General features: G+C 69.0%; 106 protein-coding genes, 1 tRNA gene, 1 rRNA gene and 1 riboswitch (2 of these 109 cut by a window edge). Of the genes, 44 read left to right on the top strand and 64 right to left on the bottom strand.

Annotation, left to right across the window (positions count from 1 at the left end; genetic code table 11):
• Positions 1-684 (bottom strand): 16S ribosomal RNA (locus BM43_RS25015) (it extends 849 nt beyond the left edge of the window).
• Between the two features lie 515 nt (positions 685-1,199).
• Positions 1,200-2,477: an SGNH/GDSL hydrolase family protein gene (locus BM43_RS25010; RefSeq protein ID WP_036048514.1), complete on the bottom strand. Its 1,278-nt coding sequence runs from the start codon at positions 2,475-2,477 to the stop codon at positions 1,200-1,202.
• 189 nt (positions 2,478-2,666) lie between these two features.
• Here BM43_RS25010 and paaA point away from each other — a divergent pair, with 189 nt between their 5' ends.
• The 8 genes from paaA (at position 2,667) to BM43_RS24970 (ending at position 9,075) form a co-directional block, all read left to right on the top strand.
• The gene (paaA, locus tag BM43_RS25005) at positions 2,667-3,677 is read left to right on the top strand and encodes a 1,2-phenylacetyl-CoA epoxidase subunit PaaA (protein ID WP_036048516.1); all 1,011 of its coding nucleotides are present in this window, start codon (positions 2,667-2,669) and stop codon (positions 3,675-3,677) included.
• Between the two features lie 29 nt (positions 3,678-3,706).
• Positions 3,707-3,991, top strand: coding sequence for a 1,2-phenylacetyl-CoA epoxidase subunit PaaB (gene paaB, locus BM43_RS25000; protein WP_036048518.1), 285 nt, complete (start codon positions 3,707-3,709; stop codon positions 3,989-3,991).
• A gap of 7 nt (positions 3,992-3,998) precedes the next feature.
• Positions 3,999-4,805 (top strand): 1,2-phenylacetyl-CoA epoxidase subunit PaaC, encoded by an 807-nt coding sequence (gene paaC, locus BM43_RS24995; RefSeq protein WP_036048519.1) that lies wholly within the window; start codon positions 3,999-4,001, stop codon positions 4,803-4,805.
• Between the two features lie 7 nt (positions 4,806-4,812).
• Entirely contained in the window at positions 4,813-5,391 is a 579-nt protein-coding gene (paaD, locus tag BM43_RS24990; RefSeq protein WP_036048521.1) for a 1,2-phenylacetyl-CoA epoxidase subunit PaaD, read from the top strand.
• Between the two features lies 1 nt (position 5,392).
• A complete protein-coding gene (paaE, locus tag BM43_RS24985) occupies positions 5,393-6,481 on the top strand; it encodes a 1,2-phenylacetyl-CoA epoxidase subunit PaaE (protein ID WP_036048522.1) in 1,089 nt (362 codons plus the stop codon).
• Positions 6,482-6,609: 128 nt separating this feature from the next.
• On the top strand, positions 6,610-7,431 hold the full coding sequence (locus BM43_RS24980; RefSeq protein WP_036048525.1) for a DUF1835 domain-containing protein: 822 nt from the start codon (positions 6,610-6,612) through the stop codon (positions 7,429-7,431).
• A 99-nt stretch (positions 7,432-7,530) separates the two neighbouring features.
• Positions 7,531-8,136: a TetR/AcrR family transcriptional regulator gene (locus tag BM43_RS24975; protein WP_025101188.1), complete on the top strand. Its 606-nt coding sequence runs from the start codon at positions 7,531-7,533 to the stop codon at positions 8,134-8,136.
• Between the two features lie 291 nt (positions 8,137-8,427).
• Positions 8,428-9,075, top strand: coding sequence for a GNAT family N-acetyltransferase (locus BM43_RS24970; protein ID WP_013696340.1), 648 nt, complete (start codon positions 8,428-8,430; stop codon positions 9,073-9,075).
• A gap of 130 nt (positions 9,076-9,205) precedes the next feature.
• Here BM43_RS24970 and BM43_RS24965 read toward each other — a convergent pair whose 3' ends face one another.
• Positions 9,206-9,700: an Lrp/AsnC family transcriptional regulator gene (locus BM43_RS24965; RefSeq protein ID WP_017919523.1), complete on the bottom strand. Its 495-nt coding sequence runs from the start codon at positions 9,698-9,700 to the stop codon at positions 9,206-9,208.
• 155 nt (positions 9,701-9,855) lie between these two features.
• Here BM43_RS24965 and hppD point away from each other — a divergent pair, with 155 nt between their 5' ends.
• A complete protein-coding gene (hppD, locus tag BM43_RS24960) occupies positions 9,856-10,953 on the top strand; it encodes a 4-hydroxyphenylpyruvate dioxygenase (RefSeq protein ID WP_017919522.1) in 1,098 nt (365 codons plus the stop codon).
• Between the two features lie 118 nt (positions 10,954-11,071).
• Here hppD and BM43_RS24955 read toward each other — a convergent pair whose 3' ends face one another.
• On the bottom strand, positions 11,072-11,269 hold the full coding sequence (locus tag BM43_RS24955) for a hypothetical protein (protein WP_013696337.1): 198 nt from the start codon (positions 11,267-11,269) through the stop codon (positions 11,072-11,074).
• A 316-nt stretch (positions 11,270-11,585) separates the two neighbouring features.
• On the opposite strand from BM43_RS24955, the gene BM43_RS24950 reads away from it, so the two are divergent.
• On the top strand, positions 11,586-15,167 hold the full coding sequence (locus BM43_RS24950) for an indolepyruvate ferredoxin oxidoreductase family protein (RefSeq protein WP_036048527.1): 3,582 nt from the start codon (positions 11,586-11,588) through the stop codon (positions 15,165-15,167).
• 114 nt (positions 15,168-15,281) lie between these two features.
• Here BM43_RS24950 and BM43_RS24945 read toward each other — a convergent pair whose 3' ends face one another.
• Together BM43_RS24945 and BM43_RS40780 are read right to left on the bottom strand one after the other, a co-directional pair.
• Positions 15,282-17,558, bottom strand: a complete 2,277-nt coding sequence (locus tag BM43_RS24945) for an NADP-dependent malic enzyme (protein WP_036048530.1) — start codon at positions 17,556-17,558, stop codon at positions 15,282-15,284.
• A 276-nt stretch (positions 17,559-17,834) separates the two neighbouring features.
• Complete coding sequence (locus BM43_RS40780) at positions 17,835-18,149, bottom strand: hypothetical protein (protein WP_144417695.1); 315 nt, start codon at positions 18,147-18,149, stop codon at positions 17,835-17,837.
• Between BM43_RS40780 and BM43_RS24940 the strand changes: the two genes are divergently transcribed.
• The 5 genes from BM43_RS24940 to BM43_RS24915 all read left to right on the top strand — a co-directional run bounded on the left by BM43_RS24940 (position 18,129) and on the right by BM43_RS24915 (position 24,001).
• Complete coding sequence (locus BM43_RS24940; RefSeq protein ID WP_013696334.1) at positions 18,129-18,815, top strand: orotate phosphoribosyltransferase; 687 nt, start codon at positions 18,129-18,131, stop codon at positions 18,813-18,815. The genes BM43_RS40780 and BM43_RS24940 overlap by 21 nt on opposite strands.
• 241 nt (positions 18,816-19,056) lie before the next feature.
• Complete coding sequence (locus BM43_RS24935) at positions 19,057-19,659, top strand: YbhB/YbcL family Raf kinase inhibitor-like protein (protein WP_036048533.1); 603 nt, start codon at positions 19,057-19,059, stop codon at positions 19,657-19,659.
• 252 nt (positions 19,660-19,911) lie between these two features.
• Complete coding sequence (gene argC, locus BM43_RS24930) at positions 19,912-20,859, top strand: N-acetyl-gamma-glutamyl-phosphate reductase (protein ID WP_036048536.1); 948 nt, start codon at positions 19,912-19,914, stop codon at positions 20,857-20,859.
• 1,038 nt (positions 20,860-21,897) lie between these two features.
• Entirely contained in the window at positions 21,898-23,148 is a 1,251-nt protein-coding gene (locus BM43_RS24920) for a DUF2957 domain-containing protein (protein ID WP_036048540.1), read from the top strand.
• A 19-nt stretch (positions 23,149-23,167) separates the two neighbouring features.
• The gene (locus BM43_RS24915; protein WP_013696330.1) at positions 23,168-24,001 is read left to right on the top strand and encodes an OmpW/AlkL family protein; all 834 of its coding nucleotides are present in this window, start codon (positions 23,168-23,170) and stop codon (positions 23,999-24,001) included.
• 371 nt (positions 24,002-24,372) lie between these two features.
• Here the strand turns inward: BM43_RS24915 and BM43_RS24910 are convergent, their stop codons facing one another.
• The 5 genes from BM43_RS24910 to BM43_RS24890 all read right to left on the bottom strand — a co-directional run bounded on the left by BM43_RS24910 (position 24,373) and on the right by BM43_RS24890 (position 28,240).
• Positions 24,373-25,005: a LysE family translocator gene (locus BM43_RS24910; RefSeq protein WP_025101371.1), complete on the bottom strand. Its 633-nt coding sequence runs from the start codon at positions 25,003-25,005 to the stop codon at positions 24,373-24,375.
• A gap of 203 nt (positions 25,006-25,208) precedes the next feature.
• A complete protein-coding gene (locus BM43_RS24905) occupies positions 25,209-26,078 on the bottom strand; it encodes an NAD(P)-dependent oxidoreductase (RefSeq protein ID WP_013696328.1) in 870 nt (289 codons plus the stop codon).
• Positions 26,079-26,261: 183 nt separating this feature from the next.
• Entirely contained in the window at positions 26,262-26,480 is a 219-nt protein-coding gene (locus tag BM43_RS24900) for a hypothetical protein (protein WP_013696327.1), read from the bottom strand.
• A 200-nt stretch (positions 26,481-26,680) separates the two neighbouring features.
• A complete protein-coding gene (locus BM43_RS24895) occupies positions 26,681-26,824 on the bottom strand; it encodes an MFS transporter small subunit (protein WP_013696326.1) in 144 nt (47 codons plus the stop codon).
• A gap of 12 nt (positions 26,825-26,836) precedes the next feature.
• Positions 26,837-28,240, bottom strand: coding sequence for an L-lactate MFS transporter (locus tag BM43_RS24890; protein WP_017920748.1), 1,404 nt, complete (start codon positions 28,238-28,240; stop codon positions 26,837-26,839).
• A 497-nt stretch (positions 28,241-28,737) separates the two neighbouring features.
• Between BM43_RS24890 and BM43_RS24885 the strand changes: the two genes are divergently transcribed.
• Positions 28,738-29,139, top strand: a complete 402-nt coding sequence (locus BM43_RS24885; protein ID WP_036048542.1) for a hypothetical protein — start codon at positions 28,738-28,740, stop codon at positions 29,137-29,139.
• A gap of 404 nt (positions 29,140-29,543) precedes the next feature.
• Positions 29,544-30,638, top strand: coding sequence for a diguanylate cyclase domain-containing protein (locus BM43_RS24880; RefSeq protein ID WP_036048544.1), 1,095 nt, complete (start codon positions 29,544-29,546; stop codon positions 30,636-30,638).
• Positions 30,639-30,778: 140 nt separating this feature from the next.
• Here the strand turns inward: BM43_RS24880 and BM43_RS24875 are convergent, their stop codons facing one another.
• The 3 genes from BM43_RS24875 to BM43_RS24865 are packed head-to-tail and all read right to left on the bottom strand — an operon-like array spanning position 30,779 to position 35,211.
• Entirely contained in the window at positions 30,779-31,711 is a 933-nt protein-coding gene (locus tag BM43_RS24875) for a heme/hemin ABC transporter substrate-binding protein (protein WP_080742257.1), read from the bottom strand.
• Positions 31,708-32,826 (bottom strand): hemin-degrading factor, encoded by a 1,119-nt coding sequence (locus tag BM43_RS24870; protein WP_036048546.1) that lies wholly within the window; start codon positions 32,824-32,826, stop codon positions 31,708-31,710. Before BM43_RS24870 ends, BM43_RS24875 begins: the two co-directional genes overlap by 4 nt.
• A gap of 48 nt (positions 32,827-32,874) precedes the next feature.
• A complete protein-coding gene (locus BM43_RS24865; RefSeq protein WP_036048548.1) occupies positions 32,875-35,211 on the bottom strand; it encodes a TonB-dependent hemoglobin/transferrin/lactoferrin family receptor in 2,337 nt (778 codons plus the stop codon).
• A 279-nt stretch (positions 35,212-35,490) separates the two neighbouring features.
• Between BM43_RS24865 and BM43_RS24860 the strand changes: the two genes are divergently transcribed.
• From BM43_RS24860 to BM43_RS24855, 3 genes are all read left to right on the top strand, one after another.
• Complete coding sequence (locus BM43_RS24860; protein WP_036048550.1) at positions 35,491-36,642, top strand: nucleoside hydrolase; 1,152 nt, start codon at positions 35,491-35,493, stop codon at positions 36,640-36,642.
• A gap of 169 nt (positions 36,643-36,811) precedes the next feature.
• Positions 36,812-37,123, top strand: a complete 312-nt coding sequence (locus BM43_RS39400; protein ID WP_080562282.1) for a double zinc ribbon domain-containing protein — start codon at positions 36,812-36,814, stop codon at positions 37,121-37,123.
• A 7-nt stretch (positions 37,124-37,130) separates the two neighbouring features.
• On the top strand, positions 37,131-37,853 hold the full coding sequence (locus BM43_RS24855; RefSeq protein ID WP_036048552.1) for a ZIP family metal transporter: 723 nt from the start codon (positions 37,131-37,133) through the stop codon (positions 37,851-37,853).
• A 54-nt stretch (positions 37,854-37,907) separates the two neighbouring features.
• Here BM43_RS24855 and BM43_RS24850 read toward each other — a convergent pair.
• The 5 genes from BM43_RS24850 to BM43_RS24830 form a co-directional block, all read right to left on the bottom strand.
• Positions 37,908-37,983 (bottom strand) — tRNA-Ala (locus BM43_RS24850).
• A 121-nt stretch (positions 37,984-38,104) separates the two neighbouring features.
• The gene (locus tag BM43_RS24845; protein WP_036048554.1) at positions 38,105-38,461 is read right to left on the bottom strand and encodes a c-type cytochrome; all 357 of its coding nucleotides are present in this window, start codon (positions 38,459-38,461) and stop codon (positions 38,105-38,107) included.
• Entirely contained in the window at positions 38,458-39,261 is an 804-nt protein-coding gene (locus BM43_RS24840) for a BON domain-containing protein (RefSeq protein ID WP_036048556.1), read from the bottom strand. Before BM43_RS24840 ends, BM43_RS24845 begins: the two co-directional genes overlap by 4 nt.
• 19 nt (positions 39,262-39,280) lie before the next feature.
• A complete protein-coding gene (locus tag BM43_RS24835; RefSeq protein WP_025101380.1) occupies positions 39,281-39,865 on the bottom strand; it encodes an SIS domain-containing protein in 585 nt (194 codons plus the stop codon).
• A gap of 155 nt (positions 39,866-40,020) precedes the next feature.
• Positions 40,021-40,524 (bottom strand): YraN family protein, encoded by a 504-nt coding sequence (locus BM43_RS24830; RefSeq protein WP_063769166.1) that lies wholly within the window; start codon positions 40,522-40,524, stop codon positions 40,021-40,023.
• On the opposite strand from BM43_RS24830, the gene rsmI reads away from it, so the two are divergent.
• Entirely contained in the window at positions 40,523-41,413 is an 891-nt protein-coding gene (gene rsmI / locus BM43_RS24825; protein WP_025101382.1) for a 16S rRNA (cytidine(1402)-2'-O)-methyltransferase, read from the top strand. The two genes, BM43_RS24830 and rsmI, sit on opposite strands and share 2 nt — an antisense overlap.
• A gap of 132 nt (positions 41,414-41,545) precedes the next feature.
• Here rsmI and BM43_RS24820 read toward each other — a convergent pair whose 3' ends face one another.
• Positions 41,546-42,178: a septal ring lytic transglycosylase RlpA family protein gene (locus tag BM43_RS24820; RefSeq protein ID WP_013696305.1), complete on the bottom strand. Its 633-nt coding sequence runs from the start codon at positions 42,176-42,178 to the stop codon at positions 41,546-41,548.
• 671 nt (positions 42,179-42,849) lie between these two features.
• Between BM43_RS24820 and BM43_RS24815 the strand changes: the two genes are divergently transcribed.
• The 3 genes from BM43_RS24815 to BM43_RS24805 all read left to right on the top strand — a co-directional run bounded on the left by BM43_RS24815 (position 42,850) and on the right by BM43_RS24805 (position 44,731).
• Positions 42,850-43,497, top strand: coding sequence for an MBL fold metallo-hydrolase (locus tag BM43_RS24815; protein WP_025101384.1), 648 nt, complete (start codon positions 42,850-42,852; stop codon positions 43,495-43,497).
• Positions 43,494-44,120, top strand: a complete 627-nt coding sequence (locus BM43_RS24810) for a 3'-5' exonuclease family protein (RefSeq protein WP_036048561.1) — start codon at positions 43,494-43,496, stop codon at positions 44,118-44,120. The genes BM43_RS24815 and BM43_RS24810 overlap by 4 nt, the downstream gene beginning before the upstream one ends.
• Positions 44,121-44,272: 152 nt before the next feature.
• Positions 44,273-44,731 carry an Lrp/AsnC family transcriptional regulator gene (locus tag BM43_RS24805; RefSeq protein ID WP_025101386.1) on the top strand — a complete coding sequence of 153 codons (459 nt, stop codon included), beginning with the start codon at positions 44,273-44,275 and terminating at the stop codon, positions 44,729-44,731.
• A 45-nt stretch (positions 44,732-44,776) separates the two neighbouring features.
• On the opposite strand, the gene BM43_RS24800 is transcribed toward BM43_RS24805, so the two are convergent.
• The 3 genes from BM43_RS24800 to BM43_RS24790 form a co-directional block, all read right to left on the bottom strand.
• Positions 44,777-45,970 carry a cation diffusion facilitator family transporter gene (locus BM43_RS24800; protein WP_036048563.1) on the bottom strand — a complete coding sequence of 398 codons (1,194 nt, stop codon included), beginning with the start codon at positions 45,968-45,970 and terminating at the stop codon, positions 44,777-44,779.
• Positions 45,971-46,228: 258 nt separating this feature from the next.
• Positions 46,229-46,522, bottom strand: coding sequence for an H-NS histone family protein (locus tag BM43_RS24795; RefSeq protein WP_013696300.1), 294 nt, complete (start codon positions 46,520-46,522; stop codon positions 46,229-46,231).
• A 386-nt stretch (positions 46,523-46,908) separates the two neighbouring features.
• Entirely contained in the window at positions 46,909-47,658 is a 750-nt protein-coding gene (locus BM43_RS24790; RefSeq protein WP_036048565.1) for a HugZ family pyridoxamine 5'-phosphate oxidase, read from the bottom strand.
• A gap of 189 nt (positions 47,659-47,847) precedes the next feature.
• Between BM43_RS24790 and BM43_RS24785 the strand changes: the two genes are divergently transcribed.
• Positions 47,848-49,053: an MFS transporter gene (locus tag BM43_RS24785; protein ID WP_036052893.1), complete on the top strand. Its 1,206-nt coding sequence runs from the start codon at positions 47,848-47,850 to the stop codon at positions 49,051-49,053.
• Between the two features lie 87 nt (positions 49,054-49,140).
• Here BM43_RS24785 and BM43_RS24780 read toward each other — a convergent pair whose 3' ends face one another.
• Together BM43_RS24780 and BM43_RS24775 are read right to left on the bottom strand one after the other, a co-directional pair.
• Positions 49,141-50,283, bottom strand: coding sequence for a branched-chain amino acid ABC transporter substrate-binding protein (locus BM43_RS24780; protein ID WP_036038260.1), 1,143 nt, complete (start codon positions 50,281-50,283; stop codon positions 49,141-49,143).
• 420 nt (positions 50,284-50,703) lie between these two features.
• Positions 50,704-51,804 carry an NAD(P)H-dependent flavin oxidoreductase gene (locus BM43_RS24775; RefSeq protein ID WP_036048567.1) on the bottom strand — a complete coding sequence of 367 codons (1,101 nt, stop codon included), beginning with the start codon at positions 51,802-51,804 and terminating at the stop codon, positions 50,704-50,706.
• Between the two features lie 281 nt (positions 51,805-52,085).
• Between BM43_RS24775 and BM43_RS24770 the strand changes: the two genes are divergently transcribed.
• A complete protein-coding gene (locus BM43_RS24770) occupies positions 52,086-52,778 on the top strand; it encodes a dienelactone hydrolase family protein (RefSeq protein WP_036048569.1) in 693 nt (230 codons plus the stop codon).
• 119 nt (positions 52,779-52,897) lie between these two features.
• Here the strand turns inward: BM43_RS24770 and metF are convergent, their stop codons facing one another.
• The 24 genes from metF to flhD all read right to left on the bottom strand — a co-directional run bounded on the left by metF (position 52,898) and on the right by flhD (position 78,577).
• A complete protein-coding gene (gene metF, locus BM43_RS24765) occupies positions 52,898-53,734 on the bottom strand; it encodes a methylenetetrahydrofolate reductase [NAD(P)H] (RefSeq protein ID WP_036048571.1) in 837 nt (278 codons plus the stop codon).
• A gap of 19 nt (positions 53,735-53,753) precedes the next feature.
• Positions 53,754-54,107, bottom strand: coding sequence for a phage holin family protein (locus BM43_RS24760; protein ID WP_036048574.1), 354 nt, complete (start codon positions 54,105-54,107; stop codon positions 53,754-53,756).
• Between the two features lie 152 nt (positions 54,108-54,259).
• Positions 54,260-55,678 (bottom strand): adenosylhomocysteinase, encoded by a 1,419-nt coding sequence (gene ahcY / locus BM43_RS24755; RefSeq protein WP_036038256.1) that lies wholly within the window; start codon positions 55,676-55,678, stop codon positions 54,260-54,262.
• A gap of 98 nt (positions 55,679-55,776) precedes the next feature.
• A riboswitch (S-adenosyl-L-homocysteine riboswitch) is annotated at positions 55,777-55,845 on the bottom strand.
• A gap of 143 nt (positions 55,846-55,988) precedes the next feature.
• A complete protein-coding gene (locus tag BM43_RS24750) occupies positions 55,989-56,753 on the bottom strand; it encodes an RNA polymerase sigma factor FliA (protein WP_036038254.1) in 765 nt (254 codons plus the stop codon).
• Positions 56,754-56,778: 25 nt separating this feature from the next.
• Complete coding sequence (locus BM43_RS24745) at positions 56,779-57,591, bottom strand: nucleotide-binding protein (protein ID WP_013696290.1); 813 nt, start codon at positions 57,589-57,591, stop codon at positions 56,779-56,781.
• Positions 57,584-59,356, bottom strand: a complete 1,773-nt coding sequence (flhF, locus tag BM43_RS24740) for a flagellar biosynthesis GTPase FlhF (protein WP_036048577.1) — start codon at positions 59,354-59,356, stop codon at positions 57,584-57,586. Before flhF ends, BM43_RS24745 begins: the two co-directional genes overlap by 8 nt.
• On the bottom strand, positions 59,353-61,455 hold the full coding sequence (flhA, locus tag BM43_RS24735) for a flagellar biosynthesis protein FlhA (protein ID WP_013696288.1): 2,103 nt from the start codon (positions 61,453-61,455) through the stop codon (positions 59,353-59,355). The genes flhF and flhA overlap by 4 nt, the downstream gene beginning before the upstream one ends.
• Positions 61,452-62,666: a flagellar biosynthesis protein FlhB gene (gene flhB / locus BM43_RS24730; protein ID WP_013696287.1), complete on the bottom strand. Its 1,215-nt coding sequence runs from the start codon at positions 62,664-62,666 to the stop codon at positions 61,452-61,454. Before flhB ends, flhA begins: the two co-directional genes overlap by 4 nt.
• 295 nt (positions 62,667-62,961) lie before the next feature.
• Complete coding sequence (locus BM43_RS24725; RefSeq protein ID WP_013696286.1) at positions 62,962-63,483, bottom strand: VOC family protein; 522 nt, start codon at positions 63,481-63,483, stop codon at positions 62,962-62,964.
• A 198-nt stretch (positions 63,484-63,681) separates the two neighbouring features.
• Positions 63,682-64,929 carry a DUF3443 domain-containing protein gene (locus tag BM43_RS24720; protein ID WP_036052895.1) on the bottom strand — a complete coding sequence of 416 codons (1,248 nt, stop codon included), beginning with the start codon at positions 64,927-64,929 and terminating at the stop codon, positions 63,682-63,684.
• A 17-nt stretch (positions 64,930-64,946) separates the two neighbouring features.
• The gene (locus BM43_RS24715) at positions 64,947-65,447 is read right to left on the bottom strand and encodes a DUF2844 domain-containing protein (RefSeq protein ID WP_042287116.1); all 501 of its coding nucleotides are present in this window, start codon (positions 65,445-65,447) and stop codon (positions 64,947-64,949) included.
• A gap of 368 nt (positions 65,448-65,815) precedes the next feature.
• Positions 65,816-66,532 carry a protein phosphatase CheZ gene (cheZ, locus tag BM43_RS24710; protein WP_036048583.1) on the bottom strand — a complete coding sequence of 239 codons (717 nt, stop codon included), beginning with the start codon at positions 66,530-66,532 and terminating at the stop codon, positions 65,816-65,818.
• 3 nt (positions 66,533-66,535) lie between these two features.
• The gene (gene cheY / locus BM43_RS24705; RefSeq protein WP_013696282.1) at positions 66,536-66,931 is read right to left on the bottom strand and encodes a chemotaxis response regulator CheY; all 396 of its coding nucleotides are present in this window, start codon (positions 66,929-66,931) and stop codon (positions 66,536-66,538) included.
• 39 nt (positions 66,932-66,970) lie between these two features.
• Positions 66,971-68,044: a protein-glutamate methylesterase/protein-glutamine glutaminase gene (locus BM43_RS24700; protein WP_036048586.1), complete on the bottom strand. Its 1,074-nt coding sequence runs from the start codon at positions 68,042-68,044 to the stop codon at positions 66,971-66,973.
• On the bottom strand, positions 68,041-68,727 hold the full coding sequence (cheD, locus tag BM43_RS24695) for a chemoreceptor glutamine deamidase CheD (RefSeq protein ID WP_036048588.1): 687 nt from the start codon (positions 68,725-68,727) through the stop codon (positions 68,041-68,043). The genes BM43_RS24700 and cheD overlap by 4 nt, the downstream gene beginning before the upstream one ends.
• Positions 68,724-69,698, bottom strand: a complete 975-nt coding sequence (locus tag BM43_RS24690) for a CheR family methyltransferase (RefSeq protein WP_036048590.1) — start codon at positions 69,696-69,698, stop codon at positions 68,724-68,726. Before BM43_RS24690 ends, cheD begins: the two co-directional genes overlap by 4 nt.
• A 12-nt stretch (positions 69,699-69,710) precedes the next feature.
• Entirely contained in the window at positions 69,711-71,714 is a 2,004-nt protein-coding gene (locus BM43_RS24685; RefSeq protein WP_036048593.1) for a methyl-accepting chemotaxis protein, read from the bottom strand.
• 34 nt (positions 71,715-71,748) lie between these two features.
• A complete protein-coding gene (gene cheW / locus BM43_RS24680) occupies positions 71,749-72,279 on the bottom strand; it encodes a chemotaxis protein CheW (protein ID WP_025099992.1) in 531 nt (176 codons plus the stop codon).
• Between the two features lie 34 nt (positions 72,280-72,313).
• Positions 72,314-74,620, bottom strand: coding sequence for a chemotaxis protein CheA (cheA, locus tag BM43_RS24675; protein WP_036048596.1), 2,307 nt, complete (start codon positions 74,618-74,620; stop codon positions 72,314-72,316).
• Between the two features lie 79 nt (positions 74,621-74,699).
• Positions 74,700-75,077: a response regulator gene (locus BM43_RS24670; protein ID WP_013696275.1), complete on the bottom strand. Its 378-nt coding sequence runs from the start codon at positions 75,075-75,077 to the stop codon at positions 74,700-74,702.
• Positions 75,078-75,117: 40 nt separating this feature from the next.
• A complete protein-coding gene (gene motB / locus BM43_RS24665) occupies positions 75,118-76,203 on the bottom strand; it encodes a flagellar motor protein MotB (protein ID WP_036048598.1) in 1,086 nt (361 codons plus the stop codon).
• A 15-nt stretch (positions 76,204-76,218) separates the two neighbouring features.
• The gene (gene motA / locus BM43_RS24660) at positions 76,219-77,079 is read right to left on the bottom strand and encodes a flagellar motor stator protein MotA (RefSeq protein WP_013696273.1); all 861 of its coding nucleotides are present in this window, start codon (positions 77,077-77,079) and stop codon (positions 76,219-76,221) included.
• A 495-nt stretch (positions 77,080-77,574) separates the two neighbouring features.
• Positions 77,575-78,156 (bottom strand): flagellar transcriptional regulator FlhC, encoded by a 582-nt coding sequence (gene flhC, locus BM43_RS24655; protein WP_013696272.1) that lies wholly within the window; start codon positions 78,154-78,156, stop codon positions 77,575-77,577.
• A 100-nt stretch (positions 78,157-78,256) separates the two neighbouring features.
• Positions 78,257-78,577: a flagellar transcriptional regulator FlhD gene (gene flhD, locus BM43_RS39395; RefSeq protein WP_025099997.1), complete on the bottom strand. Its 321-nt coding sequence runs from the start codon at positions 78,575-78,577 to the stop codon at positions 78,257-78,259.
• A 580-nt stretch (positions 78,578-79,157) separates the two neighbouring features.
• On the opposite strand from flhD, the gene BM43_RS24645 reads away from it, so the two are divergent.
• Positions 79,158-80,222 (top strand): glycosyltransferase family 4 protein, encoded by a 1,065-nt coding sequence (locus BM43_RS24645; protein ID WP_036036612.1) that lies wholly within the window; start codon positions 79,158-79,160, stop codon positions 80,220-80,222.
• Between the two features lie 126 nt (positions 80,223-80,348).
• Here the strand turns inward: BM43_RS24645 and BM43_RS24640 are convergent, their stop codons facing one another.
• The 3 genes from BM43_RS24640 to BM43_RS24630 form a co-directional block, all read right to left on the bottom strand.
• Positions 80,349-80,645: an H-NS histone family protein gene (locus tag BM43_RS24640; protein WP_013696269.1), complete on the bottom strand. Its 297-nt coding sequence runs from the start codon at positions 80,643-80,645 to the stop codon at positions 80,349-80,351.
• 624 nt (positions 80,646-81,269) lie between these two features.
• Positions 81,270-82,091, bottom strand: coding sequence for a Cof-type HAD-IIB family hydrolase (locus tag BM43_RS24635; RefSeq protein ID WP_036048602.1), 822 nt, complete (start codon positions 82,089-82,091; stop codon positions 81,270-81,272).
• A gap of 139 nt (positions 82,092-82,230) precedes the next feature.
• A complete protein-coding gene (locus BM43_RS24630) occupies positions 82,231-83,115 on the bottom strand; it encodes a glucosamine kinase nucleotide-binding domain-containing protein (RefSeq protein ID WP_036048603.1) in 885 nt (294 codons plus the stop codon).
• A gap of 143 nt (positions 83,116-83,258) precedes the next feature.
• On the opposite strand from BM43_RS24630, the gene BM43_RS24625 reads away from it, so the two are divergent.
• On the top strand, positions 83,259-83,939 hold the full coding sequence (locus BM43_RS24625) for a DNA-3-methyladenine glycosylase I (RefSeq protein WP_036048604.1): 681 nt from the start codon (positions 83,259-83,261) through the stop codon (positions 83,937-83,939).
• A gap of 115 nt (positions 83,940-84,054) precedes the next feature.
• Here the strand turns inward: BM43_RS24625 and rpsU are convergent, their stop codons facing one another.
• A complete protein-coding gene (gene rpsU / locus BM43_RS24620) occupies positions 84,055-84,267 on the bottom strand; it encodes a 30S ribosomal protein S21 (protein WP_006401410.1) in 213 nt (70 codons plus the stop codon).
• A 594-nt stretch (positions 84,268-84,861) separates the two neighbouring features.
• Between rpsU and BM43_RS24615 the strand changes: the two genes are divergently transcribed.
• From BM43_RS24615 to BM43_RS24560, 12 genes are all read left to right on the top strand, one after another.
• Positions 84,862-86,016: a flagellin gene (locus BM43_RS24615; RefSeq protein WP_036048605.1), complete on the top strand. Its 1,155-nt coding sequence runs from the start codon at positions 84,862-84,864 to the stop codon at positions 86,014-86,016.
• A 217-nt stretch (positions 86,017-86,233) separates the two neighbouring features.
• Positions 86,234-87,787 (top strand): flagellar filament capping protein FliD, encoded by a 1,554-nt coding sequence (fliD, locus tag BM43_RS24610; RefSeq protein ID WP_036048606.1) that lies wholly within the window; start codon positions 86,234-86,236, stop codon positions 87,785-87,787.
• Positions 87,788-87,812: 25 nt separating this feature from the next.
• Complete coding sequence (fliT, locus tag BM43_RS24605) at positions 87,813-88,118, top strand: flagellar protein FliT (RefSeq protein WP_017920004.1); 306 nt, start codon at positions 87,813-87,815, stop codon at positions 88,116-88,118.
• A gap of 232 nt (positions 88,119-88,350) precedes the next feature.
• Positions 88,351-90,804, top strand: a complete 2,454-nt coding sequence (locus BM43_RS24600) for a tetratricopeptide repeat protein (protein WP_036048608.1) — start codon at positions 88,351-88,353, stop codon at positions 90,802-90,804.
• Entirely contained in the window at positions 90,801-91,949 is a 1,149-nt protein-coding gene (gene vioA, locus BM43_RS24595) for a dTDP-4-amino-4,6-dideoxy-D-glucose aminotransferase VioA (protein WP_036048609.1), read from the top strand. The genes BM43_RS24600 and vioA overlap by 4 nt, the downstream gene beginning before the upstream one ends.
• Positions 91,946-92,977, top strand: a complete 1,032-nt coding sequence (locus BM43_RS24590; RefSeq protein WP_025100007.1) for a ketoacyl-ACP synthase III — start codon at positions 91,946-91,948, stop codon at positions 92,975-92,977. The genes vioA and BM43_RS24590 overlap by 4 nt, the downstream gene beginning before the upstream one ends.
• Before the next feature lie 11 nt (positions 92,978-92,988).
• Positions 92,989-93,210, top strand: coding sequence for an acyl carrier protein (locus BM43_RS24585; RefSeq protein WP_013696259.1), 222 nt, complete (start codon positions 92,989-92,991; stop codon positions 93,208-93,210).
• 2 nt (positions 93,211-93,212) lie between these two features.
• Positions 93,213-94,274: a ketoacyl-ACP synthase III gene (locus BM43_RS24580; RefSeq protein ID WP_025100008.1), complete on the top strand. Its 1,062-nt coding sequence runs from the start codon at positions 93,213-93,215 to the stop codon at positions 94,272-94,274.
• Positions 94,271-95,035 carry an SDR family NAD(P)-dependent oxidoreductase gene (locus BM43_RS24575; RefSeq protein WP_036048611.1) on the top strand — a complete coding sequence of 255 codons (765 nt, stop codon included), beginning with the start codon at positions 94,271-94,273 and terminating at the stop codon, positions 95,033-95,035. Before BM43_RS24580 ends, BM43_RS24575 begins: the two co-directional genes overlap by 4 nt.
• A complete protein-coding gene (locus BM43_RS24570) occupies positions 95,035-95,709 on the top strand; it encodes an acetyltransferase (RefSeq protein WP_042285434.1) in 675 nt (224 codons plus the stop codon). Before BM43_RS24575 ends, BM43_RS24570 begins: the two co-directional genes overlap by 1 nt.
• An 11-nt stretch (positions 95,710-95,720) precedes the next feature.
• Entirely contained in the window at positions 95,721-96,821 is a 1,101-nt protein-coding gene (locus tag BM43_RS24565; RefSeq protein ID WP_036048613.1) for an aromatic ring-hydroxylating oxygenase subunit alpha, read from the top strand.
• A 67-nt stretch (positions 96,822-96,888) separates the two neighbouring features.
• Positions 96,889-97,512, top strand: a complete 624-nt coding sequence (locus BM43_RS24560; protein WP_036048614.1) for a LysE family translocator — start codon at positions 96,889-96,891, stop codon at positions 97,510-97,512.
• 95 nt (positions 97,513-97,607) lie between these two features.
• On the opposite strand, the gene BM43_RS24555 is transcribed toward BM43_RS24560, so the two are convergent.
• Both BM43_RS24555 and BM43_RS24550 read right to left on the bottom strand, forming a co-directional pair.
• Positions 97,608-99,224 (bottom strand): acid phosphatase, encoded by a 1,617-nt coding sequence (locus BM43_RS24555; protein ID WP_042285470.1) that lies wholly within the window; start codon positions 99,222-99,224, stop codon positions 97,608-97,610.
• A 431-nt stretch (positions 99,225-99,655) separates the two neighbouring features.
• The gene (locus BM43_RS24550) at positions 99,656-100,690 is read right to left on the bottom strand and encodes a LysR family transcriptional regulator (RefSeq protein WP_036048616.1); all 1,035 of its coding nucleotides are present in this window, start codon (positions 100,688-100,690) and stop codon (positions 99,656-99,658) included.
• 161 nt (positions 100,691-100,851) lie between these two features.
• Here BM43_RS24550 and BM43_RS24545 point away from each other — a divergent pair, with 161 nt between their 5' ends.
• Entirely contained in the window at positions 100,852-101,775 is a 924-nt protein-coding gene (locus BM43_RS24545) for a carbon-nitrogen hydrolase family protein (RefSeq protein ID WP_036048617.1), read from the top strand.
• 71 nt (positions 101,776-101,846) lie between these two features.
• Here BM43_RS24545 and BM43_RS24540 read toward each other — a convergent pair whose 3' ends face one another.
• Positions 101,847-102,893: an aldo/keto reductase gene (locus BM43_RS24540; protein ID WP_036048619.1), complete on the bottom strand. Its 1,047-nt coding sequence runs from the start codon at positions 102,891-102,893 to the stop codon at positions 101,847-101,849.
• A gap of 150 nt (positions 102,894-103,043) precedes the next feature.
• On the opposite strand from BM43_RS24540, the gene BM43_RS24535 reads away from it, so the two are divergent.
• Both BM43_RS24535 and BM43_RS24530 read left to right on the top strand, forming a co-directional pair.
• A complete protein-coding gene (locus tag BM43_RS24535; protein WP_013696249.1) occupies positions 103,044-103,634 on the top strand; it encodes a TetR/AcrR family transcriptional regulator in 591 nt (196 codons plus the stop codon).
• Positions 103,635-104,125: 491 nt separating this feature from the next.
• Complete coding sequence (locus BM43_RS24530; RefSeq protein ID WP_036048621.1) at positions 104,126-105,739, top strand: methyl-accepting chemotaxis protein; 1,614 nt, start codon at positions 104,126-104,128, stop codon at positions 105,737-105,739.
• Here BM43_RS24530 and BM43_RS24525 read toward each other — a convergent pair.
• Positions 105,736-105,930, bottom strand: a complete 195-nt coding sequence (locus BM43_RS24525; RefSeq protein WP_036048623.1) for a hypothetical protein — start codon at positions 105,928-105,930, stop codon at positions 105,736-105,738. The genes BM43_RS24530 and BM43_RS24525 overlap by 4 nt on opposite strands.
• Before the next feature lie 226 nt (positions 105,931-106,156).
• Here BM43_RS24525 and mug point away from each other — a divergent pair, with 226 nt between their 5' ends.
• A complete protein-coding gene (mug, locus tag BM43_RS24520; protein ID WP_017921415.1) occupies positions 106,157-106,732 on the top strand; it encodes a G/U mismatch-specific DNA glycosylase in 576 nt (191 codons plus the stop codon).
• A gap of 9 nt (positions 106,733-106,741) precedes the next feature.
• Here mug and BM43_RS41925 read toward each other — a convergent pair whose 3' ends face one another.
• The 7 genes from BM43_RS41925 to BM43_RS24485 form a co-directional block, all read right to left on the bottom strand.
• Positions 106,742-107,704, bottom strand: coding sequence for a hypothetical protein (locus BM43_RS41925; protein ID WP_174490195.1), 963 nt, complete (start codon positions 107,702-107,704; stop codon positions 106,742-106,744).
• A 107-nt stretch (positions 107,705-107,811) separates the two neighbouring features.
• Positions 107,812-108,222 carry a type II secretion system protein gene (locus BM43_RS24510; protein ID WP_036048624.1) on the bottom strand — a complete coding sequence of 137 codons (411 nt, stop codon included), beginning with the start codon at positions 108,220-108,222 and terminating at the stop codon, positions 107,812-107,814.
• Entirely contained in the window at positions 108,222-108,833 is a 612-nt protein-coding gene (locus BM43_RS24505; protein ID WP_080742131.1) for a type II secretion system protein, read from the bottom strand. Before BM43_RS24505 ends, BM43_RS24510 begins: the two co-directional genes overlap by 1 nt.
• Positions 108,830-111,373, bottom strand: a complete 2,544-nt coding sequence (locus tag BM43_RS24500; protein ID WP_036048625.1) for a cohesin domain-containing protein — start codon at positions 111,371-111,373, stop codon at positions 108,830-108,832. The genes BM43_RS24505 and BM43_RS24500 overlap by 4 nt, the downstream gene beginning before the upstream one ends.
• A gap of 31 nt (positions 111,374-111,404) precedes the next feature.
• On the bottom strand, positions 111,405-111,944 hold the full coding sequence (locus tag BM43_RS24495) for a hypothetical protein (protein ID WP_036048626.1): 540 nt from the start codon (positions 111,942-111,944) through the stop codon (positions 111,405-111,407).
• On the bottom strand, positions 111,941-113,878 hold the full coding sequence (locus tag BM43_RS41920; RefSeq protein ID WP_174490194.1) for a hypothetical protein: 1,938 nt from the start codon (positions 113,876-113,878) through the stop codon (positions 111,941-111,943). The genes BM43_RS24495 and BM43_RS41920 overlap by 4 nt, the downstream gene beginning before the upstream one ends.
• Positions 113,875-113,911, bottom strand: partial view of a pilus assembly protein gene (locus BM43_RS24485; protein WP_036048627.1) — the 3' portion only. It continues 515 nt past the right edge of the window; the window shows 37 of its 552 coding nt (coding positions 516-552); its start codon lies off the right edge, out of view — the gene reads right to left on this strand; it ends in the stop codon at positions 113,875-113,877. The genes BM43_RS41920 and BM43_RS24485 overlap by 4 nt, the downstream gene beginning before the upstream one ends.

Here is a 113,911-nt window from a genome sequence, read left to right as displayed (position 1 = left end):
CTACACGTGGAATTCTACCCCCCTCTGCCATACTCTAGCTTGCCAGTCACCAATGCAGTTCCCAGGTTGAGCCCGGGGATTTCACATCGGTCTTAACAAACCGCCTGCGCACGCTTTACGCCCAGTAATTCCGATTAACGCTCGCACCCTACGTATTACCGCGGCTGCTGGCACGTAGTTAGCCGGTGCTTATTCTTCCGGTACCGTCATCCCCGAAGGATATTAGCCCTCAGGATTTCTTTCCGGACAAAAGTGCTTTACAACCCGAAGGCCTTCTTCACACACGCGGCATTGCTGGATCAGGCTTTCGCCCATTGTCCAAAATTCCCCACTGCTGCCTCCCGTAGGAGTCTGGGCCGTGTCTCAGTCCCAGTGTGGCTGGTCGTCCTCTCAGACCAGCTACTGATCGTCGCCTTGGTGGGCCTTTACCCCACCAACTAGCTAATCAGCCATCGGCCAACCCTATAGCGCGAGGCCCGAAGGTCCCCCGCTTTCATCCGTGGATCGTATGCGGTATTAATCCGGCTTTCGCCGGGCTATCCCCCACTACAGGACATGTTCCGATGTATTACTCACCCGTTCGCCACTCGCCACCAGGTGCAAGCACCCGTGCTGCCGTTCGACTTGCATGTGTAAGGCATGCCGCCAGCGTTCAATCTGAGCCAGGATCAAACTCTTCAGTTCAATACCTGTTACTGTTTTCGGTTCATAATGAACCGGTCGCTCACTCAAAGCTGACAGGTTAATGAATTGCTTCACAAACCTGACTTACTTTTGTGTGAGACTCTTGATACTTTTGCTGACCTGATCCGGAGATCAGGACCGCTGCCATCAAGCGTCCACACTTATCGGCTGTAGATTTTTAAAGAGCGTATCTGCGAAGCAACTTGGTTTCTTCAGCAGCGCTGCGTTTTCAGCAGCAGAGAAGCGAGATTATGATCAACATTTCGCAGCGCGTCAACTACTTTTTTCAGCGCCGCGATCAACTCACTGCGTCGATCACTTCTCAGTCAAACGAGCCAGCTGCCGATCCAACCTAGCGCTCAGCCCATCCAACCTTGCTTCTTCTTTCGTGCCGCGTTTCCGTTAGCGCGAAAGAGGCGTGATTCTAAGCAGGCTTTAGCAGGCACGCAAGTCTTTTTTAAGAACTTTGTTAAAAAAATTCGGGCGCCATGACGGCGCCCGTTTTTCATCGCGACTCAACGCTGCTTCGCGGCCTCCAGCAGCTTGTCGATCGGCACCGCGTCCGCCATGGCCGCATAACCTGCGTCGCTCGGATGGATGTTGTCCCCACTGTCGTAACGACGTTGCATGATCTGCGGTCGCGACGGGTCGCGCAGCGCGGCATCGAAATCGACCACGCCATCGAACGCCCCCGAGGTGCGGATCCAGTGATTCACCTCGACACGAATCGCCTCACGCTCCGCAGGCAAGGACGCCGGCGTCAGCGTCGCACCAAACAAGGCAATTCCTTTCGCGTGGGCGCTCGCGATCAGGCGGCGATATCCCTGGATCAACGCCCGCGCATCGACCTTCGTATGCGGCGCATCGCAGTCGAGGCCGGCGCGTGGCGGCATCGCCTGGAAATTGATGTCGTTGATCCCGACCAGCAGCACGGCCGCCTTCACCCCCGAGCGGGCAAGGACGTCGCGCTCGAACCTGCGCTCGAGTGCGACGCCATAACAGGCCGAGTCGCTCAGCAAGCGATTCCCGCTGATCCCGAGATTGACAACGCCCCATTGGCGCGCGCCGGCCGCGTCGAGCCGGCGATCGAGGCCGTCCGGCCAGCGCCGGTTGCGATTCAGACTCGAACGCATGCCATCGGTGATCGAGTCGCCAACCGCCGCAATCGCACCCACCGCGTTAGGCCCGGCTTCGACCGCCAGTTCGCTGACCCAGGCTGACTGGGTGATCCGAACCTTATAGGCGTCCCCGCTCGTATCCGCGGCATGGTCGCCCGGTGTCGAGACATAGTTGATCTGGTTCGAGACGCGATGCCAGGCCGTCAGCTTCTGCTCGCCATGGACGAACAGGCTGATCGCGTACGGCTCGCCGGCCTCCACCGGCAGCGAGACCGGATCGCTGTCGCGCTCCTCTCCCGGCGCCAGCACGACATCGCGCCGCCCACCGAAGCTCAGCTGCGCGGCGATGTCGCCCCGCACCGCGGCCGTCCCCGCGGAACGCGCGATCCGCGCGGATCCGATCGACAACGGCGCTCGCCCATAGGCGTTGCTGATCCGCACCCTGACCTTGTCGCCGGCCGCACTCGGATAGACGATCTCGCGCAGCGTCCGACCCGCAACCTCAGGCGTTCTATATAGAGGAGGCGGCGAAGCCATTTCAGGAATCGGCTGCAGCGCGGTGGCCCAGGCCGCCACCCAGCGCGATGCCTCCCCATCCGCGGCGCTTGCCGCGCCAGCCCACCACAACGCAAGACCGCCGACAACGGCCGGCAACAAACGACGACGGAAACTCATGATTCGATCCGGCTCACCGGGAAGTACGGGAAAGTGGACGATTGTGCCCGATATCGCCCCGGTTTTTGCATCGCCACCGATCCAGGCCCAGTGGAGCGCAAGCCATCCGGTATCTCTAAAAATTAATTAACCGACCGGACGGTTGGTTTATACTGCGCTCTACCTTCTCCCCCGAACGGGACGATCGCCATGTATACGCAATCCCTCGACCTCCCCGGCCAGCCGGCCCCCGCCGACGCTGCGGGCACGAACGCCACCGCCTCCCCCGAGCAGGCGGGCTTCGACGCCGTGATCGGCGCCGACGGCAAGATCGAGCCGCAGGACTGGATGCCGGAGGCCTATCGGAAGACGCTGGTACGCCAGATTTCCCAGCACGCGCATTCCGAGATCGTCGGTATGCTGCCCGAGGGCAACTGGATCACGCGCGCGCCCAGCCTCAAACGCAAGGCGATCCTGCTCGCCAAGGTGCAGGACGAAGCCGGGCACGGCCTATATCTCTATAGCGCGGCCGAAACGCTCGGCGTCTCGCGCGACACCTTGGTCGACGCGCTGCACGCCGGCAAGGCCAAGTATTCGAGCATCTTCAACTACCCCACGCCGAGCTGGGCGGACGTCGGCGTGATCGGCTGGCTGGTCGACGGCGCCGCGATCATGAACCAGATCCCGCTTTGCCGCTGCACCTACGGCCCCTACGCGCGCGCCATGATCCGCATCTGCAAGGAAGAATCCTTCCACCAGCGCCAGGGTTTCGACGCGCTGCTGGCGATGATGGCCGGCACGCCGGCGCAGCGCGAGATGGTCCAGCAGGCGGTGAACCGCTGGTGGTGGCCGGTGCTGATGATGTTCGGCCCGAGCGATGCCGATTCGGTCCACAGCAACCAGTCGGCCAAATGGGGCATCAAGCGGATCTCGAACGACGATCTGCGCCAGAAATTCGTCGACGCGGCGGTCGAGCAGGCCCGCGTGCTTGGCGTGAGCTTCCCCGATCCCGATCTGGCGTGGAACGAATCGCGCGGCCATTACGACTATGGCGCGGTCGACTGGGACGAGTTCTGGCGTGTCGTCAACGGCGACGGCCCCTGCAACCGCGAGCGCCTCGCCACCCGCGTGAAAGCCCACGACGACGGCGCCTGGGTCCGCGAAGCCGCCCTCGCTCATGCCGAGAAACGCGCGCGCCGTGCCGAACGGCAGGCCGCCTGAAACCGCCCCTCATCCAGCAGGAGACAGACATGAAACAGGAATGGCCGATCTGGGAAGTATTCGTGCGCAGCAAGCAGGGGCTCGATCACAAGCACTGCGGCAGCCTGCACGCCACCGACGCCTCGATGGCGCTGCGCATGGCGCGCGACGTCTACACGCGGCGCCAGGAAGGCGTGAGCATCTGGGTAGTGCCGTCGGCGGCGATCACGGCATCCGATCCGAACGAGAAGGCGGAGCTGTTCGAACCGGCCGGCGACAAGATCTACCGCCACCCGACGTTCTACACGCTGCCCGACGAAGTCAACCACATGTAAGCCCGCGATGACGACGAACCCGGCCTCCCACCTTGCCTACGTGCTACGCCTCGCCGACAGCGCGCTGATCCTCGGTCAGCGCAATGCCGAGTGGTGCGGGCACGGCCCGATCCTCGAAGAGGACATCGCGCTGACCAACATGAGCCTCGACCTGATCGGCCAGGCGCGGCTGCTCTATGCCCACGCGGCTGAACTCGAACGCGCGCTGACCGGCGCCGCGAAGACCGAGGACGACTACGCCTATTTCCGCGGCGAGCACGAATTCACCAACCTGACGCTGGTCGAGCTGCCGCATCACGGCCCCTTGAGCGGCACGGCCCAGGCCGACCGCGACTATGCCGTGACGATCGTGCGCAACTTCCTCTACGCGACGCTGATGCTGCACCTCTGGACCGCGCTCGAGACCTCGAACGACGCCCAGCTAGCCGCGATCGCCGCGAAATCGATCAAGGAGACGCGCTACCACGAGCATCACGCGCGCGAATGGCTGATCCGGCTCGGCGACGGCACCGAAGCCTCGCATCGCCGCGCGCAGGCGGCGCTCGACTATTTGATGCCCTATACCCGCGAATGCTTTGCCGTCGACGCGGTCGAGCGCGAGGTCGCGACCGCCGGCATCGCGCCCGCTGCGGACACACTCGAAGCCGCCTGGCGCGCCGACGTCGACGCGGCACTCGCCGAAGCCACGCTGGACGCACCGCCGCCGGTGGCGCACGTCAGCACCGGCAAGCTCGGCGAGCATTCCGAGCACATGGGCTTCCTGCTCGCGCAGATGCAGAGCCTGGCGCGCCAGCATCCGGGCGCGAGCTGGTGAGCTGAGCATGCACGCCGCCACGCCAACGAAAGCCGCCATGCCCGCGCCAGCCACCCCCGCCCCGGCCCCCGATCTCGACGCGATCCGCGCCGCGCTCGACACCGTGCCCGATCCCGAGATTCCAGTGGTCTCGATCCGCGAACTCGGCATCCTGCGTGAACTGCGCGAAGCCGACGACGGCCTGCTCGAGATCGTGATCACGCCGACCTACTCGGGCTGCCCGGCGATGTCGCAGATCGCCGAGGACATCGAGGCCGCGCTCGCGCGGATCGGCGCGCCCGCCCACCGGATCGTCACCGTGCTGTCGCCGGCCTGGACCACCGACTGGATCAGCGAGGCGGCCCGCGACAAGCTGCGCGCCTATGGCATCGCGCCGCCGGTCGGCAACTGCGGCAGCCCCGCCCCGAACCCCGGCGGCACCTCGAAGGTGATCCGCTTCGCGCCGAAACCCTCGGCAGCGCCGGCCTGCCCGCGCTGCGGCTCGGTCCATACCGAGCGCCTCGCCCAGTTCGCGTCGACGGCCTGCAAGGCGCTCTATCGCTGCCTCGACTGCCGCGAACCCTTCGACTACTTCAAGCCCTACTGACATGGCGACTCCGCAATTCCATCCGCTGCGCATCCGCGAGGTGCGGCCCGAGACGGCCGACGCGGTGACGGTCTCGTTCGAGGTTCCGCCCGGGCTGCGCGAGCAATATCGCTTCACGCAAGGGCAGTTCGTCACGCTGAAGGCCCACATCGACGGTGAGGAAACGCGCCGCTCCTATTCGATCTGCGTCGGCACCACCGACTACGAACGCGACGGCGAGCTGCGTATCGGCATCAAGCGCGTGCGCGGCGGCCGCTTCTCGAACTTCGCCTTCGACACGCTGAAGGCCGGCCACAGCATCGAGGTGATGACGCCCGACGGCCGTTTCTTCACGCACCTGAACGCCGAAGCCGGCAAGCACTACCTGGCCTTCTCCGGCGGTTCGGGTATCACGCCGGTGCTGGCCATCATTCGCACCACGCTCGAACTGGAGCCGCGCAGCCGCTTCACGCTGATCTACGGCAATCGCAGCGTCGATTCGATCATGTTCGCCGAAGGCCTGGAAGACCTGAAGAACCGCTTCATGCAGCGTTTCGCGCTCTACCACGTGCTGTCCGACGAGCAGCAGGACGTCGAGCTGTTCAACGGCGTGCTCGACCAGGCCAAGTGCGCGGCCTTCCTCGACACGCTGGTGCCGCCCGATTCGATCGACGAGGCCTTCATCTGCGGCCCGGCGCCGATGATGGACGCGGCCGAGGCGGCGCTGGCCGCGGCCGGCGTGGCGCCGGAGCGGGTCCACGTCGAGCGCTTCGGCACGCCGCTGCCGCAGGCCGGCGCGCCGGCGGTGGAAATCACCGAAACCACGCCGGCCGCCGCGCTCGAGATCGTGATCGACGGCAAGACGCGCAAGCTGCGCCTGCCCTACGAGGGCCCCAGCCTGCTCGATATCGGCCTGCGCGCGGGCCTGGCGCTGCCCTATGCCTGCAAGGGCGGCGTGTGCTGCACCTGCCGCGCGAAGGTGCTCGAGGGGGAGGTGCGGATGGACAAGAACTACACGCTCGAAGCGCACGAGGTGAGCGACGGCTTCGTGCTGACCTGCCAGTGCCACCCGATCAGCGACAAGGTGGTGGTCAGCTACGACGAACGTTGAGCGCGGTCATCGCCGCGCGCGGCGCGGTATCTCGTGACACGGCATCTCGCTTACACTAAGGGCCGCCTGACGGGCCGGGGCACACCAGCCCGGCCGCCAGGCGGCCCTTCTTCGTTGATCTTCGGCAGATGAGCATTCTTCACGTCACCATCGGCGGCTCCGCCGCCGCCTCGCTACGCAACGCGCTGGCTTCGGCCGGCCGCACCGATTCCGTGGTCGAACTCCTCGACGATCTCGCCGTCGGCCCCTTGCGCGGCATCGACGACGCATCCGCGACACGCGCCGCCTTCTGGGAAAAGCTGCTGCCCGGCGAGTTGTTCGACTGGCCCGCCCAGTTGGCCGGCGAACTCGATAAGCTGGCCGAGCTCGCGGCCGGCGCCGGCCAGGTGGTGATCTGGCACGCGCAAAGCGCCGCCGACCAGTTGATGCTGCGGCGCGTGGCGTACCACCTGCGCAACGCGCCGCAACGGCTCAACGAGGTGCGGCTCTCGGTGGCCGATCTCGATGCCGACACGCGAGAGCGGATCGGCGAGCGCCCGGTCTCGACGGGCCTGTTCTCCCCCGAGCATCTGGCCGCGAAATTGCCCGAAGCCGCGCCGATCTCGGTGCTGCGCATCAGCCGGCTCGCGCTCGAATGGCAGGAGGCCAAGCAAGCCAACGCCGAGTTGCGCTACTGGATCGACAACACCTTCAAGAGCGGCCATTACGCCGATATCGACGCGCTGGTGCTCGAACATGCCGGTGACAACTGGCAGCCGGCCGCGCGCGTGGTGGGCGCGGTGATGGCCTACGCCGACCGCGGCCACCTGGTGGTCAGCGACAGCGTGGCGTTCTGGCGCTGCCGCGAACTGGTCGCGGCGGGCCGCCTCGAGTTGCAGGGCGAGAATCCGCATGTCGACCGCCTGCGCGAGATCTCGCTGCGCGCGGTGCCTGCCGACGCGCTGCACTGAGGCACCGGCGGGCCGGCGCCCGCCCTTGCGTACAATTCCCCTGGCGCACTATCGCGCCAACGGGCGGCGCCCCGCCGCCCGACCTTTTCGATCCACGCCATGGCCCGCACCCGAGCGCCCGACCACGAATCCCAACGCGAGCAGATTCTCGACCTCGCGGCCGAGAAGTTCGCGCAGACCAGCTACCCCAGCACCTCGATGACCGACCTCGCCGCCGCCAGCGGCACCTCGAAGGCGCGTCTCTACCATTACTACGAGGGCAAGGAAGCGATCCTGTTCGACCTGCTCGATCGCTACACCACGCGGCTGATGCTGATCATCGCCGAGGTCGAGGGGGCCAGCCAGCGCCGCGGGCTCAGCGAGCGCGACGCCTTCGCCGAGCTGATCCGCGCCTTCCTGGTCGAATACGAAACCTCGCACAGCCGCCACGTGGCGCTGCTCAACGACGTCAAATACCTCGAGAACACGCAGCGGCAGGTGATCCTCGATCGCCAACGCGATATCGTCGCCGCCTTCACGCGCCAGATCGAGCGCGCCTACCCGGGCCGCGTCTCGAAACAGAACCAGACCTCGGTCACCATGATGGTGTTCGGCATGATCAACTGGACCTTCACCTGGCTGAAACCGGGCGGCCGCCTCGGCTACCGCGATTTCGCCGAGCAGGTGATCGAGCTGATCGAGCGAGGGCTCGGCGGCGAGGCCTGAGCGAATCCCGGGCCGCCGCAGGGGGCCGGAAGGCGAGAAAACAAGGGACAAATACTGCGGAGCAGCAAACGTGCCGCGAGCGTTGCGCCCGAGGCACATGTGGCACATAGCCACATATATCATCCGATGAAACGATTATCGCCAAGAAATCAAAAACTTCCGGCGATCGTTGCACATCTTTAGAAGATCTCCTCCACACGAATTCGGGTTTTCCCTGATCCGACGTGTACCGTTCGGTTAGAATGCTGCTGCATTGCACAACCCGGCTGTACGGTCTCTGAGGAACCCACGATGAACACGCTCCCTCTCCGCCCCGCCGACCCGATCGGCAAGGTCGGGCAGGCGCCGGTTCTCGTCCGGGAACTGGCTTCCACCGACCGTGAGCAGATGCTCACGCATTTCATGGCGCTCGACGATGAAGATCGCCTGCTGCGCTTCGGCCAGATCGTGCCGAACCACGTAATCGAGAATTACGTGCGCACCATCGATTTCGGCCGCGACACCGTGTTCGGCGTGTTCGACGCCGCGCTCGAGCTGGTCGGCGTCGGCCACCTGGCCTACCTGCCCGACGAGGGCGACAAGCGCACCGCCGAATTCGGCGTCTCGGTGCTCGAATCGGCGCGCGGCCAGGGGGTCGGCACGCGGCTGTTCGAGCGCGCGGCGATCCGCAGCCGCAACACCCATGTCTCGACGCTCTACATGCACTGCCTGTCGCGCAACGCGACCATGATGCATATCGCGAAGAAGTCGGGCATGCGGATCGAATACGCCTGCGGCGAGGCCGATGCCTACCTGTCGCTGCCGCCCGCCGACCACTCGACGATCATCGCCGAGATGCTGCAGGAGCAGGCTGCCGTGTTCGACTACGCGATGAAGCGCCAGGCGCGCCGCGCCACGCAGATGTTCGAATCGATGCTGCCGGCGGGGCTGGCCGCCTGAGGCCCGAATCGTCCGGGCCGCCCCGGCCCGGCAGTCTTGCCGCACCAAAATCCAGAATCCAGAACGAGCGGCCCGCAAGCGGGTCGCCCGTTTCGTTGACCGCCGTCATGCTCCGCCCTCGCCGAGGGAATCAGCGGATCGGCAGCGCCGTGGTTTCCTTGAAGCTCTCCAGCGCGAAGCTGGTCTTCACGTCGATCACCGAGGGATGGTGCAGCAACTGCTCCTGCACGAAGCGCGAGAAATGCGCCATGTCCTCGACCTGCACGCGCAGCAGGTAATCCATGTCGCCCGTCATCGCGTGGCAGGCCACCACCTCGGGCCAGGCCTGCACGGCCGCGCGAAAGCGCTCCGAATGGGTGGCGCCGCCCTCGCCGGCGGCCACGCCGCCGCGCTTCTCGAGCCGCACGCTGACATAGGCCAGCAGGTCGAGCCCGAGCCGCTTCGGGTCGAGCAAGGCCACGTAGTTGGTGATCACGCCCATTTCCTCGAGACGCCGGATCCGGCGCAGGCAGGGGCTGGGCGACAGGTTCACGCGCTCGGCGATCTCCTGGTTCGACAGCCGGCCGTTCTCCTGCAGGATCGCCAGAATCCGCCGGTCGATGGCGTCCAATTCGACACGCGCCATTTTCCTCCCCTAGTTCGATTGTTATTGGTTGAAAGTTGCGCAATCGTAGCGGGGCACGATTAATTTCGCAAGTAATTGCCCGCATCGCCCGCCTACACTGTTTCGCATGCGGCGGCTCGCCGCCCCCACGATCGATCCGGACATCAGGAGACAGCATGCAAGTTCCCACCTGGGACAATCCCGTCGGCACCGACGGCTTCGAATTCATCGAATACACCGCGCCGGACCCGAAGGCGCTCGGCCAGCTGTTCGAGCGCATGGGCTTCCGCGCGGTCGCGCGCCACCGCCACAAGGACGTCACGCTGTACCGCCAGGGCGAGATCAATTTCATCATCAACGCCGAGCCCGACTCCTTCGCGCAGCGCTTCGCGCGCCTGCACGGCCCCTCGATCTGCGCGATCGCGTTCCGCGTGCAGGATGCCGCGCAGGCCTATCGCCGCGCGCTCGAACTCGGCGCCTGGGGTTTCGACAACAAGACCGGCCCGATGGAACTGAACATTCCCGCCATCAAGGGCGTCGGCGACTCGCTGATCTATTTCGTCGACCGCTGGCGCGGCAAGAACGGCGCGCAGGCCGGCAGCATCGGCGACATCGGCATCTACGACGTCGATTTCGAGCCGATCCCGGGCGCCGACCCGGCCCCCGTCGGCCACGGCCTGACCTATATCGACCACCTCACCCACAACGTCCACCGCGGCCGGATGGCCGAATGGGCCGAGTTCTACGAGCGCCTGTTCAACTTCCGCGAGGTGCGCTACTTCGATATCGAGGGCAAGGTGACGGGCGTGAAGTCGAAGGCGATGACCTCGCCCTGCGGCAAGATCCGCATCCCGATCAACGAGGAAGGCTCGGACACGCCCGGCCAGATCCAGGAATATCTCGACGCCTATCACGGCGAGGGGATCCAGCACATCGCGCTGGGCAGCGACGACATCTACCGCACCGTCGACGGGCTGCGCGGCAGCGAGGTCAGCCTGCTCGACACCATCGACACCTACTACGAGCTGGTCGACCGGCGCGTGCCCAACCACGGCGAGCCGCTGGCCGAGCTGCGCAAGCGCAAGATCCTGATCGACGGCGCGCACGACGACCTGCTGCTGCAGATCTTCACCGAGAACCAGATCGGGCCGATCTTCTTCGAGATCATCCAGCGCAAGGGCAACCAGGGTTTCGGCGAGGGCAACTTCAAGGCCTTGTTCGAATCGATCGAGCTGGACCAGATCCGGCGCGGCGTGGTGCAGGACAAGGTCTGACGGCCTGATGCCAAGGCGCCGCCGGGCGCGCGACAGGCAATGAAAAAGGGCGGAAATCGCAAGATTTCCACCCTTCTCGTTATGAGGAAAAACGGCGCCGCGCGGCGCCGGCTCGATCTCAGGCTTTCGGCGCTCCGCTCACCTGCGTGGTCACCGTCACGCCGGCCGGCGCGATCGCGTCGCCCGCGGGCGTGATCTGCAGCATCGGCGCGCTCGCCGCGGCCAGGGCGCTCGCGCCTTGCGAGCGCAGCGGGCCGGTCATCGCGAAGAACGCGGTCGACACCATCAAGAAATTCTGGATATGACGCGTATTCATGGAACCTCCGTTGTATCAGCCGGCTGGCTCTCTCCATTCCAGGGCCATCGTTGGGGCCCGACCATTGCCGGCAGCGCAATAGACTAAACGGAAACCCCCGGCGCGGCCCGGGGCTTTACATGCTTTTACATGATGTAACGCAGGAAATCGCAGGCAGATCGCAAGGATTCGCCACAAAAAACGCAACAAACGGCGGGTTTCCACCAGTGATACCATTTTCCGAAACCCGCCAATATGGCGCCCCGGCCAATGTGTGTCCACAAGACGCCGATGCCGACAGTTTTGGTGATCCCAAACGGGTGGAGGAGACGTAGTAATGAATGCCCCGCTAGACGCCGGCCAGCGCGCGACGCTGGAAGCCGCGCTTCAATCGGTCACGCTCGACGACAAATACACGCTCGAGCGCGGCCGTGCCTACATGAGCGGCGTGCAGGCGCTGGTCCGGCTGCCGATGCTGCAGCAGGAACGCGACCGTGCCGCCGGCCTCAATACCGCCGGTTTCATTTCCGGCTATCGCGGCTCGCCGCTCGGCGGCCTCGACCAGTCGCTCTGGAAAGCCCAGAAGCACCTGGCCGCGCACCGTATCGTGTTCCAGCCCGGCCTCAACGAGGACCTCGCCGCGACCGCCGTATGGGGCACGCAGCAGGTCAACCTCTACCCCGGCGCGAAATACGACGGCGTGTTCGGCATGTGGTACGGCAAGGGCCCCGGCGTCGACCGCTCGGGCGACGTGCTCAAGCATGCCAACTCGGCCGGCAGCTCGCCGCACGGCGGGGTGCTGGTGCTGGCTGGCGACGACCACGCCGCCAAGTCCTCGACCCTCGCGCACCAGTCCGAGCACCTGCTGAAGGCCTGCGGCCTGCCGGTGCTGTATCCCTCGAACGTCCAGGAATACCTCGACTTCGGCCTGCACGGCTGGGCCATGAGCCGCTATTCGGGGCTGTGGGTCTCGCTCAAGTGCGTCACCGACGTGGTCGAATCCTCGGCCTCGGTCGACATCGACCCGCATCGCGCCAACATCGTGCTGCCCGAGGACTTCCTGATGCCCGAGGGCGGGCTCAACATCCGCTGGCCCGATCCGCCGCTGGTGCAGGAAGCGCGGATGATCGACCACAAGTGGTACGCGGCGCTCGCCTACGTGCGCGCCAACCGGCTCGACCGCATCGAGATCGATTCGCCGCAGGCGCGCTTCGGCATCATGACGGCCGGCAAGGCCTACCTGGACGTGCGCCAGGCCCTCACCGACCTCGGCCTCGATGACCAGACCTGCGCGCGGATCGGCATCCGGCTCTACAAGGTCGGCTGCGTCTGGCCGCTCGAGGCACAGGGCGCGCAGCAGTTCGCGCGCGGCCTCGACGAGATCCTGGTGGTGGAGGAAAAACGCCAGATCCTCGAATACGCGATCAAGGAAGAGCTGTACAACTGGCCCGACGGCCAGCGCCCGCGCATCTTCGGCAAGTTCGACGAGAAGGACGGCGCGGGCGGCGAATGGTCGGTGCCGATGGGCAACTGGCTGCTGCCGGCGCATTACGAGCTCTCGCCCGCCATCATCGCCAAGGCGATCGCGACGCGGCTCGAGAAGTTCGAGCTGCCCGCCGAGGTGCGCGCGCGCATCGCCGCGCGCATCGCGGTGATCCAGGCCAAGGAGGCCGCGCTGGCCCGGCCGCACGTCACCGCCGAGCGCAAGCCCTGGTTCTGCTCGGGCTGCCCGCACAACACCTCGACGGTGGTGCCCGAGGGCTCGCGCGCGATCGCCGGGATCGGCTGCCACTACATGACGGTGTGGATGGACCGCAATACCAGCACCTTCAGCCAGATGGGCGGCGAAGGCGTGCCCTGGATCGGCCAGGCGCCCTTCACCGAGGAAAAGCACGTGTTCGCCAACCTCGGCGACGGCACCTACTTCCACTCGGGCCTGCTGGCGGTGCGCGCGGCGATCGCCTCGAAGGCCAACATCACCTACAAGATCCTCTACAACGACGCGGTGGCGATGACGGGCGGCCAGCCCGTGGACGGCACCCTGACCGTGCCGCAGATCACCCACCAGGTGGCGGCCGAGGGCGCCGCGCGGATCGTGATCGTCAGCGACGAGCCGGAGAAGTACCAGGGCAAGACCGACCTGCTCGCGCCGGGCGTGACGATCCACCATCGCGACACGCTCGACGCCGTGCAGCGCGAGCTGCGCGAGATCGCCGGCACCAGCATCCTGATCTACGACCAGACCTGCGCCACCGAGAAGCGCCGCCGCCGCAAGCGCGGCGCCTACCCGGATCCGGCCAAACGCGTGGTGATCAACGAGGCGGTCTGCGAAGGCTGCGGCGACTGCTCGGTGCAGTCGAACTGCCTGTCGGTCGAGCCGCTCGAGACCGAGTTCGGCACCAAGCGGCAGATCAACCAGTCGACCTGCAACAAGGATTTCTCCTGCGCCAAGGGTTTCTGCCCGAGCTTCGTGAGCGTCGAGGGCGCCCAGTTGAAGAAGCCGAAGGCGGTCGCGGTGGACGCCGGCGCGCTGCCGCCGATGCCCGAACCCGAGCTGCCCGCGATCGGCCGCGCCTGGGGCGTGCTGGTCACCGGCGTCGGCGGCACCGGCGTGGTGACCATCGGCGCGCTGATCGGCATGGCCGCGCACCTGGAGAACAAGGGCGTCACCGTGCTCGACGTGACCGGTCTCGCGCAGAAGGGCGGCGCCGTGATGAGCCATGTGCAGATCGCGCATGCGCCCGCCGACATCCACGCCACGCGCATCGCGATGGGCGAGGCGGATCTCGTGATCGGCGGCGACGCGCTGGTGACGGCCAGCGACGAATGCACCTCGCGCATGCGCCACGGCTCGACGCGAGTGGTGGTCAACAGCGCCAGGACGCCGACCGCCGAGTTCATCAAGAACCCGCAATGGGCCTTCCCCGGCGCGAGCGCCGAACAGGACATCCGGATCGCGGCGGGCGAGTTCGTCGACCTGGTCGACGCGGACCAGTTCGCCGCCGCCCTGCTCGGCGACACGATCTACACCAACCCCTTCGTGCTCGGCTATGCCTGGCAGCGCGGCGGCCTGCCGCTCACGCTGGCTTCGCTGACGCGCGCGATCGAGCTGAACGGCGTGCAGGTCGAGAAGAATCTGGCGGCCTTCGACTGGGGCCGCCGCGCCGCCCATGACCTGGCCAGCGTGCGCCAGGCCGCCGCCGGCAGGCAGGTGGTGCCCAGCGGCGCCACGGTGATCGCGCTGCACACGAAAAAGGCGGTCGATACGCTGATCGCCAAGCGTGTCGAGCAACTGGGCGCCTACCAGAACGCCGCCTACGCGGCACGTTTCTCGGCCGTGATCGAGCGCGTGCGCGCCGCCGAGGCCCGCCTCGACGGCGAGGCCGCGCAGGAGCCGCTGACCGAGGCGGTCGCGCGCAACCTCTACAAGCTGATGGCCTACAAGGACGAGTACGAGGTTGCGCGGCTGCAGTCGGACCCGGCCTTCCTGGCCAGGCTGGCCGAGCAGTTCGAGGGCGAGCTGAAGCTGCGCTACCACCTCGCGCCGCCGATCCTGGCCAAGCGCGACGCGCAGGGCCATCTGGTGAAGAAGGCCTATGGTCCGTGGATGCTGACGGCGTTCCGTCTGCTGGCCCGCTTCAAGGGGCTGCGCGGCACCGCCTTCGATCCCTTCGGCCGCACCGAGGAACGGCGCACCGAGCGCGCGCTGATCGGCGAATACGTGGCCCTGGTCGAGACGATCCTCGCCGGGCTCACGCCGGAGCGGCTGCCGCTCGCGCTCGAGCTCGCGAAGCTGCCGGACGGGATTCGCGGCTACGGCCACGTGAAGGAGAACAACCTGCGCGCGGTGCGCACCAAGTGGGCGGCGCTGCTCGCGCAGTGGAACGGGCCGCAGGCGCTCACGCGCCACGTCGCCTGAGGCTGCCGCCGCCACGCCGGCGCGGCACATGAAAAAGCCACGGCCCGATCGGGTCCGTGGCTTTTTTCATTCAGGCGAGGCAGGCACCGCGCCCGCCTTCGCCGTCGAGCCGTCTCAGCGCGCCGCGCTGTTGACGTTGGCCGCCGCCACCGCCGTCATGTTGACGATGCGGCGCACCGTCGCCGCCGGCGTCAGGATGTGCACCGGCTTGGCCGCGCCGAGCAGGAACGGGCCGACCGTCACGCCGTCGCCGCCGACCATCTTCAGCAGGTTGTAGGCGATATTGGCCGCCTCGACGTTCGGCATGATCAGCAGGTTCGCCTCGCCCGACAGCGTGGTGCCCGGGAAAGCGGCCTTGCGGACCACCTCCGAGAGCGCCGCGTCGCCGTGCATCTCGCCGTCCACCTCGAGCTGCGGCGCGCGCTGCGCGATCAGCTTGCGGGCCTCGGCCATGCGGCGCGAGGACGCCGAGGGCGCGCTGCCGAAGTTCGAGTTCGACAGCAGCGCGGCCTTCGGGGTGATGCCGAAGCGCTCGATCTCGGCCGCGGCCTGGATCGTCATGTCGGCGAGCTGCTCGGCGCTCGGCAGCTCATTGACGTAGGTGTCGCAGACGAACAGGTTGCGGCCCGGCAGCATCAGCAGGTTCATCGCCGCGAGATGCTCGGCGCCCGGCGCGCGGCCCAGCACCTGCTCCACGTACTTGAGATGGCTGTGATAGGTGTCGATCATGCCGCAGATCATGCCGTCGGCATCGCCGAGGTGGACCAGGATCGCGCCGATCAGCGTGTTGGCCTTGCGCAGCGCGGCCTTGGCGAGCTCGGGCGTGACCCCGTCGCGCGCGCCGAGCTCGTGGTAGGCCTGCCAGCACTGCTGGTAGCGCGGGTCGTCCTCGGGATCGACGATCTCGAAGTCGGTGCCGGCGCGCAGCTTCGAGCCGATCTTCTTCAGGCGCATCTCGACCACCGCAGGGCGGCCGATGATGATCGGCTTGGCGATCTTCTCCTGCAGCACGAACTGCGCGGCGCGCAGCACGCGCTCGTCCTCGCCCTCGGCGAACACGATGCGCGCCTGCTTGGCCTTGGCCGCGGTGAACACCGGGCGCATCACCATGCCGGTGCGATAGACGGTCGCGCCGAGCTGCTCGCGATAGGCGTCCATGTCGGCGATCGGGCGCGTGGCCACGCCCGAATCCATCGCGGCCTGCGCCACCGCCGGCGCGATCTTGATGATCAGGCGCGGGTCGAAGGGCTTCGGGATCAGGTAATCCGGGCCGAATTCGAGCGAATGGCCCTCATAGGCCTTGGCAACTTCCTCGCTCTGGTCGGTTTCCTGCGCCAGCTCGGCGATCGCGCGCACGCAGGCGAGCTTCATCTCCTCGGTGATGGTGGTCGCGCCGACATCGAGCGCGCCGCGGAAGATGAAGGGGAAGCACAGCACGTTGTTGACCTGGTTCGGGTAGTCCGAACGGCCGGTCGCGACGATCGCGTCGGGGCGCACCGCCTTGGCCGCTTCCGGGCGGATTTCCGGCTCCGGGTTGGCCAGCGCGAGGATCAGCGGCTGGCTGCCCATGGTCTGCACCATCTCGGGCTTGAGCACGCCGGCGCTGGAGCAGCCGAGGAACACGTCGGCGCCGTCGATCGCGTCGGCCAGCGTGCGCGCCTCGGTATTGGCGGCGTAGCGCTGCTTGGACGGATCGAGCTGGCCGCGGCCCTCGTGGATCACGCCCTTCGAATCGGTCACCAGCACGTTGGCCTTGTTCAGGCCCAGGTTGACCAGCAGGTCCAGGCAGGCGATCGCCGCGGCGCCCGCGCCCGAGCAGACCAGCTTGATCTCGCCGAGCGACTTGCCGACCACCTTCAGGCCGTTGAGGATCGCCGCCGAGGCGATGATCGCGGTGCCGTGCTGATCGTCGTGGAAGACCGGGATCTTCATGCGCTCGCGCAGCTTCTGCTCGATGTAGAAGCACTCGGGCGCCTTGATGTCCTCGAGGTTGATGCCGCCCAGGGTGGGCTCGAGCATCGCGATCGCCTCGACCAGCTTGTCGGGATCGGTCTCGGCCAGCTCGATGTCGAACACGTCGATGCCGGCGAACTTCTTGAACAGGCAGCCCTTGCCCTCCATCACCGGCTTGGCGGCCAGCGGGCCGATGTTGCCCAGGCCCAGCACGGCCGTGCCGTTGGTCACCACGCCCACCAGGTTGCCGCGCGAGGTGTACTTCTGCGCGTCGAGCGGATCGGCGTGGATCGCCTCGCAGGCGGCCGCCACGCCCGGCGAATAGGCCAGCGAGAGGTCGTACTGGTTCGACAGCGGCTTGGTCGGCGTGACCGAGATCTTGCCGGGCTTCGGATTCTGGTGATACGCGAGCGCGCTTTGCTTCAGTTGTTCATCCATGGTGGGTCTGATCTGCGAGAAAGGCGGTGTTGGAAGCCTGGCATTCGGCGTCCGGCAGGTGCCGGAACATGGCGATCGAGGGGATGGTCGAGGACGGCATGCGTCGCGCGCCGGGTCGGCGCGACGTCGAACCTGTCTGCGGGATGGGCAAGGAGACCAAAGTGCCGGGCGGATTCTAGGGGCCGACAAGTGTACACCTCGGCCGAAGCGCGCGTTGCTGCACCGCCAGATACCGGGAATTGCCGCTCAAGGCCGTCGCGGCAGGGGCCGCGGGCGTCACGGTGCTCCCGCGGCGCGCCCGTCGTCGCCCCGGAAAGCCCGCCGGGCGCCGGCTTCGGGGCGGCCCGGAAAACCGCGCCGGAACACGCCCGGCGAGCCGCGACGAAAGCTGCCGCCAGCGGCCGCCCGCGACGTCCGGCCGCCCGCCGATTCGGGTAAAATGCGGGCCCACGCGCGCAGCGAAGTTCCGCCGCCGGCCATCCGCGCCGGTTCGCCGTTCTCCGGCCGGAATCCGTCGCCGCGCCACGGCGCCCCGCGCCCGGCCTCCCGCTCATCACCCAAGGAATGCCCATGACAGGCTTCGATCGTCAAACGATCTCCGACACCACCGCCAAAATCCTGCTCGAAGTGCAGGCGGTGCACTTCAACGCCGAAAAGCCGTTCATCTTCACCTCCGGCTGGGCGAGCCCGGTCTACATCGACTGCCGCAAGCTGATCTCGTATCCGCGCGTGCGCCGGGGCCTGATGGAGATGGCGGAAGCGACGATCCTGCGCGATGTCGGTTTCGAGCAGATCGACGCGGTGGCGGGCGGCGAAACAGCCGGCATTCCGTTCGCGGCCTGGATCGCCGACCGCATGATGTTGCCGATGCAGTACGTGCGCAAGAAGCCGAAGGGTTTCGGCCGCAACGCGCAGATCGAGGGTCACCTGGAAGAAGGCTCGCGCGTGCTGCTGGTGGAAGACCTGACCACCGACAGCCGCAGCAAGATCAACTTCATCAACGCGCTGCGCACCGCCGGCGCCGAGGTGAACCACTGCTTCGTGCTGTTCCACTACAACATCTTCAAGGAAAGCGTCTCGGTCCTGAAGGACATCGACGTCGACCTGCACGCGCTGGCCACCTGGTGGGACGTGCTGCGCGTGGCCAAGGCCTCGGGCTACTTCGAGACCAAGACGCTCGACGAGGTCGAGAAATTCCTGCACGCGCCGGCCGAATGGTCGGCCGCGCACGGCGGCGCCACCGCGCCGAAAGAGTAAGCGCCTGCGCGCGCCGGTTCCGGCGCGCCGCGTGATCGACGCCCGTCACGGCTGCCGTGCACGGGCGTTTTCTTTTGGGGCGGAGCGAAGCCCCCCGCGCCGCCCGGCATCGCGCGATGCTTGCGTCACCGCCGCTTGCCCGGTGCTAGACTGGCTGCCGTCGTCCACAGGGTCGCAACACGAATACGTGCCGAGACGCCGTCGTCGAACGCGCCGGCCGACGTGACGGGAGGCTCGCGCCATGCATGCAGGTGAGGATCGGGAGGAGCGGCAAGGCGGCAGGCACCGCGGCAGGAATGCGCTGCGCCTGCTCGCGGTGGTGGCCGCCGCGCTGCTCGGCACCGCGCGGCCCGGCGCGCAGGCGCCGTTCACGCTGTCGAGCGCCGACCTGCGCGAGGGCGGCCGGCTCGACGCGGCCCAGCGCTACTCGCGCGACGGCTGCGGCGGCGCCAACCGCTCGCCCCAGCTGAGCTGGCAGCATGCGCCGCGCGGCACCCGCGCCTACGCGATCACCATGTTCGATCCCGACGCGCCCGGCCGCGGCTGGTGGCACTGGGCGGTGACCGGCATCCCCGCCGAGGTCACCAGCCTGCCGGCCAATGCCAGCGCCTCCGGGGTGCTGCGCCGGCTCGGCGCCAGCGAGGCGCGCAACGACTTCGGCACCGACGGCTACGGCGGCGCCTGCCCGCCGCCCGGCAAGCCGCACCGCTACGTGATCACCGTCTACGCGCTCGACTCCGACCGCCTGCGCAGCGCGCAGGGCCGGCCCGCGCAGTTGTTCGACCACGAGATCAGCGTCTCCGCGCTCGCCTATGCGCGCCTCACCGTCACCGACGAACGCTAGGCGCCCGTCCTGCTTCGGCGCTGTCGCTTCGCGCCGCGCGACGCCGCATCGCCCCGACGAGGGCCGGAGCGCCAGTCGGCAGCCGGATCGCCGCGATGCGCCGTGCTTCAAGAATTCGTCACGCCGGCCGGGCAGCATGAAAGCCGCGCGCCGCCGCTTTTTTCGGCGCGACCGGTTACGGCCCTGTCCGTGAAGTCTTAAAATGTCGGCTTTCCGGCGTTCGCGCCGGCCGCCCCATTCCGTGAGAGCAAGATGAGCACGAAAGTTTTTGTCGACGGCCAGGAAGGCACGACCGGCCTGAAGATCTTCGAATACCTGTCCGCGCGCGTCGACATCGACATCCTTCGCATCGACGAAGCCAAGCGCAAGGACGTGGAGGAACGCCGGCGCCTGATCAACGCCTCGGACATCACCTTCCTGTGCCTGCCCGACGTGGCCTCGCGCGAATCGGCCTCGCTGGTCGAGAACGATCGCACCACGCTGATCGACGCCAGCACCGCCTTTCGCACCAGCGCCGACTGGGCCTACGGCCTGCCCGAGCTGACCCGCGCGCAGCGCGAGCGGATCCGCGGCGCCAAGCGCATCGCCGTGCCGGGCTGCCACGCCTCGGCCTTCGTGCTGGCGATGCGCCCGCTGGTCGATGCCGGCGTGGTCGCCACCGACTTCGCGGCCCACAGCTACTCGATCACCGGCTACAGCGGCGGCGGCAAGAAGATGATTGCCGACTACGAGGCCGGCGGCAACGAACGCCTGGCCAGCCCGCGCGCCTACGCGCTCGGCCTCGCCCACAAGCACCTGCCGGAGATGGCCGCGCACACGGGCCTGGCCAGCGCGCCGATCTTCACGCCGATCGTCGGGCCGTTCTACAAGGGCCTGGCCGTCACCACCTACTTCACGCCGAGCCAGCTGGCGCGCCGCGTCAAGCCGCAGGACGTGCAGCAGATCCTCGCGGAGTACTATGCCGGCGAAGCCTTCGTGAAGGTCGCGCCGTACGACGCGGCCGAGAATCTCGATGAGGGCTTCTTCGACGTGCAGGCCAACAATGACACCAATCGCGTCGACCTGTTCGTGTTCGGCAACGAGGAGCGCTTCGTCACGGTCGCGCGCCTGGACAACCTCGGCAAGGGCGCCTCGGGCGCGGCGATCCAGTGCATGAACCTGAACATCGGCGCCGACGAGGACAGCGGCCTGAAGCGCTGAAGCCGCGCGGCTCGCGCATCGCTGAAAACCGGCCCTCGCGGCCGGTTTTTTCTGGTCCGCGCGATTCGCGAATTCACCGGCGTATCCATCAATAAAAATATCGCCGCCTTGGTTCCCGGTATTTGAACGCCGGCATTCACGAGAATCCACAGTCTTTCGAAACGCAGCCAATCCGGCTCATTTCTCGTGCCCGCCCAATCATGAATATCCCGAATAGGGATACACCCGAGATGTCGCCCGCAAGCCTTGCAGGGCGGGCCTGAGCACCGCAGCACGCGCGCCGCCGGCGGCGCCGGAGCGTGCGTTTGCAGGGTAATTTCAAACGCGATTTTCGTTTTAATTCTTCCCGCCAGGCCCGATTTCACGGGCTTGTTTCGAATCTGTCCCGTTTCAATCGTCTTTTTTAGACGGTTCCATCAATTGACAGCGGCAGGCCCCGCAGCGAAATTACATCGCACAATTACACCGGAGACGGAGGCATGTCATACGCCTTGTGGATAGGGTCGGCCGTGGCCAGCGCGCCCGCCCCTCTGGCGGTCGCTGCCGGCCCGACGCGCACGCGCTCGGCGGCCGCGGCCCACGTGCGGCGCCCGAGCCCGGGCGTCGGCACGCGATGCGTGCGCGACACCCGCGCGACGCGCCAAGGCGTCCACTCGTCCCCTTGCGGCAGGCCCGCGTCCCGCATCGCGACGCGCCACGGCCGGCGGCATCATGCAGGACTCCAGCGCTTCTCCAGCACGTCGACGAATCATATTCAGGTGTGCGCATCATCGCGCGACACCGGCGAGACGACCGCCGGCATCACGGCGGCCAGGCATCAGGCGATCGCGGCAGCCATGCCCGACGCGATACACGGGATCAACGGGGGGTGCGGTGCGGGCGGCCAATGCCGTGACGAGGGTGTCGCCGGTTCCGGAGCAGGGAACCGGCGACGCAATCGTCAGCCAGCCGCCGGCAATACGCGCGGGTAAGCAAATGAAGCGGCCGACAGGGAGCTAGCTGGCCGCCGCAAACAAGAGACAATCCTGGAGGAGCAAGATGAAGCGCAATCTCGTACTGGCTGCGGTCTGTGCCGTGCCGCTGGTGTCGGCCTGCGGGGGCGGGGACGACCAACCGCCCGCGGCCCTGGCCGCGACCGAGCCGGGCCTCTGCCCGAGCTCGCTGGACTACAGCACGGTCTATACCGGCGGCGGCGGCGACGGCGAGCTCGTGAAGCTGCAGCTCGATACGACCAAGATGACCTGGCAGATCAGCTATATCGAATCGCCGATCCCGGCCACCACCGGCACCGTGGTGCCGACCCGCGCCGGCACCGTCGCGACCGGCACGCTGACCCAGGAAACCGGCCTGCCGACCCAGAAGCTCAACAACTGCGCATGGCGCCTGAACGGCGCGAGCCTCGACCCGTCGCGCCCGGCGCGCGTGTTCGTCGGCTTCGGCGTGGCGGGCGGCACGATTCCGGGCGCGCGCATCCAGTTCTCGGGCGTGATCGGCGTGGGCGCGGTGCCCGACACGACCTTCCCGTACTACCCGTTCATCGGCTTCTCGTCGATCGAGACCAACCTCGCCAACGTGGCCGGCACCTACAGCCAGCTCGGCTACGGCCAGGTGCCCTCGCAGAACTTCTCGCCGACCACCATTGACGGCAAGGTCACCATCAACGCCGACGGCACCTGGCAGCGCTGCGACACCACCGGCGTGCATGCCGGCACCTGTTCGCAGCCGGGCTCGAACCTGACGCAGTCGCCCGACGGCAGCGGCGCCTTCGTGACCAACAACTACCAGAGCCAGGTCAAGCCGACGCTCGCCACCACGCCGCAGGCGAAGGGCTACATCATCGTCGGCAAGCTGCGCAACCAGCTGGTGCCGATCATGATCCGCACCGGCGTGGCCAACCCGAACCCGCTGCCCGACGCGAACGGCATCCCGGGCCTGACCGCAGACGACGAATCGGGCATCTCGATCATGTCGCCGCAGTCGAGCGTCGCGGCCGGCTCGCAGAACGGTGAGTACATCGGCGTGGACAGCCAGTTCGACTATCGCACCACGGCCCTGATCAACACCCAGGCCACCCTGCTCGATCCGTTCAACGCCTCGCAGGCGTCGCTGGCGACCGCGCTGAACCTCGACTACACGCAGGCGGTGCCCGGCACGGTGACCTCGACCCACGTGGGTGCCTCGAGCACCACCCCGACCGGCAAGTTCATCTTCACCGGCGGCGTGTTCGGCTACCTCGACAACAGCAACGCGACCTCGCCGTATTTCACGATCGGCGCCTTCGTCCAATAACAAACCGAGGGGACACCCCGTGAACAAGACCATTCTCTGCGCGGCGGCGCTGGCCGCCGCGCTCGGATCGGGCGCGGCCAACGCCCAAAGCGCCGGCAGCAACGTGATCGGCCTCGGCTGGTTCCACGTGCAGCCGGTGCAGAGCAGCACCCCGCTGACCACCAACGTGGCGCCCACGCCGATCAACACGCCGCTGCGCCTGCCGCCCACCTTCGATTCGCCGGGCACCGGGCTGCGCACCAGCACGGCCGACACGGTCGGCCTGACCATCAGCCACTTCCTCACCGACCACATCGCGGTGACCTCGGTGGCCGGCGTGCCGCCGGTGTTCAAGGTGAGCGGGCAGGGCACCATCGTGCCGCCGGGGCCGGCCGGCGCGCTCGGCACGCAGAACATCGGGCTCGGCGCGGTGAACCCGATCGTCAAGAGCGTGCGGCAGTGGAGCCCGGCGGTGATCCTGCAGTACTACTTCGCCAAGGCCGACTCGAAGCTGCGCCCCTTCCTCGGTATCGGCGTGTCGTACAACTGGTTCAGCGACCTGCAGCTGAGCAACAACTTCATCAAGCAGACCCAGGACAATCTCGGCTCGATCCTCGCGGCCGGCGCCGGCAAGCCGGGCACCACCTCGGTCTCGGCCAAGGCGTCCTCGTCGTGGCAGCCGGTGTTCAACGCGGGCCTGACCTACGCGCTGACGGATCACTGGGGGTTGATCGCCTCGGTCACCTACATCCCGCTGCGCACCACCTCCACCGTGACGATCAAGGCGGCCGACGGCTCGACGCTGGCGGAATCGAAGAGCGAGCTGAAGGCGAACCCGATCATCAGCTACCTGGCGGTGTCGTACAAGTTCTGAGGGAAGGAAACGGCGCAAGACGCGATGCCGGATCGGGCATGTGGAATCGTCTGGACGAAAAAAAGCCCGCCTGAAGAGGCGGGCTGAATCCATATCAGAGGAGACATGGAGGAGACAGTTCCAACTATACCCGAGCCGATGTCGCGCCGCAACATTTCCGCACGGAAAATAAGGATTTTCCCTTGCGGGTTGTTGCTAGGTCGCGACGCTCTCCTGCTCGCTCCCGCTGCGCGCTGAATGGCCGTCCGGCGCGGCTTTCCAGGAAAAACCCGATCCTTCGAGATCGGGTTTCGTTTTTCCGGCGTCGATATCGCGCCAACCTGCGTCAGACGGTCGCGGCCCGACCATCCCGGGCCGCCCGGCGTGCCGGCTCAGTGACGCACCAGCGCCATCGCCGTGCCGAAGCCGACGAACACGCCGCCGGTCAGCCGGTTGAAGATCCGCATCACGCGGGCGCTGCGCAGCGAGGCGCCGATACGCGTGCCGAACGCGCAGTAGACGAGGTACCAGCCGACCTCGCAGATCGCCAGCGTCACCACCAGCGAGGCGAACTGCGGCAGCTTCGGCGCGGCCGGGTCGATGAACTGCGGGGTCAGCGCGACCGCGAACAGCAAGGCCTTCGGATTGCTGCCCGACACCAGGAAGCCGTTGCGGAACAGCGCGCCGGGCGAGCTCAGCATGCCCAGCGTGACGGGCGCCGCCTCGGCGCCGGCATCCTCCACGCGCGCGCGCCAGGCCTTGATGCCGAGCCAGATCAGGTAGGCCGCGCCGGCCAGGCGCAGCGCGTCGAACATGCGCGGCCAGGCCGCCAGGAACACGCCGAGCCCCGCCGCCGACACCAGGAACATCAGCACCAGCGCCAGCAGCGCGCCGGCCATGGTCGCCGTGCTGCGGCGCATGCCGTAGCGCGCGCCGTGCGACATCACCAGCAGCATGTTCGGGCCGGGAATCGCCGACACCACGAACATCGTCGCGAGGAACAGCTCCCAGGTATGCAAACTCATCAAGGTCTCGATTCGGAAGATTGTCGGAACATCCATCATGCCGGCACTCGCCTGCACGGTGCAGCCCCGGCGCGCGAACCGGCCGATACCGGCGCGAATCGTTCACGCGAGGCGGCTCGCGGCGAACCGCAACTGGCGGCCCGCCCGATGCGCGCGGCCGGCGCGCGGCTCACCGCCGATCGCCACCGCCCGCCCAACGCCGCTCAGCGCGCCGCGCGCCGCGCCGCCACCTCGCCCAGCACCGCGAAATCGCGCTCGCCGTCGCCGTGCGCGATCGCGTCGAGCAGGTTGTCGCGCAGCACGCTGCCGACCGGCATCGGCACCGACACCGCGTCGGCCGCCTCCAGCGCCAGCCGCACGTCCTTCAGGCCGAGCCGCGCCTTGAACAGCGCCGGCTCGTAGCGACGCTCGGCGATCATCGCGCCGTAACCCTGGTAGACCGGGCCCGGCAGGATGCTGCTGGTGATCACGTCGACATAGTCGCTGACCGCCACGCCGTGCGCCGACAGCATCGCCGCCGCCTCGCCCATGGTCTCGATGGCCGAGGCGATCGAGAAGTTCGCGGCCAGCTTCACGGCATTGGCATGCTGCGGCAGCGAGCCGAGCCGCCAGGTCTTGCGGCCGATCACGTCCAGCGCCGGCTGCACCAGGTCGATGGCCTCGGCCGGGCCGGCCGCGACGATCGTCAACTGGCCCTGCGCGGCCACGTTCGGGCGGCCCAGCACGGGCGCGGCCACGTAATGCAGGCCGCGCTCGGCGTGCGCGTGCGCCAGCGTCTCGGCCAGCGCCACCGAGATGGTCGCCATGTTGACGTGCACCAGCCCGCGCGGCGCCTGCTCGAGCAGGCCCGCGTCGAACACGCCGCGCACCGCGGCATCGTCGGCCAGCATCGAGAACACCGCGTCGCCGGCGAAGGCGGCCTCGATCGAGGCGGCCTGCTCCGCGCCCTGCTCGACCAGCGGCGCGAGCTTCTCCGGCGAACGGTTCCAGACCCGCACGCGATGCCCCGCCTTCAGCAGGTTCGCGGCGATCGCGCCACCCATTTCCCCCAGCCCGACAAAACCGATATCCATGCTTCGCTCCTCGTTTGCTCAAGCGCCGAAGTAAAGCACAGCTGCGTGATCTTTGCCGGTTCGCGATGCACGGCCGCGCCATGAAAAAAGTCCTGCCCGAAAACCGGACAGGACTCGATGGCGGCAGCGCTCCGTTCGGAGGCGCTCCCGCGAGGCGGCGGATCGCGCCGCCGCGGTGGGCGCTTACTGCTGCGCGCCCTTGTCGTTGGTGCCGGCGGCCGACGCGGCGGCAGCCTTGGCATTGCCCTTGGCCGAGCCGTGCTTCTTGAGCTTGTGCTTCGGCGCGCTCTTGTCGTGCTTGGCGGCCGGCGCGGCGGCCGGTGCCGAGGCGTCCTGCGCGAACACCGATGCCGATGCGAAGGCGAGCGTCACGGCGGCCAGCGAAACGAGAAGCTTGTTCATTGTTCTACCCCTGCGTTGGAAAGTGGAAACGGTCGATCGGGAAACCCGCGATGCGCTTCATCGCACCGGCGCGCCCGGAAACATCCGGCGTCGCTGTCGATTCAACGCGCCCGGCTTACATCGCGTTGACTGTCGAAAACCCTGATATGGGCACCGTTTCCGGCATGCCGGCGGGGCGGCCGGCATGCCTGCGCGAACACTCAGTGGAACAGCTTGAGCGCCTGCGCGAGCGTGTTGAACACGCCCCAGACCAGCGGAATCAGCACATAGAGCCAGAACACCAGCAGCAGGCCCTTGTTGGTCGGGTGCGCGTCGGCCGCGTCGCGGGTCGAGAGATCGGTCATCACGGGTCTCCGTTATTTGGCGGACGCGAGCTGCGCGTCGCTCATGTAGTGGTGGTCGGCGACGCGTCGCACCAGCAGGTTGCAGAAGAAACCGACCACCAGCAGCACCGCCATCAGGTGCACCGTCATGGTGTAGGCATCGGCCTTGGCCACGCCGTGGCCGACCTGGTAGGCGCGGATGTAGTTGACCAGCACCGGGCCGGCCACGCCCGCCGCGGCCCAGGCCGTCAGCAGCCGGCCGTGGATGCCGCCGACGAAGGCGGTGCCGAACATGTCGGCCAGGTAGGCCGGCACGGTCGAGAAGCCGCCGCCGTACATCGACAGGATCACGCCGTAGGCCAGCACGAACAGGGCGATGTTGCCGCTCGCCGCGAAACGCGGCACGCAGTAGTAGAGCACCGCGCCGAGCACGAAGAAGATGAAGTAGGTGTTCTTGCGGCCGACCCAGTCCGAGGCCGAGGCCCACACGAAGCGCCCGCCCATGTTGAACAGCGACAGCAGGCCCACGAAGCCGGCGGCGGCCGCGGCCGTCACGGTGTCCTTGAAGCTCTCCTGGATCATCACCGAGGCCTGGCCGAGAATGCCGATGCCGGCCGTCACGTTGAGGAACAGCACCAGCCAGATCAGGTAGAACTGCGGCGTCTTCAGGGCCTGGTCGATGTGGACGTGGCGCGAGGTGATCATCTTGTTGGTCGACTGCGCGGGCGGCTCCCAGCCGGCCGGCTTCCAGCCCGGCGCCGGCACGCGGATCGCGAAGGCGCCGATCGTCATCGAGATGAAGTAGGCGATGCCGAGCACCACGAAGGTCTCGGCCACGCCGATGCTGGTGGCGCTCTTGAAGTGGTTCATCAGCGCCACCGACAGCGGCGCGGCGATCATCGCGCCGCCGCCGAAGCCCATGATCGCCATGCCGGTGGCCATGCCGCGGCGGTCCGGGAACCAGCGGATCAGGGTCGAGACCGGCGACACGTAGCCCAGGCCCAGGCCGATCCCGCCGATCACGCCGTAACCGAGGTAGAGCAGCCAGATCTGGTGGGTCCACACGCCGATCGCCGAGACGATGAAACCGCCGCCGAAGCAGCAGGCCGCCGTCAGCATGGTGCGGCGCGGGCCGACGCGCTCCAGCCACTTGCCGGCGAACGCCGCCGACAGGCCCAGGAACACGATGGCCAGCGAGAAGATCCAGCCGAGCGTGGTCAGCGACCAGTCGCCGGGCGCCGAGGCGCTGATGCCGATCACCTTGGTCAGCGGCCCGTTGAACACGGAAAACGCGTAGGCCTGGCCGATACAGAGGTGCACGGCGAGTGCCGCCGGCGGCACCATCCAGCGCGAGAAGCCCGGACGGGCGATCGTCGCTTCCTTGGACAGGAAGGACGGATTGCCCGCGCGGCTCGCGGGCTCGATGACACTGCTCATGATGGTTCGTCTCCGTTGCAAATCTTGTTGTGGCCCGCGCGGGCACCCGCGCCGAATCTGTCACGCCATAGGAAAAGCCGGTTCATATAGTCGGTTGTCCCGAATGATTTTCCCCGACTCCAGCCTTGCCATCCTCGAACGATAGGCATGCCGAAATGCATTCGCAATATGAGATACGCGCGCATAAGGGAATGCCAAGCCGTAAACGATGTGAATGATCCGTCAACGCAGGTGAAACGCACCGGGACGGATTTCCCCGCCGTCCCGCGCCGCACCGGACCGAGCCGGTGCACCGGCCGTCTTACGGCCGGCCAACAAAGCCGCGCATCCTACGCGAGAGCGGCCCGAAAAACAATTTTTAACATCCTCGACCCGGCACGCTTGTTAGCCTGCCCCGGCATGTTTCGCCTCGCCGCCGGATCGATCGCCAGCTTCGACCATCGCCGGCGCCGCCGGGCGAAGCCGTGATCGAACCCGTATCCGAGAGCCCCGAATCGATGAATGCACCGAACTCCCTGATCGCCCGCCTGCTGCTCGCGGCCGCCGCCGTGGCCACCATCGCCGGCTGCGGCAGCAGCAACGGCCCGCGCCCGCTGGCCCAGTCGCAGGCCGCCGCGATCGGCGCGCCGCCCGGCGCGATGATCTACGTCTCGTCCGGCCTGACGGCCCCGCAGATCGAGCGCTGCCTGTCGGGGCGCATGTCCGGCACGCGCATCCAGCAGCAGGGCAGCGCCGCGACGCTGCTGGTGGGCCCGCGCTCGACCGACGAGGACTGGCGCATCACGCTCGAGCAGAACGCGGCGGCCGGCACCACCATCGCCGTCTATCCGCCCAGCAGCGGCGAGGGCGAACCCGACGAAACCACCCTGCGCTATCACCTCGCGCGCTGCGCCGTCTGAGCGCGCGGCGGGCGCCGCGAAAACGGTGCGCGCTTTTTCCCGCCGGCCTACAATTCATTCCCGGTTGTGAGGAAAACCCTTACAGGTAAATAGGGTTGGTTATCAATGACCCGACCCGGCCGTGGACAAGCCCGATTTCCGCAGCCGGATCAACGCGCCAGGGATCGAACAAGCGCGTGGCGTGTCTGGGGATGATCGGCCGTGAACGAGGACAAGTCTCGTGGGCGGCGCGGCACCCGGCACCTTATCCAGAATCGATCCACAGCTTATCGGCCGCTTGTCCCGCCTCGCCCGTCCCGCCCGCCTCCGTGCCAGGAGCGGCCGGCACGCGGCAGGCGAGGCCGTCCCGCCGACACGCCCGCCGCTGGAGCCGGCGGACTTCCCGCTTTCAGAAGGAACCACGCATGGAATTCGACCCGGCCGGTGCGCCGAACCCGCGGCCCGCCCCACCGGAAATCGCCCAGCAAGGCGCCGATGCCGCGCTCGAGGCAGCCCGGCTGGCGCTGCCCACGGCTGCCGGCGCCACCGGCACGGCCGTGGTGCTGCTGGTGGACGACCAGCCGATCGTGCGCGAGGCGGTGCGCCAGGCCCTGGCCGGCGAGGACGGCATCGAGCTGCGCTACTGCCAGCACGCCGCGCAGGCGCTGGAGATCGCCCGCGACACGCATCCGACGCTGATCCTGCAGGACCTGGTGATGCCCGACATCGACGGGCTGACCCTGGTCCAGCACTACCGGCGCACGCCCGAGCTGCGCGACGTGCCGATCATCGTGCTGTCGACCAAGGAGGAGCCGCGCATCAAGCAGGCCGCCTTCGAGGCCGGCGCCAACGACTACCTCATCAAGCTGCCCGACCGCGTCGAGCTGGTGGCGCGGATCCGCTATCACTCGCGCGCCTACGTGAACCTGCTGCAGCTGAACACCGCCTACCGCGCGCTGCGGCAGTCGCAGCACGAGCTGCTGGCCGCCAATCGCGAACTCGAGCGGCTCTCGCAGTCGGACGGGCTCACCGCGCTGCCGAACCGGCGCTATCTCGACGCCTACCTCGACGGCGAATGGCGCAAGAGCCAGCGCGAGCAATCCGAGCTGTCGATGCTGATGATCGACGTCGACCGCTTCAAGCAATACAACGACACCTACGGCCATGTCGCCGGCGACGACGTGCTGCGCCAGGTGGGCGCCGCGCTGCAGCGCTGCATGAGCCGCCCGGGCGACCTGGCCGCGCGTTTCGGCGGCGAGGAGTTCGGCGTGGTGCTGCCGGGCACGCCGGCGGGCGGCGCCCGGCTGGTCGCCGAGAAGATCCGCCTCGAGGTGGCCGCCCTGCAGGTGCCGCACGCGGGCGGCATCGAGGGCGGCGTGGTCACCGTCAGCATCGGCGGGGCCTGCGTGATCGCCTCGCCCGAAGGCTCGACCACCTCGCTGATCAAGACCGCCGACGCGGCGCTCTACCAGGCCAAGCGCGGCGGTCGCAATCGCGCGGTGATCGCGGCCGACGCCTGAATCCGGTCGCGGCCGGGCCGCCGAGGCGCCCGGCCGAGATCGTTTCTCCTTCGATCACATCCGGTTTCGCCGCGCCGCATCGGCCCTTCCCGTCGAGCCCCCTGACACGGCCGGCTCGCCAAGCCCGCCGGTCGAATCGCTCAGGCCGCGACCAATTTCTGGCGCAAGGCCGTCACCGCCTGCGGCAGGCGCGGCCCGAAGCCGAGCAGGAACAGCGCATCGAGCGCGACCACGCGCGAGGCGCGGCCCGCCGGCGTCAGCGAAAAACCCGCCGATGACAGCAGCGCCTGCGCGCCGCCCGCCGCGCGCAGCGTGTCGTCGGTGGTCAGCACCACCTCGGGCTGCGCCGCCACCAGCGCCTCCGAGCTCAGCATCTTGTAGCCCTCCACGCCCTCGATCGCATTCGTGAAGCCGGCATAACGCAGCATCGCGTCGGCGGCGGTGCGCTGCCCGGCCACCATCGGCTGGCGCCCGGCCGGGTCCATCACGAACAGCACGCGGCGCGGCGCCGGCTTGGCGCCCGAGATCGCCTGCGCCCAGTCGCGATCGAAACGCGCCAGTTGCTCGCGGCCCGCCGCCTCGGCGCCGAGCACGCGCGCGATGCCGTCGAACTTGTCGCGCACCGAGCCCACGTCGTGATGCTCGGCGAACAGGTCGACGTCGATGCCGGTGCGACGCACCTGGTCCAGCGCCGAGGTCGGCCCCGCCTCGGCCGAGGCCAGCACCAGGTCGGGACGCAGCGCGAGCAGGCTCTCGGCCGACAGCGAGCGCTGGTAGCCGATCTTGGGCAGCGCGCGCGCCGGCGCCGGGAAGGTGCAGGTGGTGTCGGTGCCGACCAGCCGGTCGGCACGGCCGAGCGCGTAGACGATCTCGGCCAGCGCCCCGCCGATCACGACCACGCGATGCGGCTCGCTCGCCACCGCTGCGGCGCCGGCCGTGGCTCCGGTCGAGCCGCTTGTGGCCGCGGCAACCGCGGCCCCGGCGCTGCCGGCGGCCAGGCCGCTCGCACCCAGCGCGAACGCGCCCGCGCCGAGCAGCCAGCGGCGACGCCCCGCGTCGTGCCGCGCGCTCATGCCTGCACCTCGTCGTGACCGGCCGCCGGCGCGAGCCGCGCCAGCGCCTCGCGCCAGCCCGCCAGCTCCGGCGCGCCCGGCTTGCGCGCGCCGAACAGCATGGCGATGGTCTCGCCGCGTTCGTCGAACAACTCGACCGAGCTGACCACGCCGTCGCTGGTCGGCTTGCGCACTAGCCAAACGCTGTCGACCAGGTCGGTGCGCAGGTGCAGGTTGAAGTCGGGATCCATCACGTTGAGCCAGGGCCCCATCGGCACCAGGTTCGCCACCGGCCCGGTATGGATCTGGATCATCCCGGCATTGCCGACGAACACCATGATCGGCAGGCCGCTCGCGGCCACGTCGTCGAGCAGCGCGCGCAGCGCGCCGTCCTCCAGCCGCCGCGCGCGCAACTCGCCGGCCAGCCGCAGCGCCTGCAGGCGGCCCGCGCCGAACTTGCGCAGCATGCCGAAGAACTCGTGGGTGTCCTGCATCGCGTCCCAGGCGGCCCGGAAGCCGGCCACGTCGATTTCGTCGTCCTCCCGGCCGACTGCCGGCGCAGGCATCGGCACGACCGTCAGGCCCGCGGCCTGCGGCACCGCCGCGTGGCGCGTCACCAGCGCATCGAAGGCCGCGTGATCGCTGTCGGCACGCAGGTAGAGCTTGGTGATGGCGGTGCCCTGCGCGTCGAAGAACTGCAGGCTCTTGCGCTCGCCGCCCTGCTCGCTCGCCTCGCGCACCGCGAAGGCCGAGGCCCATTTGCCGTAGAAGATGCGCAGGTCGATCGCACTGCCGAGCGCGAGCCCGACTTGCCCGTCATGGCTCATCTTCTCGAACTGGCCGATCTTCTCGTGCACGGCCGCCTCGTTGCGGGTCAGCGTCATCACCGTGCCGAGCAGTGGGATCGCCTCGTAGAGCTCGACGAAGCGCGCATCGAGGCGCACCACGTGCTCGCCGACGAAGGCGGCCAGCGCCTCGCCCTCGCTCACGCCGAGCGTGGCGGCGGCATCGCGGTGGCGCAGCTTGCGCTCGGTGCGCAGCGTGGTGAAATCGCGCCGCAGCGCGGCCAGCGAGGCCGCGTCCTGGGTATACGAATGAGTGGCGGCCTGGGCGCCGGTGGTGGAGGCAGTGGTCATGATGCGGTGTCCTCGGTCATGAAAAAGCGGGAAGTCCTGGCCGGCCGATCAGAAATCGATCTTCATGCCGACGTTGAAATTGCGGCCCGGGGCCGTAAGGGCCGCGATGGTGGCGGCGCCGTCGCTGTCCTTCAGGCCGCGCACGTCGTTCCAGACCCAGTACTTGCGGTCGAACAGGTTGTTGATGCCGGCCGTCAGGCTGACGTGGCGCGAGAAGCGATAGCCCGCGTGCAGGTCGACGATGGTGAACGAGGGCGTGGAATAGAAGCTCGGATCCGACATGTCGGACTTGCTCTTGCGCGAGTTGTAGGTCAGGTCGACGCCCGCGAACCAGCGCTCGCCGCCGGTGTAGCGCAGCCCCAGCACCACCGCGAGCGGCGGCACCGTATCCAGCCCGGTGGTCACGCCGTCCTTGGTTTCGGTGCCGCGGATCCAGGCCAGGCCGCCCTTCACTTCCAGGCTGTCGTCGACCAGCCAGTCGGCCTTGGCTTCAAGGCCGTGAATCGAGGCCTTCGAGAAATTCACGTACTGCACCGTGTACGGATCGTTCGGCGAGCGCACGTTGCCGCCCACCACCTTGGTGTCGATGAAGTCGTTGTAGCGTCCAGCGAAGCCGGCCAGGCTGTAGTTCACGTGGCCCGCGCCGACGCCGAACTTGCCGCGCGTGCCGAGCTCGAAGGTATTGCTGGTTTCCGGCCGCAGGTTCGGGTTGCCGACCTGCTGGTAGAACAGGCCATAGGAGCCGGCCGGGTTGTAGTAGCTGTTGACCTGGTAGGCCGAGGGCGCGCGGAAGCCGCGTGCGTATTGCACATAGGGCACCAGCGCCGGCGTCACCTCGTAGAGCAGCGCCAGGCGCGGCGACACCGCGTTGTCGGTGAGGCCGGTGGTCGGCTTGGTCGAGGTGGCCGCGGCGGTGTTGTAGGTCGCGTCCGGGTGCGGCGTCATGCGGAACCAGTCGAAGCGCACGCCCGGCACGATGCTCAGGCGATCCCAGCGCGCCTCGTCCTGCAGGTAGGCGCCGAAGTTGGTCTGGGTAGTCTTCGGGAACACTTCCGGATAACCGTCGCCGCCTGGCACCCACTCGCCCGCCGCCGAGCTCGAGGTGCTGTAGTGCGAGACGCTGACGTCGAAGCCATAGGTGAGCTGGTGCCGCCAGGCGCCGGTGGCGAAGCGGCTGTCGGCCACCAGGTTGCCGCCCAGGATATTGTCGCGATAGTCGTTCACGCGCGAGCGGCTGGCCGCGACGCCCGTCGCGCTCAGGCCGCCGATGTCGAGCGTCTGGTGCGTCTGGGCATTTCGGTAGTAGACCGAAGCGTGCAGCTGCTGGAAATACGGGTTGCTGTCGTCGCGGTGATCGTAGTCGAGCTTGACGCGATTGCTCTGCACCTCGTTGTCGGTCACGTAGCGGTTCGCCGTGTAGTCGCGCGAACTGCGCCCACCCCATTGATAAGCGCCGCCGAGCTGGGACAGGCCATCGCTGGAATTGGTGTTGTCGAGCGTCTCGGCGGTCAGCTTCAGCGTGTCCTGGCTGCTGAGCCGGAACACGATCTTGCCCAGCGCGTTGCGATTGTTGTAGGTCAGCGGGTCCGGCTTCGAGCGGTTCGCGCCGAGCCCGCCCACCTCGCCCTGGTTGTCGGTCTCGTGGCCGTGGCGGCCGCTCAGCACCAGCATGCCCTGCACGCGCTCGCCGCCGAACGCGGCGGTCGCCGTCGAGCCCCAGCTGCGGTCGGTCGAATCGTAGCCGCCCTTGAGCGAGAAATAGGTTGGCTTGCGGTAGATCGCCAGCAGGTCCTTCGGGTCCTTGGTGACGAAGTTGACGGCGCCGGTCAGGCCGTCGCTGCCGTACAGCACCGAGGTCGGCCCGCGCAGCACCTCGATGCGCTCGTAGAGATCGGTGTTGAGATAGTCGCCGCGGCCCGCCGCGCCCGAGCCGAAGGCGAACGACTGCGGCAGCGGCATGCCGTCCTCGAGCATCAGCACGCGATTTCCCTCCAGGCCGCGGATATTGATGCCCTCGTTGCCGGCGCGCCCCGACGAGCCCGTGACGCCGCTCGGCCGATAGGCCTGGCGGCGCACCTCGACGCCTGGCTCGTACTTCAGCGCGTCCTTGATGTCGCGTGCGTTGTCGTCGTCGATGTCGTCGCTGGTGATCACCGATACCGAGGCGGCGGTGCGGCTCAACTGGGTGGTCCCCACGCGATTCGCGGTCACCGAGATCGCCTTGAGCGTCTCCTCGCGGCGCAGCGGCGACGAGGACGCGCCACCCTCTGCCTGACGCGACGGCCGAGCCGTCTCCACCGGATTGGGCTCGGCCATCGCCACGGCGCAAGTCTTCGCGAGCACGGCCGGCACGACGATCCTGACGAAACGACGTTTGAACTGCATCTGCTACTCCCCGTTTTGAGTGGTTCTCGATCGGCGGCCCCAACCCATATTCCAGGAGACTGCCGCGGGCGATTGTATCGTAAACGCGAATCATTACTATTTGCATTTGTAAGTTAGAACGCCGCAGCCGAAACCCGTGCCGGGCGAGGCTGGCGCGACGGCGATGCCACGTCGGAGATTGATCCGGACCCGCTTGTTCATACAGAATGCTTGCACCGCGCCGGTCCGAGGGGACATGCCGAACGGCGCGGGCTACCCATCACAACATCGGAGGCATGCATGAAGCACTGGATTCTCAAGCTGGCACTGACGGCCGGCATCGCGGGACTGGGCGCTGCCCTGGCCGGCTGCGGCGGCGCCGACACGCTGCAGCCCCAAGGCGCGGCGCCCAAGGTCATCATCGACAGCGACTACAACACCATGAGCGACGACGGCCAGCTCGGCGTGATGGCTGCCCAACTCCAGGCGCAAGGCCGCATCGAGGTACTCGGCATCTCGGTGGTGTCCGGCAATCAATGGCTCAAGCAAGGCGTGGCGGATGCGCTGAAGTCGGTCGAGCGGCTCGGCGTGGGCGACCGGATCGGCGTGTATGCCGGCGCCAACTACGCGCTGTCGCACGACTACGCGACCATCCAGCGCGAACTCGCGCAATCCCCGGGCGGCGACGGCTACCTGGGCGCCTGGAACACGCCCGAGCCGAAATCGGATGCAGACCTGGTCGCGCCGCCCGACGGCTTCGCCACGCATACCAAGTTGCAGGCCAAAAGCGCTGCCGACTTCATCGTCGACAGCGTCAAACAGAACCCGGGCCAGGTGACGATCCTCGCGATCGGGCCGCTCACCAATATCGCGCTCGCCACGCGCCAGCATCCCGAGATCGTGCCGCTAATCAAGCAGATCATCTACATGGGCGGGGCCATCGACGTGCCCGGCAACACCACGCCGAAGGCCGAGTTCAACTGGTGGTTCGATCCCGAGGCCGCGCGCGAGGTGCTGCGCCTGCCGATCAAGCAGGTGGTGGTGCCGCTCGACGTGACCGACACGGTGCGCATGGACAAGAGCGTCTATGACCGCATCACGCGCGATCCCGCCAGGCAGACCGTCGTCACGCAAATCTTCAAGCAGTTGAACGGTTATGGCTTCGACGGCAAGAACGGCTTCGAGACCAATCCCAACTACACCACCAATATCTGGGACACCCTGACCATCGCCTACCTGATGGACCCGAGCTTCGCGACCCAGACCGTCGACGAATGGGTGGACGTGGACACCAGCTTCGGCGCGAACGACGGCAAGTCGACCGGGTATGCCAGCAATCCGCCGCCGGGCCTGCAGAAGATGCGCATCGTGAAGCGCTTCGACAACGCGCGCTTCTTCGACTACTACGTCGACCTGCTGACGCGGCCGGTGCCGGTCAAACTGCCGAACTAGGCGATCCCGGGCCGCGCGGCGGGTCGGGATCCGCGCGGTTGACCCTGAAGTGGCTTCAGGGTGTTTACTACGTTCCTGCGATCCGCGGCGCGGCAACGGCTGCCCTGCCGCGGGCCCGCCCGGCGGGTGCGCCTCTCGCGCCATCGCGCTCTTTATCAAGGAGTACGGAATGAGCTTCTGGGGAAACAAGCGGCACGGCGGCCATCACGGCGGCGGACAGGGTCATGCGTCATCGACGGGGTCGGGGCATCATCGCGGCGAGCGGCAGCCACCTTCGCCCGCCGCTTCGCCGGCGCCGTCCTCGCTACCTTCGGCGGCCGATTCCGTGGCCTGCCCGCGATGCCGCGCGCCCAGCCCGCGTGGCGCGCGGTTCTGCAGCCAATGCGCGGCGGCCCTGCCGGCGGCGGCCTGCTCGCAATGCCGGAATACGCTGCCGGCCGGCGCGCGGTTCTGCCCGCAATGCGCGGCGCCCGCCGCCTGAGCGCGCCATGACCCCCGCCGCCAAACTCGCCCTGCTGACGCTGCCGCCCATCGTGGCGGCCTGCCTCGGCGCGCTGGTCGCCGCGCTGCGGCCGCCCCGCCCGGCCACCTCGAGCCTGATCCAGCACTTCACCGCCGGCATCGTGTTCTCGGCCGCCGCGCTCGAACTGCTGCCCAAGGACCGCACCTACGCCAGCCTGCCCGTGGTGGTCGGCTTCGCGCTGGGGCTCGGCCTGATGCTGGCGATCCGTGCGCTGTCGCGGGTGGTCGAGACCCGGCTCGAGACGACGCGCCTGCCGGTCAGCCTGATCATCGTCACCGCCATCGACCTGCTGATCGACGGCCTGGTGCTCGGCATCGCCTTCTCGGCCGGCGACCAGACAGGGCTGATCCTGACCGTCGCGCTGACGCTGGAAGTGCTGTTCCTCGCGCTCTCGGTCAGCGCGGCACTCGCCGCGGCCGGCATCGGGCGCACGCTGGCGATCGCGATCCCGATGGCGATGTCGGCGCTGCTGAGCCTGGCGGCGGTGGTCGGCAATGCCGTGTTCTCGGGGCTGCCGCCCACGCCTTACGCGGCCCTCCTCGGGCTCGGCACGGTCGCGCTGCTGTACCTGGTCACCGAGGAACTGCTCACCGAGGCGCATGAGGTGCCCGACACGCCGCTGGCGACAGCGGCGTTCTTCGTCGGCTTCGTGGTGTTCTTTTTGCTGGAGGGGGCGGTGGGCGGATGAAACCGCGCCGGAAATGAAGAAAGCCGGCACAAGGCCGGCTTTCTGGTGATTCGTTGGTGGAGAGGAGGAGGATCGAACTCCCGACCTTCGCATTGCGAACGCGACGCTCTCCCAGCTGAGCTACCCCCCCCCAACATCCGTCGATCATACACAAGCCGCGACGAGGATGGCAAGCCGCCCCCAAAAAAGTTTTTCGCGGGCGACTCGGGCTGTCTCGCGGGGGATCTTTATCACCCCTCGCCGCCCGCGGTTCAGGACGGCGAGCCTGCCAGCACCCATTTGACGACGGCCTTCACGTCGGCGTCGCTCATGCCGGGATGGGCCGGCATTGGGATCACGCCCCACACGCCCGAGCCGCCGTCGCGGACCTTCTTCTCGAGCTTGGCGGTCGCGCCCGGATCGTTCTTGTAGCGCGCGGCCACGTCCTTGAACGAGGGCCCCACCAGCTTGCGGTCGACCGCGTGGCAGCCCATGCAGGCGTTGGCGCGCGCCACGCGCAGGCCGTCGTCGGCCGCGCGCGCGGCAGGCGCCGCCGCCAGGCCCGCGCCCAGCAGCACCGCCATCGCGGCGAAGGCCGCGGCGCGGCGGATCGTGACACCACCGCTCATTGCGACCCCGCCTTCGGATTGCCCGGATGCACGTTCGGCGAGGCCGAAACCGGCGCCGGCGACTGCAGCGGCGTGGCGGTCACGCTCGAATCGGGCACCGCGCCCACCGTCGGACCGACGTCGACGGCCGGCGCCGGCTGCGACACGCTGGCGTCGCTCGCAGGCGCGCTGGCGTTGGACAGGCCCGGCGCGTCGGCCGGCTTGATGTACTGGAACACCTTCACCACCTGCACCACACCCGGCACGCGGCTCGCGACATCGGCGCCACGGCTGCCCTCGTCGACCGTCACCAGGCCCAGCAGATAGACGTTGCCGCGCTCGCAGACCACCTTGAAGTCGTTCGCCGAAATACCCTTCTCGGCGATCAGCGCGGTCTTCACGCGGCCTTCGAGATAGGAATCGTTGGTGCGATCGGACAGCGTGGCGGCCGGCTGGATCGCCAATTCGTTGACGATCGCGTTGACGTTGTTGATGGCGCGCACGATCTCCTCGGCACGCTGCTTCGAGGCGTCGTTCGGCACCTCGCCGGTCAGCAGCACGCGCCGGTTGAACACCGTCACGTTGACGTGCGCCTCGTCCGGCAGGCCGCTCTTGATCTGCGAGGCCGCCTTGATCTGGATCTCGCGATCCTCGGTCTGCGCGCCCAGCGTGCGGCGATCGGTGGCGATCAGCGCGCCGCCGCCGGCCGCCGCGCCGGCGAAGGCCAGCACGCAGCCCTGCAGGCTGGCGGCCAGGCCGGCCGACAAGGCGATCATCAGGGTGGTTCTCACAAGCGTCGGTCCGACGCGGCTCGGTGTCATCGACAAGCTCTCCTTGGAATCAGTCCTCGCCCAGCAGCATCGCGTCGATGCCGTCGCAGAGGCAATGGATGGTCAGCAGATGGACTTCCTGGATGCGCAACGCCCGGTCGGACGGCACGCCGATATGGATATCGGTATCGGACAGCGCGGCGGCCAGCTCGCCGCCCTTGCCCGTCAGCGCGATCACGGTGATCTCGCGCTCGCGTGCCTCGGCGGCCGCGGCCAGCGCGCGCGGCGTGTCGCCGGCGGGATCGATCACCACCAGCACGTCGCCGGTCTGGCCGAGCGCGCGCAGTTGCTGCGCGAAGATCTGGTCGGCCGCCTCGCCGCCCGCCAGCGGGCCGGCACGGCTCGCGTCGGTGGCCAGCGCGAGGCCCGGCAGGCTCGGCCGCTCGCGCTCGAAACCGCCGACCAGCGCATTGGCGAGCCGCTCGGCCATGGCGGCCGAAGGGCCGTCGCCGCAGGCGAGAATCTTGTTGCCGTTCGCGAGCGCCATGAACATCGCGTCGACGGCGGCCGCGATCGGCAACGACAGCGCGTCGAGCACCTCGAGCGCAAGCGTGGCGTTGTCGCGGATATGTTGCTGAATACGTTCGACTGACATCGATTCCTATCGAGTTGAAACCCGGAGCGGAGCCTGGCGTGAAACGCGCACCGAGCGCCGCACGGTAGCGTGGGTGCGGCGAGTTTACCGTACTCCGCGGCCATCACCGCCGGGTCCCTTACATCTCGACACAACAAGCGCGCGCGCCGCACGCGCTAGATGTCGTCGGCGCGGAACGCGTCGCGCAGCCAGACCAGCCGCCCGGCCTCGAAGGCGATCACGTCGAAGCGGCACGCGCAATGGCCGCCGAAGCGCGCCCACACCAGGCGCGCGGCCTGCACCAGGCGCCGCCGCTTGTGCAGGCCGATGCTCGCCAGCGCGCCGCCGTGGCGCGTCTGCCGGCGCGCGCGCACCTCGACGAACACCAGGCTGCCGTCGCGCTCGCGCATCAGCAGGTCGAGCTCGCCGCCGCGCACCACCAGGTTGGCGGCCACGAAGGCCAGCCCCTGCCGCTCCAGGAAGCGCCGCGCCTGCTGCTCGAAGCGCTCGCCGACGCGTTTCGACCCACCCCGCGCGGAAAAGTTGTCGGCCTCGCCAGCGGCGGCCTCTTCGCGCAACGCTTCGCCATCGCCCGCCGCGCCGCGCGAAGCCGTGTCACCCGCATGGCACAATGCGGGCCTTGTTCCGCCCGCCGCGCGCCGTCGCGCCCTCTCCGTCATGACTGCCCTCCCCGATCTCGCGCAATCGCAGCACTATCCCGCCGGCACGCTCTACGTGGTCGCGACGCCGATCGGCAACGCGGCCGACATCACGCTGCGCGCGCTGCACGTGCTCGCGCTGGCCGACCGCATCGCCGCCGAGGACACGCGCAACACCGGCCAGCTGCTGTCGCGCTACGGCATCTCCAAGCCGCTGTTGGCCGTGCACGAGCACAACGAGCGCGAGGCGGCGGGGCGCATCGTCGAGCTGCTGCTGGCCGGCGAGCGGATCGCCTATGTTTCCGACGCGGGCACGCCCGGCATCTCGGACCCCGGCGCCAAGCTGGTGGACGCGGTGCGCGCCGCCGCGCTGCCGGTGGTGCCGCTGCCCGGCGCGAACGCGGCCGCCACCGCCGTGAGCATCGCCGGCGACTGGGCCGGCCCCTTCACCTTCGCGGGCTTCCTGCCGCCCAAGCCCAAGCAGCGCGCCGCCGCGCTCGAACCGCTCAAGGCCCATCCCTACGCGCTGGTGTTCTACGAGGCGCCGCATCGCATCGTCGAGACCGTCGAGGCGCTCGCCCAGGCCTTCGGCGGCGAGCGGCGCCTGCTGATCGGCCGCGAACTGACGAAATTACATGAGGACGTGTTCGTCGGCACCCTGGCCGAAGGGCCAGCCTGGCTGGCCGGCGACAGCAACCGCCAGCGCGGCGAGTTCGCGATCGTGGTGGAAGGCGCGAGCGCGCCGCAAGGCGAGGACGATCCGGCCGCGCACGATGCGCTGCTCAGGCTGCTGCTGTCGGAGGTGCCGGTGAAGGGGGCGGCGAAGCTGGCCGCGGCGCTGACGGGCGCGTCGCGCAACACGCTGTATGCGCGCGCGCTCGAACTGAAGGAAGAGGCGGAAGGAGACTGACGCGGCGGGGCCGGCGGCCGGCCGCTGGCGACGCCGCCCGGAAAGCAGCAAGCGGCGTGAACCCGTCACGCCGCTCGTGTCGCCGCACGGCGGTTGGTCCGGCTGGCCAGCCGGATGCCGCGCGAATGAAGCTCAGTGCGTCTGCGAAGCCGAGGCGACCATCTCGTCGCGCGCGACCTTCGCCTGCTCGGGCGACAGCCCGACGATCTTGACGCTGCCGGTGCCCGCATGGACCAGGCCGATGATCTTGGCCGCCGCGTACGAGAGATCGAGCACGCGGCCGCGCTTGAACGGGCCGCGGTCGTTGATCTTCACCACCACCGACTTGCCGTTGCTCTGGTTGATCACCTTCACGTAGGACGACAGCGGCAGGGTGCGATGCGCGGCGGTCAGCTCGTTCATGTCGAAGCGTTCGCCGTTGGCGGTGCGCCGGCCATGGAAGGCGCGGCCGTACCACGAGGCCTTGCCGCTCTGGCGGAAATCGGACACGTCGGCCGCGTCGATCGGCTTCGCATCGGCCAGCGAGGCGCGCTTGGCGTCCTGCGAGTCGGTGGTCGGCATGGTCGCCAGCGCCGAGTCGAACTGCTTGCCGTCGCCATCGTCGGCGGCGTTCGCCGCGCTCGCGGCGGACGTGCGCAGCGCGTCCCTGGCCGGATTGGACTGGTTGGCCGCCTGGTCGTTGGCGGCATTGGGCGGCATCGCGCATCCGGTGAGCGCGGCCATCATCACTACTGGGCCGAGTTGCCTCGGCAATCGAAATTTCATCGACGTGTCGCCTATAGGTGCGGGCCGCGACTGCTGGAAAATGCGGCCCGGACGGATATGCGCGCACGCCCCTGCTCATTGCGAGCAGATGGCTTGCACTGGTGCGGCTGTCGTACTGCCGCGACCGTCCTGATTAGCTTTCACGTCTGGCGCAACCTGTCCCCGGCAGCCTGACCAGACCCCAAATGTCGCCATCGAACCGGCTGACCGGTTCGCGCGCCCTCCCGATCGGCGGGACGCAGGAACGGCGACATAGGCCTCATCCGGCATGCGACAGCATGGCCGCGGCGGGTGCGCGTGGCGCCCGGCCGGACAAGACGTGAGTACCGATGAATCGGCACTGGATGCGCCGCCGGTAGGCCGGCGGCTAGTGCATTGACGGCGTGTCGGCCCGCTTTTGCGGTGCCTTTGCGCCTGCTAGAACGCGTGGTGGAACCACGCACAATGGGCCGCATTATACAGAAATGAAAATGGTGTCCCGCAAAACGGCCTGTCCCCTTGATTGATTCTCCCTATGATGCAATCCCGGGTACGGCCGCTGCGGGACGCCCGGCGGGCGCGGCGGCGGCCCCGCGCCGCGGCCGTCCGGCCGGCTCGCCCCGAGGCACGCGCGGGCGGACGAGCCAGTACAATCGAGCCTTTACTCCCAGCCGAGCCGCCTCCCCGCCGCCATGAAAGTCACGCTGATACCCGTCACCCCGTTCCAGCAGAATTGTTCGCTGATCGTCTGCGAACAGACGGGGCGCGCCGCCGTCGTCGATCCGGGCGGCGATCTCGAGCTGATCCGCGGCGAGGTCGAGCGGCAGCAGGCCAAGGTCGAGAAGGTGCTGATCACGCACGGCCACCTCGACCACTGCGCCGGCGCCAAGGCCCTGGCCGAGCACTACGGCGTGCCGATCGAAGGGCCGCACGAGGAGGAACGCTTCTGGATCGACCAGCTACCGGCGCAAAGCCAGCGCTTCGGCTTCGGCGGCACGGCCGAGGCCTTCGAGCCGGCGCGCTGGCTCGGCGACGGCGACACCGTCACGGTCGGCGCGGAAACGCTGGAGGTCTATCACTGCCCGGGCCACACGCCGGGCCACGTGGTGTTCTTCAGCCGCGAGCACCGGCTGGCGATCGTCGGCGATGTGCTGTTCGCGGGCTCGATCGGCCGCACCGACTTCCCGCGCGGCAACCACGAGGACCTGCTGCGCTCGATCCGCGAGAAACTCTGGCCGCTCGGCGACGACGTCACCTTCGTGCCGGGCCACGGCCCGGTGTCGACCTTCGGCGACGAGCGCGAGAGCAATCCCTTCGTGGCGGACCGGAGGTTCGGATGAGCGGCGAGATCTACGTCAGCACCGACGTCGAGGCCGACGGCCCGATCCCCGGCCCGCACTCGATGCTCAGCTTCGCCTCGGCCGCCTATACCGAGGACAAGCAACTGATCGCGACCTTCTCGGCCAACCTGGAGACGCTGCCCGGCGCGGCCGCGCACCCGGTGCAGGAAGCCTGGTGGAAGACCCAGCCCGAGGCCTGGGCGGCCTGCCGCCAGGACCTGCAGGCGCCCGAGGCGGCGCTGGTGGCCTATGTGGACTGGGTCGAGGCGCTGCCCGGCAAGCCGGTGTTCGTGGCGATGCCGGCCGGCTTCGATTTCACCTTCATGTTCTGGTACATGATGCGTTTCGCGGGACGCTGCCCGTTCTCGTGGTCCGCGCTCGACATCAAGACGCTGGCCTTCGCGCTGACCGGCCTGCCCTACCGCAAGGCGATCAAGCCGCGCTTCCCGAAGCACTGGTTCGACGATCATCCGCACACGCATGTCGCGCTCGACGACGCGATCGAGCAGGGCGCGCTGTTCTGCAACATGCTGGCCGAGTTGCGCCAGCGGCAGGCCGCCTTCGAGGCGGCAGGCGGCCGCGCAGCGGCGTCCGGCGACGCGGCAGCGGCGGGAGCAAGCTGACGCGCCGGTCAGGTGGCGCGGCACGAGACAGCAGAAAATTCCCGCGCCGCCCGCCACGCCTAGCGAATCCGCCTCATTTAGCCGGCATCATTGCAGGACTTTTTCCGCACCTCTAACATGTGGGCGTTCCAGCCGCCCTCCCGGAGATGCCGGTGATACTCGATTCCTTCTCGCAAAAGATCCTGCGCCTGCTGCAGCTCGACGCGCGCCGCTCGGTGCAGGAGATCTCCGACCAGGTCGGCCTGTCGAGCACGCCCTGCTGGCGGCGCATCAAGGACATGGAGCAATCGGGCGTGATCCAGCGCTACACCGCGCTGCTCGATCGCGAGAAGCTCGGCCTGCACGTCTGCGCGCTGGCCCACGTGCACCTGACGCGCCACAACGAGGGCGGCGTCGAGCAGTTCGAGCGCGAGATCGCGACCTGCCCCGAGGTGACCGAGTGCTACAGCACCACCGGCGAGGCCGACTACATCCTCAAGATCGTGGCGCCCGACATCAAGGCCTATGATGTGTTCCTGCACGAGCGGATCTTCAAGATCCCGGCCGTCTCGCAGGTGCGGACCAGCGTGGTGCTGCGCGAAATCAAGTTCGACACGCAACTGCCGCTGTGAGGCGGCGGGCGCCGGCCATCAACGCCGGCGCCGCGTTCACGGCGCTCAGGCCGCCGGCGGCCGCTCCATCCCAGTCGCCCCGCCCGACTCTGCCGCTTCGCCGGGCGGCACCCACTCGATACCGACGCGTTTCACCCCCAGCCGCTCCCGCAACGCGGCCGCATCGACCGCCTGCCCCGGCGCAGATCCCGGCGCGGCCAGCGTGATATCGACCTCGAGCCCGCCGCTCAGGTAGTGCAGCCGCACGGCCGCCGCGCGCAGGCCGAGTTCGGCCAGCGCCGCGTCGAGCCTGGCCACGATCTCGTCGCGCGGCGGCAGCGCCAGCGCGGAACGGCGCCAGAGCGCGTCGTGCTCGGGATCGACATGGATCAGCGCATCCACCACGCGCGGATCCTCGAGCACGCGGGCGCGCGCCGTTTCCGCGATGAAGTGCCCTTCCGAGACCGAGATCATCGGATCGACCAGGATGTGCGCGTCGACCACCGCGGCATCGCCCATCTTGCGGGTGCGCAGCTCGTGCACCTCGCGCACGCCGGGCGTGGCGGCCAGCCGCGCGCGGATTTCGTCGGCCGCGCGCGCGTCGAGCGCGCGATCGGACAGGTCCTGCAGGGCGTTCCAGCCGAAACTCCAGCCCATGCGCGCGACCATGAAGCCGACGATCGCGGCCGCGATCGGATCCAGCAGCTTGATCCCCGCCAGGCTGCCGACGATGCCGATCGCCACCACCAGCGAGGAAGCCGCGTCGGAGCGCGCATGCCAGGCGTTCGCCACCAGCAGGGCCGAGCGCACGCGGCGCGCCTCGCGCAGCATGTAGCGGAACAGCGCCTCCTTCGAGATCACCACCAGCACCGCCACCGGCAGCGCGATCACGTGCACCGCCGGGATCGCGTCGAGGTCGACCAGCCGATCGCCGGCGCGCCACAACATGCCGATCCCGACCATGATCAGGATCGCGCCGAGCAACAGCGAAGCGACCGTTTCGTATCGGCTATGGCCGTAATTGTGATCGGCATCCGGCTGCGCGCCGCTATGCCGATTGGCAATCAATACGATGAAATCGGAAACCAGATCGGATAAGGAATGGACGCCATCGGCAATCAATGCCTGCGAATGCGCAATAGAGCCGATAGCCATCTGTAATGTGGCCAGCACCACATTCAGTGCAATGCTGACACCCGTGGTCTTGCGCGCCACGGCATGTTTTTCGTGATCGGGAACGTCGACGGTAAATGTGGACATGGATTACCGCTGGAAGCCGCAATTCTGAGATTCTATCAAGGCAGCCGGCCGGCCCCTTGGCGATGCCTGAAAAAACACGGCAAATCAGGTGCTTATGGATGACGCCCAGCGACCATGGCGGCAATGAGACCGATTAGGCTCGGCACGATACGGCCCCGGTTGTCTAGATAACTAAACAAAAGGCCACCCATCTCGCCGACGAGATGAATGGCCTTCATTTTTCCGGGAGACGGCTCGGGTTTAAGCCGCCTTCGGGATTCAGATCGCGAATTGATCGCGATTCTTGCCGGCAATCCAGCGCGGCGGCTTGCCGCGACCCGACCACGTCGCGCCCGATTCCGGATCGCGGTACTTCGCGGCGACACCGGCACGGGCACGGCCGGCCTTGGCCGCCTTGGCACCCTTCAGACCGAGTTCGGCCAGCGAGAAGCCGTAATCGGAGATCTTCTGTTTCACGTCGTTGAGGACCGCGGCATATTCACTCGCCTTGGCTTCCTCGATTTGCTTCTCCAGCTTTTCCCGCTGTGCGAGAAGGTCCTTGTAAGAAGACATATATTCCCTTTTCTCTGACTAAACGGAACCGGTCTGTGCCGGCTGAACCATTTTCACGTAACGATGCCTCGGATTATGGAGGCAGAGATTAGCACAAAAAACAATGCGGGGAATCGTCCGCAACGCAAATAAATGTTCCGGATTGTGATTAATCATCAAGGAACTTGAAGCTTGAACGGCAATTCAATTACCGCTTAAATGATTGACACAATCGATTAGGCAGAATTTGTTCATATATTCATGCTCTCAGGACGCGCAACGGCCGGCATGCCGAACATTTGAAAGTTTTCATGCTGCGACAACTTCGACCCGATTTCAGACAAATCCTAATGCACCGAAAAAGTGCATCGATTCGATCGACGATATCGGAAAGCCGACAGAATTGTCTATCGACGCAGCCCGAAATTCGTCGAAATCTCGCGCAAGGCCGACTCCAGCGCCGTGAAGTCATGCGCCGCTTCGCCGAAATTCGTCCGTCGCAACTGTCCCGCGATTCGCCAATCCGCGCCGAAACGATCGACGCCGAGCAGACAAATCGCCTCGTGATTGCCGCCGGGATATGACGCCCACAGCGCCTGTTCCTCCTCGAAGGACAGCGGCGTCAGCGCATTGAGCTCCGCCGACTCGACCCAGCCCATGCGGCCGAAACCGCCGATGAAGCGCAGGCGTTCGATCTCGAGCACGCGCAGGCTGAAATCGCCGAGCGCGAGATACCGGGCCGCATCGGGGTGGTAACGCTGGTAGCGGGCGGCGAGATGGGCATCCTCCCCGGCCGCCGTGAAGCGGCCGAGCAGGGTCATGCGCTGCGCCTCGAGCACCGCCGCGGCCGGTGCCGCCGCGTCGTTCGCCGCCTCGTGCGCCGCCTCGTGCGCCGAAGTATCGGCCGGCGCGAGCGGCGCGACCGCCACCGGCGGCGCCTCGTCGGCGACCAGGAAACCCGCGCGCGGATCGGCATCGAGATTGCGCGTGTGCTCGGCCAGCGCGCTGACCAGGATCACCGGCCGGTGCCGCGCATCGGTCGCGTACGGCACCGCGCTCGGATAGGGAAAACCGGCCGGCTCGCGCGCATGCGTCGCCAGCGTGGCGACCTGCCGGCGGTGCAGCAGGTGGATCGGCAATTCGGCGGGGATGTGCAAGGCAGGCTCCTTCCTGGCTCCGGGGGACGCCCGGCCGAGAGCGCCGGGCACGACGCTCCGTTAGAATCGGGCGCTTGCGCGCATTGTCGCCCAGGCCCGCCGGCCGCGGGCGCCGCGCGCCTCCGATTCCAAACCGATCCGCGCGAGCGGCGGGTGCGTCCCGCCGCGCCGCGCGTTGCCGAGCTCACCGTGTCCGACCATTCTCCCCAGTTGCCGCCGCTGCCCGCCGCCCACCGCGACCTGTCCTCGGGCGATCGCCGGCGCGCGCGCCTGGCGACCATGGCCCTGTTCTTCATCGCCGGCATGATGTATGCGTCCTGGGGCGTGCACGTGCCCACCGTGCGCGACCGCTTCGCGCTGAGCCCGGCCCTGCTCTCGCTGGCCCTGCTGGCGGTGGCGGTCGGCTCGATCGTGGCGATGACCACCAATGCGAAATGGATCGCCCGGGTCGGCACGCGCACCGCCTGCCTGGCCGGCGGCATCGGCATGTCGGTGTTCGGCGCGCTGATCCTGGTGGCGCCGAGCTACGCGCTGCTGATCGTGGTGCTGATGCTGTTCGGCTTCAGCATGGCCACCCTCGACGTGGCGATGAACGCCGAGGCCAGCGCGGTCGAGATCGCCTTCGGCCGGCCGATCATCTCGATGCTTCACGGCATGTTCAGCATCGGCGGCCTGGCCGGCGCCGCGCTCGGCGGCATCGCGCTGTCGGCCGGCATGGCGCCGAGCCTGCACCTCGCGCTGGCCTCGCTGCTGTGCGCGGTGATCCTGGTGATCGCCTGCCCGGCCGTGCTGCCGCATGTGCCGCACGCCGAGTCCGGGCACGGCCGCTCGGGCAACCGCTGGCGCTCGCCGACGCTGTGGATGCTCGGCGCGATCGCGCTGGTCTCGCTGATCGCCGAAGGCGCGATGTACGACTGGGCCACCGTCTACATGCGCGACGTGGTGGCCGCCTCGCCGGCCTTCGCGAGCGCCGCCTACGCGGCCTTCTCGGGCGGCATGGCCGCCGGCCGCTTCGCCGGCGACTTCGTGCGCGCCCGCTTCGGCGCGCCGCAACTGGTGTTCGCCAGCGCCAGCTTCGCCTGCGTGGGGATGCTCGGCGCGCTGCTGCTGCCCGAGCCGGTGCCGGCCCTGGTCGGCTTCACGATGATGGGCCTGGGCCTGGCCAACATGATGCCGCTGCTGTTCGCGGCGGCCGCGCGGGTGGCCGGCATCTCGCCGGCCGAGGGCCTCGCGCACGTGGCGGGCCTCGCCTACTTCGGGCTGATGTTCGGGCCGGTGGTGATCGGCGCGGTCGCGCAGGCCGCGGGGCTGCCGGTCGGGCTCGGCATCGTCGCGCTGTGCGCGGCGATCGTCGCCGTCGCGGCGCCCAAGGTGATGCTGCGGCTGAAGGTCTGAACCGTTCCGGGCCGCCCTGGCGGCGGCGCCAAAAGAAAGGGCGCCCGTCTCTCGACGGGCGCCCTTTACCCCCTCTGCGGCCGCAGCTTACATCTGAACCTGGTCAAGGAAGGTCTTCTTGCCGCCCTTGTAGTCGTACAGCGAGATCACGCCGTGCTTCAGGTCACCCTTCGAATCGAACACGGTCTCGCCGATCACGCCCTTGTAGTCGGTGCTCGGCATTTGCGCCAGGATCTTGGCCGGATCGACCGAGTTCGCGCGCTTCATCGCATCGACGATGATGTACACGGCGTCATAGGTGAACGGCGAGTAGATCTGGATCGGCTGACCGAAACGCTTCTGGTACTTGGCCTGGAATTCCGAGCCGCCCGGCATCTTCTCGAGGGCCGCGCCGGCCTGCGAGCAGATCACGTTCGACGAGGCATCGCCCGCCAGGTCAGAAAGCTGCTCGGTACACACGCCGTCGCCGGCCAGCACCTTGGCGCGCAGGCCGAGCTGCTTGGCCTGCTTGGCGAACGGGCCGCCGGTGGCGTCCATGCCGCCGTACATGATCGCGTCCGGGTTTTCACCCTTGATCTTGGTCAGGATCGCGCGGAAGTCGACCGCCTTGTCGTTGGTCGCGTCGTGCGAGAGCACCTTCAGGCCGAGCGCCTTGGCCTTCTTCTCGAACTCGTTGGCCAGGCCCTGGCCATAAGCGGTCGAATCGTCGACCACCGCCACCGACTTGAAGCCCTTCGACTGCGCGTAGTTGGCCAGTGCCGGGCCTTGCTGCGCATCGGTCGCGACCACCCGGTAGGCGGTCTTGAAGCCTTGCTGCGTGTAGGCCGGGTTGGTGGCCGACGGCGAGATCTGGACGATGCCGGCATCGCTGTAGATCTTCGAGGCCGGGATCGTGGTACCCGAGTTCAGGTGGCCCACCACGGCGACGACCTTGTCGTCGACCAGCTTCTGGGCAACCTGGGTGGCGGTACGCGGGTCGGCCGCGTCGTCCTGGGCATCGAGCTGGAGCGTGATCTTCTGGCCGCCGATCGTCAGGCCCTTCGCGTTGATTTCCTCGACCGCGAGACGGGCACCGTTTTCATTGTCCTTGCCGAGGTGGGCGATACCGCCCGTCAACGGCGCGACGTGGCCGATCTTCACGACCTGGTCGGCCGATGCGTTCGTCGCGAACGCCGCAAACACCATCACCGCCGCGCTGATCGGCAACAGCTTTTGCATCTTGATATTCATGGAAGTCTCCAGTTTCGATCCAAAAAATGCCATCGCCGGTTCCCCGCTCCATCCCCGGTGTCTTCCACCACTGGAGTTTCGCCGGCCGCATCTGTCATGCACGTGGCTGCAAGCACCCGAGGCATCCGCTTGTAGCGGGCGTCTCACCGTACTTGCGCGCAAGTGTAGGTGATCAAATTAATTTGTGGGATCTTTTTGGAATAGTGGGAGCACTACCGATGTCGCGGCCATGCGACAGTCTGTATGGGATTACGGAAACCCTTGGTGGTTAAGGGTTTCCGCTAATTCATTCTGGATGACGAAGGGTTGTTTTATTCACGGGATTAATGGCCGGATGATGTTGCGGATCAATGACTTCGGCCGGAAACAATTCACTGCCGTGCAGCACCGGGCCAGCCCGCGCAATCACGGGCGCGGGACTCAAGGCAGCTTCGCGAAGCACGTGCGCGCTTCGCGCCATTCGTCGTCGAGCGCCTCGACCAGCGCCGCCGCGCGCAGGCCCTGGCCGCGCCGCCGACCCAGCGGGCCGCCCTGGCCCGACCACAGCGACAGGTAATCCGCATCGCCCGCGCGGCCGGCCGCCTGCCGCAATTCCTGGGTCAGCGCGTTCTGCACCGGATACGGCGCAATCGTTTCCGCCTGCGCGGACAGCGTCGAAATCATCGCATTGCGGATGCCGCGCGCATGACGGCCCGAGATCGCGTCGGTGACGACCGTCGCGGTGTCATCGGCCCTGGCCAGTTGCTCGCGCCACGGCTGCGAGATCCCGCTTTCCGCGCAGGCCAGGAAGGCCGTGCCCAGCTGCGCGGCCTGCGCGCCCAGGGCGATCGCCGCGGCGATGCCGCGTCCGTCCATGATGCCGCCCGCGGCCAGCACCGGCAGCCCGGTCGCGTCGATCAACTGCGGCACCAGCGCCATGGTGCCGATCAGCGCGTCCTCGGCGCGGCCGATGAAGGTACCGCGATGGCCGCCCGCTTCGGCGCCCTGCGCGCAGATCGCGTCGGCGCCGGCATCGCGCCAGGCGATGCCCTCGGCCACGTGGGTGGCCGTGCCGATCACGTAGCAGCCGGCCGCGTGCAGGCGCTGCACCTGGGCCGCGCTCAACACGCCGAAGGTGAAGCTCGCGATCGGCACGCGCGCGGCGACCAGCACCTCGAGCTGGGCCTCGGCATCGGGCGCGTAGCGCGCCAGCGGCGCGCCGGGAGCCAGGCCGAAGCGCGCGCGCAGCGGATCGATCGCCGACAGCGCGCGACGCACCGTGGCCTCGTCGGGACGCGCCTCGTCGAGCACGAACAGGTTCACCGCGAAGGCGCGCGCAGTGGCCGCGCGGATCGTCTCGATCTCGGCGGCGAGCCGCTCGGGCGCGAGGCCGGCGCCGCCGAGGCTGCCGAGCGCGCCGGCGTTCGAGACCGCGGCCACCATCGCGGCGGGGCTCGCGCCCAGCATCGGCGCCTGCACCAGCGGCAGGCGCAGGCCGAAACGTTCGGCGAAGGAAACGGCGGACGGCGAGGCAGGGGACATGGCAGGGCTCCGGGGAAGGCGCGGCCGGGGCACGCGAGGCGCGCGAGGTCGATGGGTTCGACTTCGACTCTAGCGAAGCCGGAACGCGCCGGATAATGAAACCTCGTGATCGCTGCTATCCGGAAAAGTGAGAGCAGGATGCCCGCGCGGCGCGGCCGCATCGCGCCCAAACCTACAAGCGCCTGACGCACTGCAGCGAAGCGCGAACGATGGCACACTGACGCCGCCCTTTTCACCGTGGCCGCGCCATCGTCGCGCGCGCCCGCCATCTGGAGAACAGCATGAGTTCGCAATGGATCGACATCCCCGCCGGCCAGGAATCATTTGGCGGCTACCTCGCACTGCCCAAGGGCGGCAAGGGCCCGGCCGTGGTCATCATTCAGGAGATCTTCGGCGTGAACGGCCATATCCGCTCGGTCGCCGACCAGTACGCGGCCGACGGCTACGTGGCGCTCGCGCCGGACGTGTTCTGGCGCACCCAGCCGCGTGTCGAGCTCGGTTATGAAGGCGCCGACCGCGACAAGGGCATCGAGCTGCTGCAGAAGACCGACGTGCACCAGGCCGCGGCCGACATCGCCGCGGCGGCGGCCGCGCTGCGCGCGCGTCCCGAGGTCGAGGGCAAGGTGGCCGGGATCGGCTACTGCTTCGGCGGCCGGCTCGCCTACCTGGCGGCCGCCTCCGGCGCGTTCGACGTGGCGGTGGCCTATTACGGCGGCGGCATCCAGAACCACCTGGACGTGGCCAACCACATCACCCAGCCGATCCTGTTCCACTATGCCGGGCTCGATCACGGCATCACGCCCGAGCACGTCGAGCAGGTGAAGGCCGCCTTCGCGGGCCGCCCGAACGCCGCCGTGCATCTCTATCCCGAGGCCGACCACGGCTTCAACTGCAACGTGCGCGCCTCCTACGACCAGCGCGCCGCCGCGCTCGCGCACGGCCGCACCCTGCAGTTCCTCGCCGAGAACCTGTAAGCGGGCAGCCCTGCCTCCCGTCATGCTTCGACGGGGCGCGGACGAAAAAAAAACGGACCGGAAACGGTCCGTTTTTCGTTTGCCGGCAGCCCGGGCAAGGAGCCGCCCGCCGCCCGCGTTCAGCTCGACAGCCCGAGCCGTTCGCAGACCACGCGCGTGGGCGTGGCCAGGTTGAGCGTGTAGAAATGCAGCCCCGGCACGCCCTGCTTGATCAGCCGGTCGCACATCGCGGTGATCACGTCGGCGCCGAAGGCGCGGATCGATTCGCGATCGTCGCCGAAGCTCTCCAGCCGGCGCGCGATCCAGCGCGGCACTTCGGCCCCGCACATCTCGGAGAAGCGCATCAGCTGCGAGTAGTTCGTGATCGGCATGATGCCGGGCACGATCGGCACCTCGACGCCGAGCCGCGCGGCATCGTCGACGAAACGGAAATACGCGTCCGCGTTGAAGAAGTACTGCGTGATCGCCGAGTTCGCGCCGGCCTTCACCTTGTCGGCGAAGTGCTGGAGGTCCTGCTTCGGCGAACGCGACTGCGGATGGTATTCCGGGTAGGCGGCCACTTCCAGGTGGAACCAGTCGCCATGCTCGGCGCGGATGAAACGCACCAGGTCGCAGGCGTAACGCAGCTCGCCGACCTCGCCCATGCCCGAGGGCAGGTCGCCGCGCAGCGCCACGATCTGGCGGATGCCGTGCGAGCGGTACTGGTCCAGGATCGCGCGCAGGTTGTCCTTCGACGAGCCGATGCACGACAGGTGCGGGGCGGCTGACAGGCCGTCCTTCTGCATGTCGAGCACGGTGTCGAGCGTGCCTTGCTGCGTCGAGCCGCCGGCGCCGAAGGTCACGGAGACGAACTTCGGCTTGAGCGGCAACAGTTGCGCGCGCGTGGCACGCAGCTTGTCGGCGCCCTCCGCCGTCTTCGGCGGGAAGAATTCCAGGGAGAGTTCGATCGGTTTCATGATTCGGGAGGGATCCCCGTCAGCCCAGGTTGCGCTGGCCGAAGATCAGGGCGGACAGGAGCCACGACACGATGCTGTACAGGATCGACCCGAAGAACGCCGACCAGAATCCCGATACCTCGAAGCCCTTGAGCAGCGAGGACGCGAACCAGAAGCAGAGCGCGTTGACCACCAGGATGAAAAGGCCGAGCGTGACGATCGTCACCGGCAGGGTCAGCAGGATCAGCACCGGCCGGATGACGGTGTTGATCAGGCCGAGCACCACCGCGATGATGAGCGCCGTCCCGAAGCTCTTGATGTGGATCGAGGGCACCAGGTAGGTGATGATCAGCAGCGCGAGGGCATTGATGATCCAGGTCAGGATGACGGTCATGTGAAGGGCTCCTAATGCAAAAAAACCGGGCCGCTCGACGCGACCCGGTCGGGCCGCGCATGCGGCCGGCGCGATGCGCGGCGCGCCGGCCCCGAAACCGCCAGGGGGCGCGGCGCGCTACGCCCGTGCCCGGCGCGAGGCCGGGCGCGGGATCAGTAACGGTAGTGGTTCGGCTTGAACGGACCGTCCTGCGACACGCCGATGTACGAGGCCTGCTCGGCCGACAGCACCGTCAGGTTGGCGCCGATGCGGGCCAGGTGCAGGCGCGCGACCTTCTCGTCGAGGTGCTTGGGCAGCACGTAGACCTTGTTCTCGTACTGCTCGCCGCGCACGAACAGTTCGATCTGCGCGAGCGTCTGGTTGGCGAACGAGTTCGACATCACGAAGGACGGGTGGCCCGTCGCGCAGCCGAGGTTGACCAGGCGGCCTTCGGCCAGCAGGATCACGCGCTTGCCGTCCGGGAAGATGATGTGGTCGACTTGCGGCTTGATGTTTTCCCACTGGTACTGGCGTGTCGACGCGATGTCGATTTCCGAGTCGAAGTGGCCGATGTTGCAGACGATCGCGTTGTGGCGCATCGCCTTCATGTGGTCGTGGTTGATCACGTGGAAGTTGCCGGTGGCCGTGACGAAGATGTCGGCCTTGTCGGCCGCGTATTCCATCGTCACCACGCGGTAGCCTTCCATCGCCGCCTGCAGCGCGCAGATCGGATCGATTTCGGTGACCCACACGGTCGCGCCCAGGCCGCGCAGCGACTGCGCGCAGCCCTTGCCCACGTCGCCGTAGCCGGCCACCACCGCGATCTTGCCGGCGATCATCACGTCGGTGGCGCGCTTGATGCCGTCCACCAGCGATTCACGGCAGCCGTACAGGTTGTCGAACTTCGACTTGGTGACCGAGTCGTTGACGTTGAAGGCCGGGAACGGCAGGCGGCCGTCCTTTTCCATCTGGTACAGGCGATGCACACCGGTGGTGGTTTCCTCCGTCACGCCCTTGATGTGCGACAGGCGCTTCGAGTACCACTGCGGATCGATGTCCAGGTGAGCGGCGATCGACTTGTAGAGCGCCACTTCTTCCTCGTTGGTCGGCTTGCCGATCACCGAGCGGTCCTTCTCGGCCTTCGAGCCGAGGATCAGCAGCAGGGTCGCGTCGCCGCCGTCGTCGAGGATCATGTTGGCGAACTCGCCGTTCGGCCATTCGAAGATGCGGTGCGAGTATTCCCAGTATTCGTCGAGCGTCTCGCCCTTGTAGGCGAACACCGGCGTGCCGGCTTCGACGATCGCGGCGGCCGCGTGGTCCTGGGTCGAGAAGATGTTGCACGAGGCCCAGCGCACGTCGGCGCCGAGCGCCTTGAGCGTCTCGATCAGCACGCCCGTCTGGATCGTCATGTGCAGCGAGCCGGCGATGCGCGCGCCCTTGAGCGGCTGCGCTGCCTTGTATTCGTCGCGGATCTGCATCAGGCCGGGCATTTCGGTCTCGGCGATGGTCAGTTCCTTGCGGCCCCAGGCAGCCAGTGCCAGGTCGGCGACGAGGTAGTCCTGCGAGGCTTTCGAGTCGATAACGGCGTTCATCACGCCCTCCTTTCTTGGTCAAAGATTGGTGACGTGAGCGCCGTTCAGAGTGCGGCGGCCCGGGCGGCGCGGCGAGTCGGCAGACCCGGCGCCGGCGGGGCGAATGCCGCGCGGTGAAGATTTCCAAGCCTGGCAGGCCGATGCCTGTCGCAACGCTCCTTGGAAACGAACGGCGATTGTAGCAAAGTGCCGCGAAGAATTCCCGCACGCGCGCCACGGAAATGCGTATCTATTTGAAATCGCCTCGATCGGTCCCGAAATGCCGGGACGGGGACAGGACGCGCCGCGCGCGCGCGCGCGGCGGCCGTCCTCAGTGCTCGGCGCCGACCCAGGCCTGCTCGCGCAGGCGCGCGCGCAGCCGCGCCACCGCCTGGCTGTGCAGCTGGCACACGCGCGATTCGCTGACCTCCAGCACCGCGCCGATCTCGCGCAGGTTCAGGCCCCGCTCGTAATAGAGCGACATCAGCAGCTTCTCGCGCTCGGGCAGCCGCTCGATGGCCTCCACCAGCGCGGCGCGCAGGTGGTCGTCGAGCAGCGCGGAAAGCGGGTCGGAATGATCGACGCGATAACGGTCGAGGAAGGGCTCGTCGTCGGCGGAACGATCGAAATCCTCGTAGTAGATCAGCTGGCTGCCGTGCAGGTCCTGCAGCATCGCCTGGTAATCGGGCAGCGGCATGTCCAGGTGCGAGGCGATCTCGCTCTCGTTGGCTGAACGGCCGAGCTGCTGCTCGACGCGATGCACGGCCTGCTCCACCTCGCGCGAGGTCTTGCGCAGGCTGCGCGGCAGCCAGTCGTTGCTGCGCAGCTCGTCGAGCATCGCGCCGCGGATGCGCTGCGTGGCATAGGTCTCGAACTGCGCGCCCTGGTCTTCCTTGTAGCGGCTCGCGGCATCGAGCAGGCCGATCATGCCGGCCTGGATCAGGTCGTCGAGGTCGACGCTGGCCGGCATCTTCGCCACCAGCTGCAGCCCGAGGCGACGCACCAGCGGCGCGTACTTGGCGAGCACCTCGGCTTGCCCCATCCCCGCTTCGGCCATCGTCGCGGACGTGGACAGTTTTCCTTGAGCGTTGTACATCGGCTCCCTCCAGAGTGCCCGTGGGTCAGGCGGCGTGCGCCGCGCCCCGTTCGATCGCCGGATGTCCGGCATAGGCCCGAGCGGCCGCGCGCGCCGGGCGCATCGGCCAGTACAGCAGGTCCTGCGCGATCTGCCGGTAGTCGCGCGCGGCGGCCGCCGAGGGGAAGGCGTCGACCACCGTGTGCACCAGCTCGCGGGCGCGCGCCACCAGCGGATCGGCGCTCACGTAGCCGCCCTCGTCGAGCGCCACCGCGAGATAGCGGCTCGCCACCCCGGCCAGGTTCTCGTAGGCCGCGCGCGCGTCGGCCGCGCTCTGCACGTGGTTGACCAGCACCCGGAACTGCGCGAGCGCATGCGCGTAGTGCAACCGCTTCATGCAGGCATAGGCCTCGGTGATGGCCGGGCCCGCCACGCGGGTCACCACCAGCACGTCGTTGGCGGCGCGCGCGAGCGCGGAGAACGCGCCCTCGGCGTCGCGCTGCGCATCGACCAGCACGATGTCGGCCGCGCCGTCCAGGTAGGCGGCGAGGCGGGCATCGTCATAGCCGTCGCGCGCCAGCTCGGCGGCCACGCAGATCGAGAAGCCGGCCGCGTGGCGCACCGTGCTGCCGGTGCGCACCCAGGAGCCGGCCAGCGTGGCGGCGGCCGAATCCACGTCGGAGCGCTCGTCGACCACCAGCACGTCCTTGCCCAGCGCGGCCAGCGCCGCCGCCAGGTTGACCACCGTGGTGGTGCAGCCGACCCCGGCCGGGCCGCCCGTCACCGCGACGATGCGGGTCGCGCGGCCGGCCAGCAGGCGCCGCAGCCCTTCGGCTTGATCGGTGGTGTGCTTATCCAAAGTAGACCTCGTGATGTCCGGCGCCCGGGCGGCCGGCAAGGGCCGACAGCATGCCGGGCAGTTCGTCGTCGTGCGGCACGAAGGGCGAGCCGTCGCGCGGCACGCAGAAGGCGCTCTTGAGCAGGAACTTGCGGGTCGCCACGTAGAGGTTCTCCGGCACCTTCTGCCCGGTCGACACGTAGTGCACCGGCAGTTGGTAGCGGATCACCGTGTCGAGCACGCCGCCGAGGTTGGTGGCCTCGTCGAGCTTGGTCAGGATGCAGCCGGCCAGGTCGGGCTGGCCCGCGCCGCGATAGGCCTGCACCACCTCGTTGAGGGTGTCGCCGTGGCTGGTGGCGTTGAGCAGCAGCAGGCGCTGCACCGGCGTGTCGGCGCCCTGCAGCATGGCGATCTGGTCGGACACGGTGCGGTCGCGCTGGCTCATGCCGATCGTGTCGATCAGCACGATGTGCTTGTTGCGCAGCTCGGAGAGCGCGAGCTGCAGGTCGCCGCCGTCCTTCACCGCGTGCACCGGCACGCCGAGGATGCGGCCGAAGATGCGCAGCTGCTCGTGGCCGCCGATCCGGTAGCTGTCGGTGGTCAGCAGCGCCACCTTGCTGGCGCCGAAGCGCATCACGCAGCGCGCCGCGAGCTTGGCGGTGGTGGTGGTCTTGCCGACGCCGGTGGGGCCCATCAGCGCAAACACGCCGCCGCGCTCCATCAGCGCATCCTCGCTGTCGAGCACCGGCAGGTTGCCGGCCAGCACCGATTCGGCCCAGTCGCAGGCGCCGTCGAAGCTGCCCTCGGCCAGCTCGGCCGGCAGGTTGTCGACCACGGTGCGCACCAGCTGGGCCGAGAAGCCGGCCGAGAACAGGCGCTTGGTCAGCGCGCCGTGCAGCGGGCTGCGGCGCTGGCGATCGCCCCATACCAGGCCGGCGAACTGCTCCTCCATCATGCCGCGCATCGCGCTGAGCTCGTTCATCACGGTCTCGTTGACGATGCGCTCGATGCGCGCGTTGATCTCGTCGGCGATCGTGGCGCTGGCGGGATTCGAGAGATTCGCGGCGCGCGCGGCCGGCTTGGCGGCGGCCGGAGCAACCGGCTCCGCCGCGCGGACCTGCGCGGCGCGGGCGCCGTGAACCGGGCGCGCGGCGCTCGCCTCGGCGCTGCCGCCGGCTTCGGCCGGCAGGCGCGCGGCGACGCTGCGCACGATGTCGCGCGCCCATTCGGGCGTCACGCCTTCGTCGCGCGCGGCGGCCGCTTCACGGCTGTCGCGGGCCTCGCGCGGATCGACGGCGGCCTCGGCGCGCGCGGCCGGCGCGACGATCTCGTCGTGGCGGCGCGTCAGGCGCCGGGCATGCTCGACCAGCCAGGGCGCGGGCGTCGAGGTCGGCGGCACGGCCTCGGCGGCCGGCGCGGCGCCCGCCTCGAGCGCTTCGTCATGCGCGTCCCTCGCATTCTCGTCGGCCTCGGCGCTGGCGCCGAACACCGAGGAAAACACGTCGCCGGAAGCATAGGGATTGGGCGGCACCGCCAGGCGCGGCGCGGCTTCGGCCGGCGCGGGGCGGGTCGCGGGCGGCAGCGCGCGTGCCTGCGCGGCCAGCGACGCGGCGGCAGGCACCTTCGGCGCGAGCGCGGCCAGCTCGGCGTCGGCCAGCGCGACGATCTCGACCGAGCCGTCCTCGATCGTGCGGTTCGACAGCACCACGGCATCGCCGCCAAGCGCCTCGCGCACCAGACGCAGCGCGTCGCGGCTGGTCGGGCCGGTGAATTTGCGGATGTTCAAGCGTTACCCCCGATGACGTTCGTGACTTTGATCGTGCGTGTTTCCGGCACTTCGGCGTAGGACAGCACTTTCAGTTGCGGCAGGCTGCGGCGCAGGAAGCGCGCGAGCATCGCCCGCAGCGCGTGCTGCACCAGCAGCACCGGCGGCAGGCCCATGTTCTGCTGCCGGAGCATCGCGTCCTGCGTGCCCATCAGCAGCGTCTGCGCGAGCCCCGGCTCGAGGCCGGGATTCGCGCCGGTGGCGAGCGCCTGCGACAGCACCCGCTCAAGATTCGCGTCGAGCCCCATCACCTGCATCTCGCCCGAGCCCGGGTACCACTGCTGGGTGATCGCGCGGCCCAGCGCCAGGCGCACCGCGGCGGTCAAGTCGTAGGGATCGGTGATGCGGCCGGCCTGCTCGGACACCGCCTCGATGATGGTGCGCATGTCGCGGATCGGCACGCCTTCCTCGAGCAGGTTCTGCAGCACGCGCTGCAGGGTGGTCAGCGAGACCGTCTTGGGCACCAGGTCCTCGACCAGCGAGGGCGCGTCGCGTCCGGTGCGCTCCAGCAGCGCCTGCACTTCCTGGCGGCCGAGCAGCTCGGCGGCGTGCTGCACCACCAGGTGGTTGAGGTGGGTGGCCACCACGGTGCTGGCGTCCACCACCGTGTAGCCGTAAACCTGCGCCGTCTCGCGCTGCGACACGTCGATCCACACCGCCGGCAGGCCGAAGGCCGGGTCGCGCGTCTGCGCGCCGGGCAGCGCGGCCGTCACCTGGCCGGGGTTGATCGCCAGCCACTGGCCCGGGAAGGCCTCGCCGGTGCCGACCTCGACGCCCTTCAGGGCGATCCGGTAGCCGTTGGGGCGCAGCTCGAGGTTGTCGCGGATATGGATCACCGGCGGCAGGAAGCCGATTTCCTGCGCGAACTTCTTGCGGATGCCCTTGATGCGCTTGAGCAGCTCACCGTCGCCGCTGTTGTCGACCAGCGGGATCAGCCGGTAGCCGACCTCCAGGCCCAGCGTGTCGATCAGCGTGACGTCCTCCCAGGTCGCCTCGTGGCTGTCGGCCGGCAGCGCCGCGGGCGGGGCGATCTCGGTGAGGTCGCCGGCCGCGTGCCGGGCCGCCTCGCGGCGGCGCATCACGCGCGCCATCCAGATCGAGCCGCCGCCGAGCAGCAGGAACGCGAAGTGGGGCATGTTGGGGATCAGGCCCATCATCACGATGATGGTGCCGGTGATGGTCAGCACGCGCGGGTTGGTGAACAACTGCCCGGTGATCTGGGTGCCGATGTCCTCGTCGGTGGCCACCCGCGAGACGATCACGCCGGCCGCCGTCGAGATCACCAGCGAGGGGATCTGCGCGACCAGGCCGTCGCCGATGGTCAACAGCGTGTAGTTCTTGCCGGCCGCGGCGAAGCTCATGTCGTGCTGGACGATGCCGACGATCAGCCCGCCGATCACGTTGATCGCCATGATGATCAGGCCGGCGATCGCGTCGCCGCGCACGAACTTCGAGGCGCCGTCCATCGAGCCGTAGAACTCGGCTTCCTGGGCCACCGCCACGCGCCGCTTGCGGGCCTGCTCCTCGTTGATCAGGCCGGCGTTGAGGTCGGCGTCGATCGCCATCTGCTTGCCCGGCATCGCGTCGAGCGTGAAGCGCGCCGACACCTCGGCGATCCGCCCCGCGCCCTTGGTGATCACCGTGAAGTTGATGATCATCAGGATCACGAACACCACGATGCCGACCGCGAAGTTGCCGCCCACCAGGAAGTGGCCGAAGGCCTCGATCACCTGGCCGGCCGCGTCGGGGCCGGTATGGCCCTCGAGCAGCACCACCCGCGTGGAGGCCACGTTCAGCGACAGCCGCAGCAGGGTGGAGAACAGCAGCACGCTGGGGAAGGCCGCGAAATCGAGCGGCTTCATGGTGTACATGCTGACCAGCAGCACCATCACCGACAGCGCGATATTGAAGGTGAACAGCAGATCCAGCAGCAGCGGCGGCAGCGGCAGGATCATCATGCCGAGGATCATGCAGATCAGGATCGGGCCGGCCAGCGCGCGCAGGTTGGCCACGTCCAGCCGGCCGACGCGCTTGCCGAGCGCTCCGGTGGGCGTGCTCATGCGGCACCTCCGTCACGGCGCGCGGCGCCCTCGCCCAGTACCTCGGTCGCTTCCTCGGCCTCGTCCTGTTCCGAGACGCTCGCGCCCTTGTCCAGCTCGGCCGGCACGTCCAGGTCGGTCGGCTCGGCCGGGAACGCGCCGCCCTCGCTGCGGAAGCGCTTCAACTGATAGACCCAGGCCAGCACCTCGGCCACCGCCGAATACAGCGGACCCGGGATCTCGCGTTCGAGTTCGACGTTGTGATAAAGCGCGCGCGCCAGCGGCGGCGCTTCCAGGATCGGCACGCGATGCTCCTCGGCCAGCTCGCGGATGCGCGCGGCCACCAGGTTGATGCCCTTGGCCACCACCTTGGGCGCGCGCATCTCGCCGTCGGTGTAGCGCAGCGCCACGGCGAAGTGGGTCGGGTTGGTGACCACCACGTCGGCCTTGGGCACGTTGGCCATCATGCGGCGGCGCGCCATGGCGCGCTGCTGCTGGCGAATCCGGCCCTTCACGTGCGGATCGCCCTCGTTCTCGCGATGCTCGCGCTTGACCTCTTCCTTGGTCATGCGCAGCTTCTTGTTGTATTGCCAGAGCTGGTAGGGCACGTCCATGCCGGCCACCACCAGCATGCCGGCCACCGTCACCCCGCAGCACACCGCCACCAGGTGCAGCGTATCGGCCAGCGCCTGGTGCAGCGGCAGCATCATCAGGCCGAGCAGTTCCTCGCGGCTCTTCCAGATCGCGATGCCGCCGATGCCGCCCACCACCACCGTCTTGGCCAGCGCCATGCCGAGCTGGATCAGCCCCTGCAGCGAGAAGATCCGGCCCAGCCCGCTGATCGGGTTGAGGCGGTCGAACTTGAAGCCGATCGCCTTGCCCGACAGCAGCCAGCCGCCCAGCGCGATCGGCGCGGCGAGCGCGGCCAGGCCGGTCAGCGCCAGCACCGGCGCGAGCGCCGAGAGCCCTTCCATGCCGGCGCGGCCGGCGCCGGTAAGCATCGCGTGGGTGTCGAAGGCGGCGGCGCGATCGAAGCCGAGCGAGCCGCGCAGCATGGTGCGCAGGTGCTCGCCGATCGGGCCCGACAGCATCCACGCCCCGTAGAAGCCGGCCGCCAGCAGCGCGAACGAGGACAGCTCGCGCGAACGCGCGACCTGCCCTTCCTCCCGCGCCTTTTCACGGCGCCGGGGGGTGGCTTCTTCGGTTTTCTCGAGATCGCTGTCCTCTGCCACTGCAGCCTCCACGCGGAAACGGCGGGATGCCATTTCCAGTGCATCGATTATTGATGGACGTGTCGAGCGGCGATCGGTCGAGGAAAGCGGGGAAACCGGGGTATTTCCGGCGATGGAAGGCGGGGGCGGTAAAAACGACAGGGCGCGCGGGGGAGGGAGCAGGCGGGCGCGGGGCGGGAAATGAGGCCGACGACAGGGCTGAAGACGGGGAGACCGCCGGGGCGCGAAGGCGGCAGCGGCGGCCCGCCCTGCCCGCGGCCGGCCGCCTGCCCTCATGCATCCGCCGCGAGGGCCCTCAACCGGCGGCGGCGCGCTCCAGCTCGGCGAGATCGAGCTTCTTCATGTTCATCAGCGCGGCCATCACGCGGCCCGCGCGCGCCGCGTCGGCCTCGCCGAGCAAGGCCGGCAACTGCACCGGCACGATCTGCCAGGACACGCCGAAGCGGTCCTTGAGCCAGCCGCACTGCTGCGCCCCGGCATCGCCGCCCTCGGCCAGGCTGGCCCAGTAGCGGTCGATCTCGTCCTGGGTCCGGCAATTGACCACGAAGGACACCGCCGGGCTGATGCGGAACACCGGGCCGCCGTTGATCGCCGAGAAACCCTGGCCGGCCAGCTCGAAGGCCACCGTCATCACCGTGCCTTCGGGCTGGCCGGCGGCCCGCGCGCCCTCCTTGCCGTAGCGGGCCACGCGCGTGATGCGCGAATCGTCGAACACCGAGACGTAGAAATTCGCCGCCGCCTCGGCCTCCTGGTCGAACCACAGGAACGGCGTGATGCGCTGGATCGACGGCTGCGCCGTCGCCGGGATGGATGTCATCGCCTGCCTCCTTGCGGGGCCGGACCGCGCCGCGGGCCGACCCTCGATGCGCCTGGAAACGCCGCGCCGGGATCGCGCGGCCGAACCTCGATGATAGGCGAGCGCGCCAGTCGCACGCCAAATGAAAAAGGGCGCGACCGCCACGCCCTCGCGGGCGGGACGATCGCGCCCTTCGGGCGCGCGGGCCGCGGCGGCCCGTCAGAGCGCGACGTACGGCGTTTGCGTGCCGCCCAGGCCGCGCAGGTCGAAGCCGAAGTAGATGCTGCGGCCGAAGAAATGCGGCAGCCCGAAGTCGAGCGTCTGGTTCTGGCCGAACGGCCCGCCCAGGTTGGCCAGCGCGAAGCCGTTGCTGTTGAACAGCGTCTGCGCGTTGGCGACCGAGAAGCTCACGTTGAGGGTGCTCAGGTCGGTGCCGGTCAGCGAGGCCGTCAGGTTCTGCGTGGTGCTCGGGCAGTAGAACGAGGCATTGTTGCTGCAGGGCGGCAGCGGCGTGCTGCTGTCGGTGGAGTCGAAGAAATAGGCGTTCGAGCCGGTGTCGAAGAACGCCGAGGCGATCGCGCGGGCCTGGAAGGTCCCCGCCACGTTGCCCGAGGTGGTGGTGCCGAGCCGCGTGACGCCGCCCGGCAGCGAACCGACGCCCAGCGTCAGCGTGCCGCTCGCGTTGCCGCCGCTGGGCGTGCCGAGCTGGACGATCACGCCGTCGTTGTTGCTCGGGAAGCGCGCCACCGGATTGGCCACCTGGCGGTTCAGCGCCAGCGTGGTGCGGGTGCAGCTGCCGCTCGACGGACACGAGTAGTAGTTGCTGTTGGCGGTCGAGTTGACGCAGGCGCTGCCGCAGTCGAACGGCGACTGGCCTACCCCGAGGATGCCGTTGGCGCCGAGCGCGGCGACCGAGTTGGCCGAGCTGCCGCCGTTCGAGCAGGAGCTGGGCACGTTCGAGGTGCCGAGGTCGCCGATGATCTGGATCGGCACCGCGCTGGCGGTCAGGCCGGCCAGCTTGACGTCGGCCGAGCGCACCGAGCCCCAGGTGAAGCTCGACACGAACTGGCCGCACTCGGTGAGGGTGCCGCCGTTGCTCGCGGTCTGCGTCGGCAGGCTGCCGAGCACGCTGGAGGCCGCCGAGCCGACCAGCCGCAGCCCGAACGAGGCGGTATCGAGCAGCACGTTGTTGATGACCTGGCAGTTCGAGGTACCGGGCGCGCAGACCGTGACGCTGACGGTCGGCATGTTCACCACGTTGCCGAGGCCCGCATTGACGACGATCGGCACCTGGTTGCCGGTGCCGGTATTGCCGCTGCCGACGGTGCCGCCGCCGGAGCTCGGCGTGCTGGCGTTGTTGCTGGCGCCGCTGCCGCCGTCGCCGCCGCCGCAGGCGACCAGCGCGGCCGTGATCGCGACCAGGCCCAGCGCGGCGAGCCAGCGGAAGGGATTCGAGGAAGTACGCAAGATGGGGCTCCCGGTGGTCACTGGATATCGGCGCCGGTCATGCCGGCGGGCAGCAGCGCGGGCAGCCAGGCCGAGCCGACGAAGGCGCCCATGTGGCCGCCCGAGCGGACCTCCAGCGCGCTCGAGTCGATCGCGATCGGCGCGCGCAGGCCGCGGCTCGCGTGCGAGGCCTGGACGCCGGCGCTGTACTGGGAGAAATAGCTGCCGAACAGCGAGGCGAGATCGGGCTGGGTGGGGCCCTGCCAGGCCACGCCGAACACGCTGCCGTTGCTGCCGAGGTATTCGTGGATCACCGTGCCGGAGCCGAGGGTGGTTTCGCGCACCGTGTAGCCGGCCGTGGACTGCGCCGTGTTGGCGAGTTTCGTGCTCGCGGCCCGCGAGGGCGAGAGCGTGCGGACCACCGCGGCCGTGTCGTCGGCGGGCGGCGCCGAGGGCGGCCCGCCCAGTTCGGCGAACGCGCCGCTGGCGCATCCCGCCGCCAGCGCGCCGGCGGCCCATTTCGCGGCGAGGCCGCGCATGCTTGTCGATTTCACCCTGTCACCCCTCGTAAGCCGGCACCGCGGCGCGAGACGCGCGCCGCTGGCGCCCGCAGTGCAAACCGTCGATCGTCTGCCGATCCTCGGCCGGATTCGCAGCCGGATTCGTGGCCGAATCACGACCGAACCCGCGACCGAATCCGGCGGACCGCGTTTCGGATCACCCGTCCCGCCTGAATTCCAGCCGGGCAGGACGCCAATGTCGATCGGTAGTATGCCTTCGGCCGACAGCAAAAACCAAACGCGATTCGCCGGCTGGTAAGCAACTGTAACGAAGCGCCGGCCGGCGGGGCGAAACCGGCCGCGAGCCGAGCCGGATCACAAAATGAAACGGCCCGCGGGCGGCTGGATCAGAACCCCAGGCTGGCCAGCAGGTCGTCGACCTGCGCCTGGTCCTGGACCACGTCGGTGCGGCCTTCGGGTGCGATCTGCGGACCGTTGAGCAGCGTATCGGGATGTCCCTCGGCGGCCAGCGCGGCCGCGTTGGCGGCGAACTGCTCGCGGCGCTCGGGGGCGATGTTCTCGACCAGCACCGCCAGCAGTTGCTGCTCGATCAGGTAGACCATCTCCATGATCTTCTTGATCACCTGCCCGGTCAGGTCCTGGAAGTCCTGCGCCAGCATGATCTCCAGCAGCTGGGTGCGGGTCGCCGAGGTGGCCTCGGGCAGCGCGCCGAGGAAGCCGCGCGTGTCGTCCATCAGCTCGCGCACCTCGGCGCGCTCGATCGGCGCGCGGTACCAGGTGGCCCAGCGCGCCTCGAGCGCCTCGGCCTCGGCCTGCAGCCGCTCCTGCACCGGCTTGGCGATCTCGATGGCGGTCAGCACGCGCTCGGCGGCCTGCTCGGTCATGTCGGCCACGTAGCGCAGCCGGTCGCGCGCGTCGGGCACCACCATCGCGGCCTGCTCGACGTGCTTGTCGAGCCCGAGCTCGCGCATCGAATCACGCAGCGTGCGGGTCAGCTGGCCGATCCGCGCGAGAATCCGGTCGCTGGTGAGATCTGCGCCATCCGCCCCCTGCTCGGCCGGAAAGCCGGCGCCGGCCAGCGCCGCATGAATCGGCTCGTCCATTCGTCAGCTCCCGGCCTTGGCCATCTTTTCGAGGATCTTGTTGAGCTTCTCGTCGAGCGTGGCCGCGGTGAACGGCTTCACCACGTAGCCGCTCGCGCCTGCCTGGGCGGCCGCGATGATGTTCTCCTTCTTCGACTCGGCGGTCACCATCAGCACCGGGAGGTGCGTGAGCGCGGCATCGGCGCGGATCGCCTTGAGCATCGCCAGCCCGTCGAGGTTCGGCATGTTCCAGTCGGAGATCACGAAATCGAAACCGCCGCCCTTCAGGCGCGCGAGCCCCGCCGCGCCGTCCTCGGCCTCGTCGACGTTCGAGTAGCCGAGCTCCTTCAGCAGGTTGCGAACGATTCGACGCATCGTCGGGAAATCGTCCACCACCAGAATCTTCATGTTCTTGTCCATCACGGTTCCTCTGCAAAATTCGGTATTCTCGCCGCGTCCTCAGACGCGCTGCACACGCTCGCCCATCGCGGCCAGCACGCGCCGACTCATCTCGTTCAGGGGCACCACCTCGTCGGCCCCGCCCAGCGCGATCGCCTCGCGCGGCATGCCGAACACCACGCAGCTGGCCTCGTCCTGCGCGAAGGTGCGCGCGCCGGCGCGCTTCATCTCCAGCAGGCCGGCCGCGCCGTCGCGGCCCATGCCGGTCAGGATCACGCCGATCGCATTCTTGCCCGCGTGCAGCGCCGCCGAGCGGAACAGCACGTCGACCGAGGGACGATGCCGGTTCACCGGCGGCTCGTCCGACAGGTGGGCCAGGTAGTTCGCGCCGCTGCGCGCCAGCAGCAGGTGGGCATGGCCGGGCGCGATATAGGCATGGCCCGGCAGCACCCGCTCGCCATGCTCGGCTTCCTTCACCGCGATCCGGCACAGCGTGTTCAGGCGCTGCGCGAAGGACTTGGTGAAGCCGGGCGGCATGTGCTGCGCGATCAGCACCGCCGGCGCGTCGGGCGGCAGCGGCACCAGCAGCTCGCGGATCGCCTCGGTGCCGCCCGTGGAGGCGCCCACGATCAGCAGCTTCTCGGTACTGACCAGCGGATTGTTCATCAGCGGCGCGCTGGCCTGGCCGGCCGCCGCCGGCCTGGCGGGCGCGGCCTGCCGCACGCGCGCGCGGGCCGCCGCGCGGATCTTGTCGGCCAGCTTCTCGGCGTAGTCGAGCATGCCGTCGCGGATTCCCACGCGCGGCTTGGTGACGAAGTCGACCGCGCCGAGCTCGAGCGCGCGCAAGGTGATTTCCGAGCCGCGCTCGGTCAGCGACGATACCATCACCACCGGCATCGGACGCAGCCGCATCAGGCGCTCCAGGAAGTCGAGCCCGTCCATGCGCGGCATTTCCACGTCCAGGGTCAGCACGTCCGGGTTGTGCTGCTTGATCAGCTCGCGCGCGACGAGCGGATCCGGCGCCGTCGCGCAGACCGCCATGTCGGGCTGGCTGTTGATGATCTCGGTCATCAGGCTGCGGATCAGCGCCGAATCGTCGACGCACAATACCTTGATTTTCTGCACGGTGCTCATGCCTCCTGCTTTTTCGTTGTAGCCGTCGAGCCGAACAGCTCGACGCGCGGCTTCGGCGCGGCCGGCGTGGCGAACAGCTCGACGTGGGCGCGCGCGCGTTGCGCGCGGGCGGCGCGTGCCTCGGCCGCCGAGCGGGCCAGCGCGGCCTCGCGTTCGGCCACCCCGGGCACCGACAGCCGCAGCTTCTTGACCATCGCCTGCCCGGTGCGCGGCATGAACGCGACCTTGCGCGGATGCGTGCCCTGCAGGTCCTCAGCGGCGATACGGATCTTCTCGAGCGCCAGGTAGCGGCGCACGAAATCGGCGTTGCGGTCGCCGATGTTGATGGTGGTCATGCCGGCCAGCACGGCCGCGCCGCCGAACACCTTGGCCTCGAAGCGCTCGCGCTTGCCGCCGGCCTTGATCAGTTCGTTGATCAGCACTTCCATCGCGTAGGCGCCGTAGCGCATCGAGTCGGAAGCGGGCGCGCGCGCGTCGGCGCCGTCGTCGGGCAGCATGAAGTGGTTCATCCCACCCAGGCCCGCGAACGGGTCGTGCAGGCAGGCCGCCACGCAGGAGCCCAGCACGGTGACCAGCACCATGTCCTCGCGGGTGGTGAAGAACTCGTTGGGCAGCAGCTTCACGCCGGGACGGCCGAAGTGGTTGTCGAAGTAGTGATTGCTCGCGATCGGCAGTGCGCTCATGCATCCTCCCCGGCCAGGCTGGGCGCGGCGCTGGCCGCCGCCGGCACGCCGGCGGGCAGGCGCGCGCGCGCCGGACCCGCGGCCGACGCGGCATCGCGGGTGCGTTCGTAGACGGTCTGGCCGCGCAGCCGGAACGCCTGCGTCACATAGGAGAAGTTCTCCGAGTGGCCGGCGAACAGCAGGCCGCCGGGCTTGAGCAGCGGCTCGAAGCGCGTCAGCACCTGCCCTTGCGTGGGCTTGTCGAAATAGATCATCACGTTGCGGCAGAAGATCGCGTCGAAGCCCTGGCCGATGCCGTAGTCGGCGTCGGTCAGGTTCAGCGGCTCGAAGCGGATCATCTGCCGCAGCTCCGGGCGCACCTTGACGCGCCCCGCCTGCGGGCCGGTGCCCTTCAGGAAGAAGCGGCGCAGCCGCTCCTGCGAGAGATGCTTGACCTGGTCGAAGGTGTAGATGCCCAGCCGCGCCTTCTCCAGCACCTGGGTGTCGAGATCGGTGGCGAGGATGCTGGCCTGGCGCGCCGCCGAGGGACCGAGCGCCTCCAGCAGGGTGATCGCCAGCGAATACGGCTCCTCGCCGGTGGAGGCCGCCGAGCACCAGACCGAGACCGGCGCCGGCCGCGTCTTGACGAACTCGGCGAGGATCGGGAAGTGATGCGCCTCGCGGAAGAACGCGGTCAGGTTGGTGGTCAGCGAATTGGTGAAGGCTTCCCACTCGACCGGGTCGTTGTCGCGCTCGAGCCGGTCGAGATAGTCGCGGAAGCTGTCCAGGCCCAGCGCGCGCAGGCGCCGCGCCAGGCGGCTGTAGGCCATGTCGCGCTTGTGCTCGGACAGCGAGATGCCCGCGCGCCGGTGGATCAGCGCGCGGATACGCGCGAAATCCTCACCGGTGAACGCGAAGTCGCGGCCGGCCTCCGACGCGCGCGGCGAAGGCGCGGTCGCAGGCTCGGTACGGGGCGCGGGGCGGGCATTCATCTCGGGCTCGGCTTAGAAGGTTTCCCAGTCGTCGTCGGAGCCGGCCGCGGCGGCCAGTGCCGGCTTCGACTCGCTGGACAGGGCGGGGCGCTTGAGCGCGGCACCGGCCTCGGCGCCCTTGGCCACGCGCGGCGCGTAACCGGCCTTGGCGGCGGGCGCCGGCGCGGCGGCGGCGGCACCTGCCCGGGCGGCAGTCGCGCCCGCGGCGGCACGGCTCGCGCCGGCACGGACGCCGCCGGCAGCTGTGGCGGGACGACGCATCGGCGTGGTCGGCGTACTTGCCGCGCCGACCGATGCCGGCTCGGCCGGGCTCGCTTCCTTATGGACGTCCTTGTGCGCTTCCTTGTGCGGGTCGGCATGCGCGACGGCCGGGGCCGAAGCCGCGGCGGCCTGCGGCGCCGGCAGCGAGGCCGGCTTGCGCAGCACCGGTTCGGCGACGGCCTGCGCGAGCGCGGCCGCGCCGCCCTCGACGCGCCAGCCGCCCACCACCGCCTTCAGTTGCCGGGTCTGGTCTTCCAGCGAAGCCGCCGCTGCCGCGGCCTGCTCGACCAGGGCGGCGTTCTGCTGGGTGACCGCGTCCATCTGGCCGACCGCGCGGTTGATCTGCTCGATGCCGGTCGACTGCTCGTGCGAGGCGGCGCTGATCTCGCCGATGATGTCGGTCACGCGACGCACCGCCTGCACGATCTCGGCCATCGTCGCGCCGGCCCGCTCGACCAGCTCCGAGCCGCTGCGCACGTTGTCGGCCGAATCGCCGATCAACTGCTTGATCTCCTTGGCCGCCGTGGCGCTGCGCTGCGCCAGCGAGCGCACCTCGCCCGCCACCACCGCGAAGCCACGGCCCTGCTCGCCCGCGCGGGCGGCTTCCACCGCCGCGTTGAGCGCCAGGATGTTGGTCTGGAACGCGATGCCCTCGATGGTGCCGATGATGTCGACCACCTTGTTCGAGCTGACCGAGATCGCCTGCATGGTGGTGACCACCTCGCTGACCACGTCGCCGCCGCGCGTGGCGATGTCGGAGGCGTTGACGGCCAGCTGGCTGGCCTGGCGCGCGTTCTCGGCGTTCTGGCGCACCGTGCCGGTGAGCTGCTCCATGCTGGAAGCGGTTTCCTGCAGCGAGGCGGCCTGCTGCTCGGTGCGCTGCGAGAGGTCGACGTTGCCGCTGGCGATCTCGTGCGCGCCGACGTCGATCGACTCGGCGCCGCGATGCACGGACTTCACCATCTCGGTCATGGCCTTCTGCATGCGGCCGATGCCGGTGAACAGGCGCCCGATCTCGTTGCTGTTGCCGAACTCGCGCACCGGCTCGGACAGGTCGCCCGCCGCGATCCGCTCGAACTGGCTGATGGCGCGCTCCAGCGGGCCGACGATCAGGCCGCGCAGCGCCAGGCGCACCACCACGATCATCACCACCGACAGGCCGATGCCGATCGCGATGCAGGTGATCATCAGCGAGATCTGCGACTGGGTGTTCTCGCGATGGCTGGCCACGCGCTTCTCGAGCGCGGCCGTCAGGTTCGCCACCGTGCCGTCGTAGGCCACGAACATCGGGCTGATCTGCGCATCGGCGATCGCGTGGTAGCCGGCGATGTCGCCGCCCTTGATCGCCGCGAACTCGGCGTCGACCGCGGTCTTCAGCGCGTCGTGGCGGGTGTTGGCCTCGTCGAGCAGGGCGCTGTCGATGCCGAGCTTCCTGGCCGCCTGGAACGCCTGCCAGTTCTGCGCCGACTGCTCGTAGAGCGCCTGCGCGCGGTTCAGCGCGCTCTGCGTCTCCTCGACGTTGCCGGACTCGGTCAGCGCGCGCACCCGATCGAGCGCCACGCGCGTGCGCAGCAGGTAGGACGAGGTGTCGCTCAGCGAGCGGATCGCCGGCAGGTCGCCGCCGACGATCTCGTTGAACGCCGCGCCGGTCTGGTTCAGCGCCACCAGGCCGAGTCCGCCGACCACGGCGGTGAGAACCACGAACGACAATCCCACGGCGGTCAGCGTCGTGCGAATCGACCAGTTGTGCAGCATCATCAGTCTCCCCCGAGAGATTGCGCGGCGGCGCTTACACGCCGAATTCGTCGATGAGGGCCATCTCGCGGCTCGTCATCAGCTTTTCGATGTCCATCAGGATCAGCATCCGGCCGTCCACGCTGCCGAGCCCGGTGAGGTACTCGGTGGTCAGCGTCGCGCCGAACTCCGGCGCCGGCATGATCTGCTCGGAGGTCAGCGTCAGCACGTCGGAGACGCCGTCCACCACCATCCCGACCACGCGATGCGCGACGTTGAGGATGATCACCACGGTCTGGTGGTCGTACTCGATGCGCCCCAGGTGGAACTTGATGCGCATGTCGACGATCGGCACGATGATGCCGCGCAGGTTGATCACGCCCTTGATGAACTCGGGCGCGTTGGCGATGCGCGTGACGCTGTCGTAGCCGCGGATCTCCTGCACCTTCAGGATGTCGATGCCGTATTCCTCGTCGCCGAGCGTGAAGACCAGGAATTCCTGGCCGGCCGCGTCGCCCTGCGCGACGCCGCGACGGTTGGCGCCCGCGCCCGCGGCCGCCTGATGGATCGAATGGACTTCGGACACGTTGTCCTCCCAATGCGGCATGGCCGCGTAGCGGTTAGAAAGTCGCGAGCGCGCCCGCGCCGTGGGCGGAGCGGGCATCGCGATTCAGGGCGGCGACATCGACGATCAGCGCGACGCTGCCGTCGCCGAGTATCGTTGCGGCCGAAATGCCATGTACCTTGCGGTAGTTCGTTTCGAGGTTCTTCACCACCACCTGCTGCTGGCCGACCAGCTCGTCGATCAGCATCGCGAAGCGGCGCCCCTCGGTCTCCATGATGGTGACGATGCCCTGGGTCGGGTCGGTGCGCGCGTCCTCCACCGAGAACACCTCGTGCAGCGCCACCAGCGGCAGGTACTCGCCGCGCACCCGCACCACGCGCTCGCCGTTGCCGACCGTGTAGATGTCGGCGGCGGCCGGCTGCAGCGACTCCATCACGAAGTTCAGCGGCAGGATGAAGATCTCGTTGCCGACCTTGACCGACATGCCGTCGAGGATCGCCAGCGTGAGCGGCAGCACGATGCGGGTGGTGGTGCCGCGCCCGGCCAGCGAGCTGATCTCGACATGGCCGCCCATCGCCTGGATGTTGCGCTTGACCACGTCCATGCCGACGCCGCGGCCGGACACGTCGGTGATGGTCTCGGCGGTCGAGAAGCCCGGCGCGAAGATCAGGTTCCAGACCTCGTCGTCGCTGATCGTGTCCGACACCGGGATGCCCTGCTGGGCCGCCTTGGCGAGGATGCGCTCGCGGTTCAGGCCGGCGCCGTCGTCGCTGACCTCGATCACGATGTTGCCGCCGTGGTGGGCGGCCGACAGCACCAGCTGGCCGACCGCGTCCTTGCCGGCGGCGCGGCGCTTCTCGACGGTCTCGATGCCGTGGTCGAGGCTGTTGCGCACCAGGTGGGTGAGCGGATCGATGATGCGCTCGATCAGGCTCTTGTCGAGCTCGGTGGCCTGGCCGAAGGTGACCAGCTCCACTTCCTTGCCGAGCTTGGCGGCCAGGTCGCGCACCAGGCGCGGGAAGCGGCTGAACACGTAGTCCATCGGCATCATGCGGATCGACATCACCGCTTCCTGCAGGTCGCGCGCATTGCGCTCGAGCTGGGCCATGCCGTTGTAGAGGCGGTCGTGCAGGGCCGGGTCGAAGGCGCTGGTGGTCTCGGCCAGCATCGCCTGGGTGATCACCAGCTCGCCGACCAGGTTGATCAGCTGGTCGACCTTCTCCACGCCGACCCGGATCGAGCTGCCTTCCGCACCGGCCGCGGCCTGGTGGTTGCGCGCGCGGCGATCCTCGCCGGCGCCGCGGCTGTCGGCGGGCTCGGGCTGGGCCGCCGGGGCGGCGGCCGGCGCGGCCGGGGCCGGCACGCTGGCGGCTTGAGCGGCGGGCGCGGCTTGAGCGGCTTGAGCGGCTTGAGCGGCTTGCGCCGGCGCGGCGCTGGCCACCGGCGCGGGCGCTGCCGCGGCCACCGGGGCCGGCTGGGCGGCGGCCGGCGCGAAGGTCTCGGCCACCACCGCCGGCGCCACGGGCGCGGCCGGCGCGGCGGCGCCCGGCGCCGTGTCGCGGCCGATCGAGATCTGGCTTTCGTCGATCACGAAGCACAGCACCGCGACGATGTCGTCGGAAGGCACGTCGCTGTCGAGCCACAGCGTGAGGTCGTCGCCAGCTTCCTGGCGGCCGACCACGCGGCCCAGGTTGCCGAGTTCCTCGACCAGCAACTCGCGGTCCTTGGCGCCGACCTCGCGCAGCACGATGCGCAGGTGCGGGCCCTGGTCGGCGCCGGCCGCCTCGCTGCCCGGATGGGCCGCCTCCAGCGCCTGGGTGACCACGTGCTCGGGCGCGCCGCTGCCGGCGACCGCGTCGAATTCGGCCGCCGCGGCCGCGAAGGCGCGCTCCAGGTCCGCCTCGGATTCCTCTTCCTCCTCGTGCGCCGCCGGCTGCACCGCCGCCGGGGCGGGTGCCGCGGCCTGGCCCAGCGCGCCCTGCAGCAGCGCCTCCAGCTTGGCGCAGATCGCCGCGGCGGCGGCCGCGTCGGGCTCGGCGCTGGCGCGGTAGTCGGCCAGTTGCTCCGAGAGCACGTCCTTGGTTTCCAGGAACGCGTCGATCATCGGCACCGTCAGCGTGATCTCGTGATTGCGCGCGCGATCGAGCAGCGATTCGAGGATGTGGGTGGTGTCGGTCAGCGCCGCGAAGCCGAAGGTGGCCGCGCCGCCCTTGATCGAATGCGCGGCGCGGAAGATCGCGGCCAGGTCCTCCGGATCCGGCGAGCCGGCGTCGAGACCGAGCAGCAACTGCTCCATCTGCGCGAGCAGCTCGTCGGCCTCGTCGAAGAACGTCTGGTAGAACTGGGTGATGTCGAGAGTCATGCCGGATCCACGTCGTATCGTCGGTTGGCGTCGTATTGGGGTCGTCGGCCCTGGTCCGGGGCCGGTCGCGTGCGCGCGACTACGGGTGGCTCGGCGCCGCCAGCGCCGCCACCAGGTCCAGCAACGTTTCCGGGTCGAGCGGCTTCTCGATCCAGCCGGTGGCGCCCGCCTCGCGCGCCGCCGACTTGAAGTCCTCGCCGCTCTCGGTGGTCAGCACCAGGATCGGCGTCGCCGCGTAGGCGCCGCGCGCGCGCAGCGTGCGGATCACGTCCAGGCCGTTCTTGCCCGGCATGTGGTGATCGGTCACGACCAGGTCGAAGGCGATCGCGGCGGCCAGCTCGAGCGCGAGCTCGCCGTCGGCGGCCACGTGCACGTCGTAGCCGGCGTCGGCCAGCGTCGCCTGCAGCAGGGCGCGCATGGTCGCGGAATCGTCGATGGCGAGGATGGAGCGGATCATGTCGTTCGGTCCCGAAATCACGTCATTCACGTCATTCACATCACAAGGCGCCGCGCGCGGGCGCCACCGCCGGTGCCGCCGGCGCGGCGGGCTTCACCGCGGGCGGCGCGAGCGCCGGCTTCGGCACCGCGGCAGGCCCGGCACCCGGTGCCGCCGGCTTCGCGCCGCCGCCGATCTGCTGCGCGAGCGCCTGCGAGCCGGCCGCGTCGTTCGACAGCGTGGTGGCGGTGGCGTCCTCGCGCATCAGTGCCGTCTCCGACTTGCGGTTCAGCACCAGGATGCTGATCCGGCGGTTCTCCGGGTCGAGCGGGTCGGCCTTGTTCAGGTTCTGGGTCGAGGCCAGGCCCGTCACGCGCAGTACCTTGGCCTCGTCCATGCCGCCTGCGATCAGCTCGCGCCGCGAGGCATTGGCCCGGTCGGCCGACAGTTCCCAGTTGCTGTAGCCCTTCTCGCCGCCCGAATACGGCACCGCGTCGGTGTGGCCCTGCATCACGATGCGGTTCGGCACGTCGTTGAGGGTCTTGCCGATCTCGCGCAGGATGTCGCGCATGTAGGGCTCGACGGCGTCGCTCGAGAGCGCGAACATCGGCCGCTTCTGGGTGTCGACGATCTCGATGCGCAGCCCGGTCAGGGTCGAGTCGATGCGTATCTGCTGCTTGAACTGGCGCAGCACCGGGTTGGCCTCGATCGCCGCCATCAGCTTGATCTGCAGGTCGTGCAGGCGCACCTGCTCCTGGCGGTCCTGCGAACCCGGGTCGACGTCGTGCTCGTCGTCGCGGCCGGCCTGGGTCAGGCGGTTGGCCAGCATGGTGCTGCCGTCGGTGCGCCGCGTGGTGCCCGAGTCGCTGCGCGTGATGTCCGAGCCGCCGCCGTTGACGATGCTCGAGTCATGCGAGCTGCGATCGCCGTTGCCGAACAGCGCGGCCTTCAGCGGTGTGTTGAAGTAGTCGGCGATACCCTTCAACTGCACCGGCGTGACCGCCGAGAGCAGCCACATCAGCAGGAAGAAGGCCATCATCGCGGTCATGAAGTCCGCATAGGCGAGCTTCCAGGCCCCGCCGTGATGACCTTTCTTCGCCGGTGCGACCCGCTTGACGACGATCGCGCGATCCTTGCCCTTGCTCATCGCCGGCCGCCCCGCTTATTTCGCCTTCACCCGGCGCACGTGCTCCTCGAGCTCGGCGAACGACGGGCGTTCGGTCGAGAAGAGCACCTTGCGGCCGAATTCGACCGCGATCGCCGGCGCGTAGCCGTTCAGGCTCGCCAGGATGGTCACCTTGATGCACTGGAGCAGCTTGGTCGACTCGGCCGCGCGCTGTTCGGCGAGGCTGGCCAGCGGCCCGATCAGGCCGTAGGAGAGCAGGATGCCGAGGAAGGTGCCGACCAGCGCCTGCGCGATCATCGCGCCGAGCACCGCGGGCGGCTTGTCGGCCGAGGCCATGGTGTGCACCACGCCCATCACCGCCGCCACGATGCCGAAGGCGGGCATCGCGTCGCCCACGCGCGTGAGCGCATGAGCCGGGCCCTCCACCTCGACGTGGTGGGTCTCGATCTCCTCGTCCATCAGGCTTTCAATCTCGAAGGCGTTCATGTTGCCGCCCACCATCAGGCGCAGGTAGTCGGTCAGGAACTCGACCATGTGCTTGTCGGCCAGGATCTTCGGGTACTGGGTGAAGATCGGGCTCTTCTCGGGGTCGTCGATGTCGGCCTCGAGGGTGAGCGTGCCTTCCTTGCGCGCCTTGGCCAGCAGCACGTAGAGCAGGGCCATCAGCTCCATGTACAGCGCCTTGGTGTATTTCGAACTCTTGAACAGGGTCGGCAGCAGGCGCAGCGTGGCCTTGATCATCTTGATGCCGTTGCCGAGGATGAAGGCGCCGACGCCCGCGCCGACGATCATCAGGACTTCGAGCGGTTGGATCAGCGCGCCCAGGTGGCCGCCCGCGAGCGCGTAGCCGCCGAACACGGACAACAACGTCACGAGAGTTCCCACGAAAATCAGCACAGCCTGTCCCTCACGAATGGCCGGCGGGAAGGCCGCCGTTAAGTGGTTTACGGCAGGCGGGCCGAAAACTTTCACCGCCCCGGACCGGGGCTAACCCGATATCGGCCGGGGCCCGGCGGCGGCGGCGCGCCGGGCCGCGGGCGGCCTTGGCGCGGGCCGGGGCCGGGTTGCGAGCCGGCTTCGCGGCCATGCGGGGCGCCGGGCAGGCCGGGCAGCTTGGGCTCGGGCCGGCGCAGTAGTTCAGGAAACGGATAGCGGCATGAAGTGGGCACCGGAGCGCAAGACAGGCAACCGGGCCGGCGACGATGCGGCGACTTGCCGCTCCGCTCGCTCATCCGGGCAGCCGGCCGAACGGTGAGCCGGCACCCGACCGGTGCCGGCGCGGCAGGCAGCGCGGGCTGCCCGCCGGGTTCGCGCCGCATCCGGAACCACGATACGGACCGCCACGGCAATCGCGGCCGGCGTCGAAGCCGCCGCAGCCGCGCCCGAAACGCCTCAGACCGCGGCGAACGCCACCGGCGGCACGGCCGGCGCGAGCGGCATCGCCTCGGCCTTGGCTGCAGCCTTGCGGGTCTTGCCCGCGCGCGAGGGCGGCTGGCACAGCCCGCAGACGAAACCCTGCTGCGGATCGTGCGCATGCGCAACGAAATGGCCGCCGCAGCGCGTGCAGGGCGTCATCTGCAGCATCCCGGAATCGAAGAAGCGCACCAGGGTCCAGGCGCGCGTCAGGCTCAGCACCGCCTCGTCGTCGGATAGCCCGACGTGCTCCAGGTAGAGCCGGTAGCTCTTGACGATCGACTGGATCGAATCGCAGCCGCCGTGGGCCTGCATGAAGCGGTAGATGTTGTAGAACAGCGACGAATGGATGTTCGGCTGCCAGGTCATGAACCAGTCGGTCGAGAACGGCAGCATGCCCTTGGGCGGCGAGACGCCCTTGAGCTCCTTGTAGAGCTTGATCAGCCGATCGCGGGACAGGTTGGTCTCCGCCTCCAGCAGTTGCAGACGCGCCCCGAGTTCGATCAGTTCGATCGCCAGGGTGATTTCCTTGACCTCGAGCACCACGCTCTTCGTCGCCATAGCCAGCCTCCGGGATTTCCGGGAATGAGAAGCCATCCGCGCGCGCGCCGGACGCGCGTAGGCGCGCCGGGCTGACGGACGGCGGATGAATATAGGGAAATTAGCGGAGGCTTTCGACGGGCTGGCCGGCCATCAGGATGGCCGAGTGTGCCTGCGCGACGGCCGTGCTTCGGCCTTTGTCGGCAAGCGAGGACAGCAACGCATGATCGTCGAAACGGAAGCGGCAGAGCATCTGGTTCGATGCCGCCAGCTTGACCGTCTGGGCGAGTGTCAGGTTCGCGAGCACTTCCGCGAGTTCTTCCGAGATTCCCATCCGGAACATGCCCATGGCCTTGTCCTCACGCAGCAGACGCTGGGCGAGCAATAGGTACGACAGGTTCACTTCCTTGATCTCGGCGAGCATTTCACTGGTCGCGCTCATGATTCCCCCGTAAGAAATCTTGGCCATCTGCTTTTGAAAACGTTTGCCGTGTTCGCTCGCCCGACAGGGTCGGCAACCGGCGTTTATATTCTTACGGTCATTGTGGCCAAACGGTATTGTGACGGGTATCAGCAAAGGGGAATGCGGCAGGCAGGATTTGTCTGTAAACCGTGTAGGAATTTTTCCGACATCCGCGGCGAATTACGGAAGCCGTCGATTTCTCGTAAACCCTTGATCTCAAAACAAGAAATGATGGACTTCGGAAAAATTTCCCAGGCAATTATCGCGTTTTTTCCACGGCTGTCACAATTGACAGGCATGCATGTAGGAAGCCCTTTCCTACTGCCTTCCAGCCACCCCGCGCAGGCCCTCCGGCCCCTCTATTTCAGCCTGTAACAAGGCTTAAGTGTTTGAAAAATCACTCGAACCTCGTCGGACGATCCCGATAATAGAGTCGAACGGTCGGCCGGCGGTCAAAACATTTTCGTCAGCGCCGCCCCATCGTCTGCTGTCGGCCGCACCCGATCCGGGCGAGCACGGCAGGCAGGCCCGGCCACCATACGCACAGGAGAACCGCCCCATGCGCATCGCACAAATCGCCCCGCTCTACGAAGCCGTCCCGCCCAAACTCTACGGCGGCACCGAGCGCGTCGTGTCTTACCTGACCGAGGCCCTGGTGGAACTCGGCCACGACGTCACGCTGTTCGCGAGCGGCGATTCCGTCACCTCGGCCAAGCTCGAGGCCTCCTGGCCGCGCGCGCTGCGCCTGGATCCCTCGATCCGCGACTCGATGGCGCCGCACATGCGCCTGCTCGAGCAGGTGGCGCGCCGCGCCCATGAATTCGACGTGCTGCACCTGCACCTCGACTACCTGCCCTTCCCGCTGCTCTCGCGCCTGGACGTGCCCTACGTGACCACCCTGCACGGCCGGCTCGACCTGCCCGAGCTGCAGCCGGTGTTCAACGCCTTCCCGAGCGCGCCGGTGGTGTCGATCTCGAACTCGCAGCGCGTGCCGCTGCCGCAGGCCGGCTGGGCGGGCACCGTCTACCACGGCCTGCCCGACACGCTGCTCACGCCGCAAACGGACCGCGAACCCGAGTACCTCGCCTTCCTGGGCCGCATCTGCCCGGAGAAGCGAGTGGACACGGCGATCCGCATCGCCGCGAAGAGCGGCCTGCCGCTGAAGATCGCGGCCAAGGTCGACAAGGTCGACCAGGACTACTTCAAGAACGAGATCGAGCCGCTGTTGTCGCAGGCGAACGTCGAGTTCATCGGCGAGATCAACGAGCAGCAGAAGCCGGCCTTCCTGTCGGGCGCCAAGGCGCTGCTGTTCCCGATCGACTGGCCGGAGCCGTTCGGCCTGGTGATGATCGAGTCGATGGCCTGCGGCACGCCGGTGATCGCCTTCAATCGCGGTTCGGTGCCCGAGGTGATCGAGGACGGCCTGACCGGCTTTATCGTCGAAGACGAACACAGCGCGGTGGGCGCGTTGCAGAAAATCGACAGCCTGTCGCGCACGGCGATTCGCGAACGTTTCGAAACGCGATTCAGTGCTCGCACCATGGCGCGTCACTATGTCGAAATCTACGAAACCTTGGGCGCCGCCGCTAAACAGCCGCATTTGACGCGACTCGCCGCCAGCTGATCGAAATCCGGGCGCCTTGCCCGGATTTCAAATATCTCGAAAAAAAGAAAGCCGCATCCCCGATGCGGCTTTCTTTATTGCGGCGACCGAAACAGGCCGGCCGACAGTGCCGGCGCGACCGGCGACTTACTCGACCAGAAAACGCTCGCGGTTTTTACCGACGATCCAATTCGGCGGCTTGCCGCGGCCACTCCAGGTGGCGCCCGACTTCGGGTCCCGGTATTTGGGCGGCAGCGGCGCCTTCTTCGGCGGACGCCCGCGCTTGGCGCGCTCGGCAAAGCCGAGATCCTGCGCGGTCAACCCGTATTCGGCGATCTTGCGCTGCACGTCGGCGATGACGGCCTCCACTTCCTGCCGGCGGACGTCGTCCGCTTGAGCCTGCAAGTCGGCAATCTGCGCTTTCAGTTTTGCGTATTGAGACATTTTCACTCCCTATTCACGATTCGCCTGGCAATTGGAGCCTAGACACTATCGTTCCGTTCCGCAATCAGCACTGTACCGGGATCGGGCCGAGCCCAATTCGTATGAAAAAATTATTGCGGATGCATTATATTTCAGTGCAGGTTAATTCTAATGAAATTCGCGCGACACATCGTGGCAATTTAACAATCGTTGACCCTTCGACACGGATTGGATTTCCTATAATCCGTAGCAATGCGCGTCGCGTCAATTACGAGATGGCCGGCTGACAAAATTCCCGCCCTTTTTGGTCGAAATGGTAACGAAAAATCGGCACGCCGGAATTGACGGAAAGCGTCGGCGAAACCACGCCGAGGCCCGGCTGGCGCCTTACGGGAAGATTGCCACGGGGAGCGAGGAAGCAGCGACCCCGACGCTGCCGAATCCGAAACAACAAAGGGGGCGAGTATTTCAACGGGCGCTTCGGCGCCCGTTTTTCATGGATCAATTCGAATTGCGTCGCGGCAGTGAATGACCGACGGCGCCTTATCGAAATTCGGCATGAAATAGCCGACAGCGGGACAAGGCCGATTGGCGGCGGCAAGGGCCGCCATCGCGGCGCGGCCGCGTGTCTCGAAGCGGCGCTTCTCAGCGAACCGGGTCGATATCGAGCGCGAACAGTTCGCGCAAATGGCGCGCCACGCCCGAATCGGCATTACTGCCGATGCGCGGCACGTCCGGCAGGCGCAGCACCAGGTCGGGATTGGCGTTATCCATCATGAATGGATGGCCGGCCGTTTCCAGCAGGTCGATATCGTTCATGTTGTCGCCGAACGCGACGCAATGCGCGCGATCGAGACCGAGCCGCTCCAGCACCACCCGCAGCGCGCGTCCCTTCGAGACGCCCGCGGTCATCACCTCCAGGCAATCCGGCAGCGAGTAGGTCACGTAGAGCGCATCGCCGAAACGGCTCGCGAGCCGCTCGGCCAGCACCGCCAGGTCCGCCGGCTCGCCGATGTAGAGCACCTTGGCGACATCCTCGGCCGCATAGGCCGGCAGGTCGGCCACGCGGTAGACGAAGCCCGAGTCCTGGTGGAATTCGAGCAGGTGCGGCGCCTCGCGGTCGATCAGCCAGCCGGTATCGGTGAACAGGTTGACGATCACCCTGCCGTGCTCGCCCACCAGCTCGGGCCGCACCAGCTCGCGCACCACCGCCGGCGCGATGTCGCTGGCGTACAGCGGCGTGTCGTCCGGCGCATGCACGCGCGCACCGTTCGAGGTGATCAGGTAGGGGCGGATGCCGAGCACGTCGCGGATCCCGGCCACGTCGGCGTGATGCCGGCCGGTCGCGATGATGATGGGAATGCCGTCGGCCGCCAGCCGGCGCACGGTGTCGATCGTGTAGGGATCGAGCTGGTGGTCGCGATTGAGCAGGGTGCCGTCGAGATCGGTGCAGATGGCGTGGTACATGGCGGGTGGGCGGGGCGCGGAAAGCCCGCATTTTATCGCCGCGAAGGCTGGCGCGCCGCGCGGCCGCAATGAAAACGCAAGCCGGCGGCGCCGATTCCTCGCGCCTCGCACGACGGCTGCCGGCCGCGGCCGGCGCCGTTCAGGCTTGCGTCGCCCGCCGCGCGGCCTCGCGCTGGGCGAGCCGCAGCGCGCCCTGGGCCGAATCGGCCAGCGGCGCACGCAGCCGCGCGCGATGCGCGGCCGGCACGGCCGCCTCGAGGGGCGCGGCCAGCCCGCCGCAAAGGGCGACCGGCAAGGTCCCGGTCGGATCGAGCGCCTCGATCAGGCGCCCGATCGCCTCGCCCGCCTCGGCCAGCAGGCGCTGCGCCACCGGGTGGGCGCGATGCGCGAACACCACCGGCGCGAGCCTGGCATAAGCGGTCTGGTTCGCCGCGCAGGACCACACCACCAGGCTGTCGCGATCGGCCGCGCCGGTCAGCGCCAGCAAGGCTTCGGCGAAGGCGTCGCGCGGCGCGCGGCCGTCCAGCGCCTGCTGCGCATGCGCGAGCGCGCGCAGCCCGAACCAGGCGCCGCTGGCCTCGTCGCCGGACGGAAAGCCGTAGCCGCCCGCGATCCGGCAGGTGCCATCGACATCGAGCGCGGCCGCGATGCTGCCCGTGCCGAGCGCGACGATCACGCCGGCCTCGCCGCCGTGCGCGCCCAGCACCGTGGTGTAGGCATCGCTCTCGATCGCCAGCGCCGCCACCGGCGCGGCCTCGACGAAGGCGCGCAGCCAGCCGGCGTGGTTGCTGCCGGCAAGCCCGCAACCCAGCACGCAGCCGCGCCAGTCGAGGGCGAGCCCGGCCTGCGCGAAGGCCTCGGCGCAGGCCTCGCCGATCGAACGCCAGGCGCCGTCGATGCCGAGCGCCAGGCCCGAGGGGCCGCCGGTGCCGCGCCCGAGCTCGCGCCCCCGCGCATCGGCCAGCACCGCACGCGTGCCGGTGCCGCCGCCGTCGATGCCGATCAGGTAGGTGGGCTCAGTCATCGGGAAATTCTCTCCGGAAGGTGCGACGGGAATGATCATGAACCGGGAGCTTAACCGCATCGTCGCGCCGCGTGCCGCTTCGGCTATGCTGACGGCGACCCGCGAACAGGCGGACCGGCAGGCTGAACGAGGAGAATCGATCGATGGGCGAACGCTGCAACTGGGTCCGCACGGACGCCGATGCGCATTATCACGACACCGAATGGGGCCGGCCCTCGCACGACGAGCGCTACCTGTTCGAGATGCTGATCCTGGAAGGCGCGCAGGCCGGGCTGTCCTGGTCGACGATCCTCAACAAGCGCGAGGCTTATCGCGCCGCCTTCGCCAACTTCGAGGTCGACGAAGTGGCGCGCTTCACGCCCGCGCGGCTCGAGAAGCTGCTGCTGGACCCGGGCATCGTGCGCCATCGCGGCAAGATCGAGTCGGTCGTCACCAATGCCCTCGCGGTGCAGCGGATTCGCGCCGAGCATGGCTCGCTGGCGGCCTTCCTGTGGTCCTTCGTCGACGGCAAGCCGCGGCTGAACGGCTGGGATTCGTATCGCGACGCGCCGGCCTCGACCGAGACATCCGACGCGCTGAGCAAGGCGCTCAAGCGCCATGGCTGCAAGTTCGTCGGCTCGACCATCTGCTACGCGCTGATGCAGGCGATCGGCATGGTCAACGACCACGAGTTCGGCTGCCCGTGCCGGGATGAGTGCGCGAAGCTCGGCAAGCCGGCGAGCGCCGCGAAGCGGGCGGCGGCCAGGCCGGCCGCGGCAAAACCTGCAGCCACGGCGAAATCCGCTCCGACCAAGCGCACCGCGGCGAAAAAATCGGCGGCCTGAGCTTGGGGCGCCGCAGCCCAGCGCCATCCCGCCATCTTGTATTCGCCGCCCCAAAGCAAAACGGCGGCGCCCCTCGCGAAAGGGGCACCGCCGTCCGGATACGGACCTGGGAAGCTTAGTGGAGCTTCTTCGGCAGCATCTGGCTGCGCAGGCGCTTGTGCAGGCGCTTCACGGCCGCGGCCTTCTTGCGCTTGCGCACGGCAGTCGGCTTCTCGTACGACTGGCGCTCACGCAGCTCAGCGATCAGGCCGTTCTTTTCGATCGCGCGGCGGAAGCGGCGGATCGCTACTTCGAACGGCTCGTTTTCCTTCAGAAGAATCGTCGTCATGTCGTTCCTAAATTGCTTGATACGGTCAAAAACGTAGCGGCCAAGCGCCACGCACCGGCCTTCCGGGCGTTCCCACGAACTGGCGAAACGAGCGGGTTTTGTGGCCTCGGAGGCCGGAAAAGAGAGGCGGAATGCACCGCGAAACGCTCGGCAACCTGCAACCGGCGCCGCGTTTGACTGCCAGCTTGGACATGCCGAAAACGGCAGAGGCTTGACAGAAATCTCAATTCAGCCCGCCATGCTAGCAGGTAAACATCCGTTCGGCTAGGTGTTTACGACTTTGCCGGGGTGGCGCCGTATCAGGATAACCACGCCAGGGCGCCGCGATGCCCGCCCGGGCGCCCCCACCTCACATCCGCCCCTCGCTCCCCGCGCCCGCAATCCCGCGCCCGAGACGGCTTTCATCGCTACCACTGGAAACCATCGAGATGGGGTCGAAAATCAATGAAAAATCGATCCACATCGAAAACTCCCCCTCAAGTTTTTTTTCGGCCCGCCGAAATCCTGCTCTGAGGCGGCCAGCAATGAACGAGTGCACCGCCGATGCCCACGTTGGCTTGTTTAAAGGCTCTCGGCTCACTTAGGAGAATTTCCATGCTCGGAATCAATACCAACATCAACTCGCTGGTCGCTCAGCAGAACCTGAACGGCTCGCAAAGCGCTCTGTCGCAAGCCATCACCCGCCTGTCCTCGGGCTCCAAGATCAACAGCGCGGCCGACGACGCGGCAGGCCTGGCGATCGCCACCCGCATGCAGACGCAGATCAACGGCCTGAACCAGGGCGTGCAGAACACCAACAGCGCGGTCTCGCTGATCCAGACGGCATCGAGCCAGCTGTCGGCCCTGACCACCAGCCTGCAACGTATCAGCACGCTGGCGACGGAAGCCGCCAACGGCACGCTGTCGCAAAGCGACCAGGTCGCCGCCCAGCAGGAAGTGGCGGACCAGATCGCTGAAGTGAACCGTATCGCTTCGCAGACGAACTTCAACGGCAAGAACCTGCTCGACGGTTCGGCCGGCATCGTCACCTTCCAGGTTGGCGCGAACGTCGGCCAGACGGTCACGCTCGACCTGAGCCAGAGCCTGTCGGCGGCCAAGATCGGCGGCGGCCTGGTGCAGTCGGGCCAGACGGTCGGCACGATCCAGGGCCTGTCGCTCGACGCCAACGGCGCCGCCACGACGGCCGCGCAACCGGCCATCACCTCGGTCAACGTGCTGTCGGACGGCAAGGGCGGCTTCACCTTCACCGACCAGAACGGCCAGGCACTGAGCACGACGGCAGTCGGCGCGATCTTCACGACCGGCACGGCAGCGGGCACGGGCACGGCCGTCACGAACCTGACGCTGGCCACCGGCGCGACGAGCGGCATGACGGCGGCACAGGCCAGCGCGGCAACCCAGATGGTCACGCAGATCAACGCCGTGAACGCACCGCCGACCGTCTCGAACCTGTCGATCAGCAGCGCCACGGGCGCCAACCAGACGATCTTCTCGGTCGCCAACGCGCTGGCCACCATCAACAACCTGCAAGCCACGCTGGGCGCCACGCAGAACCGTCTGCAGGCCGTCGCGCAAACGCAGCAGGCCAACTCGACCAACCTGTCGTCGGCCCAGTCGCAGATCCAGAGCGCGGACTTCGCGCAGGAAACCGCGAACCTGAGCCGTGCGCAAGTGCTGCAGCAAGCCGGCATCTCGGTGCTCGCGCAAGCGAACTCGCTGCCGCAGCAGGTCCTGAAGCTCCTGCAGTAAGGCTGTCGCGGTACTGCTTTGAAAACCCGGACCGCGCCTTCATGGGCGGTCCGTTCGTGCGACGGCGCAACCTTCCTCGTGGCCGTCGCGCGCTTTTTGCTTTTACGGGGCTATGTTTTTCGCCGTACCGTTTTCCCGCGGTTTGCCGTAGCATCCGCCACGATCCGCAACGCATCAGATTCGCCTGCGCCATCGACGGCGCCCACGGAGCCACGCGATGTCCACGATTCCCTCGACCAACAGCAGCTCGAACGCGACGACCAGCACCTCGCAGAGCAGCAACAACGCGCTGAGCAGCAATCCGGCGCTGCAGCAAGCCGCCCAGTCGATCATCAGCGGCTCGACCGGCAACACCGGGCTCGACGTCAATACGCTGGTGTCGGCGCTGGTCAGCTCCAAGACCGCCGCGCAGGCCGTCCTGCTGTCCACCTCGATCGCCAACGACACCCTGAAGAACCAGGCCTATGCCAGCCTGCAGAGCGCCCTGTCGACGCTGCAGACCTCGCTGGCCTCGCTGGCCGACGGCTCGCTCGCGCAAACCTACACCGCGACCGCCACCGGCAACGGCCTGACCGCGAGCGCCGGCGTCGGCGCGCAGGCCGGCACCTACCAGGTCACGGTCTCGCAGATCGCCCAGTCGCAATCGCTGTCCTCGCCCGCCTTCGGCGCCACCACCCAGCTCGGCACCGGCAGCCTGACGCTGCAGGTCGGCAGCAAGAGCTCGACAATCAGCATCAGCTCGTCGAACAACACGCTGGCCGGCATCCGCGACGCGATCAATAACGATCCGAACAATCCCGGCGTGTCCGCCACCATCGTGAACGGCAGCGACGGCGCGCACCTGGTGCTGAGTTCGAAGGCCAGCGGCGCGGCCAACACCATCAACGTGACGGCCAATGCCAGCACCGACAACGGCCTGTCGCAACTCAGCGTCACCTCGACGCCGAGCACCAGCGGCGGCGGCTCGACGATCCCGTCCAACTCCAGCTGGAGCCAGTCCACCGCCGCGCAGGACGCGCAATTCAAAATCGGCACGGTGAGCGGCTCGAGCTCGACCAACACCGTCACCAGCGCGATCGCCGGCGTCACGCTGAACCTCACGCAGGCCGCGGTCAGCAACCCGCCAGCCGCCCAGACGCTGACGATCGCCCCCGACACGACCACCCAGGCCTCCACCATCACCGCCTTCGTGAAGGCCTACAACACGCTGGTCACGACCTACTCGGCGGTCGGCACCTTCAACAGCAGCAACCCGTCGCAAAGCGGCCCGTTGTTCGGCGACTCGACGCTCAATTCGATCCAGAACCAGCTCTCGGCGATCCTCGGCGGCGGAGTCACCAGCAACGGCGCAAGCGCCACGCTGAAGTCGCTGGGCATCACCATCGCCGACGGCAGCAACTCGACGCAGCCGGCCGGCACCCTGGTGATCGACCAGGGCGCGCTGACCACCGCGCTGCAGAGCACCAATGCCGCGGCCACGCTGTTCAACGGCACCAACGGCATCGGCGAGCAGCTCAGCAAGGCGATCACCAACATCACGGCGCCCAAGGGAATCCTGACCACCAGCGTGAGCTCGGTGCAGAGCGACCTGACCAGCCTCAACACCCAGCAGACCGCGCTGAACGCCTATGCCGCGCAGCTGACCACGCAGTACAACACCCAGTTCACCCAGCTGAACACGCTGCTGGCGCAGATGACGACCAACCAGAACTACCTGACCCAGCTTTTCGGCGGCACCAACAGCGCGGGCGCGCTGGCCACCAACAAGTAAGCGGCCCGGGATACGGAGAAGCGACATGGATCAAACCACCCTCGTCAGACAGGTTCTCGCGATGACGCACGAGATCGACCGGGCGGTGCAACTGGCCGACTGGGAGGGCGCCGGGCGGCTGGTGGCCGCGCGCGAGCCCTATCTCACCTCGATCCAGGCGCAGCAGTCGCCCGAGGCGATGCTGATGATCCGCGAGATCCAGGCCATCGACGCCGCCACCATGGCCGCCTCGTCGCTCGCGCGCGACGAGTTGCAGCACGAATACCGCGCCGCCATGGGCCGGCTCGATTCGGCCAGGCAATACAACAGCCAGGCCGCGCTGCGCTACTGAGCGGCCGCCGCCGGCGAACCGGCGGCGATACGGTCAGACCCGAATAATCACAATTCACGCGCACGAGCGCGTGCTCGTTCACCTCAAGGCCCGCCTCGCGCGGGCTGTTTTTTTGGCGCGGACGCCGGCAAATCGATGAAATTGACGCCGGTTTACCGGTCAGTTCCACGCTTCGAGCCACGCCCGGCGGCCGGATAATTTCGATCATCGCTTGTTCCCTCCCGGGTTTGCCATGTCCGAATCGACGCCGTCCGCCAGCCAGATGCCTGATCAACAGTTCGATGCGGATATCGCGCTGGTGCTCGACAGCGCGCTAGCCAGCCATCACCGCGGCGAATTCGCCGAGGCCCGGACGCTCTATGAGCTGATCCTGTCGGCCCACCCGCAGCACGCGGATGCCCGCTACAACCTGGCGGTGCTCAAGGTGCAGACGGGCGAACCGGCCGCGGCCCTGCCCGATTTCGAGGTCGTGCTCGGCCTCTCGCCGCACAACGGGCAGTACTGGGTCAGCTACATCGACGCGCAGATCGAGGCGGGCCGCATCGCCGCGGCCTGGACCATGCTCGGCATGTGCCAGAAATTCGGCGTCCATGGCCCGGCCGTGGACGGGCTGGTCAATCGCCTGTCGCTGTCGGCCGAGGGCAAGGCGGCGATAGTCGGCACCGCGGCGGCCGGGCAGCCGGTGGCGGCCGCCGCCTCGGCCAGCCCCGCCGAGACGCGCACCGTGACCTTCTCGATCTCCACCGCCACGCCGCAGGCGGGCCAGGGCACCGCCCAGGCCGCCGCGCCTGCGCCCCGCGCCGTGCAGGCGCCGATCGCGCGCAAGCCCACCCCGCAGGATGTGAACCGCTTCACCGCGCTCTACAACAAGGGCCGCTTCGAGGAAGCCATCAAGCTGGCGCGGCAACTCGCGCAGCGCTACCCCGATCACGCCTGGTGCTGGAAATCGCTGGGCAACGCGCTGCACCAGCACGGCGAATACCTGGCCTCGATCGAGCCGCTGGCCAAGGCCACCGAACTCGATCCCGCCGACGTGCTGATCGGCACGCTCTACGCCGACGTGCTGCGGCTGGCCAATCGCCTCGTCGATTCCGAGCGCGAATCGCGCCGCCTGCTCCAGATCGATCCGGACTTCGCCGAGACGCACCGCGTACTGGGCATGAGCCTGCTCGCCCTGGGCCGCATCCAGGAAGCGATCGTGGCCGGCCGGCGCTCGGTCGAGCTGGCGCCGAACTCGCTGCACGTGCACGGCTCGCTGGCGGTGGCGCTCAGCGAACTGGGCGCGACCGCCGAGGCCGAGGCCTCGTTCCGCCGCGCCCATGAGATCGCCCCGCGCGATGCCGCGATGCACAGCAACCTGCTGTTCTGCATGACCCACAACCCGGGGCTCGACGCCGAGCGGCTGTACGCCGAGCACCGGCGCTTCGCCGAGATCCACGAGGCTCCGGTACGCGCGCGCTGGCCGCGCCACGCGAACCAGCGCGACCCGGAACGCCAGTTGCGGATCGGCCTGATCTCGGGCGACCTGTTCAATCACGCGGTGTCGTCCTACCTGATGCCGATTCTCGAGGCGCTGAAGGACGATCCGACGCTGTCGCTGCACGTCTATCACAACCACACCATCGAGGATGCCGTCACCGAGCGCATGCGCGCCTGCGTGCGCAGCTGGACCACGGTGGCCGGCCTGAGCGACGACCGGCTGGTGCAGCGCATCCGCGACGACCGGATCGACATCATGATGGACCTGTCGAACCACACCGGCCGCAACCGGCTGCCCGCGCTCGCGCGCAAGCCGGCGCCGGTGCAGGTCACCTGGCTCGGCTACCCGGGCACCACCGGGCTGGACGCGATCGACTATCACTTCGCGGACCGCTTCGGCGTGCCGTTCGGCGAGATGGAGCGCCAGTACAGCGAGAAGACCGTCCACCTGCCGGCCGGCGGCACCTTCAAGCCCGCCGAGAACGCGCCGCCCGTCAACCTGCTGCCGGCGCTGCACAACGGCTACGTGACCTTCGGCAGCTTCAACCGCCTGAACAAGCTGCGCCACGACGTGATCGCGGTCTGGGCGCGCATCCTGCACGCCGTGCCGGGCTCGCGGATGCGGATCGGCTCGATCCCGCGCGACGGCGGCGTCGACATGCTGCTCGGCTGGTTCAGCGCCGAAGGCATCAGCCACGACCGCCTCGACCTGCAGCCGCGCGCGCCGGCCGCGGTCTACCTGCAGCAGCACCACCATGTCGACTTCTGCCTCGACACCTTCCCCTACACGGGCTCGACCACCGCGCTCAACGCGCTGTGGATGGGCGTGCCGACCCTGACGATCCGCGGCGACACGCTGGCCAGCCGCGCCGGCGCGGTCTGGATGTCCTCGGTCGGGCTCGAGCAGTTCGTCGCCGACGACGCCGACGATTTCGTGGCCCGCGCCATCGCGCTGGCCGGCGACCTGAAGGGCCTGGCCGCGCTGCGCGGCGGCATGCGCGAGCGCTGCCGCCAGTCGGCGGGCTTCCAGCCCGAGCGCGTCGCGCAGGCCGTCTCGGACAGCTTCCGGATCGCCTGGCGGCGCTGGTGCGCCGGCGAGGCACCGATTCCGTTCACCGCGCCCGACCGCGGCTCGCTCGCCACCGCTGCCAGCGAGGCCGTGCCGCGCGATGCCGAGGCCGCCGCCCTCACCGGAGAAGCACGATGAATGCCCTGCCGCTGCGCGCCGTCGAACCCGTCGCCGACGAGCGTATCTATGTGACGCAGCCGCATCTCGCGCCGCTCGCCGAATTCCTGCCCTATCTCGAGCAGATCTGGGACAGCAAGGTGCTGACCAACGGCGGCCCGTTCCACCAGCAGCTCGAGAAGGCGCTCTGCGAGTACCTGGGCGTCGAGCACCTGGCGCTGTTCACCAACGGCACGCTGGCACTGGTCACGGCCCTGCAGGCGCTGCGGATCTCGGGCGAGGTGATCACCACCCCCTATTCCTTCGTCGCCACCGCGCACTCGCTGCTCTGGAACGGCATCAAGCCGGTGTTCGTCGACATCGACCCGCATACGCTGAACATCGACCCGGCCAGGATCGAGGCCGCCATCACGCCGCAGACCACCGCCATCATGCCGGTGCACTGCTACGGCCGGCCCTGCGACGTGGAAGCGATCCGCCGCATCGCCGACAACTACAACCTGAAGGTGATCTACGACGCCGCGCACGCGTTCGGGGTGCACACCGACGCCGGCAGCGTGCTCGGGCACGGCGACCTGTCGGTGCTGAGCTTCCACGCCACCAAGGTGTTCAACACCTTCGAGGGCGGCGCGATCGTCTGCCCCGACGCGAAGACCAAGCAGCACATCGACCACCTGAAGAACTTCGGTTTCGTCGACGAGGTGACGGTGGTGGCGGCCGGCATCAACGGCAAGATGAGCGAGATCAACGCGGCCTTCGGCATGCTGCAGCTCAAGCACCTCGACGCGGCGCTCGCCCGTCGCGCGCAGATCGACGCGCGTTATCGCGCGCAACTGGCCGGGGTGCGCGGCATCCGCTGCCTGCCGCCGATCGACGCGAAGCTCGTCAATCACTCGTACTTCCCGATCCTGGTCGACGACGACTACGCGCTCTCGCGCGACGGCCTCTACCAGTTGCTGCGCGATCACGAGATCCACGGGCGCCGCTACTTCTACCCGCTGATCTCGGACTTCCCCAACTACCGCGGGCTGCCCTCGGCGCATCCGGACCGGCTGCCGGTGGCGCGCGACATCTCGCGGCGCGTGCTGTGCCTGCCGATCTACCCGGCGCTGTCGGACGACAACGTCGATCGCGTGGTGAACCTGATCGCCGGAGCCGGTCGATGACCACGCGCGCCGCGCTGCTCGACATCGCCAGCCACCTGCCCGACACGGTGCTGGCCAACGACGAGCTGGCCGCGCTCTATCCGGAATGGCCGGCCGAGAAGATCCTCGCCAAGACGGGGATCCGCGAACGCCGCATCGCGGCCGACGGCGAGACCGCCTCGGACCTCGCCTTCCACGCGGCCCGGCGGCTGTTCGCGCAAGGGCGCGTGAGCGCGGCGCAGGTCGACTTCGTGATCCTCTGCACCCAGGCGCCCGACTACATCCTGCCGGCCTCGGCCTGCCTGCTGCAGCACCGGCTCGGCATCGGCACCCATGCCGGCGCCTTCGACGTCAACCTCGGCTGCTCGGGCTACGTGTATGGCCTGTCGCTCGCCAAGGGCCTGGTCGAGACGGGCGCCGCGCGCTGCGTGCTGCTGCTGACCGCCGACACCTATTCGAAATACCTGCATCCGCTCGACAAGAGCGTGCGCACGCTGTTCGGCGACGGCGCCACCGCCACCGCGATCGGCATCGACTCGCGGGCCGCCGGCGACGGCATCGAGCCGATCGGCCCGTTCGTGTTCGGCACCGACGGGCGCGGCGCGCCGAACCTGATGGTACGCGCGGGCCTGTTCCGCGAGCCGCGCAGCGCCGACAGCGCGCGCGAGCACGAGGACGCCTCCGGCAACGTGCGCACCGACGAGCATCTCTACATGAACGGCGCCGAGGTGATGGCCTTCTCGCTGGCCGAGGTGCCGCGCGCGGCCGAGCGGCTGCTGGAGCGCGCCGGCCTCGCGCGCGAGGACATCGACTGCTTCGTGCTGCACCAGGCGAACCGCTTCATGCTCGAGGCGCTGCGCAAGAAAATGAAGATCCCCGAGGATCGCTTCCCGATCCTCGTCGAGCACACCGGCAACACGGTGTCGTCGACGCTGCCGCTCGCGCTCGAGCAGTTGCGCGGCGAAGCTCGTCTCGCGCCGGGCACGCGCGCGATGCTGCTCGGATTCGGCGTCGGCTACTCGTGGGCCGGCTGTCTGTTGAACTGTTAGCAGGAAACGCAATGAACGCATTCTACGAAGGACTCGCGGAAGTCTTCGAAATCGACGCCGCCGAGGTCTCGCCGGCCCTGGTGCTGGCCGACCACAACTGGGATTCGCTGGCGATCGTCTCGACCATCGCGCTGGCCGACGACTGCTTCGGCGTGCTGCTGAACGGCCAGGCGCTCGGCAACTGCCTGACCGTCGCCGATATCGAGGCGCTGGTCCAGGCGCAGAAGGGCTGAGCTTGGACGCGCCGCTCGCCCCGGCCGGCCGCGAACTGCGCGCCGGCGGCGCCCGCCTCGCCGGCGTGGTGTCCTGCCTGCCCGCGCAGGAGCAGTCGAACCAGCCGTTCGTCGAGCGCTTCGGCGAGGCGGCCGTGCGCGACGTGGTCAAGATGATCGGCGTCGAGCGGCGCCGCCGCGCGGCCGAGCACCAGACCACCGCCGACCTGTGCCGCGCGGCCGGCGAGCACCTACTGCGCGGCCTGGGCTGGCGGCCGGACCAGGTCGACGCGGTGCTGTTCGTGTCGCAGACGCCCGACTACCGGCTGCCGGGCACGGCCTTCGTGCTGCAGGCCGCCTGGGGGCTGCCAGCCGCCTCGATCGCGCTCGACATCAACCTCGGCTGCTCGGCCTACCCGCAGGCGCTCTGGCTCGGCATGAACCTGATCCGCAGCGGCGCGGCGCGGCGCGTGCTGCTGGCGGTGGGCGACACCATCAGCAAGCTGGTCGATCCCGAGGACCGCGCCACCGCGCTGCTGTTCGGCGACGCGGGCACCGTCACCGCGCTGGAGGCCGATCCCGAGGCGGAGGACGCGCATTTCGTGATCGGCGCCGACGGCGGCGGCGTGCCCAACCTGATCGTGCCGGCCGGCGGCTGCCGCGGCACGCCGACCGACGACGCGCGCCTGGTCGGCCGCTCGCCCGACCATCTGTTCATGGACGGCGGCGAGATCTTCAACTTCACGCTCAGGCGCATCCCGCCGCTGGTGGCGCGCACGCTCGAACTGGCCGGCCACGGCGCGCAAGGCCACGATGCCTTCCTGTTCCACCAGGCCAACCTGTTCATGCTCAAGCACCTGGTGAAGAAGGCCGGCTTGCCCGCCGAGCGCGTGCCCATCAACCTGAACGCCTACGGCAATACCAGCTGCGCCTCGATCCCGCTGCTGATGACGACCGAGCTTCGCGAGGCGCTCGCCACGCGCGCCATGCGCCTGGCGATGTTCGGCTTCGGCGTCGGCTATTCCTGGGCCTCGGCCTCCCTGCTGACGGGGCCGCTCGCCGTCGTCGACACCATCGAATCATGACCGTCTTCTCCGAACGCTGCCTCGCGGGCGGCACCTATCTCGTCACCGGCGCCTCGTCGGGACTCGGCCGCGCCGCCGCGCTGGCGATCGCCGGGGCGGGCGCCCGCGTGATCGCGGGCGGGCGCGACGCCGAACGGCTGGCCGCCACGCTCGACGCGCTGCCCGGCAACGCTCACGTGGCCGCCGCGCACGCGCTCGACGACGCCGACGTCTGCGCCGACTGGGTCGCCCAGCTCGCCGAGCTGCATGGCCCGCTGCGCGGGGTGTTCCATGCCGCCGGCACCGAGCTGATCCGGCCCGCGCGCATGACCCGGCAGGCCCAGCTCGACGAGACCTTCGGCGCCAGCCTGTTCGCCGCCTTCGGCATCGCGCGCGCGGCGGCCCGCAAGGGCGTGATGGAGGACGGCGCCTCGCTGGTGCTGATGTCCTCGGTGGCGGCCAGCACCGGCCAGGTCGGCATGACCGCCTACTCGGCCGCCAAGGCCGGCATCGAGGGCCTGGTGCGCTCGCTCGCCTGCGAACTGGCGCCGCGCCGGATCCGCGTCAACGCGATCGCCGCGGGCGCGGTGCGCACCGCCATGCACGAACGCCTGACGCGCGGCAGCCCCGACGAGGCCGTGGCCGCCTACGAATCGAGCCATCTGCTCGGCTTCGGCGAGCCCGAGGACGTGGCCGGCGCCGCGCTGTTCCTGCTGTCCGGGGCGAGCCGCTGGATCACCGGCACCGCGCTGGCGGTCGACGGCGGCTACCGGGTGCGCTGATGGGCGAGATCCTCGAGCGCGCCGCCCCGCAACCGGCCATCCACGCCGAGCGCTACATCGTCGCCGGCGGCGGCGCCTTCGCCCGCGAGCTGATCAACTGGGCCGAGGACGCCGCCGACGCCGGGCTCGGCCCGCGCGTGACGGGCTTCCTCGATGTCGATCCCGAAGCCTTGTCCGGCTTCGGCTACGCGCTCGACTGGCACGGCGACATCGACGCCTACCAGCCCGCCGAGGGCGACGCGGTGCTGCTCGCGATCGGCGAGCCGCGCGCCAAGGCCGAGGTGGTGGCCCGCTTGGCCGCGCGCGGCGCGCGCTTCGGCTCGCTGCGCCACCCCAGCGCCGTGGTGGCGCGACGCGCCCGGCTCGGCATCGGCGTGGTGATCTGCCCGAACGCCGTGCTGTCGGCCGACTGCCGGATCGGCGATTTCGCCGCCGTCAACATCCTGTCGAGCGTCGGCCACGACGTGACGCTCGGCGCCTATGCCACGCTCAGCTCGCACGTCGACCTCACCGGCCATGTGGTGGTGGGCGAGCGCGTGTTCTTCGGCTCGGGCGCCCGCGTGCTGCCGCGCGTGACGATCGGCGCCGACGCGCGGATCGGCGCCGGCGCGGTGGTGATGCGCAGGGTGCCCGAGGGCGCGACCCTGTACGCGGCCCCCGCGAAACGGCTTTGACAGGTTCGATCATGGATTTCGACCGTGAACTCGTCGCCCGCCACTGGCAGTTGCTCGGCCATCGGCGGGAGTTGCCCGCCGATGGCGATTTCGTGCGCTTCGACAGCGCCGCCGGCGAGATCGTGGTGTTCAACGACGGCGGCGAGCTGGTCGCGTTCGACAATCGCTGCCCCCATCGCGGCGCGCGCCTCTACCTCGAGGACAGCGGCAACCAGGCGGCCAGCTGCGCCTACCATGGCTGGACCTATCGCCAGGGCCAGCTGATCATCCCGGGGCGCGAGCGCTTCCGCCACTGCCGCATCGAGCAGGCCGCGCTGAACCGCTACGCGCTCGACTGGTGCGGCGACTTCCTGTTCGTCGGCATGCGCCCCGCCACCGACCTGTCGACCCAGCTCGGCGAGTTCGAGCAGCTGGTTGCCGACATCTCGTTCAACATCGACCGGCGCGTCGACCTGAACCGCTACGACTACGGCTGCTACTGGCCGCTCGCGGTCGAGAACGCGCTGGAGCCCTACCATATCGGCGCGGTCCATCCCGGCACGCTCGGCACGCTGGCGCTGGACGACGGCGAGAACCGCTTGCACGGCGCCAACTCCGCCTGGTTCGCGCCGCTGGGCGCGGCGCGCCAGCGCAACCAGCTGGCGAAGCTGCGCCGGCTGTTCGCGATCGACTTCCAGTACGAGGGCTACCTGAGCCTGTACCTGTTCCCGTTCACGATGATCTCGTCGACCTACGGCTACTCGTACTCGCTGCAGCACTTCCTGCCGGCGGGCGGCGGCGCCGATCTCGCGCGCTTCACGAGCCGCCTCTACGCGGCGCCCACCGTGGGCGCGCAGGCCGATGCGATCGTCGAGCCCTTCCTGGCCTCGACCACGCGCCTCAACCGCCAGGTGTTCGAGGAGGACCACGCGATTTGCCGGCGCCTGCCGCGCGACGCCTGGTCGATGGCGCCGCTCGAATTCGCGGCCGACACCGAGGTCAAGATCGATCACTTCCGCACCGCCTGCCGCGCCTTCGACGCCACGCTGCGGCGCGCCGCGCCGATCGCCTCGGTATCGGCTGTCTCGGCCGCGCCGGCCGGGCCGGTCGTTCCGGTGGTTTCGGCGGGCTGAATCGGCGCTTGACAAGCCCGCTCGCGGCATGGATCACTGACGGCTCCCCTTCCCCGCGGAGCCCAAGATGACCCTCGAAACCTGGCTCGCCTTCGCCGGCGCGAGTCTGCTGCTGGTGATGATTCCCGGCCCGACCATCCTGCTGGTGATCGGCGATTCGCTCGCCAATCGCGAGCGCTCGTCCTGGAGCACGGTGGCCGGCGTGAGCGCCGGCGACACCACCGCGATGGCGGTCTCGCTGGCCGGCGCCGGCGCGCTGCTGGCGGTCTCGTCCACCGCCTTCACCGCGCTCAAGCTGGCCGGCGGCGCCTACCTGATCTGGCTGGGACTGCGCTCGATCCTGCAGGCGCGCGCCAGCGGCCGGCAGAGCGTGCCGCTCGAGCCGAAATCGACGCGCCGCCGCTTCCTGTCGGCTTACGCCGTCACCGCGCTGAACCCCAAGAGCATCGTGTTCTTCGTCGCCTTCGTGCCGCAGTTCGTCTCGCCGCACCAGAGCTTCGCCTCGCAATGCCTGGTGCTGCTGCCGACCTTCGTCTGCATCGCCACCCTCAACGCCGCCTGCTACGCGCGCCTGGCGCGCTACGCGGCCTCGCGGCTGACCGGCGCGGCCGCCCAGCGGCGCTTCGGCTATGGCGGCGGCGCGGTGCTGATCGGCGCCGGCGCGCTGACGCTGCGCATGTCGCATCACTGAGCGCGCGGCGCGCCAAACGAAAGGGCAGCCCTCGCGGGCTGCCCTTTTTTCAGGTCGCGTCGCCAGCGTCGGCGACGCGTGCCTCGCGCCGACACTCAGGCCTGGCCGAGATCGAGCGCGTTGCTCAGGTCGCCCGGCGGCGTCGCGCCGCGCGCGGCGAAGGCGCGATCGCGCGCGGCCACGCCGTCCAGCGGCGCGAGCCCGTGCACGCGGCTGATGAAGCGCAGGATCGAGTTGGTGTCGTAGAAGGTGTGGTCGACATGGCCGCGCCGTGCCAGCGGCGAGATCACCAGCGCCGGGATCCGCGAGCCCGGGCCCCAGCGGTCGCCCTGCGGCGGCGCGACCGGGTCCCACCAGCCGCCGTTCTCGTCGTGGGTCATGATGATCACCGTGTTGGCCCATTGCGGGCCGCGACGGATGTGCTCGATCACCGTCGCGATGTGGCGGTCGCCCGATTCCACGTCGGCGTAGCCGGCATGCATGTTCAGGTTGCCCTGCGGCTTGTAGAAGGTGACCGCCGGCAGCCGGCCGGCGTCGATGTCGGCCAGCAGCCGGTTGGTGGAGGGATCGTCGCCGAGCCCCGCGTCGCGCAGGTGGCGGCGCCGCGCCTCGGTGCCGGGCGCGTAGTTGACGAAGTAGTTGAAGGGCTGATGGTGGTACTGGAAGTCCGGCACCATGCCGGTGTCGCGGTGCTCGATCGCGTATTGCCAGGCGCCCGAGTACCAGGCCCAGTCGATGCCCTTCTCCGAGAGCCGGTCGCCGATGGTCGCGTAGCGCTGCGGCGGCAGCACGCGCGGGTTCGACGGATCGGCATAGGCCGGGTTGCCGTCCTCGGGCGGGCGCACGTTGCTGGGCTGGTAGGGCGGCGCCATGGTGTTGACGGCATAGCCGTCGGGTGTGAACAGGCCGTCGTTGACGAACTTTGGCGGGCCGTCGAGCGCCGAGGCCGGCGAGTCGCCCGCCTGCTTCAGGCGCGTGCCGGCCGGGTCGTCACCCTCGACCACCGAGGCCAGGTGCTTGGCCGGGCTGCTGGCGATGTCCGGATAGAACGGCGCCTGCGCCGAGATCAGGAACATGTGGTTCAGCCAGGAGCCGCCGAAGGCGGCCATGAAGAAGTTGTCGCAGAGCGTGTATTCGCGCGCCAGTTGCCAGAGCCGCAGCGTCTCGGCCGAGTTCCGGTAGTGGCCCATCACCAGGCCGCCCGAATCGGCCCAGGCCGCGAACTGGTCGTTGCGGCCGGCGTTGATCTGCATCTGGTTCTGGTAGAAGCGATGCCAGAGGTCGCGCGTGATCACGCCGTTCGGCAGCGGCTTGCCCTGCGCGTCGGGAATCCGGAACGGCGCGTTCTTCAAGCCCTGGATGTCGCGCTCGGCGATCATGTAGCGCTTGCCATCCACCTCCTGCGCCTGCGGCACCAGCCCGCCCCAGATCGCCGGCAGGCGCGGCAGCGGCGTGCGTCCGTCGCGGTCGAGCTGGGCGGCGCGCTCGGGCGGCACCGAGGACAGCGGCGTCTGCACGCCGGGGAAGTCGCCGTAGAGATTGGCGAAGCTGCGGTTCTCGGCGTAGATCACCACGATCTGCCGGACCTGCTCGCGCAGCGCGCGATCGGCGCGCAACTCGGCCTCGCTGCGCGGCGGCGTGGCGGCCGCGCCCGGCTGGGTGGCGCAGCCGGCCAGCGCGAAGCTCGCGCCCAGCGCGGCGATCCCGCCCAGCGCGCGGCGCCGCTCGGGATCGTCGGGGCCCGCGGCATCGCGAGCGGCATCGGCGAGGCCGGGCCGCGCCTCGGGATCGGCCGGTTGCTGGCCCGGGCGGGTGGTCGGGTCGATCGGGTCGGTCACGTCGTCATCCTCCAGTTGGGGTGCCCTGCCGGGCTGGTGCGGTTCGGGCTGTCCTCGTCCTTGTCTTGCCGAAACCATGTGACATTTTCGTGACAACGAGGAACCCGCCGATGGTAACCGCTGCAACATGACAATGGCTGTTTTCGCGGCACGGGGCGCATGCGAGCCTGCGGCGGACCGCTTGCCGCGCGCCCGAGGAGGCGCCCGGGCATGCCGCGGCAAATGCGGCGAGCGTGGCACCGAGCGCTACCGTCGAGATCCCGGCCATTGCGCCGCCGCCGGGCCCCGCGCGCGACGGCGCTCGCTCAGTTCCGCCCGAATCCCTCGAAACACTCGACGATCGCATTGCGCACCTTGGCCACCGCGGCATCCTTCAGGGCGCTGACGCGCCAGCCGAGCGCAACGGGATAAGCCGGCAGCGCCAGCGGACAGGCCGCCAGGCGCAGCCCGCCGAGGCGCGCGATGGCCTGCGCCGCGTGATACGGAATGGTGGCCACCGCCGGCGTGCCGCGCAGCAGGAAGGGCAGCGCCGCGAAATGCGTGGTCGAGGCGCGCACCGTGCGGCGACGGCCCAGCTCGGCCAGCGCCTCGTCGACGATCCCGACCACCCCGCCCGAGGACACCAGCACATGCTCGCGCGCGAGGAAATCGTCGAGGCTCAGCACCGCGCGGGCGGCCGCGTCATCGGCCGGCGGGCCGCCGCTTGCGTCGTTCGCGCCGATGCGGGCGGAACCCCGGCCGGAATGGCGATACGGCGCGCCGCTTCCACCTGGATTCGCATCGCCGCCTGCGGCGTGGCAGGGATCGACCAGGCAAGCGTAGCCGCCATTGCCCAGCGCCACATGCCCGAGCCCGCGCGTGGCGAAGCCGCCTGCCGCGATCGCCAGGTCCATCTCGCGATTGGCCAGCGCATCGCCGACGATCTGGCTGTGAGTCTGCCGGAAGATCAGACGCAGCCCCGGCGCGAGCTGCGCGACGCGCGCGATCAGGCGGCCGCCGAAGGCGATCTCGAAATCGTCCGACATCGCCACCGATACCGCGCGCCCCGCGAACGAGGCCGGCGCCGGCGCGCCGAAGGCCAGGCTCTGGCGGCAGCGTTCGAGCGCCTCGCCGATCAGCGGCTCCAGCTCGCGGGCCCGCGCGGTGGGTGCCAAGCCGCGCCCGGTGCGCACGAACAACGGATCGCCGTACAGCTCGCGCAGTCGCCGCAGCGCCGCGCTGACCGCCGACTGCGTGAGGTCGAGCCGGATCGCCGCGCGGCTCGCGCCGCCCTCGTCGAACAGGGCCTCGAAGACTTTCAGCAGGTTCAGGTCGACGTCGGCGATATTCATCGGATTCATATCGGAAAGTGGCCCGGCAGGTGTTGCCGGGCAAGGCATCGCGCCATGATACGGACATCGGAGCGGGAATCGGCGGCAATGCGAAAGCCGGCCGCCACGCTCCACATCGATATCGCGACGGCCGCGCCGCCGCGCCACCTTCGCCCGCCCTGGAGGCTTCCATGACGCAATCCCGCATCGCCGCGCTGCAGATAGGCGCATCCCCGCTCGGCAAGGCCGACACGCTCCAGCGCATCCTCGCCTGGGAGGACGCGATCCGCGCCCGGGAACTCGCCTTGGTAGTGATGCCCGAGGCGCTGCTGGGCGGTTACCCGAAGGGCGAGATCTTCGGCACGCGCCTGGGCTACCGGCTGCCCGAGGGCCGCGAAGCCTACGCGCGCTATCACGACAACGCGATCGACGTGCCGGGCCCCGAGACCGAGGCGCTGGCCGAGCTGTCGGCGCGCACCGGCGCCTCGCTGGTGATCGGCGTGATCGAGCGTGCCGGCGCGACGCTCTACTGCACGGCGCTGTTCCTCGATCCTGTCGGCGGGCTGGTCGCCAAACATCGCAAGCTGATGCCGACCGGCACCGAGCGGCTGATCTGGGGGCAGGGCGACGGCTCCACGCTGCCGGCCGTGCCCACCGCGGCGGGGCTGGCCGGCGCGGCGATCTGCTGGGAGAACCACATGCCGCTGCTGCGCATGGCGATGTACGCCAAGGGCGTCGAGATCTGGTGCGCGCCGACCGTCGACGAGCGCGACATCTGGCAGAGCTCGATGCGCCATATCGCGCACGAGGGACGCTGCTTCGTGGTGTCGGCCTGCCAGGTGCAGCCCTCGCCCGCCGAGCTCGGCATCGAGGTGCCCGACTGGGACCCGCAACGGCCGCTGATCAACGGCGGCAGCGTGATCGTCGGGCCGCTCGGCGAGGTGCTGGCCGGCCCGCTCAAGGGCGAGACCGGCCTGGTGGTGGCCGAGGTCGACACGGCCGAGCTGGTGCGCGCCCGCTACGACCTCGACGTGACCGGCCACTACGCGCGGCCCGACGTGTTCTCGCTGACGGTGGACGAACGCGCCAGGCGCAGCGTGAAGTTCGAGGGCTGAATGCCCTGCGAGGCGAGGCAGGGGCCGGGCGCGACCAGCCGGAGCAACCCGCGCCGCGCCCGGCCGCCCGCTCAGGCCACCGGCTCGGCCGGCAGGTCGAGCAGCGCGTACTTGCCGCCCGAGATGCGCTGCCGCGTCGCCTCGCTGTCGATGATGGTGTAGGGGAACACCGGCGGCAGCGCGCTGACCGCGTCGAGCCGCGCGATCAGCTCGTCCGGCAGGCGCAGCTTCGCCGCGGCCAGGTTGTTCTCGAGCTGGGCCAGGCTGCGCGGCCCGATGATCGGCAGCGAACCCTTGGCGGCCACCCAGGCGATCGCCACCTCGCCCGGGCTCACGCCGAGTTCGCGCGCGGTCTCCAGCACCGCGTCGAGGATCGCGCTGCGCTGCGGGCTGTCCTCGGGCTGGAACACGCGCCCGCCCAGGCCCTCCAGGCGCCCCTTCTCGCCCTGGCGATACTTGCCCGTCAGCATCCCGCCGCCCAGCGGCGACCAGGCCGCGATGCCGAGCCCCAGCGCCCGCCCGGCCGGCAGCAGGTCCTGCTCGGTGGCGCGCTGCACCAGGCTGTGCTCCACCTGCAGCCCCGCGATCGGCAGGCTGCCGCGCAGCTCGGCCAGGGTGGCCGCGCGCGCCACGCGCCAGGCCGGGAAATCGGAGAAGCCGGCGTAGAGGATCTTGCCGGCGCGCGCCAGGTCGTCGAAGCCGCGCACGATCTCCTCGAGCGGCGTGACCTGGTCGTCCATGTGCGCCCAGTAGAGATCGATGTGGTCGGTCTTGAGGCGCTTCAGGCTGGCCTCGGCCGAGGCGATCATCGCCTTGCGGCTGTTGCCGGTGACCAGGATGCCGTCATTCGGGCTGGCCCGCTGCGTGTACTTGGTGGCCAGCACGAAATCGTCGCGGCGGCCTTGCAGCAGCTCGCCGAGCAGTTCCTCGGACTGGCCGAACTGGTAGCTGTCGGCGGTATCGATGAAGTTGCCGCCGGCCTCGGCATAGGCGTCGAGCATGCGACGCACTTCGTCGGGCTCGGCGCCATGGCCCCAGCGCGTGCCGAAATTGCCGGCACCGAGCACGAGTTCGGAGACTCGCAGCCCGGTGTGCTTGCCAAACAGGGAATAGCGCATGTCGGTGTGATCCTGCGTGGAGGGAACGGTGAGAAGACACCGGAGCCCGCGTCGGCCGCCGCGGATTCCGGTTTTTGATTGCAGTCGCAATGTTAGTGACATTAATTGTGACCGTAACTAAAATCAAGCACATTCTTGCGGGAGCGGCTCATGCGGGTATCGAAGGAAAAGGCGGCGGAAAACCGGGAAGCCTTGTTGCAGGCGGCCAGCCGGCTGTTTCGCGAGCACGGCATCGACGGCGTGGGCGTGGCCGACATCGGCCGCGAGGCCGGGCTCACGCACGGCGCGCTCTATGCGCATTTCGATTCGAAGGAGGCGCTGGCCGCCGCCGCGATGGCCCGTGGGCTCGAGGCCAGCCTCGATTCGATGACGCGCTCGGCAGGCGAGGCCCCCGATCTGGAGCGCCACCTCGACTTCCTGTTCTCGGCGCGCATGCGCGACTCGCTGGTCGGCTGCCCGCTGGCGGCCTCGGCCAGCGAGGCGGCGCGCCAGGGCGAGGCGGTCAGCGCCAGCTTCACCGAGGGTTTCATGGGGATGGCCGAGATCGTCGAGGCCAGCATCGACCCGGCCCTGCCGGCCGAGCAGCGGCGGCGCATCGCCTTCACCACCATCGCCGCGCAGATCGGCGCGGTGGCCGCGGCCCGCGCGATCGCCAAGGTGGACGCGGCGCTGTCCGACGAGCTGCTGGCTTCGGTGCGCGCGGTGCTGGCCGGCATCGAGCACGGCGCCTCGGACGCCTGAGGCGGCGGCGGGCCGGCGGCCGTTCCTGCCGGCCGCCTTTCGCCGCTCCTGCCGTGCCCTCTCGTCGGCCGCCCCCTGCCAGCCCTGGCCGGCGGTCACTTCCGTGGGCCGCCCCGCCGCTCCTCCTGCAGACCATCGCTCTTGATTACCGATCTCGAGCAGCGGCGCTCCCAGCCGCCTCTATCAACCGCTTCTGTTAGCGGCCTCTGTCAGCCGCTTCTGTTAGCCGCCCCGGCGACGGCGCGCGCCGTCGCCCGGCATGGCCCGCCGCCCCCAAGCTCCCTTGCCCCACCCCGCCGCGACTGAATTTGAAGCCCGCTGTAACCGAATCGCCAAAAAAACGGAATAAACAGACGTATCGAGTCGTTTGCATGATGGCCGGCACGGCAGTCTAGAGCCGAGCCGCCGCATGCGTGCCTCGCCCAGCGCCTGGGGACGGGGCCGCGCGGCATCACACAAGACCAGACCAGTCCAGACCAACGGGGAAACACATGAAGATTCGGATTCGCAGTGTGCGCGGCAAGCTCGTACTCAGCTTCGGCATGCTGCTGCTGGGGATGGTGGCGCTGGCCATCATCGCGATCGTGCAGGTGCAGAACATCCGCGAGCGGCTCGACGACATCATCGACCTGAACGGCGTGAAGGAACGCTACGCGATCAACTTCCGCGGCAGCGTGCACGACCGCTCGATCGCGCTGCGCGACGTGATCCTGGTCGGCCCCGACGAGCTGCCGACGGTGGTCGAGCACATCCGCAAGCTGCAGCGCGACTACGAGGAATCGGCCCGGCCCTTCGAGACCGTGTTCCTGCCCAGCGACAACGTCTCTCCCGAGGAGAAGTCGATCTACCAGGGCATCCGCCGCGCGCAGGCGCAGGCCATGCCGCTGATCGACCAGGTGATCGAGCTGCAGACGCAGGGCCAGTCCGACGCGGCGCGCAAGGTGCTGCTCGACGGCGCGCGGCCCGCGCTGGTGGCCTGGCTGGCGGCCATCAACACCATGATCGACTTCGAGGAATCGCTGAGCGCCAACGAGGGGCTGGAGGCGCGCGAGATCAGCCGCGAGTTCAAGATCGTGATGGCCGCGATCACCGCGCTGGCCTGCGCGCTGGGGCTGGGCATCGCCTGGCTGGTGACGCGCAACATCGCCGCCACGCTCGGCGCCGATCCGCGCGAGATGATCGAGTTCGCCGAGGCGATCCGCGGCGGCAACCTGTCGGTGCCCTCGCCGGCGCGCGGCGAAGACGAGGCCAGCGTGATGGCGGCCGTCACCAAGATGCGCGACAGCCTGGCCGAGATCGTCGCGCGCGTGCGCGAGGCGGCCGATGGCGTGGTGCAGGCCAGCCGCGAGATCGCGCACGGCACCAACGACCTGAGCGCGCGCACCAGCAAGCAGGCGGTGGCGCTGGAGCAGGCCACCCACGCGCTCGGCGAGTTCGACGCGAGCGTCTCCGAGAACGCCTCCAACGCCAGCCATGCCGACGAACTCGCCAACCAGGCCTCGTCCAAGGCCGGCAACGGCGGCGACGCGGTGGGCCGGGTGGTCGACACGATGCGCGACATCGACAGCTCCTCGCACCGGATCGGCGAGATCATCGGCGTGATCGACGCGATCGCCTTCCAGACCAATATCCTCGCGCTCAACGCCGCGGTGGAGGCGGCCAAGGCGGGCGGCCACGGACGCGGCTTCGCGGTGGTGGCGGGCGAGGTGCGGATCCTGGCGCAGAAGAGCGCGGCGGCGGCCAAGGAGATCAAGTCGCTGGTGCGCGACAGCAATGCACGCGTGAGCGACGGCGGGCGGCTGGTGGAAGTGGCCGGCTCGACCATCGCCGAGGTGATCCAGTCCTCGCGCAACGTCACGTCGATCATGAGCGAGATCAACGACACCTGCCGGCTGCAGACACACCGCATCGGCGAGGTGCGCGGCATGATCGAGCAGCTCGAGGACAGCACCCAGCAGAACGCCGCGCTGGTCGAGCAGTCGAGCACCGCCACCGAGATGCTGGTCTCGCAGGCCGAGCGGCTGCTGGAGACGGTCAGCGTGTTCCGCACCGCGATGGATGCGGCGCTCGCGCCGATGGGGGAGCTGGCGGGGATGCCGGGCTAGGAGGTTCGGGGCGCGTTCGCGCGGGCCGTCATCGCAGGTACGCCGAGGCGGCGGGCCTGCTCGATTCGCCAGGCGACGGCGCGCTGCATGGCGATCGCGGTTGCCGTTTCGAGCATCGCGTCTTCGGCGAGAAATGCGTCGAAATCGCTGCCGACATGCCGGTTTGTCTTGCTTGCCTGGTGGTCGATCATGGCTGATGGCCCAATGCGCCTCGCCGCCTGCGTGCCGGCCCGAGGATCGCCTGATGAGTGAAAGGTGGAGGATCGGGTACCGCGAAGCGCGGATCGCTCGATGCGGTGATCGGCTCGACGAGCCGGACCGGTATTGCATCAAATCCGGCGCGTTCGCGAACCTGACGCGCCGTCGCAGGCTACATTACGGATCGTCCGATTTCCGCTCCCGCCTGGATTGCCCGCCTTGAACCCGCCCATCCCGCCCGTCTCCCTCTCCCCCTTCGACGTCCTGCTGCCCGGCCTGCCCGTGGTGTTCTGCGGGATCAACCCGAGCCCGCTGGCGGCGCAATCGGGGCACAACTTCGGTTCGGCCTCGAACCGCTTCTGGCCGGCGCTGCACCGCGCCGGCTTCACGGCCGAGCGGCTGCGCGCCGAGGACGATCGCGCGCTGCTGCGCGAGGGCTGCGGGATCACGGCGATGGCCACGCGCGCGACGCGGCGCGCCACCGAACTCGCGGCGGGCGAGATGAGCGATGCCGTCGCGCCGTTTCGCGCCAAGATCGCGTACTTCCGGCCGGGTGCCGTGGCCTTTCTCGGCAAGCCGGCCTATGCGGCGATCGCGGGCCGGCGCGAGATCGAATGGGGCGAGCAGCCGGAGCGCTTCGAGGCCGCCCGCGCCTGGGTGCTGCCGAACCCGAGCGGGCTCAACCGCGCCTTCACGCTGGACCGGCTGGTCGAGGCCTATGCGGCGCTGCGGCTCGCGATGGCCGCCGAACTCGCGGCCTGGCGCCTCGGCCAGGAGGATCGCGACTGCGCCTGAGCGCGCGGCTCAGCGATTGGCGCCGTAGCCCGACGAGAAGCCGCCGCCTGAAGAGAAACCGCCACCGACCGAGGAACCGTTGCCGGACGAATAAGCGCCGCTGCTCGAAAAACCGCCGCCATTCGAGAAACCGCCGCTGTTCGAGAACCCGCCGCCGGTGGAAAAACCGCCATCGTTCGAAAAGCCGCCGCCGTTCGCCGAAGCGCCGCCATTCGCGAAGCCGCTGCCGCCACCAAAACCATTGCCGCTGCCGAATCCATTCCCGCCGCCAAACCCGCCACCCGTCGAGAAACCATCGCCGCTCGGCCAGCCGTTGTCCGGAAAACCGTCATCGTCGGCCTTGCCGGCCACCGGATCGCCGGCCGTCATGCCGCCGGGCATCGTCACGCCGCCGGGCGGCAGCGCATCGGGCAGCGGCGTGCCGTCGGGCGAGGCCGGCACGCCCGCGTTGGGCGCGCGCCCGCCCACCGCGAGCAGCGGCCGGCGCGCGACGAACACCCATTGCGTATAGCTGCGCCGATTCTCGAAACCGCGAAATTCCTCGGGAAACAGCTTGAGCTGGATCGGCCGCGCGCGCGAGGCGCTGTGGATGCCGACGATGGTCTGCCCGTCGGGCGAGCGCACCAGCACCCAGTCGGCCTTGCCGGTCAGCGGATCGGCATAGACGCGGCGCAGGTGGCGTACCGGATTCGGATAACGCGGGTCGTGCACCAGGTCCTGGAGCGTGCGCGGCTGGCGCGGCAGGCCGGCCGGCGTGGCGTCGGCGTAGCTGAGCAGGGCGCGCTGGAACGCGCCGCCGACCTCGAGCAGCGCCTTCTCGGCCATGCGCCGCTGGTAGAGCGCGCCGAGCTGGATGGTGGCGGCCGCCGCCACGCCGACGATGGCGATGCCGATCAGCAGCGCGATATAGGCGTAGCCGCGCTGTCCGCGCGGCCCGCAAAGCGGCCGTCGAGGCTGCCGTCGACCCGCCACCGGCGCGCCCCGCGAAGCAGCCCGCCCGGAACGCGCGAAATCCGGGCGCGCGCCATCGTGGCCGCCCGCGCGCGCCGCCGCGCCAGCCCCCGAACGCGCCATCGCCGTCATAAGGAATCGAACGGCCGCCCGTCGAGCGTGCTGCCCTGCGCGCCGCTCTTGAGGTCGTAGACCTTGCCGGGGAATTGCTCCTCGGGCGCGATGATCTGCCAGCTGGTGGCGTTGTCGGCGACCGGGTCGAACGGTAGCGTGCGCAGGTAGTGCCGGTCGACCAGCTCCTGCAGCGAATCGGGATACCGTCCCAGGTCGCCGTAGAACTGGTCGATCGCATCGCGCGTGGCGTGCAGGTTCTCGGCCAGGATCTTTTCCTTCGATGCGTCGATCGAGTGGAAATACTGCGGCAGCGCGATGGTCAGCATCAGCGCGATGATCGACAGCACCAGCAGCAGCTCGATCAGCGTGAAGCCGCGGCGCTTGCCGGTGCGGCGCGCCGCCAGGATCGAAAGTCTCGTCGCCATCACCATTTCCGGTAGGGAATGCCGTTCAGGCCAATGCCCGGCGAGAGCGAATACACGTCGTAGACGTCGTCGCCCTCCTCCGGCTCGTCGGGTTCGCTCGCGTAGGCGCGCTTGCCCCAGGTATCGGCGGCGTCGAGCTGCGCGTCGTGGTTCATCGGGTCGCGCGGCATGCGCCGCAGGAAATAGATCTTGCGGCCCTTCGGGTCGGTCTGGTCCTTCACGCCGTCGACCAGCACGGAAAGCTTCGGCGGATAACCGCTGCCGCCGTTCTCCACCGGCACCCGGCCGTCCTTGCCGGCCAGCTTGTAGGCGTCGAGCGCGGCGCGGATCTCGTGCAGCGCCTCGCGCAGCTCCTGCTCGCGCTCGCGCTGGCGCATCACCTGCGCCACCGGCACGGTCATGCTGGCCAGCACGCCGAGGATCGCCAGCGTCACCAGCAGCTCGATCAGCGTGAAGCCGGCCGCCGCGCGACGGCGGGCTCCCGACGCGGCCCGCGCGGCCCGGGCGCGGCGCGAGGCCGGCAGCGGGGCCGCTTGCGAGGCCGATAACGAGGCCGATTGCGAGGCCAACGACGAGGCCGCCCCAAGCACAGGCTTCGGCGCGCGCATCATGGCGTGGCGTTGATGCCGAGCGTGTAGGCACTCGGCGGCGGCACCGTGATCTGCGTGCCGGTCAGGCTGACCACCGCGCCGGGCTGGATCTTTACCGTGGTCGGCGCGGCCGGCGCGAGCGCCTTGAAGGTCAGCACCGCGTAGGTCCCGGTCGAGGCGCCCCCCATTCCGCCCTGCACCCCATCCGAAAGCTGCACCTGGCCGGGGCTCACGCGGCTCGAGAAGCTGGTCGGCGCGCCGCCCTGCTTGAGGAAGTCGCCCTCGGTCACGCCGACGAACTGCAGCTTGGTCGCGTCGAAGCTGACCGTCGAGGCGGCGCTGGCCACCGGCTGGTCGGCGCTCAGGGTCAGCGAGACCGTCACCGAATCGCCGGTCTTCACCTGCGGCGGGCCGTCCACCGTCATCTGCCCGGTTCCGGGCGTGGGCCCGATGCCGCCCGGCGCGAGCCCGTCGCCGCCGCCGATCAGGCCCACGCCGCCCGAGCCATAGGCGCTGCCGTAGCCGCCGGCGCCGGCCCCGGCGCCCGAGCCGTAACCGCCCGCGCCCGGCTGGCCGCCCGCGCCGAAACGCGAGGTGTCGCCGCCGGCCGACGCGCCGCTGCTGCTCGAGCTGCTGCTGGCCGCCGGCGCGATCCCGTTCGACTGGATCATGCTGCGCATGCTGGTTTCGGTGCCGGAGGTGAAGTAGGCGAGATCCGCGTCGGGCCGGCGAATATTGCGCACCAGATGCGGCGTGATCGCCAGCACGATCTCGGTGTTCTTGGCCTGGTCGTCGGTGGCGCCGAACAGGCGGCCGAGCACCGGCAACTGGCCGAGGCCGGGCAGCTTGTTGCCCGAGGTGCGCTCCTCGTTGTCGATCAGGCCGGCCAGCACGTCGGTCTCGCCGTTCTTCAACTGCAGCACCGTGCTCGCGGTGCGCGTGCCGATCTGGTAGGCGGCGGTGCCGGTGGTGGTGGTGATGGTGTTGCCCAGGCTGCTGACCTCCAGCGCGAGCTTGATGCCGACCGTGTCGTCGAGATAGACGGTCGGCTCGACGTTCAGCGTCAGGCCGATGTCGAGGTAGTTGACCGACTGCGAGAGGAAGCCCGTCGAGGTGGCGGTCGAGGTGAAGTTCGGCACGCGCTCGCCGATCAGGATCTTGGCCTTCTCGTGGTTGCGCACGCGGATGCGCGGGTTGGTCAGCAGCTTGACGGTGGAATCCTGCACGTTGGCGTTGACGGTGGCCTGCAGCGAGGACAAACCGATGGTGCGCACGGTCTGGTGCAGCAGGTCGTTCATGGTCAGCGCGGGGCTGGTGCCGTTCGAGCCGCCGCCGAAACCACCGCCAAAGCCGCCGCCATAGCCATAGGGGTAATACGGCGTGTTGGTATTGGTGTTCTGCCCCGTGACCGGCGCGATCACGCTGCCCAGCGGCAGCGGCGTGACGTTGACCGAGCCGGGCCAGGCCACCCCGAGGTTCAGCTCGTTGTTGCGCTGCACCTCCAGCACCTCCACCTCCAGCATCACCTCGGGTTCGGGCACGTCCTCCAGCGACACCAGCCGCTCGGCCATGCGGATCGCGTCGGGCGTGTCGCGCACGATCACCATGTTGAGCTTCTCGTCGGCCACCACGTCGCGGACCTTCAGGATCGTCTTGAGCGTGTTGGCGATGGTCTTCGCCTCGGTGTTCGAGAGGAAGAAGGTGCGCACCGCCAGCTCCTGGTAGTCCTTGAGCTTGGCGGGCGTGTTCGGGTAGATCAGCACGGTGTTCTCGTCGAGCACCTGCTGCGCCAGCCCGTTGGTGGCGAGCACGTAGCGCACGGTGGCGTCGATGGTGCTGTTCTTCAGGAAGATGGTGGTGCGCTGGTCGGTCTTCACGTCGCGATCGAACAGGAAGTTCATGCCCGAGGAGCGCGAGATCACGTCGAAGATCTGCTTGAGCGGCGCGTCGCGGAAGTCGATGCGGATCGGCTTGCGGTAGGCCGCCGCCAGCGCCGCCTCGACGCGCGCCGCGCCCGTCTCGGCCGACAGCCGGCGCTGCAGCTCCAGCGCGCGCCGGTTGGTAGGCGCCTCGGTCAGCACCGCGTCGAGCAGGCGCCGCGCGTCCTCGGGCTGGTGCCGCATGAACAGCGCCTCGGCGCGGCTCAGCGCGATGTTCAGGCGCGCGTCGGCGTCGAGGTTCGAGATGCCCGCCTGGGCCCGCTCGCTGCCGGGGCTCAGCGACAGCGCGTGCTCGTAGGACTTGCGCGCCGCGTCGCGCTGGCCGCCCGCGGCGAGCCGGTCGCCGGCCTCGACCAGGTCGTTGACGGCCTTCTCGCGCTCGGCCAGCCAGGTCTTGCGGTATTCCGCGTCCTCCGGCTCGGCCTTCGCGGCCTCCTTGTACTTGGCGATGCCCTCGTCGACCTTGCCGGCCGCGGTCAGTTTCTGGCCGTCGCGATAGGCCTGCTGCCCGGCGCAGGCGCCCAGCAGCACCGGCAGCGCGACCAGCAGCGTGCCGCGCCGCAGGCGCGGCAGGACGCGCGGCGCGCTCGGGCGGGATCGGGTTCGGTTCGGGGATGGCATACGCAACGTTTCGTTCCTGGTGGCGCGCGGATCAGTCGGCACTGCCGATATCCAGCGTCTGGACTAGTTTCTGGGGCAGATAGACGAGCGTCAGGTTGGGCGGCGCGATCGCATCGACCTTGTAGGTGCCGTCGATCACCATCTGCTCGTGGACGATCAGCGTGTCGTCGCCGCGCGCGAGATAGACCTCCCAATGGCCGTTCGCGAGCTGCTTGCCGAGATAGGTGAAGGGCATCGCCGGCGTGTTCGGCAGCGGCGGCACGTCGACCTGCGCAGGGGCCGCCGAGGGCAGCGGCGGCGCCAGCATCAGCGTGTTGAACAGCGCGTGGGCGCCGGCGTCGCCGCGCTCGGCGCGGGCGCGGATCGCGGCGATCGCGACGGTGCCGGGCGCAGCCGCGGCGGTGCCGCGTTCGGCATCGGCGCCGCGCGGCGCGGCTTGCGCGACGCTCGGCTGCGCCGGGCGCGGGGTGGCCTCGACCAGTTCGTCGTCGTGGTGCGTGAACACCAGCACCAGCGCGCAGGCCGCGAACAGCGCGGCCATCACGATGTGCTTGGGCTGCGGCTTCTTCATGGCGCGCCTCCCTCGAGCGGCGCGGCGCCGGCCGAGGCGGGCGCGGCACCGGCCGGCGAGACGATCGCGATCTCGGTGAAGCGGCGCGTGGAGCCGCCGGGCTGGGCGCTCAGGTCGATCACATGCACCGGCGCGGCGGCCGAGGCGGGGATGGCGCCCGCCTCGGGCGTCGAATCGGTGGGCCGGGATGGCGCTTCGATGGCACGCGTGGGCGACGAGGCGGAAGCGGCGGCCGGGCGGGCCGCGACGGCGGAAGCGGGTTTTGCTTCCGGGGAATGGGGCGATGGGGCCGATGCGGTAGCTGCGGCCAGGGCTGCCATGCGTGCCGAGCCGCCGAGTGTCGCCTTCGCCTGATCCGCGTGCGGCGTCGCCGATTCGGCGGCCAAGGCCGCCATGCGTGCCGAGCCGCCGAGTGTCGCCTTCGCCTGATCCACATGCAGCGTCGCCGACTCGGCGGCCAAGGCCGCCATGCGTGCCGAGCCGCCGAGCGTCGCCTTGGCCTGATCCGCGCGCGGCGCCGTCGATTCGGCGGCCAAGGCCGCCATGCGTGCCGAGCCGCCGAGCGTCGCCTTTGCCTGATCCGCATGCGGCGTCGTCGACTCGGCGGCCAAGGCCGCCATCCGCGCCGAGCCGCCGAGCGTCGCTTTCGCCTCGGCCGCCTGCGGAATCGCCGAGCCAACCGCCTTCGCGTTTTCTGGCTTCGCAATCACACCGGGAGCCGAAGCGGCCAATGGCGTCGTCGCCGCGCGCTTCGCCACAGCGCCGCGAGCCGGTGCCGCCACCGGAACCGGCATCGCGATGCCGGCCGCGCCGGGTGCCGGCGCCGCGCGAACTGCCGTCGACGGCGCCACGGGTTTCGTCTCGCGCGCGGCGGCGGCGGCGTGAACCGCAGGCGCCGCCGGAGATGCCGTCTCACCACGCTCGCCCGGCTGCCGCGCCGCGCGCGTTGCCGTCGCGGCAGGTGCCGCCGCAGCCGGCTTCGCCGTCGCCAGCGCCGGCAGCGTCACCGGCGACTTCGGCACCGACGTCACCGCGCTCGGCGGCTTGGCCGCCGTGGCCTCGCCATGCGCCTGCGCATTCACCGGCACCACCGTCAGCGGATGCGGGCTCACCACGCCCGAGGTCGGCAGCGGCACGAAACCGTCACTGGATGCCAGCGCGCGGCGGGTCGTGTCGATCGTCGACGCGGCTTGCGGCATCGCTGCCGCCGACTTCGCCGCCACCGCCGAAACCGCAACCGCCGCCCCGCTCGCCGAAGCCGCGCTTGCCGCCGCCACCCCACTCGCAGGCGCACCGGCCACCGCCGTCGCCGAGGCACCGGAAGCCGCCCCCGCCGCCTCGATCGCCGCCACCTCCGACGTGCTCAGCGGCGCGATCGTCACCGGTCGCAGGAAAGCCGTGAAGCGCAGGTTCGCCTCCACGCCGGCATCGTTGGCCGAGCCGCGCTTGAAGCGCATGTCGTCGAGCGCCGCGTAGGGCACGGCCAGCAGCACCTTCTCGCTGAACAGCCGCAGCTTCGCGTAATCGCCCTTCACCGGCAGCACGATGGTGTAGGTATCGAAGCGCCCGGGCGTGTCGTGCCCCGGCTTGTACTCGGCCTTGTCGAGCGTGACGCCGGCCGCGGCCGCGGCCTCGAACAGGCGCGTCACGATCTCGCCGGTGTGCGCCGAATCGCCGAGCCCGCGATAGAAGCCGGCCAGCCGATCGGCGGCCAGCTCGGGCGCCGAGATCACCGGTCTGGGCGGCGGCAGCGTGGCCAGGCGCGCCGCCGAGCGCGTCTCGTCCTCGACGCGCGCGGCCATGCCGGGCAGCACGCCGAGCCACAGCAGCGCGGCGCAGACCAGTGCCGCGCCGGCCGCCAAAGGGCCGGTGCCGAAGCGCGCCAGCGCGAGGCGCAGCCGCAGCAGGCCGCGCGCGAGGGATTGCAGGTTCACGAACCGCTCCCCCGCCATTGCACCTCGACCTGG

This window comes from Burkholderia gladioli, assembly GCF_000959725.1.
Lineage (GTDB): Bacteria > Pseudomonadota > Gammaproteobacteria > Burkholderiales > Burkholderiaceae > Burkholderia > Burkholderia gladioli.
Note: the sequence above shows the minus strand (reverse complement) of the source record. Positions and strands in the feature narration are given on the sequence as shown.

Coding starts and splice junctions, on each gene's coding strand:
- BM43_RS25010 (WP_036048514.1), bottom strand. CDS start 2,477: ATGAGTTTCCGTCGTCGTTTGTTGCCGGCCGTTGTCGGCGGTCTTGCG.
- paaA (WP_036048516.1), top strand. CDS start 2,667: ATGTATACGCAATCCCTCGACCTCCCCGGCCAGCCGGCCCCCGCCGAC.
- paaB (WP_036048518.1), top strand. CDS start 3,707: ATGAAACAGGAATGGCCGATCTGGGAAGTATTCGTGCGCAGCAAGCAG.
- paaC (WP_036048519.1), top strand. CDS start 3,999: ATGACGACGAACCCGGCCTCCCACCTTGCCTACGTGCTACGCCTCGCC.
- paaD (WP_036048521.1), top strand. CDS start 4,813: ATGCACGCCGCCACGCCAACGAAAGCCGCCATGCCCGCGCCAGCCACC.
- paaE (WP_036048522.1), top strand. CDS start 5,393: ATGGCGACTCCGCAATTCCATCCGCTGCGCATCCGCGAGGTGCGGCCC.
- BM43_RS24980 (WP_036048525.1), top strand. CDS start 6,610: ATGAGCATTCTTCACGTCACCATCGGCGGCTCCGCCGCCGCCTCGCTA.
- BM43_RS24975 (WP_025101188.1), top strand. CDS start 7,531: ATGGCCCGCACCCGAGCGCCCGACCACGAATCCCAACGCGAGCAGATT.
- BM43_RS24970 (WP_013696340.1), top strand. CDS start 8,428: ATGAACACGCTCCCTCTCCGCCCCGCCGACCCGATCGGCAAGGTCGGG.
- BM43_RS24965 (WP_017919523.1), bottom strand. CDS start 9,700: ATGGCGCGTGTCGAATTGGACGCCATCGACCGGCGGATTCTGGCGATC.
- hppD (WP_017919522.1), top strand. CDS start 9,856: ATGCAAGTTCCCACCTGGGACAATCCCGTCGGCACCGACGGCTTCGAA.
- BM43_RS24955 (WP_013696337.1), bottom strand. CDS start 11,269: ATGAATACGCGTCATATCCAGAATTTCTTGATGGTGTCGACCGCGTTC.
- BM43_RS24950 (WP_036048527.1), top strand. CDS start 11,586: ATGAATGCCCCGCTAGACGCCGGCCAGCGCGCGACGCTGGAAGCCGCG.
- BM43_RS24945 (WP_036048530.1), bottom strand. CDS start 17,558: ATGGATGAACAACTGAAGCAAAGCGCGCTCGCGTATCACCAGAATCCG.
- BM43_RS24940 (WP_013696334.1), top strand. CDS start 18,129: ATGACAGGCTTCGATCGTCAAACGATCTCCGACACCACCGCCAAAATC.
- BM43_RS24935 (WP_036048533.1), top strand. CDS start 19,057: ATGCATGCAGGTGAGGATCGGGAGGAGCGGCAAGGCGGCAGGCACCGC.
- argC (WP_036048536.1), top strand. CDS start 19,912: ATGAGCACGAAAGTTTTTGTCGACGGCCAGGAAGGCACGACCGGCCTG.
- BM43_RS24920 (WP_036048540.1), top strand. CDS start 21,898: ATGAAGCGCAATCTCGTACTGGCTGCGGTCTGTGCCGTGCCGCTGGTG.
- BM43_RS24910 (WP_025101371.1), bottom strand. CDS start 25,005: ATGAGTTTGCATACCTGGGAGCTGTTCCTCGCGACGATGTTCGTGGTG.
- BM43_RS24905 (WP_013696328.1), bottom strand. CDS start 26,078: ATGGATATCGGTTTTGTCGGGCTGGGGGAAATGGGTGGCGCGATCGCC.
- BM43_RS24900 (WP_013696327.1), bottom strand. CDS start 26,480: ATGAACAAGCTTCTCGTTTCGCTGGCCGCCGTGACGCTCGCCTTCGCA.
- BM43_RS24895 (WP_013696326.1), bottom strand. CDS start 26,824: ATGACCGATCTCTCGACCCGCGACGCGGCCGACGCGCACCCGACCAAC.
- BM43_RS24890 (WP_017920748.1), bottom strand. CDS start 28,240: ATGAGCAGTGTCATCGAGCCCGCGAGCCGCGCGGGCAATCCGTCCTTC.
- BM43_RS24885 (WP_036048542.1), top strand. CDS start 28,738: ATGAATGCACCGAACTCCCTGATCGCCCGCCTGCTGCTCGCGGCCGCC.
- BM43_RS24880 (WP_036048544.1), top strand. CDS start 29,544: ATGGAATTCGACCCGGCCGGTGCGCCGAACCCGCGGCCCGCCCCACCG.
- BM43_RS24875 (WP_080742257.1), bottom strand. CDS start 31,711: ATGAGCGCGCGGCACGACGCGGGGCGTCGCCGCTGGCTGCTCGGCGCG.
- BM43_RS24870 (WP_036048546.1), bottom strand. CDS start 32,826: ATGACCACTGCCTCCACCACCGGCGCCCAGGCCGCCACTCATTCGTAT.
- BM43_RS24865 (WP_036048548.1), bottom strand. CDS start 35,211: ATGCAGTTCAAACGTCGTTTCGTCAGGATCGTCGTGCCGGCCGTGCTC.
- BM43_RS24860 (WP_036048550.1), top strand. CDS start 35,491: ATGAAGCACTGGATTCTCAAGCTGGCACTGACGGCCGGCATCGCGGGA.
- BM43_RS39400 (WP_080562282.1), top strand. CDS start 36,812: ATGAGCTTCTGGGGAAACAAGCGGCACGGCGGCCATCACGGCGGCGGA.
- BM43_RS24855 (WP_036048552.1), top strand. CDS start 37,131: ATGACCCCCGCCGCCAAACTCGCCCTGCTGACGCTGCCGCCCATCGTG.
- BM43_RS24845 (WP_036048554.1), bottom strand. CDS start 38,461: ATGAGCGGTGGTGTCACGATCCGCCGCGCCGCGGCCTTCGCCGCGATG.
- BM43_RS24840 (WP_036048556.1), bottom strand. CDS start 39,261: ATGACACCGAGCCGCGTCGGACCGACGCTTGTGAGAACCACCCTGATG.
- BM43_RS24835 (WP_025101380.1), bottom strand. CDS start 39,865: ATGTCAGTCGAACGTATTCAGCAACATATCCGCGACAACGCCACGCTT.
- rsmI (WP_025101382.1), top strand. CDS start 40,523: ATGACTGCCCTCCCCGATCTCGCGCAATCGCAGCACTATCCCGCCGGC.
- BM43_RS24830 (WP_063769166.1), bottom strand. CDS start 40,524: ATGACGGAGAGGGCGCGACGGCGCGCGGCGGGCGGAACAAGGCCCGCA.
- BM43_RS24820 (WP_013696305.1), bottom strand. CDS start 42,178: ATGAAATTTCGATTGCCGAGGCAACTCGGCCCAGTAGTGATGATGGCC.
- BM43_RS24815 (WP_025101384.1), top strand. CDS start 42,850: ATGAAAGTCACGCTGATACCCGTCACCCCGTTCCAGCAGAATTGTTCG.
- BM43_RS24810 (WP_036048561.1), top strand. CDS start 43,494: ATGAGCGGCGAGATCTACGTCAGCACCGACGTCGAGGCCGACGGCCCG.
- BM43_RS24800 (WP_036048563.1), bottom strand. CDS start 45,970: ATGTCCACATTTACCGTCGACGTTCCCGATCACGAAAAACATGCCGTG.
- BM43_RS24795 (WP_013696300.1), bottom strand. CDS start 46,522: ATGTCTTCTTACAAGGACCTTCTCGCACAGCGGGAAAAGCTGGAGAAG.
- BM43_RS24780 (WP_036038260.1), bottom strand. CDS start 50,283: ATGAATATCAAGATGCAAAAGCTGTTGCCGATCAGCGCGGCGGTGATG.
- BM43_RS24775 (WP_036048567.1), bottom strand. CDS start 51,804: ATGTCCCCTGCCTCGCCGTCCGCCGTTTCCTTCGCCGAACGTTTCGGC.
- BM43_RS24770 (WP_036048569.1), top strand. CDS start 52,086: ATGAGTTCGCAATGGATCGACATCCCCGCCGGCCAGGAATCATTTGGC.
- metF (WP_036048571.1), bottom strand. CDS start 53,734: ATGAAACCGATCGAACTCTCCCTGGAATTCTTCCCGCCGAAGACGGCG.
- BM43_RS24760 (WP_036048574.1), bottom strand. CDS start 54,107: ATGACCGTCATCCTGACCTGGATCATCAATGCCCTCGCGCTGCTGATC.
- ahcY (WP_036038256.1), bottom strand. CDS start 55,678: ATGAACGCCGTTATCGACTCGAAAGCCTCGCAGGACTACCTCGTCGCC.
- BM43_RS24750 (WP_036038254.1), bottom strand. CDS start 56,753: ATGTACAACGCTCAAGGAAAACTGTCCACGTCCGCGACGATGGCCGAA.
- flhA (WP_013696288.1), bottom strand. CDS start 61,455: ATGAGCACGCCCACCGGAGCGCTCGGCAAGCGCGTCGGCCGGCTGGAC.
- BM43_RS24725 (WP_013696286.1), bottom strand. CDS start 63,483: ATGACATCCATCCCGGCGACGGCGCAGCCGTCGATCCAGCGCATCACG.
- BM43_RS24715 (WP_042287116.1), bottom strand. CDS start 65,447: ATGCGCGGCCTCGCCGCGAAATGGGCCGCCGGCGCGCTGGCGGCGGGA.
- cheZ (WP_036048583.1), bottom strand. CDS start 66,532: ATGGACGAGCCGATTCATGCGGCGCTGGCCGGCGCCGGCTTTCCGGCC.
- cheY (WP_013696282.1), bottom strand. CDS start 66,931: ATGGACAAGAACATGAAGATTCTGGTGGTGGACGATTTCCCGACGATG.
- BM43_RS24700 (WP_036048586.1), bottom strand. CDS start 68,044: ATGAGCACCGTGCAGAAAATCAAGGTATTGTGCGTCGACGATTCGGCG.
- cheD (WP_036048588.1), bottom strand. CDS start 68,727: ATGAGCGCACTGCCGATCGCGAGCAATCACTACTTCGACAACCACTTC.
- BM43_RS24690 (WP_036048590.1), bottom strand. CDS start 69,698: ATGAATGCCCGCCCCGCGCCCCGTACCGAGCCTGCGACCGCGCCTTCG.
- BM43_RS24685 (WP_036048593.1), bottom strand. CDS start 71,714: ATGCTGCACAACTGGTCGATTCGCACGACGCTGACCGCCGTGGGATTG.
- cheA (WP_036048596.1), bottom strand. CDS start 74,620: ATGACTCTCGACATCACCCAGTTCTACCAGACGTTCTTCGACGAGGCC.
- BM43_RS24670 (WP_013696275.1), bottom strand. CDS start 75,077: ATGATCCGCTCCATCCTCGCCATCGACGATTCCGCGACCATGCGCGCC.
- motB (WP_036048598.1), bottom strand. CDS start 76,203: ATGAGCAAGGGCAAGGATCGCGCGATCGTCGTCAAGCGGGTCGCACCG.
- flhC (WP_013696272.1), bottom strand. CDS start 78,156: ATGGCGACGAAGAGCGTGGTGCTCGAGGTCAAGGAAATCACCCTGGCG.
- flhD (WP_025099997.1), bottom strand. CDS start 78,577: ATGAGCGCGACCAGTGAAATGCTCGCCGAGATCAAGGAAGTGAACCTG.
- BM43_RS24645 (WP_036036612.1), top strand. CDS start 79,158: ATGCGCATCGCACAAATCGCCCCGCTCTACGAAGCCGTCCCGCCCAAA.
- BM43_RS24640 (WP_013696269.1), bottom strand. CDS start 80,645: ATGTCTCAATACGCAAAACTGAAAGCGCAGATTGCCGACTTGCAGGCT.
- BM43_RS24635 (WP_036048602.1), bottom strand. CDS start 82,091: ATGTACCACGCCATCTGCACCGATCTCGACGGCACCCTGCTCAATCGC.
- BM43_RS24630 (WP_036048603.1), bottom strand. CDS start 83,115: ATGACTGAGCCCACCTACCTGATCGGCATCGACGGCGGCGGCACCGGC.
- BM43_RS24625 (WP_036048604.1), top strand. CDS start 83,259: ATGGGCGAACGCTGCAACTGGGTCCGCACGGACGCCGATGCGCATTAT.
- rpsU (WP_006401410.1), bottom strand. CDS start 84,267: ATGACGACGATTCTTCTGAAGGAAAACGAGCCGTTCGAAGTAGCGATC.
- BM43_RS24615 (WP_036048605.1), top strand. CDS start 84,862: ATGCTCGGAATCAATACCAACATCAACTCGCTGGTCGCTCAGCAGAAC.
- fliD (WP_036048606.1), top strand. CDS start 86,234: ATGTCCACGATTCCCTCGACCAACAGCAGCTCGAACGCGACGACCAGC.
- fliT (WP_017920004.1), top strand. CDS start 87,813: ATGGATCAAACCACCCTCGTCAGACAGGTTCTCGCGATGACGCACGAG.
- BM43_RS24600 (WP_036048608.1), top strand. CDS start 88,351: ATGTCCGAATCGACGCCGTCCGCCAGCCAGATGCCTGATCAACAGTTC.
- vioA (WP_036048609.1), top strand. CDS start 90,801: ATGAATGCCCTGCCGCTGCGCGCCGTCGAACCCGTCGCCGACGAGCGT.
- BM43_RS24590 (WP_025100007.1), top strand. CDS start 91,946: ATGACCACGCGCGCCGCGCTGCTCGACATCGCCAGCCACCTGCCCGAC.
- BM43_RS24585 (WP_013696259.1), top strand. CDS start 92,989: ATGAACGCATTCTACGAAGGACTCGCGGAAGTCTTCGAAATCGACGCC.
- BM43_RS24575 (WP_036048611.1), top strand. CDS start 94,271: ATGACCGTCTTCTCCGAACGCTGCCTCGCGGGCGGCACCTATCTCGTC.
- BM43_RS24570 (WP_042285434.1), top strand. CDS start 95,035: ATGGGCGAGATCCTCGAGCGCGCCGCCCCGCAACCGGCCATCCACGCC.
- BM43_RS24565 (WP_036048613.1), top strand. CDS start 95,721: ATGGATTTCGACCGTGAACTCGTCGCCCGCCACTGGCAGTTGCTCGGC.
- BM43_RS24560 (WP_036048614.1), top strand. CDS start 96,889: ATGACCCTCGAAACCTGGCTCGCCTTCGCCGGCGCGAGTCTGCTGCTG.
- BM43_RS24550 (WP_036048616.1), bottom strand. CDS start 100,690: ATGAATCCGATGAATATCGCCGACGTCGACCTGAACCTGCTGAAAGTC.
- BM43_RS24545 (WP_036048617.1), top strand. CDS start 100,852: ATGACGCAATCCCGCATCGCCGCGCTGCAGATAGGCGCATCCCCGCTC.
- BM43_RS24540 (WP_036048619.1), bottom strand. CDS start 102,893: ATGCGCTATTCCCTGTTTGGCAAGCACACCGGGCTGCGAGTCTCCGAA.
- BM43_RS24535 (WP_013696249.1), top strand. CDS start 103,044: ATGCGGGTATCGAAGGAAAAGGCGGCGGAAAACCGGGAAGCCTTGTTG.
- BM43_RS24530 (WP_036048621.1), top strand. CDS start 104,126: ATGAAGATTCGGATTCGCAGTGTGCGCGGCAAGCTCGTACTCAGCTTC.
- BM43_RS24525 (WP_036048623.1), bottom strand. CDS start 105,930: ATGATCGACCACCAGGCAAGCAAGACAAACCGGCATGTCGGCAGCGAT.
- BM43_RS24510 (WP_036048624.1), bottom strand. CDS start 108,222: ATGGCGACGAGACTTTCGATCCTGGCGGCGCGCCGCACCGGCAAGCGC.
- BM43_RS24505 (WP_080742131.1), bottom strand. CDS start 108,833: ATGATGCGCGCGCCGAAGCCTGTGCTTGGGGCGGCCTCGTCGTTGGCC.
- BM43_RS24500 (WP_036048625.1), bottom strand. CDS start 111,373: ATGCCATCCCCGAACCGAACCCGATCCCGCCCGAGCGCGCCGCGCGTC.
- BM43_RS24495 (WP_036048626.1), bottom strand. CDS start 111,944: ATGAAGAAGCCGCAGCCCAAGCACATCGTGATGGCCGCGCTGTTCGCG.